This window comes from Streptomyces sp. BE20 (assembly GCF_036322525.1).
Taxonomy (GTDB): Bacteria; Actinomycetota; Actinomycetes; order Streptomycetales; family Streptomycetaceae; genus Kitasatospora.
This window is the reverse complement of sequence record NZ_JAQYWW010001060.1, coordinates 1-115,343: the sequence shown is the minus strand read 5'-3', so window position 1 is coordinate 115,343 and position 115,343 is coordinate 1. Positions and strand designations below refer to the sequence as shown.

Annotated in this window: 84 protein-coding genes and 1 rRNA gene (1 of these 85 running past the window's edge); 20 read left to right on the top strand and 65 right to left on the bottom strand. The window is 73.7% G+C overall.

Annotation, left to right across the window (positions count from 1 at the left end):
- Both PUR61_RS29945 and PUR61_RS29940 read left to right on the top strand, forming a co-directional pair.
- Positions 1-131: the 3' portion of a DNA gyrase/topoisomerase IV subunit A gene (locus PUR61_RS29945; RefSeq protein WP_329882618.1), read on the top strand. It extends 2,320 nt beyond the left edge of the window; the window shows 131 of its 2,451 coding nt (coding positions 2,321-2,451); its start codon lies off the left edge, out of view; it ends in the stop codon at positions 129-131.
- Positions 132-351: 220 nt separating this feature from the next.
- Positions 352-1,257, top strand: a complete 906-nt coding sequence (locus PUR61_RS29940; protein WP_329882617.1) for a sucrase ferredoxin — start codon at positions 352-354, stop codon at positions 1,255-1,257.
- Between the two features lie 130 nt (positions 1,258-1,387).
- On the opposite strand, the gene PUR61_RS29935 is transcribed toward PUR61_RS29940, so the two are convergent.
- From PUR61_RS29935 to PUR61_RS29910, 6 genes are all read right to left on the bottom strand, one after another.
- Positions 1,388-3,124: a solute symporter family protein gene (locus PUR61_RS29935; RefSeq protein ID WP_329882616.1), complete on the bottom strand. Its 1,737-nt coding sequence runs from the start codon at positions 3,122-3,124 to the stop codon at positions 1,388-1,390.
- Positions 3,121-3,681, bottom strand: a complete 561-nt coding sequence (locus tag PUR61_RS29930; protein WP_329882615.1) for a DUF485 domain-containing protein — start codon at positions 3,679-3,681, stop codon at positions 3,121-3,123. Before PUR61_RS29930 ends, PUR61_RS29935 begins: the two co-directional genes overlap by 4 nt.
- 127 nt (positions 3,682-3,808) lie before the next feature.
- On the bottom strand, positions 3,809-4,555 hold the full coding sequence (locus PUR61_RS29925) for a response regulator transcription factor (RefSeq protein WP_329882614.1): 747 nt from the start codon (positions 4,553-4,555) through the stop codon (positions 3,809-3,811).
- Entirely contained in the window at positions 4,552-5,712 is a 1,161-nt protein-coding gene (locus PUR61_RS29920; RefSeq protein WP_329882613.1) for a sensor histidine kinase, read from the bottom strand. Before PUR61_RS29920 ends, PUR61_RS29925 begins: the two co-directional genes overlap by 4 nt.
- 97 nt (positions 5,713-5,809) lie before the next feature.
- On the bottom strand, positions 5,810-6,295 hold the full coding sequence (locus PUR61_RS29915) for a DUF1453 domain-containing protein (protein WP_329882612.1): 486 nt from the start codon (positions 6,293-6,295) through the stop codon (positions 5,810-5,812).
- Positions 6,296-6,451: 156 nt separating this feature from the next.
- Positions 6,452-8,563, bottom strand: a complete 2,112-nt coding sequence (locus PUR61_RS29910) for a DNA gyrase/topoisomerase IV subunit B (RefSeq protein ID WP_329882611.1) — start codon at positions 8,561-8,563, stop codon at positions 6,452-6,454.
- Positions 8,564-9,102: 539 nt separating this feature from the next.
- On the opposite strand from PUR61_RS29910, the gene PUR61_RS29905 reads away from it, so the two are divergent.
- Positions 9,103-9,333, top strand: coding sequence for a DUF7455 domain-containing protein (locus tag PUR61_RS29905; RefSeq protein WP_329882610.1), 231 nt, complete (start codon positions 9,103-9,105; stop codon positions 9,331-9,333).
- Between the two features lie 154 nt (positions 9,334-9,487).
- On the opposite strand, the gene PUR61_RS29900 is transcribed toward PUR61_RS29905, so the two are convergent.
- The 7 genes from PUR61_RS29900 to PUR61_RS29870 form a co-directional block, all read right to left on the bottom strand.
- On the bottom strand, positions 9,488-10,327 hold the full coding sequence (locus PUR61_RS29900; protein WP_443035261.1) for a S1 family peptidase: 840 nt from the start codon (positions 10,325-10,327) through the stop codon (positions 9,488-9,490).
- Positions 10,328-10,616: 289 nt separating this feature from the next.
- Positions 10,617-12,251, bottom strand: coding sequence for an RNA polymerase sigma factor (locus PUR61_RS29895; protein WP_329882608.1), 1,635 nt, complete (start codon positions 12,249-12,251; stop codon positions 10,617-10,619).
- 466 nt (positions 12,252-12,717) lie between these two features.
- A complete protein-coding gene (locus tag PUR61_RS29890) occupies positions 12,718-13,650 on the bottom strand; it encodes a FadR/GntR family transcriptional regulator (protein WP_329882607.1) in 933 nt (310 codons plus the stop codon).
- A 209-nt stretch (positions 13,651-13,859) separates the two neighbouring features.
- Positions 13,860-14,765 (bottom strand): hypothetical protein, encoded by a 906-nt coding sequence (locus PUR61_RS29885; protein ID WP_329882606.1) that lies wholly within the window; start codon positions 14,763-14,765, stop codon positions 13,860-13,862.
- 3 nt (positions 14,766-14,768) lie between these two features.
- On the bottom strand, positions 14,769-16,916 hold the full coding sequence (locus tag PUR61_RS29880) for an ATP-binding cassette domain-containing protein (RefSeq protein ID WP_329882605.1): 2,148 nt from the start codon (positions 16,914-16,916) through the stop codon (positions 14,769-14,771).
- A 332-nt stretch (positions 16,917-17,248) separates the two neighbouring features.
- Entirely contained in the window at positions 17,249-18,007 is a 759-nt protein-coding gene (locus tag PUR61_RS29875; protein WP_380360510.1) for an NUDIX hydrolase, read from the bottom strand.
- 112 nt (positions 18,008-18,119) lie between these two features.
- Positions 18,120-20,240, bottom strand: a complete 2,121-nt coding sequence (locus PUR61_RS29870) for a glycogen debranching N-terminal domain-containing protein (protein ID WP_329882680.1) — start codon at positions 20,238-20,240, stop codon at positions 18,120-18,122.
- 786 nt (positions 20,241-21,026) lie between these two features.
- Between PUR61_RS29870 and PUR61_RS29865 the strand changes: the two genes are divergently transcribed.
- Positions 21,027-22,343 carry an alpha/beta fold hydrolase gene (locus PUR61_RS29865; protein ID WP_329882604.1) on the top strand — a complete coding sequence of 439 codons (1,317 nt, stop codon included), beginning with the start codon at positions 21,027-21,029 and terminating at the stop codon, positions 22,341-22,343.
- Between the two features lie 86 nt (positions 22,344-22,429).
- On the opposite strand, the gene PUR61_RS29860 is transcribed toward PUR61_RS29865, so the two are convergent.
- On the bottom strand, positions 22,430-24,214 hold the full coding sequence (locus tag PUR61_RS29860) for a DUF4192 family protein (protein WP_329882603.1): 1,785 nt from the start codon (positions 24,212-24,214) through the stop codon (positions 22,430-22,432).
- A 230-nt stretch (positions 24,215-24,444) separates the two neighbouring features.
- Here PUR61_RS29860 and PUR61_RS29855 point away from each other — a divergent pair, with 230 nt between their 5' ends.
- Positions 24,445-26,643, top strand: a complete 2,199-nt coding sequence (locus PUR61_RS29855) for a RecQ family ATP-dependent DNA helicase (protein ID WP_329882602.1) — start codon at positions 24,445-24,447, stop codon at positions 26,641-26,643.
- Positions 26,644-27,011: 368 nt separating this feature from the next.
- Positions 27,012-27,731, top strand: a complete 720-nt coding sequence (locus PUR61_RS29850) for a hypothetical protein (protein WP_329882601.1) — start codon at positions 27,012-27,014, stop codon at positions 27,729-27,731.
- A gap of 155 nt (positions 27,732-27,886) precedes the next feature.
- On the opposite strand, the gene PUR61_RS29845 is transcribed toward PUR61_RS29850, so the two are convergent.
- The 3 genes from PUR61_RS29845 to PUR61_RS29835 all read right to left on the bottom strand — a co-directional run bounded on the left by PUR61_RS29845 (position 27,887) and on the right by PUR61_RS29835 (position 30,218).
- Positions 27,887-28,282: a hypothetical protein gene (locus PUR61_RS29845; protein ID WP_329882600.1), complete on the bottom strand. Its 396-nt coding sequence runs from the start codon at positions 28,280-28,282 to the stop codon at positions 27,887-27,889.
- A gap of 395 nt (positions 28,283-28,677) precedes the next feature.
- On the bottom strand, positions 28,678-29,388 hold the full coding sequence (locus PUR61_RS29840; protein WP_329882599.1) for a ribonuclease HII: 711 nt from the start codon (positions 29,386-29,388) through the stop codon (positions 28,678-28,680).
- A gap of 113 nt (positions 29,389-29,501) precedes the next feature.
- Entirely contained in the window at positions 29,502-30,218 is a 717-nt protein-coding gene (locus PUR61_RS29835; RefSeq protein WP_329882598.1) for a TetR/AcrR family transcriptional regulator, read from the bottom strand.
- A gap of 160 nt (positions 30,219-30,378) precedes the next feature.
- On the opposite strand from PUR61_RS29835, the gene PUR61_RS29830 reads away from it, so the two are divergent.
- Positions 30,379-31,926, top strand: a complete 1,548-nt coding sequence (locus PUR61_RS29830; RefSeq protein WP_443035259.1) for an MFS transporter — start codon at positions 30,379-30,381, stop codon at positions 31,924-31,926.
- 243 nt (positions 31,927-32,169) lie between these two features.
- On the opposite strand, the gene PUR61_RS29825 is transcribed toward PUR61_RS29830, so the two are convergent.
- The 14 genes from PUR61_RS29825 to PUR61_RS29760 form a co-directional block, all read right to left on the bottom strand.
- Positions 32,170-33,909 (bottom strand): DUF4153 domain-containing protein, encoded by a 1,740-nt coding sequence (locus tag PUR61_RS29825; RefSeq protein ID WP_329882597.1) that lies wholly within the window; start codon positions 33,907-33,909, stop codon positions 32,170-32,172.
- A 326-nt stretch (positions 33,910-34,235) separates the two neighbouring features.
- Positions 34,236-37,409 (bottom strand): Ig-like domain-containing protein, encoded by a 3,174-nt coding sequence (locus PUR61_RS29820; RefSeq protein ID WP_329882596.1) that lies wholly within the window; start codon positions 37,407-37,409, stop codon positions 34,236-34,238.
- Positions 37,410-37,528: 119 nt separating this feature from the next.
- Positions 37,529-38,446 (bottom strand): carbohydrate ABC transporter permease, encoded by a 918-nt coding sequence (locus tag PUR61_RS29815; protein ID WP_329882595.1) that lies wholly within the window; start codon positions 38,444-38,446, stop codon positions 37,529-37,531.
- Entirely contained in the window at positions 38,443-39,450 is a 1,008-nt protein-coding gene (locus PUR61_RS29810) for a carbohydrate ABC transporter permease (protein ID WP_329882594.1), read from the bottom strand. Before PUR61_RS29810 ends, PUR61_RS29815 begins: the two co-directional genes overlap by 4 nt.
- 229 nt (positions 39,451-39,679) lie before the next feature.
- Complete coding sequence (locus PUR61_RS29805) at positions 39,680-41,068, bottom strand: ABC transporter substrate-binding protein (protein WP_329882593.1); 1,389 nt, start codon at positions 41,066-41,068, stop codon at positions 39,680-39,682.
- Between the two features lie 227 nt (positions 41,069-41,295).
- The gene (locus PUR61_RS29800; RefSeq protein WP_329882592.1) at positions 41,296-42,525 is read right to left on the bottom strand and encodes a cytochrome P450 family protein; all 1,230 of its coding nucleotides are present in this window, start codon (positions 42,523-42,525) and stop codon (positions 41,296-41,298) included.
- A gap of 47 nt (positions 42,526-42,572) precedes the next feature.
- Positions 42,573-43,820: a cytochrome P450 gene (locus tag PUR61_RS29795; RefSeq protein ID WP_329882591.1), complete on the bottom strand. Its 1,248-nt coding sequence runs from the start codon at positions 43,818-43,820 to the stop codon at positions 42,573-42,575.
- Positions 43,817-44,542 carry a GTP-binding protein gene (locus tag PUR61_RS29790; protein WP_329882590.1) on the bottom strand — a complete coding sequence of 242 codons (726 nt, stop codon included), beginning with the start codon at positions 44,540-44,542 and terminating at the stop codon, positions 43,817-43,819. The genes PUR61_RS29795 and PUR61_RS29790 overlap by 4 nt, the downstream gene beginning before the upstream one ends.
- Positions 44,523-44,912, bottom strand: coding sequence for a DUF742 domain-containing protein (locus tag PUR61_RS29785; protein ID WP_329882589.1), 390 nt, complete (start codon positions 44,910-44,912; stop codon positions 44,523-44,525). The genes PUR61_RS29790 and PUR61_RS29785 overlap by 20 nt, the downstream gene beginning before the upstream one ends.
- Entirely contained in the window at positions 44,909-45,364 is a 456-nt protein-coding gene (locus PUR61_RS29780; RefSeq protein ID WP_329882588.1) for a roadblock/LC7 domain-containing protein, read from the bottom strand. The genes PUR61_RS29785 and PUR61_RS29780 overlap by 4 nt, the downstream gene beginning before the upstream one ends.
- Entirely contained in the window at positions 45,364-47,073 is a 1,710-nt protein-coding gene (locus tag PUR61_RS29775; RefSeq protein ID WP_329882587.1) for an ATP-binding protein, read from the bottom strand. The genes PUR61_RS29780 and PUR61_RS29775 overlap by 1 nt, the downstream gene beginning before the upstream one ends.
- Before the next feature lie 223 nt (positions 47,074-47,296).
- Positions 47,297-47,860 carry a Clp protease N-terminal domain-containing protein gene (locus PUR61_RS29770; protein ID WP_329882586.1) on the bottom strand — a complete coding sequence of 188 codons (564 nt, stop codon included), beginning with the start codon at positions 47,858-47,860 and terminating at the stop codon, positions 47,297-47,299.
- A gap of 3 nt (positions 47,861-47,863) precedes the next feature.
- On the bottom strand, positions 47,864-48,100 hold the full coding sequence (locus PUR61_RS29765; RefSeq protein ID WP_329882585.1) for an RNA polymerase subunit sigma-70: 237 nt from the start codon (positions 48,098-48,100) through the stop codon (positions 47,864-47,866).
- A 177-nt stretch (positions 48,101-48,277) separates the two neighbouring features.
- A complete protein-coding gene (locus tag PUR61_RS29760) occupies positions 48,278-48,955 on the bottom strand; it encodes a nitroreductase family protein (RefSeq protein WP_329882584.1) in 678 nt (225 codons plus the stop codon).
- 68 nt (positions 48,956-49,023) lie between these two features.
- Here PUR61_RS29760 and PUR61_RS29755 point away from each other — a divergent pair, with 68 nt between their 5' ends.
- Positions 49,024-49,419, top strand: coding sequence for a winged helix-turn-helix transcriptional regulator (locus PUR61_RS29755; protein WP_329882583.1), 396 nt, complete (start codon positions 49,024-49,026; stop codon positions 49,417-49,419).
- A gap of 223 nt (positions 49,420-49,642) precedes the next feature.
- Here PUR61_RS29755 and PUR61_RS29750 read toward each other — a convergent pair whose 3' ends face one another.
- Both PUR61_RS29750 and nrdR read right to left on the bottom strand, forming a co-directional pair.
- Positions 49,643-52,540: a vitamin B12-dependent ribonucleotide reductase gene (locus tag PUR61_RS29750; RefSeq protein WP_329882582.1), complete on the bottom strand. Its 2,898-nt coding sequence runs from the start codon at positions 52,538-52,540 to the stop codon at positions 49,643-49,645.
- Positions 52,541-52,754: 214 nt separating this feature from the next.
- A complete protein-coding gene (gene nrdR / locus PUR61_RS29745) occupies positions 52,755-53,252 on the bottom strand; it encodes a transcriptional regulator NrdR (protein WP_329882581.1) in 498 nt (165 codons plus the stop codon).
- A gap of 565 nt (positions 53,253-53,817) precedes the next feature.
- Between nrdR and lexA the strand changes: the two genes are divergently transcribed.
- Positions 53,818-54,480, top strand: coding sequence for a transcriptional repressor LexA (gene lexA / locus PUR61_RS29740; RefSeq protein ID WP_224281048.1), 663 nt, complete (start codon positions 53,818-53,820; stop codon positions 54,478-54,480).
- Positions 54,481-54,662: 182 nt separating this feature from the next.
- On the opposite strand, the gene PUR61_RS29735 is transcribed toward lexA, so the two are convergent.
- From PUR61_RS29735 to PUR61_RS29715, 5 genes are read right to left on the bottom strand one after another with little or no spacing between them, the layout of a single operon-like run.
- Positions 54,663-56,828: an ATP-dependent DNA helicase gene (locus PUR61_RS29735; RefSeq protein ID WP_329882580.1), complete on the bottom strand. Its 2,166-nt coding sequence runs from the start codon at positions 56,826-56,828 to the stop codon at positions 54,663-54,665.
- Positions 56,829-56,840: 12 nt separating this feature from the next.
- Entirely contained in the window at positions 56,841-58,721 is a 1,881-nt protein-coding gene (locus PUR61_RS29730; protein WP_329882579.1) for an IucA/IucC family protein, read from the bottom strand.
- Positions 58,699-60,198, bottom strand: a complete 1,500-nt coding sequence (locus PUR61_RS29725; RefSeq protein ID WP_329882578.1) for a lysine N(6)-hydroxylase/L-ornithine N(5)-oxygenase family protein — start codon at positions 60,196-60,198, stop codon at positions 58,699-58,701. The genes PUR61_RS29730 and PUR61_RS29725 overlap by 23 nt, the downstream gene beginning before the upstream one ends.
- Before the next feature lie 15 nt (positions 60,199-60,213).
- Complete coding sequence (locus tag PUR61_RS29720) at positions 60,214-60,903, bottom strand: GNAT family N-acetyltransferase (RefSeq protein ID WP_329882577.1); 690 nt, start codon at positions 60,901-60,903, stop codon at positions 60,214-60,216.
- A complete protein-coding gene (locus tag PUR61_RS29715; RefSeq protein WP_443035258.1) occupies positions 60,900-62,888 on the bottom strand; it encodes an IucA/IucC family protein in 1,989 nt (662 codons plus the stop codon). Before PUR61_RS29715 ends, PUR61_RS29720 begins: the two co-directional genes overlap by 4 nt.
- 356 nt (positions 62,889-63,244) lie before the next feature.
- Between PUR61_RS29715 and PUR61_RS29710 the strand changes: the two genes are divergently transcribed.
- Positions 63,245-64,423 (top strand): trypsin-like serine peptidase, encoded by a 1,179-nt coding sequence (locus tag PUR61_RS29710; RefSeq protein WP_329882576.1) that lies wholly within the window; start codon positions 63,245-63,247, stop codon positions 64,421-64,423.
- A 72-nt stretch (positions 64,424-64,495) separates the two neighbouring features.
- Here the strand turns inward: PUR61_RS29710 and hflX are convergent, their stop codons facing one another.
- From hflX to miaA, 5 genes are all read right to left on the bottom strand, one after another.
- Complete coding sequence (gene hflX / locus PUR61_RS29705; RefSeq protein ID WP_329882575.1) at positions 64,496-66,004, bottom strand: GTPase HflX; 1,509 nt, start codon at positions 66,002-66,004, stop codon at positions 64,496-64,498.
- A 107-nt stretch (positions 66,005-66,111) separates the two neighbouring features.
- Positions 66,112-68,580: a RelA/SpoT family protein gene (locus tag PUR61_RS29700; protein ID WP_329882574.1), complete on the bottom strand. Its 2,469-nt coding sequence runs from the start codon at positions 68,578-68,580 to the stop codon at positions 66,112-66,114.
- A 197-nt stretch (positions 68,581-68,777) separates the two neighbouring features.
- Complete coding sequence (dapF, locus tag PUR61_RS29695) at positions 68,778-69,686, bottom strand: diaminopimelate epimerase (protein WP_329882573.1); 909 nt, start codon at positions 69,684-69,686, stop codon at positions 68,778-68,780.
- A 134-nt stretch (positions 69,687-69,820) separates the two neighbouring features.
- Positions 69,821-70,351, bottom strand: coding sequence for a hypothetical protein (locus tag PUR61_RS29690; RefSeq protein ID WP_329882572.1), 531 nt, complete (start codon positions 70,349-70,351; stop codon positions 69,821-69,823).
- A 227-nt stretch (positions 70,352-70,578) separates the two neighbouring features.
- Positions 70,579-71,556 (bottom strand): tRNA (adenosine(37)-N6)-dimethylallyltransferase MiaA, encoded by a 978-nt coding sequence (gene miaA, locus PUR61_RS29685; protein ID WP_329882571.1) that lies wholly within the window; start codon positions 71,554-71,556, stop codon positions 70,579-70,581.
- 170 nt (positions 71,557-71,726) lie between these two features.
- Here miaA and PUR61_RS29680 point away from each other — a divergent pair, with 170 nt between their 5' ends.
- Positions 71,727-71,990, top strand: a complete 264-nt coding sequence (locus PUR61_RS29680) for an antitoxin (protein ID WP_329882570.1) — start codon at positions 71,727-71,729, stop codon at positions 71,988-71,990.
- 21 nt (positions 71,991-72,011) lie between these two features.
- On the opposite strand, the gene PUR61_RS29675 is transcribed toward PUR61_RS29680, so the two are convergent.
- Together PUR61_RS29675 and miaB are read right to left on the bottom strand one after the other, a co-directional pair.
- Entirely contained in the window at positions 72,012-72,710 is a 699-nt protein-coding gene (locus PUR61_RS29675; protein ID WP_329882569.1) for a class III extradiol dioxygenase subunit B-like domain-containing protein, read from the bottom strand.
- A 77-nt stretch (positions 72,711-72,787) separates the two neighbouring features.
- On the bottom strand, positions 72,788-74,287 hold the full coding sequence (gene miaB, locus PUR61_RS29670) for a tRNA (N6-isopentenyl adenosine(37)-C2)-methylthiotransferase MiaB (protein ID WP_329882568.1): 1,500 nt from the start codon (positions 74,285-74,287) through the stop codon (positions 72,788-72,790).
- Between the two features lie 72 nt (positions 74,288-74,359).
- On the opposite strand from miaB, the gene PUR61_RS29665 reads away from it, so the two are divergent.
- On the top strand, positions 74,360-75,379 hold the full coding sequence (locus tag PUR61_RS29665; protein ID WP_329882567.1) for a TAXI family TRAP transporter solute-binding subunit: 1,020 nt from the start codon (positions 74,360-74,362) through the stop codon (positions 75,377-75,379).
- 46 nt (positions 75,380-75,425) lie between these two features.
- Here PUR61_RS29665 and PUR61_RS29660 read toward each other — a convergent pair whose 3' ends face one another.
- Both PUR61_RS29660 and PUR61_RS29655 read right to left on the bottom strand, forming a co-directional pair.
- The gene (locus PUR61_RS29660) at positions 75,426-76,865 is read right to left on the bottom strand and encodes a sensor histidine kinase (RefSeq protein ID WP_329882566.1); all 1,440 of its coding nucleotides are present in this window, start codon (positions 76,863-76,865) and stop codon (positions 75,426-75,428) included.
- 6 nt (positions 76,866-76,871) lie between these two features.
- Positions 76,872-77,627 (bottom strand): response regulator transcription factor, encoded by a 756-nt coding sequence (locus PUR61_RS29655; RefSeq protein WP_329882565.1) that lies wholly within the window; start codon positions 77,625-77,627, stop codon positions 76,872-76,874.
- Positions 77,628-78,068: 441 nt separating this feature from the next.
- On the opposite strand from PUR61_RS29655, the gene PUR61_RS29650 reads away from it, so the two are divergent.
- The 5 genes from PUR61_RS29650 (at position 78,069) to PUR61_RS29630 (ending at position 83,396) form a co-directional block, all read left to right on the top strand.
- Positions 78,069-78,842, top strand: a complete 774-nt coding sequence (locus tag PUR61_RS29650; RefSeq protein ID WP_329882564.1) for an amino acid ABC transporter ATP-binding protein — start codon at positions 78,069-78,071, stop codon at positions 78,840-78,842.
- 122 nt (positions 78,843-78,964) lie between these two features.
- Positions 78,965-79,873: a glutamate ABC transporter substrate-binding protein gene (locus tag PUR61_RS29645; RefSeq protein ID WP_329882563.1), complete on the top strand. Its 909-nt coding sequence runs from the start codon at positions 78,965-78,967 to the stop codon at positions 79,871-79,873.
- An 87-nt stretch (positions 79,874-79,960) separates the two neighbouring features.
- Positions 79,961-80,611 carry an amino acid ABC transporter permease gene (locus tag PUR61_RS29640; protein ID WP_329882562.1) on the top strand — a complete coding sequence of 217 codons (651 nt, stop codon included), beginning with the start codon at positions 79,961-79,963 and terminating at the stop codon, positions 80,609-80,611.
- Positions 80,608-81,459, top strand: coding sequence for an amino acid ABC transporter permease (locus PUR61_RS29635; protein ID WP_329882561.1), 852 nt, complete (start codon positions 80,608-80,610; stop codon positions 81,457-81,459). Before PUR61_RS29640 ends, PUR61_RS29635 begins: the two co-directional genes overlap by 4 nt.
- 146 nt (positions 81,460-81,605) lie before the next feature.
- Entirely contained in the window at positions 81,606-83,396 is a 1,791-nt protein-coding gene (locus PUR61_RS29630) for an FAD-dependent monooxygenase (protein WP_329882560.1), read from the top strand.
- Here PUR61_RS29630 and rny read toward each other — a convergent pair.
- The 7 genes from rny to PUR61_RS29595 form a co-directional block, all read right to left on the bottom strand.
- Positions 83,377-84,846, bottom strand: coding sequence for a ribonuclease Y (gene rny / locus PUR61_RS29625; protein ID WP_329882559.1), 1,470 nt, complete (start codon positions 84,844-84,846; stop codon positions 83,377-83,379). The genes PUR61_RS29630 and rny overlap by 20 nt on opposite strands.
- A 236-nt stretch (positions 84,847-85,082) precedes the next feature.
- Positions 85,083-86,066, bottom strand: a complete 984-nt coding sequence (locus PUR61_RS29620) for a regulatory protein RecX (protein ID WP_329882558.1) — start codon at positions 86,064-86,066, stop codon at positions 85,083-85,085.
- Between the two features lie 7 nt (positions 86,067-86,073).
- Positions 86,074-87,189, bottom strand: a complete 1,116-nt coding sequence (gene recA / locus PUR61_RS29615; RefSeq protein WP_329882557.1) for a recombinase RecA — start codon at positions 87,187-87,189, stop codon at positions 86,074-86,076.
- A gap of 154 nt (positions 87,190-87,343) precedes the next feature.
- Positions 87,344-88,624 carry an AI-2E family transporter gene (locus tag PUR61_RS29610; RefSeq protein ID WP_443035260.1) on the bottom strand — a complete coding sequence of 427 codons (1,281 nt, stop codon included), beginning with the start codon at positions 88,622-88,624 and terminating at the stop codon, positions 87,344-87,346.
- Positions 88,625-88,793: 169 nt separating this feature from the next.
- The gene (locus PUR61_RS29605) at positions 88,794-88,988 is read right to left on the bottom strand and encodes a DUF3046 domain-containing protein (protein WP_329882555.1); all 195 of its coding nucleotides are present in this window, start codon (positions 88,986-88,988) and stop codon (positions 88,794-88,796) included.
- A gap of 29 nt (positions 88,989-89,017) precedes the next feature.
- Positions 89,018-89,569: a GNAT family N-acetyltransferase gene (locus PUR61_RS29600; RefSeq protein WP_329882554.1), complete on the bottom strand. Its 552-nt coding sequence runs from the start codon at positions 89,567-89,569 to the stop codon at positions 89,018-89,020.
- Between the two features lie 131 nt (positions 89,570-89,700).
- On the bottom strand, positions 89,701-91,251 hold the full coding sequence (locus PUR61_RS29595) for a S8 family peptidase (protein WP_329882553.1): 1,551 nt from the start codon (positions 91,249-91,251) through the stop codon (positions 89,701-89,703).
- Between the two features lie 207 nt (positions 91,252-91,458).
- Between PUR61_RS29595 and PUR61_RS29590 the strand changes: the two genes are divergently transcribed.
- Positions 91,459-96,156 (top strand): ATP-dependent helicase, encoded by a 4,698-nt coding sequence (locus PUR61_RS29590; RefSeq protein WP_329882552.1) that lies wholly within the window; start codon positions 91,459-91,461, stop codon positions 96,154-96,156.
- A 103-nt stretch (positions 96,157-96,259) separates the two neighbouring features.
- On the opposite strand, the gene PUR61_RS29585 is transcribed toward PUR61_RS29590, so the two are convergent.
- The 9 genes from PUR61_RS29585 to PUR61_RS29545 form a co-directional block, all read right to left on the bottom strand.
- Positions 96,260-96,550 carry a hypothetical protein gene (locus PUR61_RS29585; RefSeq protein ID WP_329882551.1) on the bottom strand — a complete coding sequence of 97 codons (291 nt, stop codon included), beginning with the start codon at positions 96,548-96,550 and terminating at the stop codon, positions 96,260-96,262.
- Between the two features lie 54 nt (positions 96,551-96,604).
- On the bottom strand, positions 96,605-96,973 hold the full coding sequence (locus PUR61_RS29580) for a helix-turn-helix domain-containing protein (RefSeq protein WP_327681118.1): 369 nt from the start codon (positions 96,971-96,973) through the stop codon (positions 96,605-96,607).
- 397 nt (positions 96,974-97,370) lie between these two features.
- Positions 97,371-97,847, bottom strand: a complete 477-nt coding sequence (locus tag PUR61_RS29575) for a CinA family protein (protein ID WP_329882677.1) — start codon at positions 97,845-97,847, stop codon at positions 97,371-97,373.
- A 367-nt stretch (positions 97,848-98,214) separates the two neighbouring features.
- Entirely contained in the window at positions 98,215-98,853 is a 639-nt protein-coding gene (gene pgsA, locus PUR61_RS29570; protein WP_329882550.1) for a CDP-diacylglycerol--glycerol-3-phosphate 3-phosphatidyltransferase, read from the bottom strand.
- Positions 98,850-100,322, bottom strand: coding sequence for a 30S ribosomal protein S12 methylthiotransferase RimO (gene rimO / locus PUR61_RS29565; protein WP_329882549.1), 1,473 nt, complete (start codon positions 100,320-100,322; stop codon positions 98,850-98,852). The genes pgsA and rimO overlap by 4 nt, the downstream gene beginning before the upstream one ends.
- 96 nt (positions 100,323-100,418) lie before the next feature.
- Entirely contained in the window at positions 100,419-101,294 is an 876-nt protein-coding gene (locus tag PUR61_RS29560; RefSeq protein ID WP_329882548.1) for a helix-turn-helix domain-containing protein, read from the bottom strand.
- Positions 101,295-101,668: 374 nt separating this feature from the next.
- The gene (locus PUR61_RS29555) at positions 101,669-104,353 is read right to left on the bottom strand and encodes a DNA translocase FtsK (protein WP_329882547.1); all 2,685 of its coding nucleotides are present in this window, start codon (positions 104,351-104,353) and stop codon (positions 101,669-101,671) included.
- A gap of 147 nt (positions 104,354-104,500) precedes the next feature.
- A complete protein-coding gene (locus tag PUR61_RS29550) occupies positions 104,501-105,139 on the bottom strand; it encodes a response regulator (RefSeq protein WP_329882546.1) in 639 nt (212 codons plus the stop codon).
- A 293-nt stretch (positions 105,140-105,432) separates the two neighbouring features.
- Positions 105,433-109,977 carry a HAMP domain-containing protein gene (locus PUR61_RS29545; RefSeq protein WP_329882676.1) on the bottom strand — a complete coding sequence of 1,515 codons (4,545 nt, stop codon included), beginning with the start codon at positions 109,975-109,977 and terminating at the stop codon, positions 105,433-105,435.
- Between the two features lie 542 nt (positions 109,978-110,519).
- On the opposite strand from PUR61_RS29545, the gene PUR61_RS29540 reads away from it, so the two are divergent.
- Together PUR61_RS29540 and PUR61_RS29535 are read left to right on the top strand one after the other, a co-directional pair.
- Positions 110,520-113,072 (top strand): SpoIIE family protein phosphatase, encoded by a 2,553-nt coding sequence (locus tag PUR61_RS29540; RefSeq protein WP_329882545.1) that lies wholly within the window; start codon positions 110,520-110,522, stop codon positions 113,070-113,072.
- A 348-nt stretch (positions 113,073-113,420) separates the two neighbouring features.
- Positions 113,421-113,984 (top strand): acetate uptake transporter, encoded by a 564-nt coding sequence (locus tag PUR61_RS29535; protein ID WP_329882544.1) that lies wholly within the window; start codon positions 113,421-113,423, stop codon positions 113,982-113,984.
- Between the two features lie 148 nt (positions 113,985-114,132).
- On the opposite strand, the gene PUR61_RS29530 is transcribed toward PUR61_RS29535, so the two are convergent.
- Together PUR61_RS29530 and rrf are read right to left on the bottom strand one after the other, a co-directional pair.
- Positions 114,133-114,969, bottom strand: a complete 837-nt coding sequence (locus tag PUR61_RS29530) for a phosphatase PAP2 family protein (protein WP_329882543.1) — start codon at positions 114,967-114,969, stop codon at positions 114,133-114,135.
- Between the two features lie 95 nt (positions 114,970-115,064).
- Positions 115,065-115,181, bottom strand: a 5S ribosomal RNA gene (gene rrf / locus PUR61_RS29525).
- Between the last annotated feature and the right edge of the window lie 162 nt (positions 115,182-115,343).

The following is a 115,343-nucleotide window of genomic DNA, read 5'->3' as shown; positions in this document are numbered from 1 at the left end:
CCGGCCCCGCCCCGGCCCGCGCCACCACCGCCAAGGGCGCCCCGGTCGACCTGCCCGAGCGCGACCCGCGCCGCGACGGCTCCGGGACCCCCGTCACCACTCCGATCGACACCGTCGCCGGACCTGCCTGACGCACGCCCCGCCAAGAGCCCGGAGGGGCCCGGACCTCGGTCCGGGCCCCTCCGGGCTCTTCCGGCTCCTCCGGCTCCTCCGGCCCCTCCGGCTCCCCGTCGGGGGGCTTCCCCGGCGTCGCAGGCCGCCCGGCGAGACCGGCTCCGGCCTCCCCGAACCCGGCGCCGGCGCGACAATCCGCTCCGCCTCCGCACGACGGGCGAGGGTAGCCTTACCGGCGTGAGCACCTGTGCGACGTTGTCGCGTGAACTGTCGGAGCCGCTGGCCGCCACGGCGGCCACCGCCACCACCTGGCTGCTGGTCGAGCAGACCGGCCCGTGGGGGGCGAAGGCGCTCGCCGAGAGCCATCTGGACGCCGCGACGGGGCGGGCCCTGGAGGCGGCGACCGCCGGGACCGGGGTGCGGGTGGCCCTGATCCGGCGGCCGGGACGCCACGCCGACTGCCTGCCGACGCCGCGGCAGGAGGTGCTGATCGCGCACGCCGTGCCGGGACGCGGGTGGGTGCGCCGGTCCGCGGTGAGCGACCCCGCCGAGCTGCTGGGACTGGACTTCGCGGCGCTGGGCGCGGGCGACCACGGCGGTTTCGGGGTGCCGCACGTCGGCGGACCGATCGCCCTGGTGTGCACCAACGGCCGCCGGGACCGGTGCTGCGCGCTGCTGGGCCGCCCGCTGGCGGCCGAGCTGGCCGTCGCCGGGCACAGCGAGGTGTGGGAGGTGACGCACCTGGGCGGGCACCGGTTCTCCCCGACCATGCTGGTGCTCCCGTACGGGTACGCGTACGGGCGGCTGACGCCGGAGGCGGCCAAGGAGGTGCTGTCGGCGACGGCCGTGGGCCACATGGTCCCGGAGTGGTCGCGGGGCTGCTCGGGCTGGGACCGTCCGGGCCAGGCGGCCGACCACGCGGTACGGGTCTCGACGGGCGAGACCAGGGTGGACGCGCTGACCGTGGCGGCCCGGCGGCCGGACGGTGAGGGCCGTTGGCTGGTCGAGGTCCGGCACGAGGACGGCCGGTCCTGGGAGGTCGAGGTGGTCGAGGGTGTGAGCGAGCCGGCCCGCGCGGAGAGCTGCGGCAAGGCGGCGGCCACACCGTCCCGGATGGACGTCGCGGCGGTGCGGCAGCGCTGAGCGCCGGCGCCGGCGGTAGCGCCAACGGAAACGCCGACGGTAGCGACGCGACGGGAGCCGGGCACGGAAGGACCCCGGCGGGTCCACCAGGACCCGCCGGGGTCGCACCCGCCGGCGCGGCCGGTGCCCGTTACGCGGCCCCCGCCCCGGTCAGGGCCCGGACCTCCAGCTCCGCGTACCGGTCCGGATCGGCCGGCTCCGGCGAGGTGAGGGTGCCGATCCACCCGGCCAGGAACCCGAGCGGGATGGAGACGATGCCCGGGTTCTCCAGCGGGAACCAGTGGAAGTCGACCCCGGAGAACAACGCCACCTTGGTCCCCGAGACGACCGGCGAGAAGATCACCAGCACCACCGCCGGGATCAGCCCGCCGTACACCGACCAGACCGCGCCGCGGGCGGTGAACCGCCGCCAGAACAGGCTGTAGAGCAGCACCGGGAGGTTGGCCGAGGCCGCGACGGCGAAGGCCAGTCCGACCAGGAAGGCCACGTTCAACTGCTGCGCGAAGAGGCTGAGCGCGATGGCGACCGCGCCGATCCCCACCGCCGCGACCCGCGCGACGCCGACCTCCTTCCGCTCCGCGACCGCGATCGTGCCCGAGGACTCCACGGCCGCCGACGCCCCGTTCGCCGGCTCGCCCCGCGCCCGTCGGGAGGCAGGGACGGCGGCCCGCCGGGCGCGGAGGCCGCGCGAACGGCGCGGACGGCCCCGCCAGGCCCCCGCCCAGATGTCGTGGGCGAACGCCGCCGAGGAGGCCAGGGTGAGCCCGGCGACCACGGCGAGGATGGTGGCGAAGGCGATCGCCGAGATCACCGCGAACAGCAGCACCCCGCCGGTCGAGCCGTTGCCGCCGCCGAGCACCAGGGCCAGGAGCGGAACGGCCGTGTTGCCCGCCGGGTTGGCGTGCCGCACCTCGGCCGAGCCGACGAGCGCGGTGGCCCCCAGGCCGAGCGCGATGGCCATCAGGTAGAACCCGCCGACCAGCCCGATCGCCCACATCGTGGAGCGCCGGGCGGCCCGCGCGGTCGGCACCGTGTAGAAGCGGGAGAGGATGTGCGGCAGCCCGGCGGTGCCCAGCACCAGGGCCAGCCCGAGACTGAAGAAGTCCAGTCGGCTGGTGAAACTGTGTCCGTACTTGAGCCCGGGTTCCAGGTAGCGCTGGCCGGCGCCGCTGTGCTGGGCGGCCTGCCGCATCAACTCGGCGACGTCACCGTGGAACCGGACCATCAGCAGCACGGTCAGCAGCACCGACCCGGCGACGAGCAGGACCGCCTTGACGATCTGGATCCAGGTGGTGGCCCGCATCCCGCCCACCGTGACGTAGACGATCATCAGACCGCCGACGGCCACGATGGTCCAGGTCCGGGCCTGGGCACTGTTCGTCCCGAGCAGCAGGGCGACCAGACTGCCCGCGCCGACCATCTGGGCGACCAGGTAGAACAGCGTGACGACCACGCTGGCGCCACCGGCCGCCGCGCGGACCTTGCGCCGGCGCAGCCGCAGGGCCAGCACGTCGGCGAGGGTGTACCGGCCGGCGTTCCGGACCAGCTCGGCGACCAGCATCAGCACGACCAGCCAGGCGACCAGGAAGCCGATGCTGTAGAGCACGCCGTCGTACCCGTACAGCGCGATCAGCCCGGCGACGCCGAGGAAGGAGGCGGCGGAGAGGTAGTCCCCGGAGAGCGCGAAGCCGTTCTGCAACGGTGTGAAGTCGCGGCCGCCGGCGTAGAAGTCCTCGGCGGCGCTGCCTCGGCGACCGGCCCAGAGGGTGATCGCCAGGGTGACCAGGACGATGACGGCGAACAGGACGACGGCCAGGTCGTGGTGGTCGCCGACGGGGGCGACGGGCGGCGGGGTCGCGGTCGTCATCGCAGCTGGTCCTGGGTGTCCCAGCGGAGCGACAGGGCGGCCCGGTCGCGCTTGGTGCGGGCGTTGCGGGCGTAGAGCCAGGTCAGCAGGAAGGTCGAGGCGAACTGCAGCAGGCCGAGCAGCCAGGCCACGTTGACCGGTCCCGCGACCGGGCTCCGCATCAGGCCGGGCGCGACCGCCTGGGCGGCCACGTACATCAGGTACCAGGCGAGGAAGACGCCGCTGACCGGGAAGACGAAGGCGCGGTAGCTGTGGCGGATCTGCTGGAAGGCCTCGCTGTGCTGGACCGAGCGGTAGACCTCGGTACTGCTGTCCGGCTCCGGTCTGCCGGTCTCCGGATCCTCCGCCCCCGGGCCGTCCGCCGGGGCCCGGTCCGCCGTCCGGTCCGCGACCGTCCGGCCCATCGCCACCCGGTCCGCCGCCCGGGCCTCCGCTGTCCGGTCCGTCGGTCGCGGGGCTTGTCCGGGGACGGCTGCGGGCTCGGCCCACCAGTCGAATCGCTGCCCCTGCTCGGATTGCCGCCCCTGTTCGGGACTGCTCGTCTGCTGTTGTGGCACCGCTGCTCCTGGACCCGGGGGGTTGTGTCCCGAACCATGATGGCGGCGCCCGAACCCGCCAAACCGCCAACGCAGATACGTTCACTCGATAAGGTGAGCGATCATCCGACAGGCGCTCATCGGACTACTACGGCGTCCCGGTGATTCCTTTTCGGAAGGCGTACGCGACCGCTTGCGCCCGGTCCCGCACGCCGGTCTTGGCGAACAGGTTGTTGATGTGCGTCTTCACGGTGGCCGGGCTGACGAACAGCCGCCGGGCGATCTCGGTGTTGGAGAACCCCTCGGCGATCAGCCCCAGCACCTCGGCCTCCCGCGCGGTCAGCCCGTCCGGCGGGTCCGCCTGCCGCTCGGCCGCCGCGCCGTCGCGCGCCGCTCCTCCGCCCGGGCCCGGGTCCTCGTCTCCGGCCGCCAGGCGGTCCAGCAGGCGCAGTTGCACCTGCGGGGAGAGCCCGGCAGCCCCGGCGCGGACGTTCGAGATCGCCCGGGCGATCTCCTCCGCGCCGGCGTCCTTGGTCAGGTAGCCGCGCGCCCCGGCCCGGAGCGCCGGGAACAGCGAGTCGTCGTCGGCGTACGTGGTGAGCACCACCACCTCGGTCTCCGAGTGGGCCGCACGGATCCGCCGGGTCGCCTCGACCCCGTCGCAGCGCGGCATCCGCAGGTCCATCAGCACCACGTCCGGACGGTGCCGTTCGACCAGGGCGACGGCCTCCTCGCCGTCCGCCGCCGCGCCGACCACCTCGATCCCGGGCAGCAGCCCGAGCAGCATCACGATGCCCTCGCGCACCACCGTCTGGTCGTCCGCGACCACCACCCGGACCGACCCCGCCCCCGGCTCCGCACCCGGTTCCGCGCCCGGTCCCGCACCCGTCCTCACGTCGGCACCCGCAGCAGCACGCGCCATCCTCCCTCGTGACGGCCCGCCAGCAGGGTGCCGCCGAGCAGTTCCGCGCGTTCGCGCATCCCGAGCAGACCGTACCCGCCGCCGCTACCGGCCAGCTCCGGCGGCACATCGCCACGCGCGGGCCGCCCGTTGCGCACCTCCAGTTCCACTTCTCCCGGCAGGTAGCGCAGTTCGACGGTGCAGCGTGCGCCGGGGGCGTGTTTGCGCACGTTGGTCAGCGCTTCCTGAGCCGTGCGCCGTACCGCGAGCCCCGCCTCCGCGGGCAGTGGGCGCGGTGTACCGGTGACGGTGAGCACCGCCCGCTCCCGGCCGGTCAGCTCGACCAGGAACTCACCGACCGGCGTCAGCTCGCCGCGCAGCGCGGAGAGCGCCTGCCTGGTCTCGACCAGGCCGTCCTGCGCCATCCGCCGGGCGGCCACCACCCGTTCCCGGATCTGCTCCCGGTCGGTGCCGGCGTCCAGCATCAGCCGGGCCGCCTCCAGGTGGACCAGTTGGGCGGAGAGGCTGTGGGCCAGCACGTCGTGGATCTCCCGGGCGATCCTGGCCCGTTCGGCGAGTGCCGCGCTCTCCGCCTCGGCGGCCCGCGCCGCCCGTTCCTGGGCGAGCAGCCGCCGGGCGGTCCCCCGCGCCTCGGCGTCCAGCCGGAGCAGGTAGCCGAGCACAGCGAGGCCGCAGACGGTGACCGTGACGCTCAGCCGGTCCTCCCAGCCCGCCGCCGCGTACGAGGCGAGCGCGACCGCCGCGACCACGGCCGCGGGACCGGCCGGCAGCCGCACCACGGTGGTGACGGCGAGCCCCACCCAGAGGGCGCCGGCCAGCAGGTCGGCCTGGAGGCCCTCGGCCGCCCAGGCACCGCCGACCAGCACCGCGGCGAGGACCAGCGAGGGCGCCAGCCGCTGCTCCCGGCTGACGCGCAGGTAGGCCGCGTACCCGCCGAGGGCCGCCGACAGCCCCGCCGCTGCGGCCACGACCGCCCAGCCCCCGTACTCGCCGTGGGAGAACATCCCCCAGGTCACGGCGGCGAGCAGGGCGGCCCGGCCGAGCATCGTGAGGGTCCGGCGGGCCGGGCTCTCGGCCTCCCGCTCCATCGCCTCACGGGACGGCCAGCGGGTCCAGCTCCACTCGGGCACGGTTCTTCTCCGGAGGTCGACGGGGTCGCGATCGGGCCGGACGGCCGGACGGAAGGCCCTGCGCGCCCTGCCGACGGCCGAGCGCCCGGGCAAGCGCTCAGCCGGTCAGGGCGCCGCCGCCGGTGCCCGCCAGGTCCCGGGCCCTCCAGTTCACCACGAGCGACCTCACCAGCAGCAGGACCGCGAGCCCGAGCAGCAGCACGCTGCCGCCCTGGTGCACGTGGAGCGCCGAGGCGACACCGAACAGGCCGAGCCGGACGACGACCATGCCCGACCAGGCCGCCACCGTGGCCCGGGTGCCGCGGGCCCACAGCGTGCCGTCCTCCGCCTTCCAGAGCCGGACGGTCCAGCCCCACGCGCAGCCCGCCGCGAGCACCGCCAGCAGCCCGCCGACCAGCAGCACGACGGAGGCCACCGGGTGCCCGGCGTCGACCAGCCGGGGATCACGCAGCGCGAGGCCGCCGAGGACCAGCGGGAGCAGCCAGGAGCGGTGCTCGGTGTCGAGGCGCCCGGCGCGCATTTGGCGTCCGGCCACCAGGACCGTCACCGCGACGATCACGACGGTGTTGACGAGGTCGGGCATCGGGTTCTCCGTACCGGCGGGAGGGGCGGGCTGGCCTCTCCGACGCTACGGATCCGGCCGCCCCCGCTGATCGGAGCCGGGGTGGACACCTGGTGGACCCGGCGCCACGAGGGCCCTCCACCCACGGGTGGAGGGCCCTGCGGTCCGCGGCGGTGCTCAGGCGTCGATGCGCGAGCGGTCCAGAGTGGCCGCCGAGTCCACGATGAACTCCTTGCGCGGCGCGACGTCGTTGCCCATCAGCAGGTCGAAGACCTTCTCGGCCTGGTCGAGGTCGCCAAGGTTGATCCGGCGCAGCGTGCGGTGGCGCGGGTCCATGGTGGTCTCCGCCAGCTGGTCCGCGTCCATCTCGCCGAGGCCCTTGTAGCGCTGGACCGGGTCCTTCCACCGCAGGTTCTTGCGCTGGAACTCCAGCAGGGTGGAGCGCAGCTCGGCGTCGGAGTAGGTGTAGTGGTACTTCTCCTGCCCGCGCTTGGGGTTGGTCAGCTCGATCCGGTGCAGCGGCGGCACGGCCGCGAAGACCCGCCCCTGCTCGACCATCGGCCGCATGTAGCGCTGGAAGAGCGTCAGCAGCAGGCAGCGGATGTGCGACCCGTCGACGTCGGCGTCGGCCATGAAGATGACCCGGCCGTAGCGCGCCTGGTCGATGTCGAAGGTGCGGCCCGAGCCGGCCCCTATCACCTGGATGATCGCCGCGCACTCGGTGTTCTTGAGCATGTCGCTCACGGACGCCTTCTGCACGTTGAGGATCTTGCCGCGGATCGGCAGCAGGGCCTGGAACTCGGAGTTGCGGGCCAGCTTCGCGGTGCCGAGCGCGGAGTCCCCCTCGACGATGAAGAGTTCGCTGCGGTCGACGTCGTCGCTGCGGCAGTCGGCCAGCTTCGCCGGCAGCGAGCTGGTCTCCAGCGCGGTCTTCCGGCGCTGGGCCTCCTTGTGCTGGCGGGCGGCGACGCGCGTCCGGGCGGCCGCGACCACCTTCTCCAGCACGGCCCGGGCCTGGACCTTCTCGTCGCGCTTGCCCGAGGTGAGGAACGCCTTGAGCTCCTTGGCGACGACGGCCGCGACGATCCGGTTGGCCGCCGAGGTGCCGAGCACCTCCTTCGTCTGGCCCTCGAACTGCGGCTCGGCGAGCCGGACGGTGACCACCGCGGTGAGGCCCTCGGTCGCGTCGTCCTTGGTGACGTCGTCCTCGGCGACGCGCAGCAGCTTGCTGGCCCGCAGCACCTCGTTGACGGTCTTGGCCAGCGAGCGCTCGAAGCCGGTGACGTGGGTGCCGCCCTTGGGGGTGGCGATGATGTTGACGAAGGAGCGCAGGGTGGTGTCGTAACCGGTGCCCCAGCGCAGCGCGATGCCCACCTCCAGCTGGCGGGTGACCTCGGTGGGCGTCATGTGCCCGAGGTCGTCGAGGACGGGCACGGTCTCCTTGAACGTGCCCTCGCCGTTGAGCCGCAGCACGTCGCTGATCGGCTTGTCGGGCGCCAGGAACTCGCAGAACTCGGTGATGCCGCCGTCGAAGCGGAAGGTCGTCTCGTCGACCTTGTCGCTCTCGGTCAGTCTCTCGTCACGGACGACGATGGTCAGCCCCGGGACGAGGAAGGCGGTCTGCCGGGCCCGGCTGTGCAGGCTCTCCAGGGCGAGCTTGGCGTCCTTGAGGAAGATCTGCCGGTCGGCCCAGTAGCGGATCCGGGTCCCGGTGCGGGTCTTGGGCACCTTGCGGACCCTGGTCAGGCCGTTCGCCGGCTCGAACGGGGCGTCCGGGCTGGTCTCGGTGAAGATGCCGGGGGTGCCGCGGCGGAAGCTGATCGCGTGGGTGTGACCGCTGCGGTCGACCTCCACGTCCAGCCGGGCGGAGAGCGCGTTGACGACGGAGGCGCCGACGCCGTGCAGACCGCCGGAGGCCGCGTAGGAGCCGCCGCCGAACTTGCCGCCGGCGTGCAGCTTGGTCATGACGACCTCGACGCCGGACAGCCCGGTCTTGGGCTCGACGTCCACCGGGATGCCGCGTCCGTTGTCGCGGACCTCGACCGAGGCGTCGTCGTGCAGCACGACCTCGATCCGGTCGCAGTAGCCGCCGAGCGCCTCGTCGACGGAGTTGTCGATGATCTCCCAGAGGCAGTGCATCAGGCCGCGGCTGTCGGTGGAGCCGATGTACATGCCCGGGCGCTTGCGGACCGCCTCCAGGCCCTCCAGGACGAGCAGGTGCCGAGCGGTGTAGTTGGAACCGTCGTCACCGGCCAGCAGAGCGGACGGCACGGTCGTTTCGGCACTCACGCGGCACTCTCCTCGGTGAAGTCTCTGTCTCATCGGTCACGTCCGGACGGGTCCGGACCGTCCGCCAGTGCAGCACACCGCACCGACAGCCGTTCCCCTGTGTGTGCACACCCCTCCGCTGGGTGCACAGCACGACGAGCCGGTCCCGCGCAGCTTGTACGCGCTGCGCGAACAAGCGCCGCGCCGGATTGGCCGCGCCGGGGCTCCATCTCCTCCCGGTACCACCGGTCCTGGCGGATCGTGGGACCGGGCACAGGCTCCGGAACTGCCGTTATGCAGGCTACCGGGGCCGGGGACGGGGCTTATGCTCCAACCCAGCAGAGGATTATGCTACGCGGACTCCGACACTCGGTTCCGATCGGGCGTTCGAGCGAGAGACGGATCCTGGGATTCGGTACGCATGAACCACCGGCCCCCGGGGCACGTCCTCATCAACACAGCAGAATCCTCAGAGAAGAAAAGCCACGAGCGGGAACGTTTTCGGCCTGGTTGGATGTTGACCCTGGTACGACAGCTCGTCGAGCTAGAGAAGAGGCGACGTGACTACTGTTCTGACCCCTGCGAGCCCGCTCACCGCGGCTGACCGCTGCGACCGCTGCGGCGCCCAGGCTTACCTGCGCGTCGTACTCGCAAGCGGTGGAGAGCTGCTCTTCTGCGCCCACCACGGCCGGAAGTTCGAGCCCGAGCTCAAGAAGATCGCCGTGGAGATACAGGACGAGAGCGGTCGACTGAGCGGCACCGCCGCAACGACCGACACCGACGAGCGCTGATCCCGGGCGCCACGCAACAGCAAGAGCGTCGAGCTGTGTCCGGTCGCGCACGGCGTGCGACCGGTGAGCCGGGCGGCCGACCCCTCCGGGGGCCGGCCGCCCGGCTCCGACGTTTTCACGCCCGGACTCCCGTCGACCCTCCGCGGCGGACCGGTTACAGGACGGCGCGCACCGCGTCCGCGACCGAACCGATCCGGGTGTAGACGCCCGGGTGGGCCGCCTCGGCGCAGCCCGTGCCCCAGGAGACCAGCCCGGCGAGCCTGCCGGCGACCACCAGCGGCCCGCCGCTGTCGCCCTGGCAGGCGTCCCTGCCGCCCTGCTCCTCGCCCGCGCAGACCATGCCCCGGGCGTCGAAGCGGCCGTCCGCACCACCCGGGTACGCCTGCGCGCAGGTCTGGTCCGGGACGATCGGCACGTCGACCCCACGCAGCGTGGGCGAGTAGTCACCGTGACCGGTGCTGTCACCCCAGCCGTAGACCTGCGCCCTGGTGCCCGCCAGGTACGGCCCGGTCTCGCCCTGACCGACCAGTTCGATCACCGGCCGGGCCTCCTGGGACTCGCCGAGAGTGAGCACCGCCACATCGTTCATGTTGGTGGCGAAGGCGTAGTCGGGGTGGACCCAGACCGCCTGGACCGGCACCTCGCGCCCCGCCCCGCCCCGCAGGTCGTCCCGCCCCACCACGACCCTGAGGCCCGGGCGCTCCACCCGCTGCCCCCTGGACTCGTCGTAGAAGCAGTGCGCGGCCGTCACCACCTTGGTCGGAGTGACCAGCGCGCCGCCGCAGAACTGCCCCGAGCGCCCGGCGCCGAACTGCTGGCGACTGGCCAGCGCCACCACCCAGGGCCGGTCGGCGGTGCTCGCCGCCACACCACCGACGATCCGCCCCTTCGCCTGGGCGTCGGGCACCGCCGGCCCCAGGGCGATCAGCGGCGCGGGCAGGGCGGCCAGCAGGGTCAGGACGGCGGCCCGGCGGGCTCGGCGCACCGGGCGCACCGCGTGCGCCGTCGTCGAGTGCACCGGGGTCGGGGCGGTGGTCGGCAGGTCGGCGCGGTCCGGGCGGTCCGGGTTGGGCGACACCGTGTCTCCAGGTGGCTCGGCAGCAGCAGCAGGCAACCGGCACAGCGTAGGTGACCGGCTACGGTGAGCGACCCCCTGCGGCCGCACAGCCACCCGGACGAGCGACAACGGCCACCCGGACGGTGACGCCGACCGCCCCCGAACAGCCCGAAGGCCCGGAGCGTTCGCTCCGGGCCTTCGGGCTGGACCTGCGACAGTCCGACGATCAGTCCAGGTAGTCGCGCAGCACCTGCGAGCGCGACGGGTGGCGCAGCTTGGACATGGTCTTCGACTCGATCTGGCGGATGCGCTCACGGGTGACCCCGTACACCTTGCCGATCTCGTCGAGCGTCTTCGGCTGACCGTCCGTCAGGCCGAAGCGCATCGAGACCACGCCCGCCTCGCGCTCGGACAGCGTGTCCAGCACGGAGTGCAGCTGCTCCTGGAGCAGGGTGAAGGAGACCGCGTCGGCCGGGACGACCGCCTCGGAGTCCTCGATCAGGTCGCCGAACTCGCTGTCGCCGTCCTCACCCAGCGGGGTGTGCAGCGAAATGGGCTCGCGGCCGTACTTCTGGACCTCGATGACCTTCTCCGGGGTCATGTCGAGTTCCTTGGCCAGCTCCTCCGGGGTGGGCTCGCGGCCCAGGTCCTGGAGCATCTGGCGCTGGACGCGGGCCAGCTTGTTGATGACCTCGACCATGTGCACCGGGATACGGATGGTGCGGGCCTGGTCGGCCATCGCGCGGGTGATCGCCTGACGGATCCACCAGGTCGCGTAGGTGGAGAACTTGTAGCCCTTGGTGTAGTCGAACTTCTCGACCGCACGGATCAGGCCCAGGTTGCCCTCCTGGATCAGGTCCAGGAAGAGCATGCCGCGACCGGTGTAGCGCTTGGCCAGCGAGACGACCAGACGGAGGTTGGCCTCCAGCAGGTGGTTCTTGGCCCGGCGGCCGTCCTCGGCGATGATCTCCAGCTCGCGCTTGAGCTTGGGGGCGAGCTTGTCGGCGGCCGAGAGCTTGTCCTCGGCGAACAGGCCGGCCTCGATGCGCTTGGCAAGCTCGACCTCCTGCTCGGCGTTGAGCAGCGGGACCTTGCCGATCTGCTTCAGGTAGTCCTTGACCGGGTCGGCGGTGGCACCCGCCACGGCGACCTGCTGGGCCGGGGCGTCGTCCTCGTCGTCGTCGGAGAGGACGAACCCCTCCGACTCCTCCTCCGGAGCGTCACCCTCGGCGGCGGGCTTGTCGCCGGGGAGCGCCGCGTCCTCCAGCTCCTCCTCGCCGAGCAGCTCCTCCTCGCCGGCCTTGCCGGTCTTGGTGGCGGTGGTCTTCTTGGCGGCCGTCTTCTTGGCCGGGGCGGCGGTCTTCTTGGCGACCGCCTTCTTGGCGACGGCCTTCTTGGCGACGGCCTTCACGTCGGCGGCGACGCCTGTCCCCTCGACCGTGATCTCGGCGGACACCGTGCTGACCGGCGCGGCAGCGGCCGCGACCGCGGGAGTGGAGACGGGCGCACCGGGCGCGATGCGCACGGGCGGCTTGGTCGGAGTGGCGGGGGTCCGGGTGGTGACCGCCTTGGTGGCCGTGCGCTTGGTGGGGCTCTTGGCAGCGACGCTCTTGCGCTTGGCGCCGGCCGGTTCGGCCGCGCTGACCATGAGATCCACCCCCTCCTCAATCAGAACCTGGTTGAGGCTGCGCATGACGTTCTTCCACTTGGTGACCGGGATCTGGTCCGCCTCGAACGCCTGGCGTACGTCGTCACCGGCGATCTGCCCCTGGGCCTTGCCCCGCTCGATGAGCGCCAGCAGAGCCGCGGACTCGGCGATCTCGGGGGGAAGCGAACGGGATGTGCTGGCCGACACGAACAACCTCTCGGACGATGAGTGGACTCGAACCCGTACCGGCCGCCCGAGCGGGCGGGGAAGGAGATCGCGCGTCGGGCACGCGGTGTCGATTCCGACCGACTCGGGTTTGAGGACTGGGTTTGCAGGACGGCAGCAGCGCCGCGGACCAACACAGCATTCTGACACGTTGGGGTATTCCGGAGCTGCTCCCGCTCAGGAGACATCGCTGCTACACGTCAAGTGTTACGCATGGCCTTCGTGTCGCGGGTCACACCGTTCGCTCTCCGCGGCCCGGGGCCGACTTCCATCATCCCTCACTCGCACCGAAGCCCGTCACCATGGACACGACACTTGGGTCATCGGGTGGCACCCGGCCCGTTCCGCCGCCCACCGCCCGGACACGCAGAGGCCCTCCGGCTGCGCCGTGGCGGCAGCCGGAGGGCCGGTGGTCGCGGGGAACGGGGAGAACACTCGGCCCCGAACGGACCGCTCAGTGCTCCCGGGGCGCCGGGACCGACGGCTCGATCTCGGGGTGGACGGTGAGCAGCGCCCGCGTCGCGGCCTCGGCCGCGGTGCCGTCGCCGGCCCCGAGCGCGTCCACCAGCCGGGCGTGCAGGCTGACGGAGGCCTCGACCGGCCGCTCGCAGGAGATGACCGGACCGCCGGACACCTGGAGCGCGCAGGCGACGATCCCGGAGAGGTGCTCCAGCATCCGATTGCCGGCCAGCTGGAGGAGCAGCCCGTGCAGTTCGGCGTCGGCCCGGGTGAAGGTCGAGTGATCGGCCTGGGCCGCGGCGTGACCCATGATCTCGACCAGCTCGACCATGCGCTGCTGGACGTCCTCCCGGCCGTGGCCGGCGGCCAGCCGGGCCGCCAGCGGCTCGATCGCCCAGCGGAGCTCGAACAGCTCCCGGCGCTGCTCGTCCCGCTGGGGGCCGAAGGCGCGCCACTCGATGATGTCCGGGTCGAGCAGGTTCCAGTCGCTGACGGGGCGGACCCGGGTGCCGACGTTCGGCCTGGCACTGACCAGACCCTTGGCCTCCAGCACGCGCAGCGACTCGCGGACGACGGTGCGGGACACCTCGAACCGCTGGCCGATCTCCTCGGGGACGAGCGGCCGGTCGGCGCCGAGGTCGCCGGAGACGATCATCTGGCCGAGCTGCTGGACCAGCTGGCCGTGCAGGCCGCGGCCGCGGCTGCTGGTGGTCTTGCGGCCGACCCGGGCGAGGTCCGACTCGGCGCCCTCCCAACGGGGCGCCGGCGGGGTCGGCCGGTCGGCGTACGAGAAGCGGTCCAGGTCGCCGGAGCCGGGGATGGCCCCGTCGGCGGAACGGGCAGGGGTCATGGTGGGGTGCGCAAGGGTACTCACAGGTCCTTTGTCGGCGATCGGGGAGCACAGCTTGAGAATTCTCGTGAAAAGCACACGAAAGGGTGATCGACCGTGACTGGATAATTGACTTCTTATCAGGAAGAAACGCTCATTGCGGTCACTGGTGGCCGATCTTGGCGAACCGTCAGGGGCCGGACGCCACCGTTCCGCGTCTCCACGCACCTCCCCGGCGGCCGACCCACAGTCCGTCCGCAGTCCGTCCGCAGTCCGCCAGGCGGCCGTGTCCCGGCCCGCGGGGTGGCTCAGAGCGCCCGGCGCCGGGCCTGGACCAGCAGGGTGGTCAGCAGCAGTACGAAGGCCGGCGCCGTCACCGCGGCCAGCAACGCCGGGTCGGTCAGGGCCGACCCGCTCTCCGCAACCCGGCGGTCCCCGCCGTACACCCATCCGTACGCCCACTCGACCCCCGACTGGAACGGCAGCAGCTCCGCCGCCCGGGTCGGCCACGCCGTCCCGGTCTGCCGCAGCAGCAGCGCCACACCCGACTCCAGCAGCGGCGGCAGCGCGCAGAGCAGCAGCACCCCGGCAGCGGCGCTGCGGGTGAGCGAGGCCGTCAGCACCCCGGTCCAGCCCGCCACGACCACCAGCAGGACGAAGGCCAGCAACGCGGCCGGCGCACCCTGCCCGGCCGCCAGTGCCACGGGCGCCAGCACGGTCGGCACGTCGCCGAGCCCGCCCAGGCCGGCCGAGGCCAGCGCCTCCGCCACCCGACCGGAGAGCGCGGCCGGCTCGGACCACGCCGTCACCGTCGCCCCTGCCGGCAGTGCGAGGTGCACGGCCACCGCGTCGACCAGCAGCGTGACCAGCGCCAGCAGCGCCGCCACCGAACCGGTCACCAGCAGCTTGGCCGTCAGCAGCCGCACCCGGCGCGGGTACGACACCTGCGAGGCCGCCAGCCCCGGGTGCCGCACCTCGTGCCCGTACGACAGCGCCCCCAGCACCCCGGCCCCCAACGCGGCGAACGGCAGGGGCACCAGCGGCACCGTCGCCGTCAGCAGCCGCACCGCCGCCGCACCGTCCAGCCCCCCGTCGGGCAGTTGCCCCGCCAGCACGGCGGCCACCGCCGCGTCACAGAGCACCACGGCACCGAGCAGCAGCCAGGTGGAACGCAGGCCGCGCAACCGGCGCAGCTCGTAGGCCAGAACTCGCACGGTTCACTCGCTCCGAAGGTCGATGGTGGCGGGGGTGACGGGAAGGACAGCGGCTCCGTGGCCGGGTGCCTCTGCCCCGGCCGACCCGGCGGAGGTCCACACCGGGGCGGGAGCGGGGGTGGGCGTGGGCAGAGCCGGCAGCGCGTGTGCCGGAGCCGCGGCCGGGAGGGCTGCGGAGGCGTGCTGGGGTGTCCCGGTCGCCGGTGCAGCCCTGCGGGTCGGCCCGGCCTCCCCGGAATTCGCCGGGTCAGCAGCAAGGTCGGATCCGGAGGCCCGAAGCGAGCCCGAAGCCGGCGGCGGAGTCGGAGTCGTTGCCGCAGCCGCCGACAGCGAGCGCGACCCGGTCGGCATCCGACCGTGACCGGCGGGTCCGGAGTACGCCGGCAGCCCGCGCGACCCTGCGGGGTCGGCCGGCCGGCGCTCCGTGACGGCGCGGTCGTCGCCCGCCCCGGTCGGCGGCACGGGCGTCCGCGGGGACCGTACGCCCGACTCCGCGAGGGGTTGGGCGAGGCGGCCGAGACGGACGGTGTCGTCGGTCGTCAGGTCGTCGGAGGGCACCGCGTGTTCGGGGAACGTGGATACCGGCGTGACCCCGGACCGGGCCAGGTCGTTCAGGCCGTCCCGGAAGAGCCGGTCCACGGCGACCGTCGGGGAGGTGTCCGCGTCCTCGTCCTCGACCGGGCGCGCGGCCCGGGCCTGGGCCTGGGTCTGAGGCTGGGCCTGGGCCTGGGCCTGGGCCTGGGCCGGAGCCCGGTCCTGGAGCCGCACCCGGGCCGGGTCCTGAACGGACGTCGGGGCCTGAACCTGCGCCGGTGCCGGAGGCGGGGTCTCGGCCGGAGGCGGGGTCTCCGCCGGCGTGAGCGGGGGCTGGAGCCGGGGTGCCGGTGAGGATCCGGGCCGGCGGGCCGCACGTCGGCCGGCCCGCCCCGTGATCGCCGACAGCGCGGTCGCGGCCGAGACGGCGACCGGGGCCACGGCCGGCCCGGGTGCGACCGGCAGCGCGAGGGTGGGCGAGGGCGTCCGGTCCCGCTCGGCGGCGGCCGGCTGCGGCACCGGGGCCGGCTCCGTCGGCACCTGGGGCAGCGCGACCGTCCGGTCCGCTCCCCCTGCCCCGAGCTCTGCCTTCCGGCCTCCACCGGTCGGCTCCCGCTGCTCCTCCGGAGCCCCCTGATCCCGCTGCGCCTTCGCCGGGCGGTCCTGTCCCGCCCGGCTCTGGAGGTGCAGGTGCCCGGAGCGCCCGGACCCGACCGGCAGGGCGGCCCGGGGCGCGGGCTGCTCGACCACGCGGTCGGCCAGCTCGTGCAACAGGATGCCGTTGCGGTAGGCGAGTTCACCGATCTCGGTACGGCCGATCCCGGCCACCGCGAGACCGGCCCCGCCGTCGCGGCGGACCTGCGCCCCCTGGCCGACCAGCAGGTCCGCGAGCCGCGCCATCTGCGGCCCGCGGACGGCGACCTCCGGGCTGAGCCGGGTGCGGCGGAACTCCGTCACCGGCTGGTCGGCCACCAGCCGGCCCTGGTCCAGGGTGATCACCCGGTCGGCGAACCGGGCGGCGTCCTGCGGAGTGCGGGTGGTGACCAGGACCGTCCCGCCCGCGACGCCGAAGGAGCGCAGGAAGGCCTGGAACCACTCCGCGTTGCGCGGCGAGAGCCCCTCGGTCGGCGCGTCCAGAAGCAGGATCCCCGGGTCGCCGAGCAGCGCGGCGGCGAGGGCCAGCCGTCGGTGCATCCCGGGCGAGAAGGTCCGCAGGCGCTGGTCGGCGACGGCCGCCAGCCGGGTCTGTTCCAGCAGCTCGTCGGCCCGGCTCGCCGGGACCCCGACGGCCGCCGCCAGCATCCTGAGGTGACCGCGCGCCTTCCGGCCGGGGTGGCCTGCGGCGTCCGCGGCTCCGCCGGCCCGGCCGGGGTCGGGCAGCACCACGCCGACCTCGCGCTCGGGCCGCCGCAGCCGGCGGTAGGTGCGGCCGTCGAAGAGGGTCACGCCCCGGCCGCGTTCGAGTTCGAGCATCAGCCGCAGGGCGGTGGACTTGCCCGCCTCCTCGGGACCGAGCAACGCCGTCACCATGCCGGGGCGGGCGTCGAAGGTCAGATCCAGTACCGCAGGCGGACCGCCCCGTCGGTAGACCTTGGTCAGTCCGGTGATCTGGATCATCGCTGGCTGCTCCCATGCCTCGGCCGACCCGGTCTGCGTGGCGCGGGGTCGTGCCCGCACGGCTCCGCGCCAGCACATTAGGGGGCCGGTCCGGAGATTCCGGGCATTGTGGGGGCGGCACGGGCCCGACGCCCGCGCACCTCACCCGATCAGGGGACAATCCGATCCTGCGAGGAGACCCGGGTAGCCCGGGAGAGCGAGCGAACCACCACGGCGTGCGAGGGGACCGCGACGCGGCCGGGAGGGGCGGGGAGGGGCAGGGCGGGAACGCCGCAGCACCGATGACACGCGGTGCGTCCGGACGACGCCGGGGGCGAAGGGAGCTCGGGGGCTCAGGACTCCGGGCGCAGCATCGGCGGGTTGAGCACGTTGGCTCCGCCGGAGGTGAAGAGCTGCGCCGGGCGCCCGCCCTGACGCGTCGTGGTGCCGCCCGAGGGAAGCAGGAACCCGGGTGTGCCGGTCACCTTGCGGTGGAAGTTCCTCGGGTCGAGCGCCACACCCCAGACCGCTTCGTAGACCCGGCGCAGCTCGCCGACGGTGAACTCGGTCGCGCAGAAGGCCGTCGCCAGCGAGGAGTACTCGATCTTGGAGCGAGCGCGCTCCACTCCGTCGGCCAGGATCAGCCCGTGGTCGAAGGCGAGCGGGACCCCGTCGACGGGGTCCGGGCCGAGCAGTTCGGTGACGGGTGCCCAGCGTGCGCCGCTGGCGTCGCCGCCGGCGCGCGGGGTCGGCAGGTCCGGCGCGAGGACCAGGTACGCCACGCTGACCACCCGCATCCGGGGGTCGCGCTGGGGGTGGCCGTAGGTCGCGAGCTGTTCCAGGTGGGCGCCGGCGGTGCCGGGGCCGACCGCGTCGTGTCCGGGGGCGGAGTGGGCGCGCAGACCGGTCTCCTCGGCGAGCTCCCGGGAGGCCGCCTCCGCGAGGCCCTCGTCGGGGCGGACGAAGCCTCCGGGGAGGGCCCAGTAGCCCTGGTAGGGAGGCTCGCCCCGTCGGACCAGCAGGGCACAGAGCGCGTGCTCGCGCACCGTCAGCACCACCAGGTCGACCGTGACAGCGAACGGGGGGAAGGCCGACGGGTCATAACGCGACATGGCGACGATCATAGTCGTCTCTCTGACGATAAGCACAGGCCCGCGTACGGACAGTCCGCAGGAGGGCGGGCCCGGCCGACGGCCGGGCCCGCCCCGCGCGGCAGGGGCGGCGTCAGCGGGCGACCAGCTGCAGCTCGGCGGACGCCTCCTCCACCATCGCGACCCCGATCCGGCTGACCCGCACCGAGAACGGCTCGCCCGCGACCCGCAGACCGGTCAACTCCAGCTCTCCGAGCGGCGCGGTGCTGGCCGGGCGGACCAGTACCCGCCCGCCCGGGACATCGGGCCGGACGCCGGCCAGCGCGAACACCGCGTGCGCGGCCCCGGCGGCCGAGACCGCCGCCGGGCGGCAGGCACCCGGGTGCGGCACCGGCGGGCAGCCCGGCGTGCGCTGCTCCCCCGCGTACATCTCGGGCAACCGGCCCTCGAAGTGGGCGGCGGCGGAGAGCAGACCCTCCAGTAGTGCGCCGGCCTCGTTCTCGTGGCCGGCCTCGGCGAGCCCGGCGACGGCGAGGGCGGTCTCGTGGACCCGTACCGCGCCGCTGCGGTGGCCCAGCGGGTTGAACCGGGGCGACTTGGCGCTCAGCGTGCGCAGCCCCCAGCCGCTGTCGAGCTCCGGCGCGGCCAGCCGATGGGCGAGCAGCCTGGTCTGCTCACGGTCCAGCAGGCTCTCGTGCCGGCCGCCCTCGGCCGAGAGCCCCGGGTCGAGGAGGTGGACCAGGCTGGAGGCGACGGCGGGCAGCGGCTGGCCGCCCGGGGCGAGACCGGCGGCCGGACGGCCGCCGGAGAGGTCGTCCACCCAGAACCGGTCGCGGAACCGTGCGCGCAGTCCGGCCGCCCAGCTCCGCCACTCCTCGGCGCCGGGCCGGCCGAAGGCCGCCAGCAGGTCGGCCCCGTGCAGGGCGGCACGGTGCGCCTGGGCCTGGACCTCGGCCCGGGCGGGCACCGGGTGGGCCGACCTCTCCTCGACCGGCCGGCTGAGGTCGGTGACGAAGCCGTCGACCAGGCCCTCGCGCAGCGCCGCGAGCGCGCGCTCGGCGGCCGGGAGGAGCTCGGCGACCTCCTGCCGGGGCAGGCCCCAGCGCCAGGCCTCGGCCAGCACGGTGACGAACAGCAGCGTCGCCTCGGTGGCGGTACAGGTGGGCGGCAGTTCGGGGCCACCGTGCCGCAGGGCCCCCGGCAGCAGGCCCTCGGGGCGGTGACCGCCCTGGCCGGGGGCGGGCGCCGGCTGCTGACGGCGGGCCAGGGCCCGGAGGGTGCCGGCGGCGAGCCGGGTGCCGAGCGGCAGTGCCAGCCGGGCCGCCCAGAGCGCGTCGGCCGGGGCGAGCCCGAACCGCCAGGGTGCGCCGGAGGCGGGGTAGAGGTCGGTCGGCCGGTCGGGGTCGGCGAACAGCAGCCCGCCGAGGGCGTCGAGGGAGCGTGCCACCACCAGTGCGGCCCGGGGGTCGTCGCAGCGCACCTCGGGCTCGGCCCAGGGCAGCGGGACTCCGGTGCCCCGACCGCCGGGCGGTCGCGGGCCGGGCAGGGTGGTCTCCAGTTCGGCCCGCAGCTCGACCGACCAGCGGGCCCCGGGTTGGACCTCCAGGTCCCAGCGCAGCACACCGGCGCCGGCCAGGACGGCGTGCGGAGACGGCTGGGCACTGACCGCGGCGCTGTGGGTGGGCCCCGCCCAGCGCAACCCGGAGGACTGCACCTGGCCGGGCAGGTCCGGCGGCCGGTGGCCGGCGGCGATCTCGCCGACCGGGCCGAGGTCGGTGCCGAGCGCGATCTCCAGCGGGAGCCGGGCCGCGCGGCTGCCGGTGTTCCGCACCGTCACGGTCTCGACGCCGTCGGCGTGGCGCAGCCGCTCGACGGTGAGCGCCGGATCGGGGTCGAGGTCGCCGGGGAGCCGGACGGCCCCGAGGAAACGGGCCTGCGCCGCGGTGGTGAGGGTGCCCTGGAGCGGGAGCGGCTCGATCCCGCCGAGCCGCAGCTCCATCCGGGCGACCACGCGGACACCCGAGCGGTAGAAGCCGTGCAGGCCGTGCCCGCGCAGCTGGCCGTCCGGCCCGGAGGCGGCCATCGCCGGTGCGTTGACGCAGAGCACCGCGTGGTGGGCGGCGGCCGGCTGCGGGCGCGGCGGCGCCGACCGGGCCTGGCCGCCGGGCGCTCCGGGCTGGGCCGGATCCGGTCGGCCGACCGGTCTGGGCGCGCCGACCACACTCTCGGCCGGCATGGCCTGTGGTGGCCTCATCGCGGTCACCGGACTCTCCTCCCCTCGGCGGTCCGGTGGCCGTTCAGGGCCGGTGGGCCGCGAGCATGTTCGATCGCGTGCTGGTGGTGTCTCGGGCCGACGGACCTCTCCGTCGGCCGGTGTGCCGTGCCTGGCCGTACCCGGTACCGGGCCGTGCCATGCGGGACGCGATACCGGGTCGGTATCGGCTCCGCGCCGTTCCCGGGCGTGCCGTCGCGCCCGGTCGTTCACCGGACCCGCCCGGCGCGCCGTCGGGTCCGACGTCCCGCGGCGGCGGTGACGTCATGCCCGGCCGGTGCCCCGCGCGGACCGCTGCCGCGGAGCGGCGGTCCGTTCCGCACCCCGCCGCTCGGGGCCGGCACCGCCACCTGCACGGGTGCCGTGTCGGCCGACCGTCCGGACGGTACTCCGGGCCCGACGGCGGATCCGGACGGGGCGTGGTGCCGGGCCCGGGGCCCCCGGGGTCAACGCCGGAGACCGTCCACAGGTCACGCCCGCCGGCTTCGACCGCGGTACCCGCCCGGGATTCCGGGCGTGCGTGCCGTCGGTGCTCGCGGACCCGCCGGGGCTTTCGCTGTGACTCCGCTCCGGTGCCGGTCCGGTGCCGCCTCCCCGCCGTCCTGCGGGCCGTCGAGGCCCGGTCCGTCGGATGGCCGTCCTGGACAGTGACCGCCGGGCCGGTGCTCGGCCGCGGCCAGGATACGGTGCGGGGATCGCGGCCCCGCCACCGGCAACCCCGGTGGGGGCCGACGCGATCGCTGTGACCAGCAGAGACCGAGGAGTTGTATGTCCACCCCCAGCCGGCTGCCCGGGATTGTCAGCACCGACCACGTCTTCCAGCTGCCCCTCGACCACAGCGCCCCACAGGGCGAGCAGATCGAGGTGTACGCCCGCGAGGTGGTCGCCCCGGGCCGCGCGAAGGACGACGACCTGCCCTGGCTGCTCTTCCTCCAGGGCGGCCCGGGAGGCAAGGCCGGCCGCCCGCTCGGCCTGGACGGCTGGCTGGAGCGCGCCCTCGACGACTACCGGGTACTCCTCCTCGACCAGCGCGGGACCGGGCGTTCCACGCCCGCGACCCGGCAGACGCTCGCCCGTCGCGGTGGCGCCGAGGAGCAGGCCGACTACCTCGCGCACTTCCGTGCCGACTCGATCGTGCGGGACGCCGAGCTGATCCGCCGCCGGCTGCTCGGCGAGGACCGCCGCTGGAGCCTGCTCGGCCAGAGCTTCGGTGGCTTCTGTACCCTCACCTACCTCTCGATCGCGCCCGAGGGACTGGACCAGGCCTTCGTCACGGGTGGCCTCGCCGGGCTGCGCAGCTCCGCAGACGACGTCTACCGGGCGGCCTACCCCCGGGTCGTCCGCAAGAACGAGGGCCACTACGACCGCTTCCCCGAGGACGTGGCAGGCGTGCGGCGGATCGCCGCCCACCTCTCCGGCTCCCCCGCCACCCTGCCCGGCGGCGGGCTGCTCACCGTCCGGGCCTTCCAGGCACTCGGCATGCTGCTCGGCAGCGGCAGCGGCTCCGGCACCCTGCACTACCTGCTGGAGGAGGCCTGGGTGGAGGGCACCGACGGCCCCGAGCTCTCCGACACCTTCCTGGCCGGTGCCGAGGCGCAGCTCTCCTTCGTCCAGGGCCCGCTCTACGCCGTCCTGCACGAGTCGATCTACGGCCAGCGTTCGGTGGACCCCGCCGGCACCGCCTGGTCCGCCGAGCGGGTCCGCGCGGAGTTCCCGGCCTTCGACGCCCGGACCGCTCTGGAGTCCGACGCGCCGGTGCTGTTCACCGGCGAGATGATCTACCCCTGGATGTTCGACACCGACCCCGCGCTGCGACCGCTGAAGGAGACCGCGGACCTGCTCGCCGCCCGGACCGACTGGCCCGACCTGTACGACCCGGCGCGGCTCGCCGCCAACGAGGTGCCGGTGGTGGCGGCCGTCTACCACGACGACATGTACGTCGACACGGCCGACTCCCTGGCGACCGCCCGGGCCGTCCGGGGGCTGCGGACCTGGATCACCAACGAGTGGGAGCATGACGGCCTCCGGGTCAGCAACGGCAAGGTGCTCGACCGCCTGATCGCGATGGCCCGCGGCGAGGCGTAGCCGCGCCTGCCGGCGGGCCCCGGCCGGTCCCGGCGCCCGGCGGGCACCCGGACCGGACCGGGCGGTGCCCGCGCGGGGTTCCCGGATCACCGGGACGTTTGGGCTCCGGCCTGCGCACTCCGCACGCCCCGGCACCGGCCTCGGCGGGCGGGGGTCGGTGAGACCGGTGCCGCCCCGGGCGAGGAGCGGCTGATCCGTGCCCGCCGGGTGGAGCGGGGTCGCTCTGCCGGGCGGCAGCCCGGCAGCCCCGGCAGGAGACGCGGCACCGGCTCCGCACCGGTCCGACCGCCGCGCACTCGGGCAGCGCCCGACGGCCCCGCGAGGTCCGACGAGCCGGACCGACCGGTCGCACCGACGACTGCGGCCGGCTCGGGCGGGGTCTCCGTCGGATGCCCGGAATCCGGGGCGGCGCCGGGCACCGGGCCGCTCGCTCCTCCGGACGGCGACGATCCCTCGGGCCGTGCCCGGCGGCCACGCCTGCGACGGCGGCGGGCCTTCGCCGTCGCGGAACCGCCCGGCCGGTCAGACCCGTCGGCCCGGTCCGGCGGCGCCGGGTCACCCGCTCCTGCCCCGCCCGGCCCGGTGTCCGCCGGCTCCCCACCTGCGGGCTCGGCCTCCGCAGACTCGGCGTCCGGATGTTCGACCTCCACGGGCTCGACCGCGACCGGCACGGCAGCATCGGGGGCCTCGCCATCCGGACCGGTACCGGCCCGCCCGCCGTCGGCCTGAGCCTGAGCCTGAGCGACGGTCGGCCCCACCGCCGACGTCCGCTCCCGCTCGGTGCGGCGGCAGCGCTCCGTCTCCACGCTCGCCAGCAGCGGTTCGACCGTGAAGCCACCGTTGAGCGACTCGTACAGGAGCTGGGCCAGCAGGTAGGACGGCGCGAGACGGAGCGTGTGCGCGAGCACCACACGCGCCGTGGCGGTGTCTCCCGCGACCCAGGAGACCCAGGCCAGCAGGGTGAGCGGCGGCGGCGCGTAGCCCGTGTAGGGCGGCACGCAGCGGGTGGCGAGGAACCGCCAGAGCCGCTGGGCGGACGCCAGCTCGGCCGGCCTGGCGTACTCGGCGGCGCGGTCCCGGATCACCCGGTCCTGGAGCACCAGCAGCAGCCGGGCCGTCCGGTCCTCGTCGAGCTCGACGGCGCCCGCCATGAACGCGGCCACGGCCCCGTCGAGCAGCCGGGCGCTCTCCTCCCGGCCGAGCGACGGCCGCCGCCCCGCCGCCGGACCGCCCTCGGCCCGGGCGATCGCCCGCCGCTGGGGGCCGGCGGCGGGCGGGCCGACCGGCGCCAGCCCGGCGACGATCTCCTTGCGGCTCCCGCGCGGGGCGAGGCCCGCGACGGTGGCGGCCACCGCGACCGGGCCGGGCCCGGGAGCGCTGCCGATCGGGTTGCCCGCCGGATCGCAACTGCACCCGTCACGCCGGCAGAGGAAGGACCACCAGCGACCGGCCGAGACGCAGAGCGCCTCCTTGACCCGCACCCCGCGGCTCTCGAAGGCCAGCCGCAACCGCTCGGCGAGCGGCCGCAGCCGCTCGTCCGTCGGCGGACCGTGATCGCTGCCCGGGTCCTGACAGAGGTAGAGGAGGACCTGGACCGGCCGCTCGCCCTGCTGCTCGGAGAGCCCGACCAGCAGGTCGGCCGTCTCCTCGGCGGCGGCCGGCCACTCCTCCGGCGACTCGGGGATGTCCAGCCGGATCACCCCGCCCTGGCGGAGGTCCGGGGATCGGAGACCGACCGCGACGATGCTGTCGTCGGGGAAGAACCCGAGGAGGTAGGGCAGCAGCTCGGCCATGTCGGCCGGGCCCCGCATGGTGATCGGCCGGCCGCCGGGGCCGTCGCCGAAGGGGAGCGCGATGCGTTCGTTGTTCATGGCCGGAAGACTGGCGCAATTCACCGGAGCCTCCGGATTTTTCTTTTTCCCCTGTGGATAAACCCCGCCTGTGCATAACTCCTCCCTCGTTCGGCTCAACACGCACCACCCTCCAGGGGGACATTTGACGGCCGTTCAGCAGTACAGATGATGAAATGCGACCCCGATCCACCCACGCGTGACCGGCCGCCGTTCGCCGCTTGTCGGCACCTCGGGGTTACATGGACGCCATGCAGCAGCCGAAGACCCACACCACCGCCACCGCCGCCGACCGCGCCGAGGTCCGGACCCGGGCCGAGGCCGTCCTGCGCGAGCTGGCCGGCCCGGGCGCCACGCTCCGCGAGGACCAGTGGACGGCCATCGAGGCGCTGGTCGTCGACCACCGGAGGGCCCTCGTGGTCCAGCGCACCGGCTGGGGCAAGTCCGCCGTCTACTTCATCGCCACCTCCCTGCTGAGGGCCCGGGGCGCCGGACCGACGGTCATCGTGTCCCCCCTGCTCGCCCTGATGCGCAACCAGGTGGAGTCGGCCGCCCGGGCCGGCATCCACGCCCGCACCATCAACTCCGCCAACACCGACGAGTGGGACACCGTCCAGGCCGAGGTCGCCGCCGGGGCCGTCGACGTACTGCTGGTCAGCCCCGAGCGACTGAACAACCCGGACTTCCGCGACCAGGTGCTCCCGAAGCTCGCCGCCTCCACCGGCCTGCTGGTGGTCGACGAGGCCCACTGCATCTCCGACTGGGGCCACGACTTCCGCCCCGACTACCGTCGGCTGCGCACCATGCTCGCCGACCTCTCGCCGGGCGTCCCGGTGCTGGCCACCACCGCCACGGCCAACGCCCGGGTCACCGCCGACGTCGCCGAGCAGCTCGGCACGGGCACCGGCGACGCGCACGCCCTGGTGCTGCGCGGACCGCTCGACCGCGAGAGCCTCACCCTCGGCGTGCTCGCACTGCCCGACCCGGCGCACCGGCTGGCCTGGCTCGCCGACCACCTCGACCGGCTGCCCGGCTCCGGCATCGTCTACACCTTGACGGTCGCCGCCGCGGACGAGGTGACGGCCTTCCTGCGCGAGCGGGGTTTCGCGGTGGCCGCCTACTCCGGCCGCACCGAGGACGCCGAGCGCCGCACCGCCGAGGCCGATCTGCTCGCCAACCGGGTCAAGGCACTGGTCGCCACCTCCGCCCTGGGCATGGGCTTCGACAAGCCGGACCTCGGCTTCGTGGTGCACCTGGGCTCGCCCAGCTCCCCGATCGCCTACTACCAGCAGGTCGGCCGTGCCGGGCGCGGGGTCGACCGGGCCGAGGTCCTGCTGCTGCCCGGCCGGGAGGACGAGGCGATCTGGCGCTACTTCGCCTCGCTGGCGTTCCCGCCCGAGGAGCAGGTGCGCCGGACCATCGACGCACTCGCCGAAGCCGGCCGCCCGCTCTCCACCGCCGCCCTGGAGCCCCGGGTGGACCTGCGCCGCGCCCGGCTGGAGACCATGCTCAAGGTCCTGGACGTGGACGGCGCCGTCCGGAGGGTCAAGGGCGGCTGGACGGCCACCGGGCAGAGCTGGGAGTACGACACCGCCCGCTACGCCAACGTCGCCGCCTCCCGCGAGGCCGAGCAGCGGGCGATGCGCGAGTACGCGGCGGGCACCGACTGCCGGATGGAGTTCCTGCGCCGGCAGCTGGACGACGAGCAGGCCGCCCCCTGCGGCCGGTGCGACAACTGCGCCGGACCGCTGCACGGTCCGGAGGTCTCGACCGAGGCCCTGGAGGCGGCCCGGGCCTCTCTCGGCCGGCCCGGGGTCGGTTTCGAGCCCCGTCGGCTCTGGCCCACCGGGATGGACGCGCTGGGCGTGCCGCTCAAGGGCCGCATCCCGGCCGGAGAGCAGGCCGAGACCGGCCGGGCCCTCGGCCGGCTCTCCGACATCGGCTGGGGCAACCGCCTGCGGGCGCTGCTCGCCGACCAGGCCCCCGACGGGCCGGTCCCGGGCGAGGCGGTGGACGCCCTGGTGACCGTCCTGGCCGACTGGGCGCGCGGTCCGGGCGGCTGGGCCGGCCCTGCCGCGGCCGACGGCGGCCGACTCGACCGGCCGGTCGGCGTGGTGACCATGGCCTCGTCCCGCCGGCCCCGGCTGGTCGGCAGTCTGGGGGCCCGGATCGCCGAGATCGGGAGGCTCCCCCTGCTCGGACAGATCGAGTACGCGACCGGACAGCCCCCGCACGGGTCGCGCAGCAACAGCGCCCAGCGGCTGAACGCCCTGGCCGGTGCCCTCGTCCTGCCGCCGGAGCTGGAAGCGGCGGTGGCGGCCGCGGGCGGGCCGGTCCTACTGGTGGACGACCTGGTCGACTCCGGCTGGACGGTCACCGTGGCCGCCCGGTTGCTGCGGCGGGCCGGTGCCGGTGCGGTGCTGCCGCTGGTGCTGGCGGTGCAGGGCTGACGGCCGGTCCGGAGCCGATCGACTCATATCACCCGAATGGAGTAATTAAGGAGATCACCGGAACGCGGCCGGCCCCGGCGGACACCGCCGGGGCCGCCACCGGCGGAAAGGCGGGACGGAGTCGCGCGGGACACTTCGCGGCATCCCTCAGGCGGCCCGGATCACGATCCGGCAGCAGTCGGGTAGCACTCGCACGAACGTGGAATATATCCGGCAGAACGTTGGCTTTCGGGCGGCGTTCATCATTTCATCGTTGCCGCTCCCGCCCGGCTACCCTGAGAATCGGACCGTACCCGGAACCCGGTCCCGTCGACCAGGTCTTCGGCGTACGCAGGTACCCGCGCGCCCGTGGGTCGGGAAGGAGGATTGTGATCAACGGCATCGACCGAGGTCAGTATCCCCTCGCCCGGAGCTCCTCGCCCAGACGGGTGCTCGACCTGCAGACCTGGACGGCCTCGGGGATACCGCTGCTCCGCGATCCGCGCGAGTTCGTGCTGGAGCTGCACCAGCGCCACCTGCCCCAGCCCGGCACGGTCGTGGTCGCGGTCCTGGACGCGCTGCACCGGCTGACCGGGTCGGCCTCGTTCGCACCCCGCCCGCACAACGAGGACGGCTGGCTCCACCGCAACGCGATCCTCACGCACCTGCGCCAGGTCGTCCCGCACGACCTGCGCCTTCCCACCCCGACCCGGACGGCCGTGCTGCTGAGCTGCCGGGAGGGCGCGGCCGGCTGGACCGAGCAGGACGGCGCCTGGATGTGGGCGCTCCAGGACGCGGCCGCCCTGCACGGGCTGCGCTGCGGCGCGTACGTGGCCCTGACCCCGGTCGGCTGGCAGATCCTCGGCGACGGACGGAGCGGGCGCAATCCGAACGCGGCTTCATGGGCGGACGGACCGGTCCACACCGTGACGGAACTGCCCCCGCGTTCGGCCCTCGACGGCCAGCGCGGCCAGCGGACACTGCGGCAGGCGGCGCCCGAGCGGCCCCGGCGCGGCGAACGGCCACAGCGGTCCCGCCAGTCCGAACACCCGTGGACACCCGCCCGGGTCACGGCGATCGAACCGACCCGCCGTACCGGCACCCGCTGACGCGACCACCCGCCCGCCCCGGGGCCGGTGCCTGCACCGGACCCGGCCGAGCGAGGCGGCCGGGGAGTCCGGACGCCGACCGGGAGTGGCGCAGGCCCCGCGGAAACGTCGAGGCCCGGCACCAGCGGTACCGGGCCTCGAAGATCCGAAGGGTCTCAGGCGGGCAGCCGGCCGCCGGTCGGTGCTCCGGCGCCCGCGAGGGCGGCCGGGGCGGGAGCGGTGCCGCCGCAGACCACCAGCAGCGAGTCCGCGTGCTGGAGTGCCTTGGCATGTGCTGCGGCGTCGCGGCCGGCCGAGCCGGCCGCGACGGCCAGGACGACGACCGCACGGCGGGCCGGGCGGGTCAGGTCGGCGTCCGCGTAGAACACGTCGCCGCCTTCGGCGAGCTGCGCCCAGTAGCGCTCCTCGCCGAAGGTGAGTTCGTGCTGTTGCCACGGATGCGCCGCGCCGACCGTCAGCACCAGGATGTCTCCCGGGTCACGGCCGGAGTCCAGCAGCCGGTCGACCGTCTCGTCGGCCCGGTCCAGGGCCTCCGCCCCGGTGGCCGGCACATGCCGGATCTCGATCGACGCGGTCCGCGACGGCGGGGGCGGCGGGGTGGGCTTGGGAATCTGGTTCGGGCGCGGCGGCGGCCCCGGACGGTTCGCACGCGCGGGTGCCGGACGCGGCGGTGCCGGACGCGGGCCCGGTACCGGGGCCGACGCGGTGGCGGCCGACGGTACGGCGGTGTTCGCGCTGCCGGTGGCAGGCGTACGGAGGGCGTGTGCGTCCGACTCACGGGGGCTTGGAACGCCGGGGCCCGGGAGGCTCTCGCTGATCTCCGGCTCCTCGGGGAAGACAGGCATACCCGGATATCTATCAAATGCCGGTCGGACGCGCACGGGCGCCCCACCTGTTGGTCACCGCGAACCTCGCGGTCCGGCCCCCGAGCCTCCCCGACGTCCCGTCAGAAACCCAGTGCCAGCTGTTCGCCGACCGGCTCCGCCGAACCCGCTCCGCCCACCCCGGGAAGGGGCCGGCTCCGCTTCAGGTGGCGCCATTTGGGCAGTCCGTCCAGATATGACCAGGAGAGGCGGTGGTGTTCGGTCGGCCCGAACTCCTCCAGCGCGGCCCGGTGGACCGGGGAGGGATAGCCGGCGTTGTCGGCGAACCCGTACTCGGGGTGCGCCTCCCCCAGTTCGGCCAACAGTCCGTCGCGGTGGACCTTGGCGAGCACCGAGGCGGCCGACACGCAGATGCACGACTGGTCGCCCTTGATCACCGTGCGCACCTGCCAGGGACCGCCGAGGTAGTCGTGCTTGCCGTCCAGGATCACCGCGTCCGGCTCCACCGGCAGCGCCTCCAGCGCCCGGACTGCGGCCAGTCGCAGCGCCGCCGTCATCCCCAGCTCGTCACACTCCAGGGCCGAGGCGTGACCGAGCGCGTACGCGCCGACCCAGTCGGCGAGCACCGGGGCGAGCGCCTCGCGGCGGCGCTCGGTGAGCAGTTTGGAGTCGGTCAGCCCCTCCGGCGGCCGGCGCAGTCCGGTGACGGCCGCGCCGACGGTCACCGGCCCGGCCCAGGAGCCGCGCCCGACCTCGTCGAGGCCGGCCACGACCTTGGCGCCGGCCCGCCGGAGCGAGCGCTCGACGGAGTGCGTCGGCGGGACGATGGGCATGTCGGAATCCGTTCAGCTGGGCGGACTCCAGCGTATTCCACCCGCCGCAGGACCCGGGAAGGCCCGGGGCGGGCCGGGCCGCGCCGGGAACGCCCGCACCCCGGCCCCCGGCCTCAGTTCCGCATCAGCGGGACCATGACCTCGTCCACCAGCTCGGTCGCGAACTCCGGGCCCACCCGCCCGCCGCAGATCTTGACCCGGTACAGCAGCATCGCCGGCGCCAGGTCGGCGACCATCGACGTGACCGCGCCGGGCCGGACGTCGCCGCGCTCGGCACCGCGCCGGAGGATGTCCAGAATGACCCCCTTGGTCGGTTCGATCACCCGCTGGGCCATGAAGTCCTTGAACAGCGCGGCCTGTTCGTGATCCAACTCGGCCATCAGTGCGTGCATCGCACCACCGGAGCGGGAGTGCACGACGGCGGCGAAGCTCTCGACGAGGTAGAGGAGTTCCTCGCGGGCGGACCCGAGGTCCGGAGTGTCGGAGGGGCGTGGCAGAGTGGAGTCCAGGGCGTCGATGACCAGTTCGACCTTGGAGGCCCAGCGCCGGTACAGCGCGGCCTTTCCGGTCCGGGCTGCCTGGGCGACCCCTTCCATCGTCAGCCGCGCGAACCCGCCGGAGGTGAGCTGGTCGAGCGTCGCATCGAAGATCGCGGTCTCCAGCTCCTTCCCCCGCCGCCGGACCGGTCGGCGCAGGACCTCGGCCGCGATCCGTACGGGACAGGGTCCCGAGGCGGCCTCGGTCGACCGCTCGACGGGCCTCTCGACCGGCCGTTCGACCGCCCGGCCGGTCGACCGAACCGCCGCCTGGCGCCGCACCAACTGATCCATTGTCACCAACCTTAGGGAACGGTTGCGTTCATAATCACGCCCACGCTATCGTCCACAGTAGTGAACGATTCCGTTCCTTCATAGTCCGCGGGACGCCGCCGGACCGTTCCGGACCCCGGGTCCGAAGTACACGAAGCAGTAGCCAGCAGGGGGCATCAACTTGGCTATCTCCGACACACTCAGCAAGAACTCTCCAACGCAGGGCCGTCAAGGACGGAACAAGGGCCTCACCCTGACCGTCATCGCGGCCTCGCAGCTGATGGTGGTGCTCGACGCCACCATCGTGAACATCGCCCTGCCGCAGATCAGGGACGTGCTGAACTTCTCCACGACCAACCTGTCGTGGGTGATCAACGCCTACACGCTGACCTTCGGCGGCCTGCTGCTGCTCGGTGGCCGTGCGGGCGACATCCTCGGCCGGCGCCGGGTCTTCATCGCGGGCACACTCCTGTTCGGGTTCGCCTCGCTGCTCGGCGGCTTCGCACAGGACGGCGGCATGCTGTTGGCCGCCCGCGCGCTCCAGGGCATCGGCGGCGCGATCTGCTCGCCGACGGCCTTCGCCCTGATCGCCACCAACTTCGAGGAAGGGCCCGAACGCAACAAGGCCTTCGGGGTGTTCTCCGCGGTGGCCGGTTCGGGCGCCGCGATCGGCCTGCTGGCCGGCGGCGTGCTCACCGAGTACCTGGACTGGCGCTGGGTCTTCTTCGTCAACGTGCCGATCGCCGTCCTGATCGCCTTCGCCGCGCCGCGCCACATCGCCGAGTCGGAGCGCCAGGCGGGCCGTTTCGACGTGCCCGGCGCGCTCACCTCGACACTCGGACTGGTCGGCCTGGTCTACGGCTTCATCCGTGCCGCCTCGGACGGCTGGTCCGACCCGCTGACGCTCGGCTCGTTCGCGGCCGGTGTGGTGCTGATGGCCGCCTTCCTGGTCATCGAGACCCGGACCGCGCAGCCGATCACCCCGCTGAAGCTGTTCGCCGACCGGAACCGCACCGGCGGCCTGGTGATGATGCTCTGCCTGGCCGCGGCCATGTTCGGCATCTTCTTCTACATCACGCTCTTCGTGCAGGGCCCGCTGGGCTACAGCCCGCTGAAGTCCGGCTTCGCCTTCCTGCCGATCAGCGCGTCCATCATCGTGGCCGCCCAGCTCGCGTCGAGCCTGCAGGTCAAGTACGGCCCGAAGCCGTTCATGGCCGGTGGTTCGCTGCTGGTCACCATCGGGCTCACCTGGCTGACCTTCATGGACGCGGACAGCGGCTACCTGGACGGCGTCCTCGGCCCCACGGTCGTGTTCGGCTTCGGGATGGGCCTGGTCTTCGTCCCGGTGATGCTGCTGGCCGTCGCGGGCGTCGCCGGGGACGAGACCGGTGCCGCCTCGGGCCTGCTCAACTCGATGCAGCAGATCGGCGGGTCGCTCGGCCTGTCGATCCTGACCACGGTGTTCGCGCACTACGCGACCGCCGAGGCCAAGGTCCAGCTGCCCGGCTTCATGGCCACGGCCACGCCGGAACAGAAGGCCTGGCTGATGGAGAAGCAGGAGTTCCCGCAGGGCACCGGCGCGGCCAACGAGGTCCTCGCCCAGGGCATATCGCACGGCTTCATCGCGGGCGCCGCGCTGGCGGCCGTCGCCCTGGTGGTCGCGGTCTTCGTGGTGAAGGCCAAGGCTTCCGACCTGCCGACGGAGGCCTCCGGCGTCGCGATGCACTGAGCGCGGCGCACCCGCACCGCACTTCACGCACCACGCACCACGCACCACGCACCACGCACCTGATCGGCGGACGCCGGACGGTGTGCGCGGACCGATCCGGCGTCGACCGCCGGAGATGACGGGCCGGCCGGGAGCAGTTCGCTCCCGGCCGGCCCGCACGCCTTCTCCCCGCCGGTTCCTGCCCGACCCCGCCGAGCGGCCCCGCGAGGCACCCCGCCGAACGCCCCGCGCCGAGCCCGGGGCTCAGCGCTCGCCGCGGTAGTCGCCGCCGTACAGTCCCAGCCGCGCGCACGCCCCGTCGTCCTCGGCCGAACGGTCCACCGGCGGACGGGCGGCGAGGATCCGCCGGGCCCGGGACTCGGCCAGGCTGGTGGCGTACCAGGGCGTGTCGTCCGCGAGGCCGGTCGCGAGGACGTCCAGCGCGCAGGTCCGGTGGTCGCCCGGCAGCCGGTCCAGGGCCGGAACCGCGTCGAGCGAGAGGCTCCGGACGTTGCGCAGGTCGATCTGCCCGGTCCGCTCGAAGCGGGCCACGTTCTGCTCCGCGACGACCGCGTCCGGCCCCATCAGCCCGTACAGCGCGGCGGCCGTCGCCGCACTGAGCACGGCGGCGCGCGGCAGCCAGGCCGTCGAGCGGGTCAGGCCGGCCGCGATGAGCAGCAGGAAGACGACGCCCAGCCAGACCTCGACCACCAGGACCCAGAGCCGGAGCGCGGTCAGCCCGGAGGCGTCCACGTAGAACCACATCCGTCCGAGCGCGGAGGCCACCACGGTCAGGGTGAGCAGGCAGAGCGTGCCGAGCAGCAGCCGTGCCAGCCGGCGGTCGGCCTCGGTGCCGCGCGGCGCCCAGCGCTTGGCGAGGGCGACGACGATCAGGGTGAGCACGGTGACCACCAGCAGCTGCCAGAAGCCCTGGCGGGCGTACTCGGAGCGGCTCATCCCGGTGTTCTCCATGATCGAGTCCCGGCCGCCGAGCACCACCACGGCCTGGACCACCGCGAAGGCGCCGAACATCAGGTTGAGCGCGCCCAGCGGCAGGGCCCACTCCAGCCGGCCGCGGGCCCGGCCCGGCGGGACCGGCGTGCGGTCCCAGCGCCGCGGGCCCGCCGCGATGTGGGCGAAGCCCAGCGCGGTCACCAGGCCGATCGTGAAGAGCACGAATCGGACCGGGAGTTCGCCGAGGTCCACGCTGGGGGTGAGGCTCTCGAACATGTCCGCCATGGCCGCGTCGGCGCCGGCGAAGAGCGCGCCGAAGACGGCCAGCAGGACGGCGGCCACCAGCACTCCCTTGACCACCGGCACCACCCGGCTCCGGCCGGGCACCCTGCCGCCGCGCAGCCCGCTCCGGGCCCAGCGCAGGCCGGGCACGAGGTTCCACAGCACGCCGGGCAGCGCGAGCAGGACACCGGCCCAGCGGCGCCCCCCGTGCAGCGCGAGCGAGGCCAGGCCCAGGGCCCAGACGGTGGACAGCAGGACCGGCCAGCCGGCCTCGTACAGCGCCGGGACGGCGAGCAGGGCGACCGCGAGGGCACTCCACAGGACGGTCCAGCCGCGCACCCGCCGCCCTGCCGCGCGGGCGGCGAGCCCGGCACCCGCGGTGGCGAGCGCGGCGCAGAGGAGCAGGTTGACGCCGAGCCCGTCGATCAGCAACCAGGACGTCAGCAGGCCGGTCAGCAGCGCCGCGAGCAGGGCCCGCCCGGTGGCCGGCGACTTCCGCTCGGGGTCGCTGAGCCGCAGCCACTGGAACGGCTGCGGCACCGGCACGCCGGGCGCCCGGTAGGGGCCGTACGCGGCCGCGGCGACCGGGCCCGCGCCCCACGCACCGGCGACGCGCGGGGCTGCGCCGACCACGCCCGGGGGCACGTCCGCGCCGGTACGGCCGCCCGTACCGGCGCCCGGGACTGCCTCGGGGCCGGAGCCGGCTGCGGGTCCTGAGCCCGCCCCGGACGGTGCTCCGTCCGGGGCGGGCGTGGTGGGTCCGGACATGGGTTCCCCCTCAGTGGTCGGGCGGGCGGGCACGCGGAAGCCGCCCTCGGGGCGGTCCGCCGAGCGACGCGGCAGCACGGGGCGTGCGGCGCCGACGGGCACGCGGAACCACACCGGTGAAGGCGTCAGGAGCCGCGGCCGAAGCCGACTGTAGACCATTCTGAACAAGTTCAAAAACACCGGACCCGGCTCTGTCGCACGCCTGTGACAGAGCCGGGTCCGACTTCGCGGAGCCCCTCCGCGCAAGCCCCTCGGCACCCCTCAGCGCGCCCCTTCGGCGCGTCCCTTCGGCGCGCCCCTTCAGCGCGTCCCTTCAGCGGATCTCCTCAGTACGTCCCGTACAGCGAGTACTGGAAGGCGTCCTTCACCGCCGGCCCGAAGTTCACCGGCCACGTCCCGAACGGCACGACCGTGTTGCTGTACGCGCCCTGCCCGCCGGCGCCGGTCGAGTAGTTCATGTTGTTCACCGTGGCGCCCGTCCCGTTGCTGTTGTAGACGAACCAGTAGGACGTGCCCGCGCTCAGCGTGATGTCCACCGCCAGCGAGTTCCACGCGTTGGCGGTGAGCGTGCCGCTCCCGGTCGCGGCGACCAGGGCGCCCGGCGAACCGCCCGCGTCCGTGTAGACGGCCAGCTGGAAGCGGTTGTCGGGCGCCGCGCTGACCGGTCCGACGTGCACGCTCATCGAGGTCAGCGCCACCGGGGCGGCGCCGGTCGTCACCCTGTTGCCGTTCAGGTGGTTGGAGTCGGTGTCGTCGATCAGCGAGCCCACCGCGGTGTTGCCGATCGTCCGCGGCTCCGCTCCCCCGGTGGTGAACGAGAAGGCGTACGGACCGGCCAGGACGTTGCCCGAGCTGTCCCGCACGCCCTGGACGGTCGCGGTGTACCCGGTGGTGAGGGCGAGCGGGGCACCCGGGGTGAGGACGACGCCGTTGGCCGCCGCGTCGTAGGCCACCGTGCCCGCCACGGTGGCGCCGCCCGCGGTGGTGCGCAGGGTCGCGGTGGAGGCGGTCACGCTCGCCGGGTCCAGCGGCTCGCCGAACGAGAACCGGACCGCCGCCCCGGGCGCCACACCGGTGGCCCCGCCGGCCGGCGCAGTGCCGGTGACCGCGGGCGGGGTGGTGTCGCGACCGTAGGTCGCGGTGTACGAGCCCACCGCGCCGTCGAAGAACGCGTACGGCACGCCCTTGACCGTCTCGATCCGGTACGGGAGGCTCCGGCCGCCCGAGCTGAGGCCGGTCAGCGTCCCGGCGGCGGCGTCGACCGGCAGCATCGCCCGCAGCCCGGTGGCTCCTCCGGTGATGTCGAAGGTGAGCGCGCTCCCGTTCCAGGCCAGCCGGGAGAAGGCCGAACCGTTGCGGCCGTCCAGCCAGGTGAGCATCTGCCGGCCGGAGACCACCGGGACACCGCGCGCCTTGGCGGCGGCGACGATCGTGTCGGAGGCGGCGGAGGCGGCGAAGTCGGTGTGGATGTTGGCGGTCAGCGCCGCGTAGTAGCCCTTGGCGCCGTAGGCGGCGTCGAGCAGCGTGGTGACGGTGCCCGGGTAGGACTGGCCGGACTCGTCGGTGAGCTGGGTGGTGGCCTGGTACTCGTCGATCACGCTGCCGTCGGTGTCGGCGAACCGCATGATCTGCGCGGTGCCGTTGAAGTAGCCGGGCCGGTCCTTGGTGAAGGCGGACGGGTAGAAGTAGTAGTCGGTGTCCAGCCGGATCCCGTTGGCCAGCTTGGTCTTCGCCTGGGTGGCCCAGTCGTCCCACTCGACGCAGTGCGTGCGGCTGCTCGAGGGGGACGGCAGTGTCGGGTACTTGGCCCGCCACCCGGCCAACTGGTCCCGGTAGAAGCCCTGCAGGGCGGCGGCGGAGCCCCAGGGCCGGCAGTCGGTGGTGACGTGCACGCCGACCTCGAAGCCCTGGTCGCTGTAGGCCTTGGCCCGGGCCGGGGTGAGCGGGTCGTCGGTGTAGATGTACGAGGAGCCGCGGATGCACTCCCAGTTGGCCACCGAGCAGCCCGGCGGGCTCTGCGCGAGGTAGCCGTCCCAGCGGCCGGCCGTGCCGCCGACCCCGTGGTCGTCGCCGGTCATCACCACGACGGCCTTGACGTCCCGTGGGAAGTACCAGAACCGGGGCAGCGGCTTGGCCGTGGACTCCAGCCGGGTGAGCAGGTTGGCGAGCAGCCGCTGCTGCTCGTCGGCGATCGGGATCAACGCCTTGTCCAGGTCGTTCCAGTCGGGCCCGCCGTCGGTGCCGAAGAACATCTCGCTGGCCTCGTAGCCGTCGACCCCGTCGCGCTGCCGCCCGGCCCAGGCGACGTTGCCCTGGCGGGTCTGCACCACCGACCTGGCCAGGTCGTAGCTGAACGCGGCGGCCCGGCCGCTGCCGGCGGTGTGCAGGGTGACCGCCGGGTTGGCCGTGGCGGTGGCGGCGTCGCTGTAGAGGGTGGCGACGGCGGTGGCGCCGCTCAGGGTGTAGAGGTCGGCGGCGCCGTGGTAGCCCATGGTGTCGCCGGTGATCCCGGTGCCGGGCGAGGCGCCGGTGTTCACCTTCAGGTAGGCGTCGGAGCGGGTTCCGGTGACCGGGGTGAGGCCGAACAACGGCGCGAGCTGCCGGTCCGGGCGCATGGCGACCAGCCGCCCGCCGCCGCCGGTCCAGGTCGTGAACAGGTCCGCCTGCGCGGCGGTGAGCGGCATCTCGCCGAGCAGCACCACGTCGGCGGCGGCGAGGAGCCGGCCGGTGACGGCGGAGATGTCCACCTGGTGGTAGGCGTTGAGGCCCTCCGCCTTGAGGATCTCGGCCAGGTACCGGGTGTACGGGTTGGCCTGGCTGGTGACCAGCAGGATCGGGCCCTCCCCGCCCGGACCCGGGCCCGGCGGTGTGGTCGGCGGTTCCGGGTCGGCGGTGTAGGTCGCGTGGATCGAGAAGCTCAGGCCGCTGGAGGTGACCGGGCCGACGTCGGACGGCCAGCTGCCGAACGGCTGGCCGCCGTTGCCGTACACGCTGGTGCCGCCGGGGCTGTAGCGGAGGTTGTTGACCGCCGCGTTGGTCCCGTTGGTGTTGTAGGCCAGCCAGTACGGCGTGTTGGCGGCCAGGGTCGCCGTCAGCGGGACGGTGTTCCAGCCGTGGGCCGTGAGGGTCCCGGTGGCGCTGCTCGCCAGCAGGCTGCCCGGGCTGCCACCGTTGTCCCGGTAGATCGCCACCTGGTAGCGGTTGTTGGGCGCCGCGTCCACCGCGTCCACGAACACCGACAGGCCGGTGACCGTGCCACCGGCCGAACCGGTCACGTAGCGCGAGGCGTTGAGGTAGCCGGAGTCCGCGGAGTCCGTGGCCGTACCGGCCTCGGTGGTGCCGAGCGTGAGCGTCACGGCCGCCGCGGGATCGGCCGCGGCCGGTGCGGCCCCCGGTCCGGTGACCAGCGCCGCCGCCACGGCCAGGGCCGCCAGCAGCCCCCCGGCCCTCCGCCCCCACGGCCGCCACCGCCGGTCCGAGCGTATGCCTGCGTCTGCCATGACCGCCCCCTGTGTCACCTCGGCCAACTGCCTTTAACGGTGTACCGGTTACGTGCCGACCGTGTCCACGAGACCGACACGTTCGGCGTGAATCGAAACGCCTCCGGGGGGCGACCCGGCTATCCCTTGACCGATCCGGCCAGCAGGCCGCGGACGAAGTACCGCTGGAGGGCGAAGAACACCGTCAGCGGGATCACGATGGACAGGAACGCCCCGGCGGTCAGCAGCTCCCAGCGCCCCCCGAACGATCCGGACAACTGCGCCAGCCGGACCGTCATCGGCGCCACGTCGGGCGTACCGCCGGCGAAGGTCAGCGCGACCAGCAGGTCGTTCCAGACCCAGAGGAACTGGAAGATCGCGAACGAGGCCAGCGCCGGGGTGCAGAGCGGCAGCACGATCGAGCGGAAGATCTTGAAGTGCGAGGCGCCGTCCACCACCGCCGCCTCCATCAGGTCGCGCGGCAGCTGGGCGATGAAGTTGTGCAGCAGGAAGATCGCCAGCGGCAGCGCGAACATCGTGTGCGCCAGCCAGACCGGCACGTACGTGCCGCCGAGGTCCAGCGCCGGGACCAGCGTCACCGAGCCCAGGTGGGCGCCCCCGGAGAACAGTTGGAGCAGCGGGATCAGCGCCATCTGGAGCGGCACCACCTGAAGCGCGAAGACCACGAAGAACACCGTGTCGCTGCCCCGGAACCGCACCCAGGCCAGCGCGTACGCGGCCATCGCCGCCAGCGCCAGCGGGAACAGGGTGGCCGGGACGCTGATCGCCAGCGAGTTCACCAGGAACGGCATCAGACCGGTCGAGACGCCGGAGCCGCCCTCGAACAGCACCGTGTGGTAGTTGTCCAGGCCGAGGTCCGGGTGGACGAAGACGTTCCACCAGCCGTCGGCGGTGACGTCCTTCTTGGGCCGCAGCGAGGTGGCCAGCAGGCCCAGCGTGGGAACGGTCCAGAGCACCGTCACCACGATCACGAACACCGAGGCCGCCGGGGTGGAGAAGGCCTTCCGGACGGGCCCGCCGTCACGCCGTGCGCTCATCGCACCCCACGCTCCTTCCGCAGCTGGACGATGTTGTAGGCCACCAGGGGGAGCACCGCGAGGAAGAGGACCACCGCGAGCGCGCTGCCCCGCCCGGTGTTGAACTGCACGAAGGACTGCGAGTACATCTCGTTGGCCAGCACCTGGGTGCCGAAGTTGCCGCCGGTCATGGTGCGGACGATGTCGAAGGCCTTGAGCGTGGTGATCATCACGGTGGTGAGCACCACCACCACCGTCGTGCGGATCATCGGCACCGTGACGTACCAGAACAGCCGCATCCCGCCCGCGCCGTCCAGCCGGGCCGCTTCGGTGACCTCGTCCGGGATCGCCTTGATCGCCGCCGACAGCACCACCATCGCGAAGCCCGTCTGCACCCAGACCATCACCGCCATCAGCAGGAAGGTGTTGAGCGGCTGGGCGAGCATCCAGTTCGGCGGGTGCTCCCAGCCCAGCGCGACGGCGACCTGGCTCAACAGGCCGATCTGCCGCTGCGAGGCGTCCCGGGACTCGTAGACGAACTTGAAGATGATCGACGCGCCGACCAGGGAGATCGCCATCGGCATGAAGATCAGCGACTTGTACACCGCCTGGCCGCGCATCCGGTCCACCAGCAGTGCCAGCACCAGACCGAGCCCGGTGGCCGCCAGCGGTGCGATCACCAGCCAGAGCAGCGTGTTCACCAGCACCTCGTGCAGCGAGTCCGTGGTGAACGCCCAGCCGAAGTTCTCGCCACCGACGAACCGGCTGCTGTCGTCGTTGTGGAGGCTCAGCCAGACGGTGCGGACCAGTGGCGCGACCAGGCCCACCAGCAGCAGCACCACCGCCGGACCGAGGAAGACGGCGACCGCCAGCGGGCGGGCGAGACGGCCGGAGGCGCGACCGGCGACCAGGAAGACCAGCAACAGGATGCCGAGGAAGCCGGCGATCGCGCCGAAGCCGTTGCCGAACTTGACCACCGCGTCGCCCCAGGCGCCGTCGGCGAGTGCGGAGGCGGGGAGGGACATGGCTGGGCGTCCTTTCCTTGCGGTCGGCGAAAGGGAGGAAACGACGGGCCGGGACGGAAGTCCGGGAGGCGGGAGGGTCGGCGACCCGAGGACCGGAGACCGGAGGAGGGGAGGGCGGAGGACGGGCGGTGCGGGTGGGTGGCCCCGCACCGCCCTCGACGGGCGGTCCTCCGACAGCGCCCGGACCGCGGCCCGCCGCCGGACGGCGGCACCGCGGCCCGGGCGGCGGCTACTGCGGCCAGGCGGCGTCGATGTCGGCGGCGGTCTTCTGGATCGACTGGCCCTCGGCGAACCAGGCGGTGAGCGACTTCCACTCCTGCCCGGCGCCGACCGCGGCCGGCATCAGGTCCGAGCCGTCGAAGCGGAAGGTCGCCGCCGGGTCGGTCAGCGCGTCGGCGGAGAGCCGGTCGATCGGGTCGGTGTACAGGCCCTTGTCCACGCCCTGGTTGGCGGAGACCCAGCCGGTGGCCGTCCTCACCCGGCTGCTCGCCCACTCCGCGCTGGACAGGTAGTTCTGCACCGCCTGCACCTCGGGCCTGCTCGCGAACGCGGTGAGGAACTCCCCGCCGCCCTCGACCGGGTTGGGCACCGAGGGGTTCACCGCCGGCAGCCGGAAGGCGAAGATGTCACCGTCCGGACCGATCGTCGCCTCCTTGGGCCACTGCGCCTTGTAGAACGAGGCCTGCTGGAGCAGGAAGCACTTGCCGGTCAGGATCGGCGCGCCCGCGTCCTGGAAGGTGGTGGTCGCGATCGACTTCACGTCACCGTACCCACCGTTGACCCAGGCCGGGTTCTGCATCCAGTCGGCGACGGTCTTCATGGCCGCGGCGATCTTCGGGTCGGAGAACTTCACCTGGTGGCTGACCCACTGGTCGTACACCTCGCCGCCGTACGAGCCGAGCACCACCTCCTCCAGCCAGTCCGTGGCGGGCCAGCCGGTCGCCGTCCCGGAGCCGATGCCGCCGCACCACGGCTTGCCGCCACCGGCCTTGGCGATCCGGTCGCTGAGCGCCATCAGGTCGGCCCAGGTCTTCGGGACCTCGTAGCCGGCCTGTTTGAACGACTTCGGCGAGTACCAGACCAGGGACTTCATGTTGGCGCTCATCGGCGCGGCGTAGAAGGTGCCGTTGACCGAGCCGTAGGTCTTCCAGACCGGGCTCCACTTCGCCTGGTTCTCCACGGTCTGCTGCGGCGGCCTGGCCACCTTGCCGCTCTTGACCATCTGCGCCAGCAGGCCGGGCTGCGGGATGATCGCGAAGTCCGGGGCGTTGCCGCCGCTCACCCGGACGGGCAGCTGCGACTCGAAGTCGTTGGTGCCCTCGTAGCTGATCCGGATGCCGGTACAGGAGCCGAACTCCGCCCAGGACTTCTCCAGGTTGTCCGACTCGGGGCTGAGGATCGACGCGAAGACCGTCACGGTCTTGCCCGAGTGTCCGGCGTACGGCTGGTACTTGGCACAGTCACCGGACAGGGTCTTGCCCCCGCCGTCGGCATCGCCGTCCGAACCACCGGAGCTGTTGGAACAGGCCGCGGTCAGCGCCACCGCGGCCAGCAGCGCCGGCAGGGCGAGCAGACGGCGGCGGGCACGCGTGGACGGCACGGTCGGGGTGGGGGTCAATGCGGTCCTCCTCGCCAGGGCGTGAAACGCTCGGCAAAACGACAGAACGACATTGCGCTGTACCGGAGATCGAGTTTCGGCATGGACGCGGCGGACGGCCGATCTGATGACGTTAACGCAGCCGCCACGTGCCGCCAAGGTGCGCGTACCGTCTTCACCACCACGTGCCCCAGTTGTGACCCTGCCACGCCGTCCGCGCGCCCGGCCGTCCCGCAGCCGACGACGCGTCAGAACAGCCTGACCGGAAGCTCCTTGAGCGCGTTCACCACCAGTGAGCCACTGGGCCGCAGCTCCTCGTCCGGCACCGCCGGCGCCAGCCCCGGGAACCGCTCGAACAGCGCCGGAAGCGCGATCCCCGCCTCCAGCCGGGCCAGCGGCGAACCCGGGCACACGTGCGGGCCGTGGCCGAAGGACAGGTGCCGGATCGGGTCCCGGGTGACGTCGAACAGCTCCGCCGTCACCCCGTGCTGGAGCGGGTCCCGGCCGATCGCGTTGTACGAGATCAGCACCGGGTCCCCCTGGGGGATCACCGCGTCGCCCACCGGAACGTCCTCGGCCGCGAAACGGAACAGGAAGTTGCTGGTCGGCGGCGTCCAGCGGAGCGACTCCTCCACCACCGCGTCCCACCCGACCTGCCCCGCCCGCACCAGCTCCAGCTGGTCCGGGTGCGCCAGCAGCGCCCGGACCGCGTTGCCGATGAGGTTGACCGTGGTCTCGTGGCCGGCCGCGATGATCACCCGCAGGGTGGCCGCCGCCTCCGCGTCGGTCAGCGCCCCGCCCTCGGTGTCCGCCAGTAGAAGCGCGCTGGCCAGGTCGTCGCCGGGTGCCGAACGGCGCTGCGCCACCAGGTCGTTGACGAAGGCGTTGAGGCTCGCGACGGTCGCCTGGATGCCCCCCGGGTCGGGCCGGGCACCGAAGAACCGCTCGTACAGGTCCCGCAGGTGGGCGTGGTCGGACTCGGGCACACCCAGCAGCGAGCAGATCACCGTCATCGGGAGCGGGAAGGCGAACGCCGACTTGAGGTCCACCACGGGGTCCCCCGCCGCCAGCGTGTCCAGCAGGCCCCGGGTGATCGCCTCGACCTGCGGGCGCATCAGCTCCACCCGACGCGGCGTGAACGCCTGCGCCACCAGCACGCGCAGCCGCCGGTGCTCGGCACCGTCGGTGGTCACCATGCTCGGACCGGGCACGGCCAGACCGATCAGCGGCCAGGTCTTCGGCACCTCGCCGCGCCGGAGAGCCGCCCAGTGCCGGGCGTCCTTGACCAGCCGGGCGTCGGTCAACAGGTCACGGGCGGCCGCGTGCCGGGTGACCGCCCAGGCCGCGACGCCACCGGGCAGCACCACCGGAACCGCCGGGCCGGCGGCCCGCAGCAACGCGCCCTCGGCGGCGTTGTCGCGCGCCAGCGGGTCGAGCACGATCGGGGCGGGGACGATCGGGGCGGGGGCTGCGGTCATCGGTGACAACTCTCCTTCGGTCCTGGTCCTGCTCACGACGGCGGGCCTCAGCCCGCGTACCCCGGGGTGTACGACACCGGGAGGGCCACCAGCCCGCGCACCCACGCCGACGGGCGCCACACCAGCGCGTGCTCGGCCACCGCCAACCGCAGGTCCGGCAGCCGGTCCAGCAGGACCTCGACCGCCGTCGTCGCGATCACCTCCGCCGCCTCCTGCGCCGGGAACGGGCAGCCGTGCTCGCCGTACGAGTAGCTCAGGTACGCCCGGTTGCCCTCGGCCGGACGGCCGTCGGCCTGCCGCACCGACGGGTCCGCGTTGGCCCCCGCGAAGCCCAGCAGCAGCATGTCCCCGGCGGCGATCCGCTGCCCGCCGAGCCGGGTGTCCCGGGTCGCCCAGCGCCCGGCGAAGATCTGCGTCGGACTGTCCTCCCAGAGCGCCTCGTTCAGCGCCTGGCTGATGCTGCGCCGGCCGCCGGAGAGGGAGGCGGCGAACCGCTCGTCGGTCAGCATCAGCCGCATCGCGTTGGAGATCCAGTACGAGGTGGGCTGGTGGCCGGCGATCAACAGCACCCGCAGGTCCCGCATGACCTCCTCGTGGTCCAGGCCCGCCGGGTGCGCCAGCATCCGCGAGGCGACGTCGTCGCCCGGGTGCCCGGCCTTCTCCTCCACCAGGTCGAGCATGGTGGCGAGCAGCCGCTGCGCGCCGGCCGGCGCGTCCGGGCCTCCGTCCAGCATGGCCAGCACTCCCTCGATCAGGACGGGTGCCTGCTCCTCGCTCAGCCCGAGTACCCGGCAGAGCACCAGCAGCGGCAGCCGGTGCGCGTACTCGGCGACCAGATCGGCCTCGCCGCGCCCGGCGAACCCGTCGATCAGCCGGTCGGCGAGCTCCTCGCAGTGCTTGCGCAGCTCGTACGGGTCGACGGCGGCCAGCGCGTCCGTGACCGCGCGGGAGCGGCGGACGTGTTCCTCGCCCTCGGCGTACAGGATCGACGGCACCGGGGCCATCATCGGCTTGAGCGGCCAGTCCGCCGGAACGCCCGCCCAGCCGGTCCAGCGGGTGGAGTCCCGGCCGAACAGCTGCGGCTGACCGGTCACCAGCTGCAGTTCGCGGTACCCGATCACCAACCAGGCCGGAACGCCGCCGGCCAGCTCGACCGGGGCGACCGGGCCGTGCGCGGCCCGCAGCTCACGGTAGAGCTGGGCCGGGTCGGTCTGGAAGCGCGGCCCGTACAGCGGCGTGGCGGCGCCGGCGTGCGCGGGGCAGCCCGGCGGCGGGGTGACGGCGGGCTCGGTCACGGGGTGCTCTCCTCATAGACGGTGGCGGTGGCGGCGACGAGGGTGCCCGCCGCCTCGGCCTCGGCCCGGGCGGCCAGGTGGCGGACCAGCTCGATCAGCACCCGCTTGCCGGACTCCCGGTCGCGGGCGTCGCAGTCCACCAGCGGCACCTCGGGCGGCAGGTCGAGCGCCTCCCGGACCTGCTCCAGGGTGTGGGTCGGCTCGCCGAAGTTGTTGCGGGCGACGATGAACGGCGTGCCGTGGTGCTCCAGCCGGTCGATGGCGTACCAGGAGTCGGCCAGCCGCCGGGTGTCCACCAGGACGACCGCGCCGAGGGCGCCGCTGAACAGCCGGTCCCAGAGGAACCAGAACCGCTCCTGGCCCGGCGCGCCGAACAGGTACAGCACCTGGCTGGCGGAGAGCGTGATCCGGCCGAAGTCGAACGCGACCGTGGTGGACCGCTTGCCCCAGGCGCCCGAGGGGTCGTCGATCCCCTCGCCCGCCTTGGTCATGGTCTCCTCGGTGTTCAGCGGGCGGATCTCGCTGACCGAGCCGACCAGCGTGGTCTTGCCCACGCCGAAGCCACCCACCACGACGATCTTGAACGCGTTGTCGGCGGTGCGGCGCAGCGGCGTCCGGTGGGCCGGCCGGGTGTCGGGGGCCGCCTCCGGGGACGGGGACGGGGACGGGGCACCGTCCGGGGTGGTGGCGGTGTCCGGGGCGTCAGAGCCGTTGGAGTCCATGCAACACCTGCTTCAGCGTGTCGAGATCGGGCAGCCGGGCCTTGTTCGGCGCGAACCGGGGGTGGCGGGCGGTGATCGACCCGGCCTCCAGCAGGTCGCCGAGCAGGATCTTCACCACCGAGACCGGGAGGGCCAGCTCGGCCGCGACCTCCACCACGGCGGTCGGCGCCCCGCACATCCGCAGGATGCGCGCGTGCTCCGACTGCATGCCCGGCGCCGGCTCTCGCTCGGCGACGATCAGGGTGACCAGGTCGAAGGCGTTCTCCGGGGCCCGGCTGCGACCGCGGGTGATGGTGTACAGGCGGTCCGGTTCGTCGTCCCGGCCCGGCAGGGCCGGCCGCCCGTCGGTGCTCCCCCCGCGCTCGCTCATGCCCGGGCACCCTCACCGGTCACGACGTCCCCCGACCCGCCGTCCGGCCGGGCGTCGTCCCGGGCCGGGGCGCTGAGGTGGGCGCCGATCTGCTCGATCAGGCCGTGCATGTTGTGGCCGACCACGCCCACGTCCGCGTCCTCGTCGGTGACCACCGCCAGGTGAGCGCCCTCACCGGCGGCCACGATGCAGAGGATGCCGCCGTGGAACTCGGTCATCGACTGCCGCACGCCGCCGCTGCCGTCGCCGAACTCGATGGACGCGCCGTGCGCCAGGCTCTGCAGCCCGGAGGCGATGGCGGCCAGCTGGTCGGCCCGGTCGGCGTTCAGCCCGGAGGTGTGGCAGAGCTTGAGGCCGTCGGCGGAGAGCACCAGGGCGTGCCGGGTGCCGGGAGTGGCGGTCAGCAGGTTTTCCAACAGCCAGTCGAGGTCGCGGTCGGTGGCGCTGCTCATCAGGAGTCCTTCTCGGTGACGGGGGCGTCGGACGTGGTCGGGTCCGGGGTCGGGTCCGTGGTCGGCACGTCGGTGCCCGCGGCCTGCTGGGCGGCCCGGCGGAACGCGCCGAACCGGGCGGCGGCGGTCGCCGTGCCGGTGCGGGCGGGCCGCTCGACGGGCTCGGCCGGCGGGGCGGCCGAGGTCAGCGTCTGACCGCGACGGCGCTGCGGAAGGCCGCTGTCGGTGACCGGCACCGGGACGGCCGCCGACCGCGACTCCGGGTCCTGCGCCCGGTCCGGAGTCCGGTCCGCCACCCGGGCCGACGGGGTCTGGGGAACGGGAGCGGGAGCGGCCAGTGCGGGAGCGGTGAGCGCGGGGGTGAGCGCAGGGCGCGGGCCGGCCGGCACGATCTGCTCGGATGCGACGGGCGCCGGGGCGGGCTCCGGCGCGGCGTGCGTGACCAGCTGCTGCGGGATCAGCATCACCACCCCGGTACCGCCGCGCGCCGAGGGCCGGAAGGAGATCTGCAACCCGTACTTGCGGGCCAGCACACCGACGACCGCGAGGCCGATCCTGGTCCCCGCGGACAGCGTGGCGAGGTCGAGCGGCTCGGCCGAGACGGCCCGCTCGGCCCGGCGCAGCCAGCTGTCGCCGAGCCCCAGGCCGCTGTCCTCGACGGTGATCGCCAGGCCGGCCGGGACCTCCTCGACGTAGACGTGCACCTCGGCCGGCGGGGCGGAGAAGGTGGTGGCGTTGTCCATCAGCTCGGCCAGCGCGTGCATCACGCCCTCGGCGGCGAACCCGGCCACGGCGGCCGTGCTCGCGTTGTGCAGCCGGACCCGCTGGTAGGCGCCGATCCGGCCGAGCGCGCCGCGCAGCACCGACTCCACCGCGATCGGCTTCGCCCAGCGGCGGCCCGAACGGGCGCCGGTGAGCACCGCGATGCCGTCCGCCATCCGGCCGGCCTGCGCGGTGGAGTGGTCCAGCCGGAGCAGGTCGCCGAGGACCTCCTCGTCGTGCCGGTGCTGCATCTCGCGCAGCTCCGCGTGCATGCTCGTCGCCAGTGCCTGGACCCGGCCGGCGGCGGTCGCGCAGACCGCCAGGGCGGCGGCCCGCAGCCGCTCGCCCCGGCCGATCTCCTCCGCGACGGCGCGCAGCAGCGGGTACTGGGGGTGGTCGCGGTGCGCGGCCAGCGCGCCGTCCACGGACGCGCCGGTCCGCAGCCGCTTCGCCACCTCGGGGAGCACCTCGTCGGCCAGCCGGTCCAGCGCCGCCCGCTCGGCCCGCTCCGCCTCGGCCTCGGCCCGCGCGAGGGCGAGTTCCTCGCGGGCGGTGGCGGCGTCCGCCTCGGCGCGCGCCTGCTCGGCGAGGGCCTCGTCCCGCTCGGTCTCCCGGAGCGCTGCCAGCTGCAGGGCGGCCGTCCTGGCCTGCCTGGCCGCATCGGCGACCACGAGCGCCGCCGTGGCCGCGTCGTCGTGCCCGGCCAGTTCCTCGCCCAGTCGGCGGGCCCGCTCGGTGGCGGTTCCCGCCTGCCAGACCGCGATCAGCCACAGTGCGGCGACCGCGCACACGGCGGCGGCGGTCTGCGGCTGCCCGGCGTCCATCGCCCGCAGCACCCCCACCGGTCCGGCCACCGCCGCCAGCAGGGCGGCGGCCGCCATCAGGGCCTTGGTACGCGCGGCGGGCCGTCGGCGCGGACCACCGTCGGGGCTGGTGCGATCTGTCATCGGTGCGGTGTCCTCGGCAGCGGGGAGGGGCGAATGCGCGACCGCCCGGCCGACGTCGCGAAACGTCTCCGGGCGGGTGATTCGGTACACGCAGTCGGCCGATCATATCCATTCAGACGATGTGCTCAACCGACAAGTTGACGGTCCGTCTCGTCCACGAACGCTCCGTACACCGCGCCACACCCGAGCCGTCCACCTGGCTCACCGCACCGTCACTCCGCGCTCACTCCAACCCCACTTCCACCGCCCGCCGCACGGCCACCGGATCGAGCCCGTGGGCGGCGATCACCCGGGCCCCGAGCCCCTCGCCCTCCCGCACCACACCGAGCAGCAGGTGCCCCACCGCGATGTGACCGGACTTCAGCCGCAGCGACTCGCGCAACGACAGCTCGATCGCCTTCCGCGCCCGCGCGCCGAACGGCCTGCGCCCCGCCCGACCGTCCGACCGGAACCACCCGCGCCGGCGCGACTCGCCCTCCGGCGGCGCGTCCAGGGCGCCTGCCCCGAACACCGACTCCACCGCCTCCCGGACCGCGTCCAGGTCCACCCCGATCGAGGCCAGCGCCTGCGCGTCGTCCCCCTCCCCGAGGAGCCGCCGGACGGCTCGTCGCGCCTCCTCGTGATCCAGCCCTGCCTCGATCAGCACACGCGCCGCGGGGTCCTCCGGCTCGGTCAGGACCGCCAGCAGCAAGTGCTCCGTGCCGACGTGGCCGTGCCGGAGCTCCGCGGACTCCTGCCCCGCCCGGCCGACCACCCGCCGGGCCCCTTCGGTGAATCGTTCGAACATGGCTCAATCCCCGTCCTTCACGTCGACCGTCCCGCGCTTCGCGTACTTCTTGTGCACCGCTTGCCTGGTCACCCCCAGACACACCGCGATCTCCTGCCAGGACCACCCCCGCTCGCGCGCGTTCCCCACCTGGAGTCCCTCCAGCCGGTCCGCCAGCTCCCGCAGGGCACGGACCGCCCGCAACCCCACGGCCGGATCCCTGCTGCTCGCCGCAGCGGCGAGCTCTCCGCTCTCGCTCATGATGTCAACCTAGGTTGACACTCGCCCGACGTCAACCCTGGTTGACAAAGAAAACCGAAGAGGCGGGGCGAGGACACGATGTCCTCGCCCCGCCTTCAGCGCCGACCTCACCCGCGAGGCGCCCGAACACTCCGGTGCAGGACCTGCTCCCGGCGCGGGACCACTCCCGGCGCGGGCCTACTCCCGGCGTTCGGCGCTCCCCGCCCCGTCGGCCCCGTACGCCTCGCGGAAGACGGTGCGCTCCCGGGCACGCCGGCCCGGATGGCGCCGCTCCTCCGCCGGATAGCCGACCGACACCAACAGGGCGATGGCCAGGTCGTCACGGTCGTCGATCCCGATCACCTTCTTCACCTTCGCCTCGTCCCAGCCGTTCATGGGCGACGTCGCCAGGCCCAGCTCCGTAGCGGCGAGCATCACGAAGGACGCCGCGATCATGGCGTCCTTGACCGCGTACTCCCGGAGCAGACCCCGCCGGTCGAGATCCTCCTGGAACACCCGGGCCGCGGCGGAGAACATCGCGGCGAACTCCTCGCTCCACGCTCCGCTGCGCCGCGCCTGCTCGTAGACGTCGCCGTGGTCCTCGCGCCAGGACTGGGGCTCGGCGACGAAGACCAGGACGACCGGAGCCTCTTGCGGCTGGGGCTGGCCCCCCGTGGCCCGGGCCAGCCCGGCGCGGCCCTCGCCCCCGGACACCGCGACGATCGAACGGTCCTGCAGGTTCCAGCTGGTGGGGGCCTCGACGGCGAGATCGAGAAGCGCGTCGAGCGCCGCCTCCGGGATCGGGTCGGGCCGGTAGTGGCGGACGGTGCGGCGGGTGCGGATCGCTTCCGCGACGGACATCGTGGGACTCGTCATGCCACTCACTATTGGAGAGTCGCTCTCCGCCGGGAAGAGGGCACTATTTAGTGCGTTACTCTCCCCGCATGAAGACCACTGTGGAGTCGTCCGGGCTGCCCGCCGACGTCTACTCCGCGAAGTGCCCGACCCGTCAGGTCCTCGATCACATCTCCGGCAAGTGGACCGTTCTGGTCGTGGACGCCCTGCTCGAAGGCACCCTGCGGTACACCGAATTGAGTCGGCGCATCGAGGGCGTGTCGCAGAAGATGCTCACGCAGACCCTGCGCGTCCTCGAAGCCGACGGGTTCGTCGCCCGCACCGTGTACCCCACCGTGCCGCCCCGGGTCGAATACGACCTGACGGAGCTCGGCCGCAGCCTCGCGGAGCCGATCACCGCGCTCCGCCGGTGGACGGAGGCCCATATCAACGAGATCGAGCAGGCCCGGGCCCGGGCCGCTCCGGAAGCCGGGAAGGCCCTCTGAGCAGGTGCGGTGCGTGCCACCCGCCCGGCGGGGGCGGGGAGTCGGCACTCCCCGGCTCCCCGCTCCGACCGGACGAACCACGCCCGGCGGGTGCCTGGTTCACGGGCACCGACCACGCGTGAGGGAGGGGCGCCGGCCCAGGGCCGGCGCCCCTCCCTCACAGGGTCACGCCTCGGGTTCGGTCACGTGTCGGGTGGTGCGTCCGACGCGACCCCGCCCGGTGTCAGCTGCAGCCGCTGGTGGAGCCGCAGCCCTCGCAGAGGTAGCAGCTGCCGGCGCGGCGCATCTTGGTACCGCAGGAGAAGCAGAGCGGCGCGTCGGCGTTGAGGCCCAGCTGGATCTCGATCAGCTCGGTCGAGTTGTGGGCCTGTGCCGGGCTCGCCTTGGCGGCCGGGGCGACGGCCGCGACCGGCTTTGCCACCGGGGCCGGAGGCACCGGAGCGGACTGGGCGAGCGCCTCGGTGTCCAGCTCCTCCTCGGCCTCCAGCGGCTCGTAGGAGCCCGTGTCCAGGTGGCGCTGACGCTCCTCGACGGAGTGGATGCCGAGCGCCGAGCGGGTCTCGAACGGCAGGAAGTCGAGCGCCAGGCGACGGAAGATGTAGTCGACGATCGACTGCGCCATCCGCACGTCCGGATCGTCGGTCAGGCCGGCCGGCTCGAAGCGCATGTTGGTGAACTTCGAGACGTAGGTCTCCAGCGGCACGCCGTACTGGAGGCCGACCGAGACGGCGATGGAGAAGGCGTCCATCATGCCCGCGAGGGTCGAGCCCTGCTTGGACATCTTCAGGAAGACCTCGCCGAGGCCGTCGTCCGGGTACGAGTTGGCGGTCATGTAGCCCTCGGCGCCACCGACCGTGAAGGAGGTGGTGATGCCCGGGCGGCCCTTGGGCAGGCGCTTGCGGACCGGGCGGTACTCGACGACCCTCTCCACCGCGGCGGCGGCCGGGGCCTGGTCGGCCTTGACCTGGTCCCCGGACTTCGTCTTGGCCGAGAGCGGCTGGCCGACCTTGCAGTTGTCGCGGTAGATGGCGAGCGCCTTGACGCCCAGCTTCCACGCCTCGAAGTAGATCTCCTCGATCTCCTCGACCGTCGCGGCCTCCGGCATGTTGACCGTCTTGGAGATGGCACCGGAGATCCACGGCTGGATCGCCGCCATCATCCGCACGTGGCCCATGGCCGAGATCACGCGCTCGCCCATGGCGCAGTCGAAGACCTCGTAGTGCTCGGTCTTCAGGCCGGGCGCGCCGACCACGTTGCCGTGCTCGGAGATGTGGGCGACGATCGCCTCGATCCGCTCGGCCTGGTAGCCGAGGCGCTTGAGGGCGCGCGGGACGGTGCCGTTGACGATCTGCATCGAGCCGCCGCCGACCAGCTTCTTGAACTTGACCAGCGCGAGGTCGGGCTCCACGCCGGTGGTGTCGCAGTCCATCATCAGGCCGATGGTGCCGGTCGGGGCGAGCACCGAGGCCTGGGCGTTGCGGAAGCCGTTCTGCGCGCCGATCCGGAGGACGTCCTGCCAGGCCTCGTTCGCGGCGGCCCAGACGGGGGCGTCGAGGACGTCGCGGGAGACGGCGGCCAGCGAGGCGTCCGCGTGCTGCTTCATGACCCGCTGGTGCGGGGCCGCGTTGCGGGCGTAGCCGTCGTACGGGCCGACGACGCCGGCGAGTTCGGCGCCGCGGCGGTAGGCGGTGCCGGTCATCAGGGAGGTGATGGCGCCGGCCAGCGCGCGACCGCCCTCGCTGTCGTACGCGTGGCCGGTGGCCATCAGCAGGGCGCCGAGGTTGGCGTAGCCGATGCCGAGCTGGCGGAAGGCGCGGGTGGTCTCGCCGATCTTCTCGGTGGGGAAGTCGGCGAAGCAGATGGAGATGTCCATCGCGGTGATGACCAGCTCGACGACCTTGGCGAAGCGCTCGGCGTCGAAGGAGTCGTCGTCGCGGAGGAACTTCATCAGGTTCAGCGAGGCGAGGTTGCAGCTGGAGTTGTCCAGGTGCATGTACTCGGAGCAGGGGTTGGACGCGTTGATCCGGCCGGACTCCGGGCAGGTGTGCCAGCTGTTGATGGTGGAGTCGTACTGGATGCCGGGGTCGGCGCAGGCCCAGGCGGCCTCGGCCATCTTGCGGAAGAGCTTCTTCGCGTCGACGGTCTCGATGACCTCGCCGGTCATCCGGGCGCGCAGGCCGAATTCGGTGCCGTTCTCGACGGCGGTCATGAATTCGTCGTTGACCCGGACGGAGTTGTTGGCGTTCTGGTACTGGACGGAGGTGATGTCGTCCCCGCCGAGGTCCATGTCGAAGCCCGCGTCGCGGAGGGCGCGGATCTTCTCCTCCTCCTTGACCTTGGTCTCGATGAAGGCCTCGACGTCCGGGTGGTCGACGTCGAGGACGACCATCTTGGCCGCGCGGCGGGTGGCGCCGCCGGACTTGATGGTGCCGGCGGAGGCGTCGGCGCCGCGCATGAAGGAGACCGGGCCGGAGGCGTTGCCGCCGGAGGAGAGCAGTTCCTTGGACGACCGGATCCGGGAGAGGTTGAGGCCGGCGCCGGAGCCGCCCTTGAAGATCATGCCCTCTTCCTTGTACCAGTCGAGGATCGACTCCATGGAGTCGTCGACGGCCAGGATGAAGCAGGCGGAGACCTGCTGGGGCTGCTTGGTGCCGACGTTGAACCAGACCGGCGAGTTGAAGCTGAACACCTGGTGGAGGAGGGCGTACGTCAGCTCGTGCTCGAAGACCTCGGCGTCGTCCGGGCCGGCGAAGTAGCCGTTCTTCTCACCGGCGGCGCGGTAGGTGAGCACCACGCGGTCGATGATCTGCTTGAGGCTCCACTCGCGCTGCGGGGTTCCGACGGCGCCGCGGAAGTACTTGGACGTGACGATGTTCACGGCGTTGACCGACCAGGAGTCGGGGAACTCCACGTCGCGCTGCTCGAAGTTGATCGAGCCGTCGCGCCAGTTGGTCATGACGACGTCGCGCCGCTCCCAGCGGACCTCGTCGTAGGGGTGCACGCCAGGAGTGGTGTGGATGCGCTCGATCCGAAGGCCGCCCTTGGACGCCTTGCCGGCACCCTTGGCCCCGGCCCTGTCGGACTTCGACCCTCGTGCGGAACCGCTCGTGGTGTCTGTCACTTCTCGCTCCTCCTCCTGGTTGGGCAAACGCCCGGAGTGCACCGAAAAATCCGGGCACGACCGGTTCGCTGTTCCGATGCGCGGACAGGCGGGTCCCCCGGCCGGCCGTGCACGTTTTGTCATGTTCTGTGCGCCGTTTTCGGGCACACGTCGGCCCAAGGGGGCCGTCGGGTTGCTGCCGACCCCGGAAGGGGCCGGTGATGGGGCCGGGCCGCTAGGGCGCGGCGGCGGGGACGGGCACGCAGGTGCCGTCCGCCTCGGGGACGGGCTGCTCGGCGCGGAGTTCCGCGATGGCGGCCTCGAAGTCTTCGAGCCCGTCGTACGCCTGGTAGACGCTGGCGAAGCGCAGGTAGGCGACGACGTCGAGCTCCTTGAGCGGGCCGAGTATGGCAAGCCCGACGTCATGGGTGGTGAGTTCGGCGTTGCCGGTGGCACGCACGCACTCCTCGACCCGCTGGCCGAGCTGGGCGAGGGCGTCCTCGGTGACCGGGCGGCCCTGGCAGGCCTTGCGGACTCCGGAGATGACCTTCTCCCGGGAGAACGGCTCGGTGACACCGCTGCGCTTGATGACCATCAGGGCGGCGGTCTCCACCGTGGTGAAACGGCGGCCGCAGTCCGGGCACTGCCTACGGCGGCGGATACAGCTGCCGTCCTCGGTGGTCCGGCTGTCGACGACACGGCTGTCGGAGTGCCGGCAGAAGGGGCAGTGCACCTGAGGATCCCTCCTTGGCAGGACGTGCGGACTGAGTCGAGTCTATGCGATCCCGGGGCACCCGAGGCAACCCGATCCTGAGGTCTCAACCACAAGTTCTGGGTCACGGAGAGGACTGTAGCCACTACATGTAGGTCTGAGGCGGATCCAGAGGCGCTGGCGTGTCGGCCCGGACTAAACTGCCTGAGCCGACTTCGGCTCGAACATTTAATCGATGTACAACAAAGCCTTGATCGAGTCAGCCAACTCCCGAATAATTCACTCGAACGTGTGTTTGGCGCAACCTTTCGATACGAGGTGCGTTGGGCTGGAAAAAGGGAGAGGACAGCCGTCGAGAGGGGCAGCCATGAACACCGTCGAAACCAACACCATCCCGGTGCAGGAACACTCCCAGCTCAAGGTGGGGCAGCGCACCACGAATCAGCAGAGTGTGGACATCAGCATGGACCGTAGCGAAGAACACCGCCTCTCCGGCCCGGGCCTTTCCGGCGTGGGCCGCGTTCCGGACCAGCCGGTCGAACACTCCCCCGCGCTGGACGACGCCCACCCGGCGCCGACCCGTTCGATGCCCGGCCGACCTCCCGGGATCCGCACCGACGAGGCGGGACTCACCGAACGCCAACGCCGGGTGATCGAGGTCATCCGGGACTCGGTCCAGCGCCGGGGCTACCCGCCGTCGATGCGGGAGATCGGTCAGGCCGTCGGCCTGTCCAGCACCTCCTCGGTCGCCCACCAGCTGATGGCCCTGGAGCGCAAGGGCTTCCTCCGGCGCGACCCGCACCGCCCGCGCGCCTACGAGGTCCGCGGCGTGGAGGTGGCCCGCCCGAACACCGCCGAGACGGCCGGCCGACCGTCCACCTCGTACGTCCCGCTGGTCGGTCGGATCGCCGCCGGCGGGCCGATCCTGGCCGAGCAGACGGTCGAGGACGTCTTCCCGCTGCCGCGCCAGCTGGTCGGCGAGGGCGAGCTGTTCGCGCTGACCGTGCGCGGCGACTCGATGATCGAGGCGGCCATCTGCGACGGCGACTGGGTCACGGTCCGCCGCCAACCGGTCGCCGAGAACGGCGACATCGTGGCCGCGATGATCGACGGCGAGGCCACCGTCAAGCGTCTCAAGCGTGAGGACGGCCGGATCTGGCTGATGCCGCACAACCCCGCGTACGAGCCGATCAACGGCGACAACGCGACCATCCTGGGCAAGGTCGTGGCGGTCCTCCGCCGACTCTGACCACCGGCCGGGAGCGACGGGACCGAAAGGACCGGCGCGCCGGCGCATCAACGAACCGACGGGGAACGGCCTACGGGAAGGGGCTCCACGCGACATCGCGCGGAGCCCCTCCGTCGTCCCCGGGGAGCCGCGGGCCCCGCCCGGAACGGGCGCGCCCCGGGAGCAGCCCTTCGCGGACCTCCTCAGCCCCGCTCGGCCACCGGCCTGATCGGGGCCGCAGCGGCATCGATCGCCGCCAGCGAGCGGCGCACCTGGTTGCGGTCGGTGGTGTACCAGAACTCCGGCATCGAGGACCGGAAGAAGCTGCCGTACCGCTTGGTCTCCACCCGCGGGTCGAGGACCGCCACCACGCCCCGGTCCTCCGCCGCGCGCACCAGCCGGCCCGCGCCCTGCGCCATCAGCAGCGCCGCGTGGGTGGCCGCGACGGCCATGAAGCCGTTCCCGCCCCGCTGTTCGACGTCCTTCTGGCGCGCGCTCATCAGCGGGTCGTCCGGGCGCGGGAACGGGATCCGGTCCATCACCACCAGCTGGCAGGCCGAACCGGGCACGTCCACGCCCTGCCAGAGCGAGAGCGTGCCGAACAGGCAGGTGGTCGCGTCCGAGGCGAACTCGCGGATCAGCTCGCCCAGGGTGTTCTCCCCCTGGAGCAGGATCCGGTTGTCGAGCCGCTCCCGCAACGCCTCGGCGGCCGTCTGGGCGCCGCGCATCGAGGAGAAGAGGCCCAGCGTCCGCCCGCCCGCAGCGCCGATCAGCTCGGTCAGCTCGTCCAGCATGTCGGGCCGTTCCGGGTCGCGCCCCGGGTCGGCCAGGTGCCGGGCGACGTACAGGATGCCCTGCTTGGGGTACTTGAACGGCGAGCCGACGTCGATGCCCCGCCAGTGCGGCACCGGCTCGTCCTCGGAGCCGGAACCTGAAGCAGCGCCGGAGCCGGAGCCGGCCGCAGCGGGGTTGTCGCCCGGCGTGCGTGCGTCCGGCAGCCGCGCGTCGGACGGCAGGCCGACCGACGCGGCGACGCCGTTGAAGTCCCCACCGAGCTTGAGCGTGGCCGAGGTGAGCACCACCGACCGCTCCTTGTACAGGCCCTCGCGCAGCAGACCGGAGACGCTCAGCGGGGCGACCCGCAGCGAGGCGGTGCCCAGGCCGAAGCGGTCGCTGCGCTCGATCCAGACCACGTCGTACTCGGAGTCCCGGAGCAGCCGGTCGGCGGTCTCGTGCAGCGTCTCGGCGGCGGCCATCGCCTGCTTGCGGACGGCGTCCTCGTCGGTGAGCGCCTTGTCCCTGGTCTCGCCGAGCGAGGTGATCACCTGCCGGGAGGCGTCCCGGATCGCGGTGACCGCGTACGCCAGGTACTCGGGCAGTTCCTCGACCCGACCGGGCTGGGCGGTCTCCATCAGGCCGTGGTAGTTCTCGGCCGCGGCCTGGAGCGCGTCCACCGCCTTCTCGTTGGCCAGCCGGGCGGCCCGCTTGACCGCGCGGTTCACCGCGCCGACGGTGAGCTCGGCGGTGGCCGCGCCGGTGACCCGGTTGACCAGTTCGTGGGCCTCGTCGACGATCAGCAGCTCGTGCTCGGGCAGCACCGGCGCACCCTCGATGGCGTCGATCGCCAGCATCGCGTGGTTGGTGACCACCACGTCCGCGAGTTTGGCCCGCTCGCGGGCCTTCTCGGCGAAGCACTCCTGCCCGTACGCGCACCGGGTGGCGCCCAGGCACTCCTTGGAGGTGACCGCGAGCTGGGCCCAGGCCTTGTCGGAGACGCCGGGGCTCATGTCGTCCCGGTCGCCGGTCTCCGTCTCCTCGGCCCAGTCGCGCAGCCGGAGCACCTCCTGGCCGAGCTTGCCGGTGGGGCCGCCCAGGGCCTCCACCGGGTCGAAGAGGCCCTCGCCCTCGTCGCCCGGGGTGCCCTCGTTGGCCCGGTGGAGGCAGAGGTAGTTGGAGCGGCCCTTGAGCATCGCGAACAGCGGGCGGCGGCGCAGCACCGGGTGCAGGGCCTCCACGGTGCGCGGCAAGTCCCGTTCGACCAGCTGGCGCTGGAGCGCCAGCGTGGCGGTGGCGACCACCACCCGGTCCCCGTGGGCGAGCGCCGGCACCAGGTAGGCGAGGGACTTGCCGGTGCCGGTGCCGGCCTGGACCAGCAGGTGTTCGCCGTTGTCGACGGCGTCGGCCACGGCCTCGGCCATCCGGAGCTGGCCGGGGCGCTCGACGCCGCCGACGGAGGCCACCGCGGCATGCAGCAGCTCGGGGATGCGGGACCGGGGGACGGCCTCGACCGGGGCGTCCGGGGTGTCCGCGGAGTCGACGCCGTCGGCGGCGTCCTCGGCGGGGACCTGGGATTCGGAGTCGTTCGTCATGACCGTCCCAGCCTACGGGGCGGGGGTGACAATCCGGCCCCGTCGGCCGGGCAGCTGCACCGTTCCCCCTTCCGCGAGCGCGTTCGGGACGGTGCCGTGCCGGGCCGCGTGCGGGCGGTGCGGGCGGTCTCCGTAGCCGTCCAGCAACAGCCGGTTGCGGTTGAGACAGAGGCGGTCGATCCGCGGCCGGAACAGGTCGAAGAGCGCGAACCGCTCCGCCAGGTCGGGGAAGCGCTCCTGGTACCGGAGGACCTCGGCGCGCAGCAGCGCCCAGAACTCCCCCTCGGGCAGTCCGGCCTGCGCCTCCAGCAGCGGCGCCAGGTACCGGTAGACGCCGATGAAGAGCCCGGAGTGCAGGAACTGGCAGAGGCCCGGAGGGTCCTCGCGCAGCAGTACGGAGTCCACCTCGGCGGGCAGGCCCCGGAGTTCGGGCAGGTCCTGGTCGCTCAGGTTGACGTCGTCGACGAAGTCCTTGACCGCCAGCCGGGCCGGCACGTCGTGCTCGTCGAAGACGACGATGGCGTTCTCGCCGTGCGGGGAGAAGACCAGCCCGTACCGGTAGAGGAAGTGCAGCAGGGGCGGCAGCATCGCGGCGAACAGCCGGCCGGTCCACTCGGCGGGGGTGAGCCCGGAGCGGGCGACCAGTTCCGCGACGAGCGCCCGGCCGTCGGTGCCGGTCTGCAGCAGGGCCGCCAGGGTGCGGCCGTGCTCGCCCGGGTCCAGGGCGGGACCGAGCGGTTCGCGCCAGATAGCGCCGAGCAGTTCCTTGTACTGGTACGGGGCCTCCGGCAGCTCGCGGTAGAGCGGGTGGTCGACCGTGACGGAGGCGATCTCGCCGAGGAGCACCACCCGGCACTCCTCGCGCAGGAACGGGTCCGCGTCGCGCAGTCCGTGGATCCAGGCGGTGACGGCGGGCGCGGCCAGGGTGCGCTCGGTCGGCAGGCCGCGCCAGACCAGGGTGTTGAGGACGGCGAGCGGCAGCTTGACGGTGCAGCGGTCGGGACGGCTCCGGTTGAAGAAGGAGCGGATCGACTGCTGGGGCAGCCGCAGGTCGCCGTCGCTGGCGAGCGGGACGATCTCGCCGGAGGCGATCCAGGGGGCGAAGAGCGGGACGACGGTCTCGTCCCACTGCCAGGGGTGGACCGGCAGCAACAGGTAGTCGTCGGCGTCGGGGCCCAGCGCGGCGCGCAGCGCGGCGGGGTCGTCCAGCTCGCGCCGGTAGAGCTGCTCGGGGTCGGTCAGGCCGGGGACGCCGCGGTACTCGGCGAGCCTGCGGTGGACGGCGATCCAGGGCAGTGGCCGGGGGGTGCGGGCCTCCGGGGCCCAGCGGGCGGCGTCGGTGGCGGAGAAGCCGATCCGGCCCTTGTTCGGGACGATCCACGGGTGGCCGCCCTGCCGGCCCTCCAGGTCGGTGTGCCCGAGGTCCGCGAGTTCGGCGGCGGTGAGGCCGGTGGCGAGGAGGTGGGCGTCGGCGATCAGGGTGGCGGTGAGTTCACGGATCAGGTGGCCGGTGGTGTCGCCGCGCAGGCCGAGGACGTGCCGGGCGTAGGGCAGGAAGCGCAGCGGGTCGAGGCCGTCGGGCTGGGTGCAGCGGACGGAGGCGGGGTCGACGAGCCAGCTCCCGTAGGCGCCGCGCCGGGCGGCGAAGCGGTACTCGGCCTCGGGCAGCTTGAGCAGGTGGTCGCGGCCGGCGCCGGTCCCGGCGCGGTCCCCCGGCGCGGCGCGGTCTCCCGTCGGGACCGGGGTTCCGGTCTCGACGGGGGTGATGAGCTCCTCGTAGGCGAACTCGCCGAGCATCTTGGCCAGCAGCGCGCGGCCGGCCCGCTGCCAGTGCCCGGCGGTGAGCTGCGGGGGCAGGTACAGCGGCGGTTCAGCGGCCGGCGGTTGCGGCACGGGTCGGCTCCTGGGGTCGGGGGACGGCGGGGACGTGGTCGGCGGGGGCGTGGTCGGCGGAGAGGTGGTCGGCGGAGAGGTGGTCGGCGGGGGCACGGTCGGCACCGGTGCGGGGGTCACCGGGGCGGGGGTCACCGGCGGGAGGGCGCCGGACTCCGACGGGAGGCGCGAAGCCGGTCCAGGCGGTCCGGGCGGGCAACCGGTGGACGGTCCGGCCGGTCACGGCGTTGAGGATCACCGCGGCCCGGTGGGCGCCGAGCCCGAGGTCGGGGGTGCCGACGCCGTGGGTGTGCAGCTCGGCGTTCTGCACGTAGAGGCCGCCGGTCACCTCGGGGAGGGTGGCCACCCGGTGGGAGAGGTCGACCCGGTAGCGGCCGTCCTCGTCCCAGTCGATCAGGTGGGAGAGGGGTTCGAGGGCGGCGGGGCGGGCGGCGCGGTAGCCGGTGGCGAGCACCACCGCGTCGGTCCGCAGGACGTGCTCGGCGCCGGAGTCGGTGTGCCGGCAGCGGAGTTCGAGTCCCCCGCAGGGACCGGGCCGGGCGTCGGTGACGGCGGTGCCGGGGGTGATGTCGACCGGGGCGGCGTCGATCGGCCGGCCCACGGTCCGCTCGTACAGGTGGTCGTGGATCTCGGCGAGGGTCTCGGCGGAGGCGGCCTTGTGCAACTGCCACTGCGCCTCGACCAGGGCGCCCCGGACGGCTGCGGGCAGGCCGTGGAAGTACCGCGTGTAGTCGGGGGTGAAGTGTTCCAGGCCGAGCTTGGAGTACTCCATCGGCGCGAGCGCCCGGGTGCGGGTGAGCCAGCGCAGCCGGACCCCGTCGCCGTCGTGGCGGCGCAGCAGGTCGAGGAAGACCTCGGCACCGGACTGGCCGCTGCCGACCACGGTGATGTCCCGGGCCCCGGACAGCCCGTCGCGCCGGTCGAGGTAGTCGGCGGAGTGGAAGGCTCCGGGGTGGCCGTCGAGCGCGGCGAAGGCCTCGGGGCGGACCGGCCGGGTGCCGACGCCGAGCACGAGGTGGTACGCCTCGACCGTGGTCGACCGGCCGGTGGCGGTCTCCCGCAGTTCGGCGCGGTACCGGTCGCCTGCCCAGTGCAGGGAGGTGACCTCGGTGGCGAAGCGGCAGTTGGCGAGCCGGCCGGCCGCCCAGCGGCAGTAGTGGTCGTACTCGCGGCGGGTGAGCTGGAAGCGTTCGGTGAAGTAGAACGGGAAGAGCCGGTCCTGTTCGCGCAGGTAGTTCAGGAAGGACCAGGGGTTGGTCGGGTCGGCCAGCGAGACCAGGTCGGCGAGGAACGGCACCTGCATCCGCGCACCGTCGACCAGCATGCCGGGGTGCCAGCGGAACTCCGGTCGCTGGTCGCAGAAGAGGGTGCGCAGGCCGGGCACGGGTTCGGCGAGCGCGGCGAGCGAGAGGTTGAACGGGCCGATGCCGACGCCGAGCAGGTCGTACGGCTCGGGCGGGGCTGCTGGGGTGTCCATGAGTCGGGAGGTGTCCTAGGCGGGATGCGTGGGTTGACGGGATGCGGGTCCGGGCGCGGGGCGGGACGCCGCGGCGTCCGGGCCGCCGGAGGTGACGGGGTGCGGGCCGTGGGACGTGGCGGGATCCGGGAGGCGGAGGGTGGGATCCGGGAGCCGGTCGCGGACCATCAGCGCGGCGCGTTTGCCGGGCAGATCGAGTTCGGCGGCGAGCCGGAACCCGGCCCGTTCGAAGGTCCGGACCGAGCGCCGGTTGCGGACGTCGGGTTCGGCGACCACCCGCTCGCACCGCGGACGTTCCCGCAGGACACGGGCGGCCAGCGCGGCCAGCAGGGTGGCGCCGAGGCCCCGGCCGCGGCTGGCCGCCGGGCCGAGCAGCAGGTGGAGGCCGGTGTCGTGCGGCCGGGCGGGGTAGTGCGCGGCGAGCGGGTCGAGGTCGGCCCGGTAGACCTCCCAGTAACTCATCGGGGCGTCGTCGAGCAGGCCGAGGCAGGGCACGCTGCGCCCGTCGCCGTCGAGCTGGGCCCGGACGTGCCGTTCGGTGCCCGCCTGCGGGCCGGCGAGCTCCCAGAAGGCGTCGACCTCGGGGTCGTTCATCCAGCGGACGAGCAGCGCGAGGTCGGCGGGGAGCCGGACCGGGCGGAGCCGGAACTCGCCGGCGGGGGTGGGCATGGCACCCCAGCCGGACGGGTCGTCGGGCGTCGTCACGCGCCGGCCACCGGGTTGGGGATGTCGACGTAGACGGACTGGGTGGCGACCGAGCCGACCAGTTCGTCCATGCCGTTGAGCCGGGTGAGCAGGTTGGCCTTGCAGGGCAGGGTGGGGGCGTCCAGCAGCAGCGCGGGCAGCGTGGAGCCGGTGGCGCCGGCGGCCGGTCCGGCGAGGAACCGGCGCAGCGCGGCCAGCAGCAGGGCCTCGTCGGCGAGTTGCTGGGAGCCGAGGGCGCCGATCAGGCCGAGGACGTGGTTGATGCCCAGGTAGTAGGCGAAGTGGTGGTCGATCACCTGGTCGTCGAGGAAGGTGTCGCTCTGCGCGCCGAGGCCGGGCAGCCGGGCGGTGAGCCGGTCGGCGGCGCTCTGCCGGTAGTAGTAGCCCTGGTTGTCGCGGTAGCGGCCGCCGCGCGGCCAGCCGTCGGCGTCGAGCAGGACGAGGCTGTTCTGCTGGTGCGCCTCCAGCGCGATGCCGGCCTGTCCGTCCAGCCAGAGGACGGGCAGCACGACGGCGTCCAGGTAGCGCAGGAACCATTCGGCGGCGACGGTGCGCAGCGGGCGGCCGGTGCGGGCGGCGAGGGCGCGCAGGGTGTCACCGAGGCGGGACGGCACGGTCCCGGCGGTGCCCCCGGTGGCCGCGGACGCCGCGGCGCCCGCGATCCCCTCGATCCCCGTGGCGGCGGTGCCGTCCGGCCGTTCGGCGACCAGCCCGGCCACGCAGTAGGCGCGGTCGGCGGGCGCGAAGGGCTGGGCGCGGAGCACGGTGTCCAGGCCGCCCGGATCGCCCAGGCCCGGGTGGTCGACGCCGATCCACGCGGGGTCGCGGACCACGTCGAAGCCGGGGTGGGCGGCCCGCCATTCGGCGCCGAGGCCGCTCTCCAGCAGCCGGTGCATCTCCAGGCCGCGGTGGAGCTCCTTGCGGAGGTTCTCCCGGCGGGAGTTGGTGATCCGCAGGCCGAGCGAGAGCTTCAGCATCCAGGGGGTGCCGGGCCGGTAGACGGTGCGGACCGAGGAGGTGGGGTACCAGGCCGCGCCGACCGGGCCGAGGTCGTGCAGCCGGCCTTCGGCGAGCAGGGCGGCGACGGCCGGGCGGTGTGCCAGTTCGCGGGCCTGCCAGGGGTGCAGCGGCAGGGCCGCGGTGCCGGGCGGCAACAGGGCGGCGTCGCCGAGGAGCCGGGCAGTGATCCGGTCGACGCTCTCGGGGAGGGCCGAGCCGGCCGCGAGGAGCTCCCGGTCGACGGCGTACCAGTGCACCTGGAAGGAGCCGTGCAGTTCCGGCGAGTAGGCGGCGCTCTGGGCGGGGCCGAGGCCGTCCCGGCTCTTCGGGGTGGGGTGCATCGGGTGGCCGAGCAGGAGGGACTGTTCGGCGGCGAGGAACCGGGAGCCCTCCGGCCCGCCGGCGGGCGGGGCGGGGGTGGCCCGGTGGTGGGTGAGGATGTCGGCGGTGCGGACCACCGAGTCCGCGACCCGGGCGGCGAGGTCGGCGATCTGTCCGGGGTCGGGCCGGTCGGCTGCCGCCGCGGCGAGCAGGGCGGCGGCGGTGACGGCGTCCACGGGGGCGTCGGCGGTGCCGGGGCCCGCGGCGAGGGTGGCCGAACCGAAGCGGTGCCAGCCGGCCGGCGACCAGTGGTGGACGGGGGCGGAGAGCCGGGCGGCGCCGCCGAGGACGGCGATCCGCAGGTGCCCGTCCGGGCCGGGGGTGGCGCCGGTCTCGCGGGCCCAGCAACGCAGCAGGGCCTCCAGGGCCGCCTGTTCGGCGGCGACGGCCGGATCCGGGTGGAGCAGCCGGTCCGCCCGGCCCTCGACCGCCGGGGCGGGCACCGGGGCGGAGACCGCCGGCGCGGCGGCGGCCGGGGCGGGCACCGGCGCGGCGGCGGCCGGGGCGGGCACCGGCGCGGCGGCGGGCGCCGGAACGGCGACCGGGAGGGGCGGGGCCGTGGCGGACGGGACGTCGGGCGGTGCTCCGGTGAGGGCGGTGCTCAATGCTGCTCCTTGGGGCGCGTGGGATGCCGACGCGCGTGGGGTGGAGAGGAACTGGCGGGCGCTCGCACCGTCGCGTCAGGTAAGGGTTACCTATCCCTGACGAGTGATCACAAGAACGGCTCACTCGTCCGGGTGAAGAACGGCCGTTGTTCACCGCTCAGGGGGAGGGAGGGCCCTTCGTACCGACGAGCCGGGCGGGACCACCCCACCGAGGCCGCGCGGTCCACGTCACAGATCGGTGACCGCCGGCCGCGCCCGGAACCCGGGGGTCGGCCGGTGCCGTCCTGATGCCCAGTGAAAGACTCCGAGGCGGCGGTGCGCCGCCCGTACGCCGAACTACCAGGGGGAAGCACACCATGCCAGTGATCCACCGGTCAGCCGTGGCCGCGGCCCTCGCCGCGGGGACCCTGCTCGCCGTCACCGCCTGCGGCCCGGACGGGCCCTCCGGCGGCGAAGGTACCGCCGCGCCGCCGCCCGCCACGGGCAGTGCCACCGCCACGGGGGGCGGCAGCGGCGCGATCGGCGGCATCACGCTCCCGACGGGTCTCCCGAGCGGCCTGCTGGAGGGCCTGCCGAAGAGCTGGGACGACCTGACGAAGTGGACCTTCGACGACTGGGACAAGTGGGCGTCCAAGAACGTCTTCAACAACCCGATCGTGAAGGACTTCTGGAACCCGGACAAGATGGGCGACTCCAAGCCGGCCGACCCGGCGCCGCCCACCGCCAAGCCGGCCGGCGACGCCGGGGTCACCGACCCCGAGCCGCCGGTGGTCAAGGCCGTGCCGGTGCCGCGCCCGTACACCAAGCAGCCCTCCGGGAAGATCTTCTTCTCCGCCGACGGCGGTCGCGGCAACTGCTCGGCCACCGTGATCGCCGACCCGGCGCACCCGGGCAGGAGCAACCTGGTCTGGACGGCCGGCCACTGCGTCCACCCGGGCAAGGGCGGCAAGTACTTCAAGGACCTGGTCTTCGTGCCGGCCTACAACAACTCCGGCGCCTCCAGCGGCGGCAAGAAGGCCCCGCTGGCCGAGCTCGCACCGCTCGGCACCTGGTGGGCGAAGGACGTGGTGACCTCGCCGCAGTGGCTGGTCGAGGGCGGCGGCACCGGCGACGCGGCCAGCCAGTACGACTTCGCGATCATGCGGGTGAGCAACCAGAACGACACCGGCAAGTCGCTGGAGGAGACGGTCGGCTCGGCCGTCCCGGTCTGGTTCGACGCCCCGCGCGACAAGGTCGCCGTCTCGGCCGTCGGCTACCCGCTCTTCAAGCCGTTCGACGGCCAGGAGCTCTACAAGTGCGAGGGCGGGAAGCCGACCCGGCTCTCCTTCGACCCGAAGCGCCCGTCGATGCTCACCATCGGCTGCAACATGACCCAGGGCTCCAGCGGCGGCGGCTGGTTCGCGCCGATGCCGGACGGCCGGACCGCCCTGGTCTCCAACACCTCGATCGGCACCCAGGACCACACCTCGCTGAGCGGGCCGTACCTGGAGACGGTCGCCAAGCAGGCGCTGGACTGGATCTCCAAGAAGAAGTAACCGGCCGTACGCCGACGGGCCCCGGTCCGCCCTCCCTCGGGAGGGCGGACCGGGGCCCGTCGGCGTACCGGATCAGCCCTGCGGCGTCAGCGCCACGGTGTAGCGCTCCAGCTCGGCGGCCAGCTCGGCCGGCACCTTGGCGTGCAGCAGCGTGCCGTCCGCGGTGTGCTCGGTGGCGATCAACTCGCCCTCGGCGTGCACCCGGGAGACCAGGCCGCCCTGGGTGTACGGGACGAGGACGTGCACCTCGACGGCCGGGCGCGGCAGCTCGTCGTCGATGAGCTTGAGCAGCTCCTCCATGCCCTGGCCGGTGCGGGCCGACACCACGATGGCGTGCGGCTCGCGGCGCAGCAGCCGCTGGAGCACCAGCGGGTCGGCGGCGTCGGCCTTGTTGATCACCACGATCTCGGGCACGTTCTGCGCGTCGACCGAGACGACCACCTCGCGGACGGCGGCCAGCTGGGTCTCCGGCTCGGGGTGCGAGCCGTCCACCACGTGCAGGATGAGGTCGGCGTCGGCGACCTCCTCCATGGTGGAGCGGAACGCCTCGACCAGGTGGTGCGGCAGGTGCCGCACGAAGCCGACGGTGTCGGCCAGGGTGTAGACCCGGCCGCTCGGCGTCTGCGCCCGGCGCACGGTCGGGTCGAGGGTGGCGAACAGGGAGTTCTCCACCAGCACGCCCGCACCGGTGAGCCGGTTGAGCAGGGAGGACTTGCCGGCATTGGTGTAGCCGGCGATGGCGACCGACGGCACCTGGTGGCGCCGGCGCTCCTGCCGCTTGGTGTCGCGGCCCTTCTTCATGTCGGCGATCTCCCTGCGGAGCTTCGCCATCTTCTCGCGGATCCGACGACGGTCGGTCTCGATCTTCGTCTCACCGGGACCACGGGTGGCCATGCCGCCGCCGGACGAGCCGGCGCCGCCACCACCCATCTGCCGGGAGAGCGACTGACCCCAGCCGCGCAGGCGCGGAAGCATGTACTGCATCTGCGCGAGCGAGACCTGCGCCTTGCCCTCGCGGGACTTGGCGTGCTGGGCGAAGATGTCGAGGATCAGGGCCGTCCGGTCGACGACCTTGACCTTGACCACGTCTTCCAGGTGGATCAGCTGGCCGGGGGTGAGCTCACCGTCGCAGACGACGGTGTCGGCCCCGGTCGCGGCGACGATGTCGCGCAGTTCCTTGGCCTTGCCGGAGCCGATGTAGGTGGCGGCGTCGGGCTTGTCGCGGCGCTGGATGACGCCGTCCAGCACCTCGGAGCCGGCCGTCTCGGCCAGGGCGGCGAGCTCGGCGAGCGAGTTCTCCGCCTCCTCGACGGTGCCGTCGGTCCAGACACCGACGAGCACCACGCGCTCCAGGCGGAGCTGTCGGTACTCGACCTCGGTGACGTCCTGGAGTTCGGTGGAGAGGCCGGCGACGCGGCGCAGCGCGGCACGCTCGCTGCGGTCGTACTGGTCGCCGTCGTAGTGGTGGCCGAGGTCCTCGTCGATGGCCGCGAGGTCCTCGTCCATGAGGGCTTCCGCCCGCAGACCGTCCGTGCGGCGCGGGGCGTCGGCGTGGTCGCGGGTGTCGAACGTGGAGGTCATTCTGTCCTTAGGCTGCTGGTACGGGTGGCCTGTGCGCGACCGTACGGACGGTCGTGCCCGGAGTCTGCCCAGCTGCCGCCCCGTCTACCACTCGGGCGAGGTGTGAGCTACCCCTCGGGACCGAGGGACCGGCTGAGACTCCTCTGCCCGGTGAACGCCGCGGTCCGGCCGTGAATTCCCCATGATGGTCGCACGCCCGGTGCGGACCGGTCATCCCCATTTTCCGGCGGCGCGTCGTCCGGCGAGTCCGCCGGCCCCTCCCCCGCCGCCTCCCGCACGGCCTCCCCCGGCGCCCCGCCCGCCGGGGTCCGCCCTCCGCCGCCGCCCGCCGGGGCGTGCGGTCGGCTGACGTCGTACACGCCGGAGACCTTCAGCATGGCCCGGAGCACGGCGGCGAGCGAGGCCGGGTCGGGCAGCTCGACGGTGTAGGTGTGCCGGACCCGGAGTTCCTGCGGCGGCTCGACCTCGGCGGAGACGATCCCGACCCCCTCCTCCGAGATCGCCGCGGTGAGGTCGGCGAGCAGGCGGGGCCGGTTCAGCGCCTCGGCGCGCAGGGTGGCCCGGTAGCCCGCGGGCGGCGCGCCCGGCCGCCAGTCGACCTCCAGCGCACCGCGGCCGTCGGCCCGCATCCGCTCCCCCGCCGGACAGCCGGCCCGGTGCACGGCGACCGCGCCGCCCCGGATCGGGTAGCCCGCGATCGCGTCGGGCGGTACGGGGGTGCAGCAGCGCGCCAGCCGGACCGGAGCACCGGGGCGGCCGGCCACGGTGACCGGGGCGGCCGGCCGGTCGGGGGCGGCGCGGTGCGCGGGCGGCGCCGGCTGCCCGGCCGAGGGGCCGGTGCGGACCACCGGACGGCGCGGCGGGTGGTCGGCCAGCCAGCGTTCGATGGCCAGCCGGGCCGCCGGGGTCCGGACGTGCGCCAGCCACTCGGGCGCCGGGCCGGACGGTTCGGCGCGGTGGCGGCCGGGCCCGGACGGGGCGCCGTCCTCCCGGCCGGGCGTCCCGGCGCCGTCGGGCGTCGCGGACCCGGCGGGCGCCGCGGGCTCGTCGGTGAGGATGGCCACCCGGTCGCCGTCCCGCAGGACGGTGGAGAGCGCGGTGAGCCGGCCGTTCACCCGGGCCCCGATGCAGCGGTGGCCGGTCTCCTCGCCGAGCAGGTACGCGGCGTCCACGCAGCTGGCGCCGGCCCTCAGCTGAAGCGTTTCGCCATGCTCGGTGACGACAGTGATCTCGCGGTCCCCGGCCAGGTCGGCGGTGAGCGCGGACCAGAAGGCGTCCGGGTCCGGGGTCTCCTGCTGCCACTCCAGCAGTCGGGAGAGCCAGCCGGGCCGGGCCGGGTCGGTGCGGTCCAGTTCGTCGCCGCCCTGGTCGCCGCCGCCCGGCTGTCCGGGGTCGCCGAGCGCGACCACGCCGGTCTCGGCGACCTCGTGCATCCTCCGGGTGCGCACCAGCACCTCGACGACCTCGCCGCCGGCCAGCGCCACCGCGGTGTGCAGGGACTGGTAGAGGTTGAACTTGGGGGCGGCCACGAAGTCCTTGAACTCGCCGGGCAGCGGCGTCCAGCAGGTGTGCAGCTCGCCGAGCACGGCGTAGCAGTCGGCGTTCTCCTCGACCACCACCAGCAGGCGCCCGAAGTCGGCGGGCTGCGGCCCCTGCGGCCTGCCGTCCGGGCCGGGCGCGGCGGCCCGCTTGAGCAGGACCCGGTGCAGCGAGACGCCGTGCCGGGGGCGGACGGTGACCTCGGCGGCGATCCCGGCCTCGGCGAGCTGGCGGTCCAGGGCCCGGGCGAACGGCTCCAACAGGGTGTCCTGGCCCGCCTCGTGGCGGGTGAGCAGGGCGCGGGCGCGAGCGTGCTCCTCGGGGTGCAGGGTGGCGAAGACGATGTCCTCCAGCTCCGCCTTGAGCACCTGGATCCCGAGCCGTTCGGCCAGCGGGATCAGCACGTCCCGGGTGACCTTGGCGATCCGCACCTGGCTGGCCGGCTTCATGTGCCGGATGGTGCGCATGTTGTGCAGCCGGTCGGCCAGCTTGATCACCATGACCCGGACGTCGTCCCCGGTGGCGACCAGCATCTTGCGGAAGGTCTCGGCCTCGGCGGCGGCGCCGAAGTCGACCTTCTCCAGTTTGGTCACGCCGTCGACCAGGTAGGCGACTTCGGGCCCGAACCCGGCGCCCACCTGCTCCAGCGTCAACTCGGTGTCCTCCACGGTGTCGTGGAGCAGCGAGGCGACCAACGTGGTCGTCCCGGCGCCGAGTTGGGCCAGGATCATGGTGACGGCGAGCGGGTGGGTGATGTAGGGCTCGCCGCTCTTCCGCTTCTGCCCGCGGTGGCTGGCCTCGGCCAGCCGGTAGGCGCGCCCGAGCAGGCCGAGGTCGGCCTGCGGGTGGTGCCGCCGGTGCGCCTGGACCAGCGGTTCGAGGGCGTCCGGCACCGGCGGGCGGTCGGTGGCCAGCAGCGCGGCCCGGCCGGCCCGGCCGAGGGCGGCCCGGCCCAGCCCTCCGAGGGGCCGTCTGGGCCCGGCCTGCCGTGCGGTCGTCGGCTGCCCCGCCAGGGGCTGCCCGGCTTCGATGGTCATCGGCACCTCCGGCAGCGGTCACCGGGAGCTTGGGCCGACCCGGTGGTCCATGCTACCGAGCAGAGCACGTTCCGCGATGCCCTGCTTCCCGTCCGTCATCGGTATCACCCGAACGGGGGGATTCGGCCGCATACGGATTGGGCAAACCGGCCAACCACACCGCCCGACGCGACCGGCTCCGCACTGCCGTGCGGGTGTCACCCCTCCTGTGCGGCCGTCAGACCCGGCTCCAGCTCGCCACGGGCCACGATCACCGCCGGACCGGTCTTCTCCACCCGGCCGTCCGGGTACTCCGTGATCATCAGCCGGCCGCCCAGGACGTCCACCGTGTAGGTGACGGCCTCGCCGGTGACCGCCGGGTCGACGCCGTCCCGGCGGGCGGCGGCCACCGCGACGGCGCAGGCGCCGGTGCCGCAGGAGCGGGTCTCGCCGGAGCCGCGCTCGTGCACCCGCATGGCGACGTGGCGCGGGCCCCGGTCCACCACGAACTCGACGTTGACGCCCTCCGGGTAGGCCCCCTCGGGGCTCGTCGCCGGCGCGGCCAGCAGGTCGCCGGCGTGGTCCAGGCTCTCGACGAAGGCCACCGCGTGCGGGTTGCCCATGTTCACGTTCAGGGCCGGCCAGCGCCGCTCGCCGACGGCGACCTCGATCCCGTCCGGGCCGGGCAGCACCGCGCGGCCCATGTCCACGGTGACCTCGCCGGGCGTGCCGTCCTCGGCGTCCTCGGCGATCCGCACCGTCCGCACCCCGGCCCGGGTGGCCACCGCCAGCTCGCCCGGCTCGGCCAGCCCGGCCTCGACCAGGTAGCGGGCGAAGACCCGGACCCCGTTGCCGCACATCTCGCCGATCGAGCCGTCCGAGTTGCGGTAGTCCATGAACCACTCGGCCCGGTCGGCCAGGCCGGCCGCGGCCGGGTCGGCGGCGGAGCGCACCACCCGCAGCAGCCCGTCCCCGCCGATCCCCGCCCTGCGGTCGCAGAGCGCGGCGACGGCGCGCGGGCCGAGGTCCAGCCGGCCGTCCGGGTCGGGGACGATGACGAAGTCGTTCTGGGTGCCGTGCCCCTTGAGGAAGGGGAGGCCGACGGGCTGAGCGGAGGAGGCGGTCACCCTCCCGATGCTACCGAGCCGGGCCGGACGGCCGCGCTCCGGTTCCACCGGGCGGACGGGCGGGCGGGGCGGACGGACGGGGCAGCACGGGACGGACGGACCGCGCGGACGAACCGGACGGCCGCACCCGGGCCCTACCGACCGGAGAGCCGGACCACTCGCCACAGGGCCAGCGCGCAGGCGGCCAGCACGATCAGCGTGTAGATCACGATCGACTTCCACCCGGCCCGCTCGCCGGTGCCGCGGCGCGGCAGACCCGGCCACTTGTAGCCGGCGTGCCGGGCGGCCATCGCGCCCCAGCCGACCGAGGCCGCGGTGAGCAGCAGGCCGAGCATCCCGATCATCGCCGATCCGGCCCCGGCCGAGCCGAACGCCAGCGGGAAGGCGAACATCAGCGAACCGGCGGTGGCCAGCAGGGCGATCGGCAGGGTCTGCCACCAGCGGAGCCGGCGGCGCGGGCGGATCTCACGCTCGTGCACGGCACCGGCCGGGGCGCTGTCCAGCGCCGGCAGGGCGACCGCGTAGGAGGTGGGTGCGTCGAGGCCCGGCAGGACCGGCAGATCGGGCAGCGTCGAGGCGTCGAGGCCGTCGGCCTGCGCGGTGGCGGCACGGCCGCTCCGCTGTCCGGCGCTCTGGCCGGTTTCGGGGCCGGTACCCGTCGACACGCGGCCTCCCCTGACAGTTCGACACGAGTGCGAACTCGCGGCCGGGCACGATCGGCCGCCCGGCCGATCCCTTATGGCATCGATGATGGCATGTCCAGGGGGGCGTTCCGGGCCTGACCGGGGTAGACGGGTGATCCGTGGCCATCACGTGATCCGGCCGTGACCGCCGGGTCGTCCTGCACGGCCGTCTGCGCGCGCAGCTGCACCGCCGGGTGGCCGGAAACCGCCTATCGGACGGCGGGTTCCTGACGGTCGATCAGCTCCAGCGAGCAGCCGAGCAGCTCGACCGGATCGGTGCCGGCCGGGCGGGCGAGCCAGTGGATCCGGTCGTCCCGGCGGAACCACGACTCCTGTCGCCGGGCGAACCGCTTGGTGGCCCGGACGGTCTCGGCTCGCGCCTCGTCCTCGGTGCACTCCCCCGCGAAGTGGTCCAGCACCTGCTGGTAGCCGAGCGCCCGGGAGGCCGTCCGCCCCTCCCGCAGGCCGACCTTCTCCAGCTCCCGCACCTCGTCGAGCAGCCCGGCCTGCCACATCCGGTCCACCCGCAGGGTGATCCGCTCGTCCAGCTCGGGCCGGGGCACCGCGACGCCGATCTGCACGGCGTCGTACACGGCGGTGTTCGTCGGCAGGTTGGCGGTGAACGGCTGCCCGGTGATCTCGATGACCTCCAGCGCGCGGACGATCCGCCGGCCGTTGCCGGTCAGGATCGCCTCGGCCGCGGCGGGGTCCAGTGCGGCCAGCCGCCGGTGCAGCACGTACGGGCCGGCTTCGGCCAGTTCGGCCTCCAGCCGGGCGCGGACCTCCGGGTCGGTGCCGGGGAACTCCATCTCGTCGATCGCCGCCCGGACGTACAGCCCGGAGCCGCCGACCAGGACGGGGGTGCGGCCGGCCGCGAGCAGCCGGTCCATCACGGCCCGGGCCGACCGCTGGTACTCGGCGACGCTGGCGGCCTCGGTGACGTCCCAGATGTCCAGCAGGTGGTGCGGGATCCCGCCGCGCTCGTCCGTCGTGAGTTTGGCGGTGCCGATGTCCATGCCCCGGTAGAGCTGCATCGAGTCGGTGTTGATCACCTCGCCGCCGAGCGCGCGGGCGACGGCGACGGCCAGGTCGGACTTGCCGGCGGCGGTCGCGCCGACGACCGAGACGACGCGGGGCCGGCCGGGCTCGACGGGGCGGGCGGGCGGGGCGGTGGGGGAGCTGCTCACCGGTCAAGTCTGCCAAAAACGGCGACCCGCCGACGGCCCTCCCCGGCCGGCCCGTCCGATCGGGCGACCATATGACCGATTACCTCCGTTTTCGGCCGCGCCGGGTCCTTGCGAACGGTTCGCCCGCGACGGACGTTGTGAGGGAAACGGACGAGGAAGGGTGAGGCGCCATGGGTCTGATGGACAACCTCAAGGGCAAGGCCGGAGAGCTCAAGGACAAGGCCGGCGAGTTCGCCGGCAAGCACAGCGCGCAGATCGAGCAGGCGGTCGACAAAGCCGGCGGCGCGATCGACAAGGCCACCAAGGGCAAGTACGCCGAGAAGATCGAGCACGGCACCAGCAAGGCCAAGGGGGCGGTGGACGACTTCGCCCACAAGCCCCCGACGTCCGGCCCCGACGCCCCCGCCGGCGGCACCCCGGGGCCGACCGTCTGACGGACGCCCCCGCCCGGCGGGTCAGCTCCAGGCCGCGACCAGGTAACCCACCCCGTACGGGGCGTCCTGGTAGCCCAGCCGCCCGGTCAGGCCGGCGCCCTCCGCGGCGCCGGCCAGGACCTGCCAGGGGGCCCGTCCCTCGGCCTTCAGCTCGGCGGCCAGGTCCGCGTCCAGCGCGGCCAGCGCCGCGGTGTCCGCCGACCCCAGGGCCCGCGCCGACGCGGCGTCGAACCCCTCGGCGCGCTCGTCCAGGTAGCCGGGCGCCTTGACCGAGCGGCAGGCGCTGCCGTCCCCCATCACCAGCAGCCCGACCCGGTCGGCCAGGCCGGCCAGGCCCTGTCCCAGCCCGAGCATCCGGTCGGCGGGCGCGTCGGCGGGCACCGCACAGGCGTGGGTGGGCACGGTCACCCCGGCCCGCTGCAGCAGCCAGGCACCGACGGTCAGCGCGGGCGCCAGCTCCGGACCCTCGGCCCGGCCGCCCGGCAGCGCGGCCACCAGCGGCACGCCGTACCGGTGGAAGGAGCCGGCGCCGCCCTCGGTCCACACCTCGGGCTCGGGGCCGGTGCCGACCACCACGAGCAGGTCCGGAGCGGCGGCGAGCACCGCCGCCACCGCCTCGTCGCAGGCCGCGCGGAGCGGCTCCAGTTCGGCGGCCGCCCCGGCGGCGACCTCCGGGACGAGCAGCGGCGGGCAGGGGCAGACGGCGGCGGCAACCAGCATGTGGATCACTGTAACGAACAACGCGAGCGGCCCGGCCGGATCCGTGATCCCGCCGGGCCGCCGCGCGCGGAGCTCGCTCAGTCGCCGCAGCAGCCGCCCGCCGGGGCGGCGAGCGGCAGGGCCGCCGGGGCGCCGACGGACGGCAGGCCCAGCATCACGCCGGCCGGCTTGGCGGCCGGCCGGGCCTGGCGCTTCTCCCAGGCGTCCCCGGCCCGGGTGCGGCGCACCGCGAGGGCCGGCCCCTCGGCCAGCAGGTGGTGCGGGGCCGCGTAGGTGATCTCCACCGTGACCATGTCGCCGGGCCGGACCGGCTCCGACGGGCGGGTGAAGTGGACCAGCCGGTTGTCGGGGGCGCGGCCGGAGAGCCGGTCGGTCCTGTCGTCCTTCTTGCCCTCGCCCTCGGCGACCAGGACCTCCAGGGTGCGGCCGACCTGCTTCTTGTTCTCGTCCCAGGAGATCTCCTCCTGGAGGGCGATCAGCCGGTCGTAGCGGGCCTGGACGACGGCCTTGGGGATCTGGTCCGCCATGTCGGCCGCCGGGGTACCGGGGCGCTTGGAGTACTGGAAGGTGAAGGCGTTGGTGAAGCGGGCCTCGCGGACCGTGTGCATGGTCTGCTCGAAGTCCTCCTCGGTCTCGCCGGGGAAGCCCACGATGATGTCGGTGGAAATGGCGGCGTCCGGCATCGCCTCCCGCACCTTGCGGATGATGCCCAGGAAGCGCTCCTGCCGGTACGAGCGGCGCATCGCCTTGAGCACGGTGTCCGAGCCCGACTGCAGCGGCATGTGCAGCTGGTGCATCACGTTCGGGGTCTCGGCCATCGCGGCGATCACGTCGTCGGTGAAGTCGCGCGGGTGGGGCGAGGTGAAGCGGATCCGCTCCAGGCCCTCGATCTGCCCGGCGGCGCGCAGCAGCTTGGAGAACGCCTCGCGGTCGCCCAGGTCGGAGCCGTAGGCGTTGACGTTCTGGCCGAGCAGGGTGACCTCGATGACGCCCTCGTCGACCAGCGCCTCGATCTCGGCGAGGACGTCGCCGGGGCGGCGGTCCTCCTCCTTGCCGCGCAGCGCCGGGACGATGCAGAAGGTGCAGGTGTTGTTGCAGCCGACCGAGATCGCGACCCACGCGGCGTACGCGGACTCGCGGCGGGTGGGCAGGGTGGAGGGGAAGGTCTCCAGCGACTCCAGGATCTCGACCTGGGCCTTGCGCTCGACCGCGGCCCGCTCCAGCAGCGCCGGCAGGTGCCCGATGTTGTGGGTGCCGAAGACCACGTCGACCCAGGGGGCCTTGCGGACGATGGTGTCGCGGTCCTTCTGGGCCAGGCAGCCGCCGACGGCGATCTGCATGCCCTTGTGACGGGTCTTGACCGGTGCCAGCTGCCCGAGGTTGCCGTACAGCTTGTTGTCGGCGTTCTCCCGGACCGCGCAGGTGTTGAAGACGACCAGGTCGGGGTCGCCCTCCTGCCCGGCCTTCACGTACCCGGCGTCCTCGAGCAGCCCGGAGAGCCGCTCGGAGTCATGGACGTTCATCTGGCAGCCGTACGTGACGACCCTGTAGCTCTTCGATCCGCTGTCACCGCTCACCCGACCAGGGTACGGGCAGCCGCGAACGACTTTCCCCTCCCGTTCGCCGCATGCGCCTGGCACTATCCCTGCATGGCCCCCGACACCCGCACCCACCTCGGCAGCGCCGTCCGCACGGCGGCCCGCCGCCCGCTCTGGCGGGTGGCGATGGTGCTGGTCCTGGTGGCGGCGGGCCTCAGCGGCTGGTGGCTCTCGGAGAGCCGCTCGCCCGGTTACCCGCAGGGCGACACCGGTTTCGCCACCGGGGTGAAGCGCGGGGTGTACGACCGGTACGGGCAGCTGCTGGAGACCCACGTCGCCAAGGCGATGCCGGGGGTCCGGCTGCGGCTGGACAACTCGGAGGGGTCGATCGACAACCTGGCCCGGGTGACCAACGGCCGCGACGACTTCGCGATCGCCACCGCCGACGCCGTCGCCCAGTACTCCGGGCCCGGCCGGGAGAAGCTCCGGGCGATCGCCCGGCTCTACGACGACTACCTCCAGCTGGTCGTCCCGGCCTCCTCGCCGGTCCGCCGGACGGCCGACCTCAAGGGCCTGCGGGTGGGCGTCGGCCAGTCGCTGTCCGGGGTCAACCTGGTCACCCGGCGGCTGCTGGCCGCCGCCGGCCTGGACCCGGACCGCGACATCAAGCCCGCCTTCCTGGGCATCGGCGACGCGGCCGACGGCCTGCGGGCCGGCGAGCTGGACGCGTTCTTCTGGTCCGGCGGACTGCCGACCAGCGCGCTGACCGACCTGTCCGACCACGTCCGGATCAGGATCGTGCCGCTCGGCGACCTCGCCGAGGCGGTCCACAAGGTCGAGGGCGGCGGCACCGACGCCTACCGCGCGGCCACCATGCCGAAGGGCACCTACCCCAACGCCGAGCCCAAGGACGCCGTGGCCACCGTGGCCGTCCCCAACCTGCTGATCACCCGGGCCGACGTCGACGACGACCTGGTCCAGGGCATGACCGGGGCGGTGATAGACAGCCGCGACCAGATCGGCGCCCAGGTGCACGCCGCCCAGCTCGTCGACCTGCGCACCGCCGTCTACACCGACCCGCTCCCGCTGCACGAGGGCGCGATGCGCTACTACCGCTCGGTCAAGCCGTAGCGGCCGCCCCGGCGACCGGCTGCCGCCGGGGCCCGGCCGGGGCGCTCTAGAGCTGCTTCCTGGTCGCCCGCGGCACCGCCAGGGTGACCGCCAGACCGGTCGGCACGACCGCGCCGAAGGTCAGCGAGCCGCCCGCCGCCTGCAGCAGGGTGCGGGCGATCGACAGCCCGAGGCCCGAACCGTCCACGTTCTGGTGGCGCGCGCTGCGCCAGAACCGGTCGCCGGCCCGGGCCAGTTCCTCCTCGGTGAGGCCCGGCCCCCGGTCCGAGACGGTCACCGCGACCTCGTCACGCCGTACCGCGACCAGCACCCGCACCCGGCTCCCGTCCGGCCCGAACTTGATCGCGTTGTCGAGCACCGCGTCCAACGCGCTCCCGAAGCCGATCGGATCCGCCAGGCCGAGCGCCAGGGCCGGCCCCTCCCAGGCCAGCTCGATCCCGCGCTGCGCGGCCACCGGCCGCCAGGCGTCGGCCCTGGCGAGGGCGAGCACGGCGAGGTCGGTCGGCTCCGGCTCGGGGCGGGCGTGCTCGGCGGTGGCCAGCCCGAGCAGGTCGTCCAGCACGCGGGCCAGCCGGACACCCTCCTCGCGGACCCCGCCGAGCTCCTCGTCGTGCCCCTCGGGCAGCTCCAGGCCCAGCACCTCGACCCGCAGCAGCAGCGCCGCCAGCGGGTTGCGCAGCTGGTGCGAGGCGTCCGCGACGAAGGCCTTCTGCTGGTCGAGGGCGAGCACCACGTGGTCGGCCATCTCGTTGAACGACCGGGCCAGCCGCTGCAGCTCGGGCGGTCCGCCGCCGGGCGCCACCCGGGCGTTCATCCGGCCGGTGGCGATGTCGTGGGTGGCCCGGTCCAGGGTGCGGACCGGACGCAGCACCCATTCGGTGAGCCGGCCGGCCAGCAGCACCGCGACGATCATCGCGGCCGCCTCACCGGCTCCGATCACCAGCCAGCGATGCAGGACGCGGGTGCGCAGCGCGCCGGTCGGGGACTCGCTGAGCACTACCGCGACCACGTCGCCGTCCCGGACCACCGGGGTCGCGACGGTGAGCGTCCGGTCCGGGGTCCACGGCCAGACCTGGGGCGGGTTGTGGCTGCGCCGGCCGTCGAGCGCCTCCTGGAAGGCCTGCTCGCCCCAGCCGGCGACCGGCACCCGCCAGTCGGCCGGGGCGACCGCGATCGGCATGCCGTCGCGCTGGAAGATGCCGATCCGCACCCCGTACAGCTCGTGGTAGCGGACCACCTCGTTGCCCAGGGCGTGCCGGCGGCTGAGGTCGCCGGGGGCCGGCTGCGGGTCGCCCTTGAGTGCGGACTCCAGGCCGGACACGCCCGAGGTGGGCAGGTCCTGGGCGAACCGGGCGGCGTCGTCCAGGCGGTCGACCACCACCCGGCTCTGCTCGGCGGCCGCGACCGCGGCGGCGAGCGGCAGTCCGAGCGCGGCGAGGACGCAGAGCATCAGCGCGATCAGGATGCCGAGAAGGCGGGTGCGCACGTGCGGTCAGTGCTCCGCGCGGGCCGGGGGCGGCGTCTCGGCGACGGCGGCCGGGGACTCGGGGATCAGCCGGTAGCCGACGCCCCGGACGGCCTCGACCAGGCCGGGCAGGGCGAGCTTGGTGCGCAGCGAACCGATGTGCACCTCAAGGGTGCGGCCGTTGCCCTCCCAGCCGCTGCGCCAGACCTCGCTGAAGATCTGCTCGCGGCGGTAAACCACGCCGGGGCTCTGGGCGAGCAGCGCCAGCAGGTCGAACTCCTTGCGGGTGAGCGGCACGTCCCGGCCGTCCACGCTGACCCGGCGGCGCTCGCGGTCGATCACGATGCCGCGGGACTCCAGCGGGCCGCGCTGCTGCGGCACGGCGTCCGGCGCGGGGGCGGCGACGGCGGCCGGCGCGGTGCCGCGGCGGGCCACGGCGTGGATCCGGGCGAGCAGCTCGCCCATGTCGTAGGGCTTGGTGACGTAGTCGTCGGCGCCGAGGTTGAGGCCGTGGATCCGGGAGCGGATGTCGGCGCGCGCGGTCACCATGATCACCGGTACGCCGCTGCCGGCGCGGATCCGGCTGCACACCTCGAAACCGTCGCGGTCGGGCAGTCCGAGGTCGAGCAGGACCACCCGATAGGGCTCGTTGCCGTCCGGTACCAGCGCGTCGAGCGCCTCGTGGCCGCTGCGGGCGTGTCTGACCTGGAAACCGTGCCGGCCCAGCACCGCGACGAGTGCCGCGGCCACGCGTTCGTCGTCCTCCACGAGCAGTAGTCGCATCTCGGTTCTTCCTCCTCTCCCCGACGTTCCCGGGGGTCTTCTCGTGGTCGCCACGGCCCCCCTCCCGGGCAGGTCCCGGTCCTGCGCAGTATGGGCCAGCCGGGGCCCGGGCGCCAGGCTCGACCGGCCGCCGGAACCCGGTGGGACGGGGAGCGGCGGGGCGGGCGCCCGCTGTCACCGCGGCCCGGCGGGGCCGTCACAGGGGGCGCCGGACGCTGTCACTGTGCCCGTACAGGGCCCCGGTGAACAGTCCGCACCCGGCGTGTGGCCGGATCGTGATCCTCAAGTTCCGCTCAGATCGGCTGACGTGACACCGTCAGGGCTCCTATGGTCAGCCCACCGAGGGCTGCGGCTCCGCCGGCCGCGGCCCTCGGGATTCCTACCACCATTGCCGCCCAAGGGAGTTCGTCTCTCCTGGGCCGACACGAGGGAGCAGGCGCGATGACCACGAGCCTCACCAAGGACTCCCGCGCCGACGCCGCTCCTCTGGTGGTCCTGCGCAATGTGAACAAGCACTTCGGCGCACTGCACGTGCTCCAGGACATCGACCTGGAGATCGCCCAGGGCGAGGTGGTGGTCCTGATCGGGCCCTCCGGCTCGGGCAAGTCCACGCTCTGCCGGACGATCAACCGGCTGGAGACCATCGACTCCGGCACGATCTCCATCGACGGCCGCCCGCTGCCCGCCGAGGGCCGGGAGCTCGCCCGGCTGCGGGCCGAGGTCGGCATGGTGTTCCAGAGCTTCAACCTGTTCGCGCACAAGACCGTGCTGGAGAACGTGGTGATCGGGCAGGTCAAGGTCCGCGGCATCGCCCGGGACCAGGCCGTGCGGACCGCCCGGGAGCTGCTGGAGCGGGTCGGCGTCGCCGCGCAGGCCGACAAGTTCCCGGCCCAGCTGTCCGGCGGGCAGCAGCAGCGCGTCGCGATCGCCCGGGCGCTGGCGATGAACCCCAAGGTGATGCTCTTCGACGAGCCCACCTCGGCGCTCGACCCCGAGATGATCAACGAGGTGCTGGAGGTCATGCGCCAGCTGGCCGCCGACGGCATGACGATGGTCGTCGTCACCCACGAGATGGGCTTCGCCCGCTCCGCCGCCAACCGGGTGCTCTTCATGGCCGACGGCCGGATCGTCGAGCAGAACACCCCCGAGGCCTTCTTCACGGCGCCCCGGTCGGACCGCGCCAAGGACTTCCTCTCGAAGATCCTGCACCACTGACCCGCCGGGCCGGCTCCGGCCGCCGGCGGCACGGGCGCCGCCGCCGGCCCGCCTGCCGCAAACGAACTTCCCTCCGCCAGAGCCCGGTTGAACCGTGGCCAAGCCCCAGGAGAGCTACCCTCATGAGGACTCGTCGCACCTTCGCCGTCGCGCTCTGTGCCGTCGCGCTCACCGCCACCGCCGCCTGCGGAAAGGACGGCACGCCGGGCGCCGACAAGGCGAGCTCCGGCAGCAGCTCCGCGCCGGCCCTGCCCACCTACGCCGTGAAGTCCGACGTCAAGGTGGACTCGCCCGCCCTGGCCGAGGCGAGGAAGCGCGGCCAGCTGATCATCGGCGCCAAGTCCGACCAGCCGTTCCTCGGCTGGGAGGACCTCGCCACCAACGACCGCAGCGGCTTCGACATCGAGATCGCCAAGATGGTCGCCGCCGACCTCGGCTTCACGCCGCAGCAGATCAAGTGGCAGACCCTGGTCTCCTCGCAGCGCGAGCCCGCGATCTCCAAGGGCCAGATCGACTTCTACGTCGGCACCTACAGCATCAACGACGAGCGCAAGAAGTCCGTCTCCTTCGCCGGCCCGTACTACATCGCCGGCCAGGACCTGCTGGTGAAGTCCGACAACACCACGATCACCGGCCCGGAGTCGGTCAACGGCAAGAACGTCTGCACCGCCACCGGCTCCACCTCGATCAAGAACATCCAGCAGTACTCGCCGAAGATCACCCAGTTCGACACCTACTCCGCCTGCGTCGAGAAGCTGATGTCCGGCGAGGTCGACGCGGTCACCACCGACGACGCCATCCTCAAGGGCTACGCCTCCAAGTACGCGCCCAAGCTCAAGGTGGTCGGCAAGCCGTTCACCAAGGAGAACTACGGCGTCGGCCTGAACAAGGACGACAAGGCGCTCCGCGACGCGATCAGCGACGCGCTCAAGGCCCACCAGGACAACGGCGACTGGAAGAAGGCCTACGACGCCACCCTCGGCCTCTCCGGCTCGACCGCCCCGCAGCCGCCGGCCCTGGAGCGCTACTGACCTCCGGTCGCCGCCGGCCCCGTCCGGCGGCGACCACCCTCCCCCGGACCACCTGAATCACCGACCCCCTGAGAGGAGGGCCGCCGGATGGGATTCCTGTTCGAGGACGGCAACTTCGCGCTGTTCCGCGACGGCTTCCTGCAGACGATCGAGCTGAGCGCGCTCAGCGCGCTGCTCGCCCTGCTGCTGGGCACCCTGCTGGCGGCCTTCCGGGTCTCCCCCGTCCCGGTGCTGCGCGGCTTCGGCACGGCCTGGGTGACGCTCTTCCGCAACACCCCGCTCACCCTGCTGTTCTTCGCCGTGACGTTCGGGCTCCCGCCGCTCGGCGTGCACTTCGACCACCTCACCTTCGCGGTGCTGGCCCTCGGCGGGTACACCGCCGCGTTCGTCTGCGAGGTGCTGCGCTCGGGCATCAACACCGTGCCCCTCGGCCAGGCCGAGGCCGCCCGCAGCCTCGGCATGACCTTCGGCCAGACCCTCACCCAGATCGTCCTGCCGCAGGCGGCGCGGACCGTGCTGGCCCCGATGAGCAGCGTCTTCATCGCCCTGCCGAGGAACTCGGCGATCGCCGGCGCGTTCAGCGTCAGCGAGCTGTACAGCGCGCAGCAGACCTTCTCCGAGGACGGCTACTCGATCTTCGCGATCTTCTTCTGGGTGGCCTGCGCCTATCTCGCGATCAGCGCCACCATCGCCCTGCTGTTCCGCTTCCTGGAGACCCGACTGGCGGTGGCCCGATGATCTCCCTCTTCACCCGCCCCTCCACGGCCAGCGTCCTCTACGACGCCCCCGGCCCGCGGGCCCGTTCCCGCTACCGCGCGTTCGGCGTCCTGTCGCTGCTCGCGATCGCCGGCCTGCTCTGGTACGCCGTCACGGCGCTCGCCGACAACGGCCAGTTCGAGGCCGAGCTCTGGGACGCGTTCGCGTACAACACCATCCAGCAGCGGATCGTCGACGGCCTGCTGGCCACCGTGGAGGCCTTCGCGCTGGCCGCCGTGGGCTCGCTCGCCCTGGGCGCGCTGCTCGCCGCCGGACAGCTCTCCGACCACCGGCCGGTGCGCTGGGCGGCCGTCTCCTTCGTCCAGTTCTTCCGGGCGATGCCGCTGCTGATCCTGATCGTCGCGCTCTACTACGCCTTCTTCGCCAAGGAGCCGATGTGGGCCCTGGTGCTCGGGCTCACCCTCTACAACGGCTCGGTCCAGGCCGAGATCATCCGCAGCGGCGTCAACGCCGTCCCGCGGGGCCAGGGAGAGGCCGGATATGCGCTCGGCCTGCGCAAGAGCCAGGTGATGACCACCATCCTGGTCCCGCAGGCGGTCCGCTCGATGCTGCCCACGATGATCGGCCAGCTGGTCGTCACCCTCAAGGACACGTCGCTCGGCTTCATCATCACCTACCCCGAGCTGTTGTTCGTCGGCAAGGCCATCGCCACCCAGCCGCTCAATGCCGCGGGCTTCCCCTACATCCCCGTGGTGCTGGTGATCGGGCCGATCTACATCGCGATGTGCCTGCTGCTCACCGCGCTCGCCCGGTGGATCGAGGCACGTGGCCGACGCGGCGCGAACCGGCGCACTTCAGCTGCTGCTTGACGGACACGCAGGTGAACTGTTGCATTGCTCTTCGTGACACCATCCGGGAGCATCCACGCGGCATATGACGCCACCCCGTCGACCTGCCCCTGCCCGGAGGTCCCCGGCCGCGCCGCACCGGACCGTCCGTGCCCGGAGGTCCCGGCATGGACCCGGTGATCGTGGTCGGGGCCGGGCCGGTCGGCCTGGCCCTGGCCCTCGCCCTCGCCCGGCACGAGGTGCCGACCGTCGTCCTCGACGAGGGCTCCGGGCTCTCCCCCGAGAGCCCGCGCAGCGTCGTCCTCGGCGCCGACACCGCCGCCCTCCTGAGCCGGATCGGCTACCCCCGGGCCGTCGCCGACGCCGCCCGGTGGGACGCCTTCACCATCTGGCGGCGCCGCCAGGAGGTGCTCCGGATCGACCTCGCCGACACCCCGGTCCTGCACCTGCCCCAGCACCGGCTCCAGCGCGGCCTGCGGGACGCCCTCACCGGCACCCCCCTGGTCAGGCTGGTCCCGCTCAGCCGGGTCACCCGGCTCGACCAGGACCGCGACGGCGTCAGCGTCCACACCCGCAACCCGCAGGACGGCACCGAGACCTGGTGGCGCGGCAGCCACCTCGTCGGCTGCGACGGCGCCCGGTCCACCGTCCGCAAGCTCCTGAAGATCCGCTTCCCCGGCCGCCCGGCCGTCGACCGCAGCGCCATCGCCACCGTCCGGGTCGACCTGCCGTTCACCGAGCCCCGGCTGCACCGCGAGCCCCCGTGGCGCGGCGACCGCGAGGCCTCCGCCCGCCCGCTGCCGCACGGCGTCTGGCGGCTGGACTGGCGGCTGCCCCCCGGCCGGCCGGCGCCCGCCGAGACGGTCGACCCGCACGCCACCTGGCCCGGCATCGTCACCGGCGACACCCTGCTCACCCGGGTCACCGCCACGCTCACCGGCTGGTGCGGCGAACTCCCCCGCTTCGACCTGCTCGCCGCCGCCGACCACACCGCCCAGCAGCGGCTGGCCGCCCGCTTCCGCAGCGGCCGCTGCTTCCTCGCCGGCGACGCCGCCCACCTGCACGGCGCACTCGGCATGCAGAACCTCGCCGACGGCCTGCGCGACGCCGACAACCTCGCCTGGCGGCTCTCCCTCGCGTGGCACCTCCACTCCGGCGGCCCCCAGCCCGGCGGATCCCTCCTCGACGGGTACGAGTCCGAGCGGCGCGGCGCGGTCGGCGCCCGGCTGCGCGCGGTCGACCAGGCCATGCCACTGCTGCGCCCGCTGCGCGGCTGGCAGGCCACCCGCCGCTCGCTCTTCACCGGCTCGTTCCGCAAGCACGCGCCGATGCTCGCCGACGGCCAGCTGGGCACCGGCCGGTTCGGCGGCGTCCCCGCCTACCCGGCGGCCCCCTCCGGCGTGCCCGGCCGGGTCCCGGTCCAGCGCGGCGCGCGCGGCACCACCACGCTCAGCGAACTGCTGCCCGCCACCGCCCCCGGCGTGCTCGTCCCGGACCTGCCGGTACTCGCCGCCGACGGCACCCCGGACCAGTTGCACGCCCGCCTCGGCACCCACTTCCTGCTGCTGCTGGTCGCCCCCGGTACCACCGTCTGGTCCGCCGAGCACTGGCTGGGAGCCGGGCTGATGCCCCGGCTGGCCGAGGTCGCCGCGTCGCTGCCGGTGCCGGCCGAGGTCCTGGTCACCGAGGCCTACCCGGGGGCCGGACCGCACACCGTCCTGCTGATCCGGCCCGACGGACACCTGGTCGGGGTCACCCGGGGCGCAGCGGCCGAGGACCTCCGGGCCCTGGCCGACGGGGCCCGGGGCGGTCCGGCCTCGCTGACCGGCGGAGAGACCGAGCCCGAGGCCGTCACCGAGCCCGACGCCGAGCCCCGGTCGGGAGCCGGTTCCGCGGCCGAACCTGCGGCCGGGTCGGAGCCCGAGCCGGCCGCCGAACCTAGCGGGCCACCTCGGTGACCCGGCTCTCCCGGACCACCGTGACCCGGATCTGACCCGGATAGGTCAGCTCCTCGGAGACCTTCCTGGCGACCTCACGGGCGATCACCTGCGCCCGGAGGTCGTCCACCACCTCCGGCCGGACCATCACCCGGACCTCCCGGCCGGCCTGCATCGCGTACACCGCGGCCACGCCGTCGTGCGCCCGGGCGATCTCCTCCAAGCGCTCCAGCCGGCGCACGTACGTCTCCGACGACTCCTTGCGCGCGCCGGGCCGACCGCCCGAACAGGCGTCGGCCGCCTGGGTGAGCACCGCCTCGACGGTCCGCGGATCCACCTCCCCGTGGTGCGCCGCTATCGCGTGCACCACGTCCGCCGACTCGCCGTGCCGCCGGGCGAGGTCCGCGCCGACCGCCGCGTGGCTCCCCTCCACCTCGTGGCTGAGCGCCTTGCCGATGTCGTGCAGCAGCGCCGCGCGGCGCACCGGTTCCGGGTCCACCCCCAGCTCGGCGGCCATCAGCCCGGCCAGGTGCGCCGACTCCACCAGGTGGCCCAGTACGTTCTGCCCGTACGAGGCGCGGTAGCGCAGCGTGCCGAGGGTGCGGACCAGGTCCGGATGCATCCCGCCGATCCGCACGGCCAGCAGCGCGTCCTCGCCGGCCCGCACGCAGCGCCGCTCGACCTCCTCACGGCTGCGCTCGTGGACGTGCTCGATCCGCAACGGGTGGATCCGGCCGTCCTCGACGAGGTGCTCCAGGGTGAGCCGGGCCGCCTCCCGGCGGACCGGGTCGAAGCAGGAGAGCTGCACCACCGCCGGGGTGTCGTCGATGATCAGGTTGACGCCCGTGACGGCCTCGAACGTCCGGATGTTCCGGCCCTCACGCCCGATCACCCGGCCCTTCATCTCCTCGTTCGGCAGCCGGACCGCCGACACCGCGGTCTCGGCGGTCTGCTCGGCCGCCAGCCGCTGGATCGCCCCGGCGACGATCCCCCGGGCCCGCTGCTCACCCTCGTCGCGGGCCTCGCGCTCGATCTCCCGGACGGTGACCGCCGCCTCCCGGCGGGCCTCGGACGCCGCCTCGCGGACGAGTTCGGCGCGGGCCTGGTCCGCCGAGAGCCCGGCGGTCCGCTCCAGTTCCTCGGCCCGGCGGCGGACCAGTGCCGCCGCCTCGCCCCGGGCCCGCTCCAACGCGGCCGAGCGTTCGGCCAGTTCGCCCTCGCGCGTCCGGAGCCGGTCGAGCTCCTCGGTCAACCGCTCCTCGCGCCGGTCGAGTTCGGCCCGGAGCCGGGTGGCCTGCTGCTCCGCCCGCTGCCTGGTCCGCTCGGTCTCGGCGGCGTCCCGGCGCCGCACGTGCCGCAGACGCCCGACGGTCAGCCGGACCGCCACGGCGACGACGGCCACCACGGCGACGGCCGGCAGGACGGCCACCAGCGAGGAGGTGGCCGATCCGGCACTCACCGCGATCCTCATCCTGCCCACTCCCCGTCCCGTGGCGGCACGACGCCCGGGACCAGCCGCGCGGCCGGTCCCGGACCTGCCTGGTCACGGGCGCGACCGGGCGACCGGCCGGGGGCGGCCGAGGAATGATCGATGTGCTCCCGCACTGAGTGCGAGGCTAAGCGCGGGTTACGAAACGGTCAAGACTGGCTTGGTAGTCGGCCAACTCCACGATCCGCCCGGAGCCGACCGGGCGTCAGTCCCGGGCGTCAGTCCCAGGCATCGGACGGTCCGTCCCCGTCCGTTCCGGCGTCCACCGACTCCGTGGGCTCCTCCTCGTCCAACGCCGCGCGGACCACCCGGAAGGCCAGGCCCTCGGAGTAGCCGCGCCGTGCCAGCATGCCGACCAGCCGGCGCGTCCGGGCCTGCCGCTCCAGGCCCCGGGTGGTCCGGAGCCGGCGGTCGACCAGGGCCCGGGCCGCCTCGGTCTCGTCGTCGTGGTCGAGTTGGGCGAGGGCCTGCTCGGCCTGCTCCCCGGTCACTCCCCTGGTCCGCAGCTCCTGGGCCAGCGCCCGACGGGAGAGTCCGCGGACGGCGTGCCGGGATTCCACCCACGCCCGGGCGAAGGCCGCGTCGTCGATCAGACCGACCTCCTCCAGCCGGATCAGCACCTCCTCGGTGACCTCGTCCGGGATCTCCCGTTTGCGCAGGGCGTCGGCGAGCTGTTTGCGACTCTTGGCCGCACCGGTGAGCAGCCGCAGGCAGATGTCCCGTGCCCGCGTCGCGGGGTCGACGGACTCCTCCGCCCGGGAGCGTCGCGCGTCGGTGCCCGGCGCCTCGCTCGGCTCCGACCGCCCGGCCCGCCCACGGGACCGCCGCCCGGACGCGGGCCGCCCGGCGGAGGGCGCTGCGGTCCGGGACGCTGCAGATCGGGCCGGGGCGGCCACACCCCCGTGACCGGCCGCCCCGGCCCGGCTCTCCCCGGCACCGGGGTCGGAGCTCTCCTCCTCCAGCGCCGAGCGGCGACGGCGCCGCCCTGCGGGCAGCTCGGAGGCCGTGACCAACCCGAGGTCGCCCGCGTCCGCCGGGCCGTCCGCCGCTGCTCGACCGGACGGCCGCCGGTCCGCCGCCCGGGCCGGCTTCGGTGCTGCCGGCGCGGGGTCGGCCACGGCCGCGAACCAGTCCGGCGGGCCGTCGTCATCGTCGTCCGGGCCGTCCACCGGCGCGCTGCCCGCCGGCCCACTGTGCTGCATCAACGGATCAGGCCTTGGCGGCCGCCGCCGTCTTCTTCGCCGCGGCCGTCTTGGCGGCGGTCGCGGTGATCGGCTTGGCCCCGCCCTCGGCGGTGTCCGCAGCCTCGGCCTCGGCCGGCTCCGCCGTCTTCGGGCCGATGCCGAGCTTGCTCTTGATCTTCCGCTCGATCTCGTCGGCCAGCTGCGGGTTGTCCTTCAGGAAGTTGCGGGCGTTCTCCTTGCCCTGGCCGAGCTGGTCGCCCTCGTAGGTGTACCAGGCACCCGACTTGCGGATGAAGCCGTGCTCGACGCCCATGTCGATCAGACCGCCCTCGCGGCTGATGCCCACGCCGTAGAGGATGTCGAACTCGGCCTGCTTGAACGGCGCGGCGACCTTGTTCTTGACGACCTTGACCCGGGTGCGGTTACCGACCGCCTCGGTGCCGTCCTTCAGGGTCTCGATCCGGCGGATGTCGAGACGGACCGAGGCGTAGAACTTCAGCGCGCGGCCACCGGTCGTGGTCTCCGGCGAGCCGAACATGACGCCGATCTTCTCGCGCAGCTGGTTGATGAACACCGCGGTGGTGTTCGACTGGTTCAGGGCACCGGCGATCTTCCGCAGTGCCTGGCTCATCAGCCGGGCCTGCAGGCCGACGTGCGAGTCGCCCATCTCGCCCTCGATCTCCGCGCGCGGGACCAGCGCGGCGACCGAGTCGATGATCACCAGGTCGATCGCGCCGGAGCGGATCAGCATGTCGGTGATCTCCAGGGCCTGCTCGCCGGTGTCCGGCTGGCTGACCAGCAGGGCGTCGGTGTCCACGCCGAGCTTCTTGGCGTAGTCCGGGTCGAGCGCGTGCTCCGCGTCGACGAAGGCGACCGTGCCGCCGGCCCGCTGGGCGTTGGCCGCCAGGTGCAGGGTCAGCGTGGTCTTGCCGGAGGACTCGGGACCGTAGATCTCCACCACCCGGCCGCGCGGGATGCCGCCGACACCGAGGGCGACGTCCAGGGCGGTGGACCCGGTGGGGATCACGTCGATCGGCTCGTTGGCCTTCTCGCCCAGGCGCATCACCGAGCCCTTGCCGAACTGCCGCTCGATCTGGGCGAGTGCGGTCTCAAGAGCCTTCTCGCGGTCCGTGCCTGCCATGGCTTCCACCCTCGGGTTCTGTGCTGTGCGCTTCATCGTCATCGACGCTAGCGCGTCCCACTGACAATCGACCCTGACCGGGCTCGGCCTGGGGAAAACTCTTCGCCGGAGAGTACAAAGAACAAGTGTTCGATTCAAGCCGGAGCCGTTCGGCCTACTCGCCCCGATTCCCCCCGCCCTCCTTGCCGTCCCCGCCCTTCGGTCCCTGACCGGCACCGGGCCCCGCGCCGGCGCCCCGGTCCGACCCGGTGTCCTTGTTCGAGCCGGTGTCCTTGTTCGAGCCGGCACCCCTGCCCGCGGCGCCGTCCGACCCCCCGCCGACCATCCGCCGCAGCCGGCGGGCCGCCTCCCGGCGCAGCGCCCGCCGCAGCCGGCGCTGCTCGCCCCGGTCGATCCGCGGGTCGGTCGCCACCTCGTAGCGGCGCACGTACGTCCCCACGAAGCCCTGCAGGGTGGCCGCCGCCGGGATGGCGATGAGCGCGCCGACCGCGCCGAGCAGCGCGGCCCCGGCGATCACCGAACCGAACGCCACCGCCGGGTGGACGTCCACCGTCTTCGCCGTGATCCGCGGGTGCAGCAGGTAGTTCTCGATCTGCTGGTAGACCACCACGAACGCCAGCACCCAGAGTGCGTCCACCGGCTCCACGGTGAGCGCCACCAGCACCGGCAGGGCCCCCGCCAGGTAGGTGCCGATGGTCGGCACGAACTGCGACATGACGCCGACCCAGATCGCCAGCGCGGCCGCGTACGGCAGGTCCACCACGGCGAACATCACCCAGTGCGCGAACGTCGACGCCACGGCGAGCAGCGCCCTGGAGTAGAGGTAGCCGCCGGTCTTGGCCAGCGCGATCTCCCAGGCGCGCAGCACCTCGCCCTGCTTGGCGGGCGGCAGCAGCGAACAGACGGTCCGTCGCACCCGGGGGCCGTCGGCGGTGAAGTAGAAGGTGAAGAGGCCGACGGTGAAGGCCTGGAACAGTCCGCCGATCAGGGTCGAGGAGACGCCCCAGACGTTGTCGGCGGCCTGCTGGGCGTAGGTCTCGATGGCGCCGGAGTCCTTGAGCAGCTTCTTCTGCAGCTCGTCCAGCGAGAGGTCCTGGTTGAAGGTCCGGTTGATCCAGTCGATCAGGCTGTCGAGCAGGTGCGGCAGGTCCCCCGCGATCTTCGCCACCTGGTCGACCAGCAGGGTGCCGAGTGCGGCCAGGAAACCGCCCACCGCGATCGCCACCGCGACGAAGACCAGGAAGGTACCGACCCCCCGGCGCACCCCGCGGGCCGCCATCCGGTCGACCGCCGGCTCCAGGGCCAAGGACAGGAAGAAGGAGACCAGCAGCATCACGAAGAGGTCGATCAGCTGGTGGAACGCCCAGTCGGCGAGCTGGAACAGCCCGACCATGAGCAGGGCCAGCACCATGGCCCGGGGCAGCCAGCGCGGCATCCCGGAACCCCAGAGGCCGTCGGTGGCGGTCCGGGGCGGCGAGGCGGGCGGGGAGCCCGCGGCCTCGTCGGCGACCTGCGCCGACCTGTCCGAATTCTGCGGTTCTGCACTGCTTTTCACCCGCACAGTCTGACCCATGTCCGACGCCCGTTCGAGCATCGGGCCGGAATCAGCGGAGAACCGCGGAGACTCCCTGGGTCTCGCAGACCACCCGCCAGACGTCCTTGGCCTCCCAGCCCGCCTCCAGCGCCTGCCGGACCGTCCAACCGCCCAGCTCGCTCATCACGTGGTCGGTCGCGAAGGACTCGGCGTACACCTCGCCGAAGTGTGCGTGCATCCGCCGCCAGAACTCCGTCAGCCTCATGCCCACCAGTATCCCGGACCGGCCCGCCGTCAGGCCCGCCGGTCCGCCGCCACCAGTGCGTACTCGACCTCGCCGTACTCACTGCCCGGGATCGCTTCGGGGTAATCCTCGTGGAAGGTCCGGACGTAGGAGAGCCCGGACTTCTCCATCACCCGCCGCGATCCGTGGTTGACCGCCATCGTGTAGGCCACCACGCGCTCCACCCCGAGCTCGGTGAATCCCCGGTGGATCAGCGCCCGGGCGCCCTCGGTGGCGTAGCCGTGCCCCCAGGCAGCGCGCCGCAGGCGGTAGCCGAGCTCGACCTCGGTGCGGTCGCCGTCCGGCGGCCGGAACTCGAACCAGCCCAGGAAGGCCCCGCCCGTCCGTTCCTCGGCGGCCCACCAGCCGAGGTCGCCGTACCGGCGGTAGTGGTCGAAGTACAGCGGCAGCAGGGTGCTCTCGACGACCTCGCGCGGTGTGGCCCGGCCACCGGTGAGGTAGCGCATCACCTCGGGGTCGCCGTCCAGCTCCTCCAGGTGGTCGGCGTCGGCGGCGGTGAAGCGGCGCAGCACCAGCCGCTCGGTGGTGAGGAAGACCTCCATGCTCCGATCCTCACCCACCCCGCCCCGCCCGTCACCCGGTTTTCCGCACCTCACGCCCCTGCCGCGCCCCCGGCACCCGCCGGGGACCCGCCCGGCCCGCGACCTCGCCCCCGCGCGGCCCGCCCGCCGCGTCAGCGCGGCAGCGTCAGCGTCCCCGCCCCGTAGTACTGCCGGTCGCCGCAGGCGTGCGGGCCGGGCGGGCAGGCGGCCGCCGCGGTGGCGGCCAGCAGGTCGGCGAGCCGGCCGGCGTCCCAGTCCGGGTGGAGCGCGGCGGCCACCGCGACGGCGCCCGTGACGTGCGCGGCGGCCATCGAGGTGCCGGCCAGCGCGGCGTAGCGGTCGCCGGGCCAGTCGGAGACGACCGCCCCCTGGGCGCCGCCGTCCGGATCGCCGCCGGGCGCGGCCAGCGAGACCCTGCCGCGCCCGTGGTTGGTGTACGCGGACGGACGCCCGTCCCGGTTGACGGCGGTCACCGTGACCACGCCGGGCAGCTCTCCGGGCAGCCGCACGCACTCGGGGCCGACGAACCGTGACTCCGCCGGGCCGGCGGTGCGGTCGTTCGGGCTGCGCTCGTCGGGACGGGGGGCGCCGAGGTCCTGGCCGTCGTTGCCCGCCGAGGCGACCACCACCGCACCCCGGCGGCGGGCGTAGTCGGCCGCCCGGCCGACGGCGGCGGTCAGCGCGGCCTGGTCGCGGTCGTCGGGGCAGTTGTACTTCCACGGGTCCGCGAAGTAGCTGTTGTTGATCGCCCTGGCGCCGTGGTCGGCGGCCCAGAGCATCCCGCAGACGATGTTCTCCGCGTAGTACTGGCCGAGCGGACCGAGCAGCCGGACCGCGGCGATCCGGACGCCCGGCGCGACCCCGCTCACGCCGTGGCCGTCCCGGGCGGCGCCGACGATCCCGGCGACGTGCGTGCCGTGGCCGCTCTCGCCGACCCCGTCGTCGGGCCGCCAGGCGCCGGTGCGGGCGTCCGGGCGCCCGTCGGCGCAGGAGGCGGAGGCCTTCGGGTCGACGGCGGCGCGCAGGTCGGGGTGGGTGTCGTCGACGCCGGAGTCCAGCACCGCGACGAGCACCTTGCCGAGGGCCCCGGCGGCGGGGGCGTCCGGGCCGCCCAGCAGGTTGGGGGTGGCGTCGCCGCCCGGGCCGGCGGCGGCGCCGAGCAGGGCGAGGTTCCAGGCGTCGTGCTCGCCCGGGTCGGCCACCGTGGCGGTGGTGTCGTCCCGGCCGTCCGCGCTCCCCGCCCGCACCGTTCCCGCGCCGAAGTCGCCGGCCCCGTCGAGCGACCGGGGCGGCCCCGGCACCGGCGCGGTCCTGGTCGCGCCGACCGCGGCCACCCCGGGCCGGTCCCTGACCTTGCCGGCGAAGCCCCCGGCGGCGTACGCGAGGACGGCGCCGATCTGCGGGTACTCCTGAACCACCTCTCCGCCGGCCGCCCGGGCCTCTCCCGCGGCCAGGGCGGCCCCGGCGGCGTCCGCCTGCTCGGCGAGGACCAGGTAGCTGAGGTACGACCGGCCGGGCCCGGAGACGTACGGCACGGCGCCGCCCACCACGAGCGCGGTGAGCAGCATGGCGAGCAGGACCCGGAAGGGGCCCCGCACCCGGCGCCGGGCGGCCGGGCCGGTACGGGCGGTCCGGACGGGGACGTGGACGGGACCGCGGCCGGACGGGTCCACCTGCGCCATGGCACGGTCTCCGCTCGTCGGTCCCGGTGGCCGGACGCGGTCGGGCGGCCACCGGAGGGCTGGTCTTCACAGGGACATCGCAGGTCTGAACCATCACCATATGGTCGGATTGTCTGTTTTGCCCGATCAGCTCCACCGAACGGCCACACACCCGCCGTGCCGTCTCCGGGTCCCCCCTCTGTCAGTGGCACCCGGCACCATGGGGGCATGGCGCCGCAGACCCAGACACCGTCCCCGTCCGACCCGCTGGCCGGCTTCGCCCCGGCCACCCGGGCCTGGTTCGGCGCCGCCTTCTCCGCCCCGACCGCCGCCCAGGCCGAGGCCTGGCGCGCCATCGGCCGGGAGACCGACGTCCTGGTCGTGGCCCCCACCGGCTCCGGCAAGACGCTCGCCGCGTTCCTGTCCGCGCTGGACCGGCTCAGCTCCGTCCCGCCGCCCGACGAGGCCGGGCGCCGCTGCCGGGTCCTCTACATCTCGCCGCTCAAGGCCCTCGCGGTCGACGTCGAACGGAACCTCCGCGCCCCGCTGGCCGGCCTGCGGCAGGCCGCCGTCCGGCTCGGCCTGCCCGAGCCCGACGTCCAGGTCGGCATCCGCTCCGGCGACACCCCCGCCGCCGACCGCCGCCGCTTCGCCACGCACCCGCCGGACATCCTGATCACCACCCCCGAATCACTCTTCCTGCTGCTCACCTCGGCCTCCCGCGAGGCGCTGCGGGGCGTCGACACGGTGATCCTGGACGAGGTGCACGCCGTCGCGGGCACCAAGCGCGGCGCCCACCTGGCGCTCTCCCTGGAGCGGCTTGACGCGCTGCTGGACCGCCCGGCCCGCCGGATCGGCCTCTCCGCCACCGTCCGCCCGGTCGAGGAGGTGGCCCGTTTCCTCAGCCCCGGGCGCGGCGCCGTCATCGTCCAGCCGCCGTCAACCAAGGAGTTCGACCTCTCCGTGGTGGTGCCCGTACCCCACCTCGACGACCTGCCCGCCTCCCCCACCGCCGGCAGCGCCTCCGACGACGACCCGGCCCGGCAGAACTCGATCTGGCCGCACGTCGAGGAGCGGATCGTCGACCTCGTCCAGGCGCACCGCTCGACCATCGTCTTCGCCAACTCCCGCCGCCTCGCCGAGCGGCTCTGCAACCGGTTGAACGAGATCGCCCTGGAGCGCGCCACCGGCGCCGCCCTCCCCGAGGACCACGCCCCCGCCCTCCTGATGGGCGGCTCCGGCGCCGCCAAGGGCGCCCCGCCGGTGATCGCCCGCGCCCACCACGGCTCGGTCTCCAAGGAACAGCGCGCCCTGGTCGAGGAGGAGCTCAAGGCCGGCCGGCTGCCCGCCGTGGTCGCCACCTCCAGCCTGGAGCTCGGGATCGACATGGGCGCCGTCGAACTGGTCGTCCAGGTCGAGTCCCCGCCCTCGGTCGCCTCCGGCCTGCAGCGCGTCGGCCGGGCCGGCCACCAGGTCGGCGCCGTCTCCACCGGCGTCGTCTTCCCCAAGTACCGCGGGGACCTCGTCCAGTCCGCCGTGGTCACCGAACGGATGCGCACCGGCCGGATCGAGGCGCTGCGCATCCCCCGCAACCCGCTGGACGTACTGGCCCAGCAACTGGTCGCCATGACGGCGATGGAGACCTGGCAGGTCGACGAGCTGCTCGCCGTGGTCCGCCGCGCCGCGCCGTTCGCCTCCCTGCCCCAGTCCGCCTTCGACGCCGTGCTCGACATGCTGGCAGGCCGCTACCCCTCGGACGCCTTCGCCGAGCTGCGGCCCCGCCTGGTCTGGGACCGGGTGGCCGGCACCGTGACCGGCCGGCCCGGCGCGCAGCGGCTCGCCGTCACCTCCGGCGGCACCATCCCGGACCGCGGCCTGTTCGGCGTCTTCATCGCCGGGGCCGACCCCAAGAAGGGGGGCGGACGGGTGGGGGAGCTGGACGAGGAGATGGTCTACGAGTCCCGTGTCGGCGACGTCTTCACCCTCGGCACCACCTCCTGGCGGATCCAGGAGATCACCCACGACAAGGTGCTGGTCACACCCGCCCCCGGTGTCCCGGGCCGCCTCCCGTTCTGGAAGGGCGACTCCCTCGGCCGCCCGCTCGAACTCGGCCGCGCCCTCGGCGCCTTCACCCGCGAGCTCGGCGCCCTCGACACCGAGGCCGCCACCGCCCGGCTCCGCGAGGCCGGCCTGGACGACTGGGCCGCCGGCAACCTGCTGGCCTACCTCGCGGAGCAGCGCACCGCCTGCGGCCACCTCCCCGACGACCGCACCATCGTGGTCGAGCGGTTCCGCGACGAACTCGGCGACTGGCGGATCGTCATCCACTCCCCCTTCGGCGCCCAGGTGCACGCCCCCTGGGCGCTCGCCCTCGGCGCCCGGCTGCGGGAGAAGCACGGCCTCGACCCGCAGGTGATGCACGCCGACGACGGCATCGTGCTCCGTCTCCCGGACGCCGACCTGCTGTCCGTCGACTTCGACTTCGGCAACCCCGCCGGACGGCCTCCCGCCGACGACGCCCCGGTCGGCGCGGACGCCGCCCTGTTCGAGCCCGGCGAGATCGAACAGCTCGTCACCGACCAGGTCGGCAGCTCCGCCCTGTTCGCCTCCCGCTTCCGCGAGTGCGCCGGCCGCGCCCTGCTGCTCCCCCGTCGCAGCCCCGGCCGCCGCACCCCGCTGTGGCAGCAGCGGCAGCGCTCCGCCCAGCTCCTGGAGGTCGCCTCCGAGTACGGCTCCTTCCCGATCGTCCTGGAGGCCGTCCGCGAGTGCCTCCAGGACGTCTTCGACGTCCCCGGCCTGGTCGAGCTGATGGGGGACCTCGAATCCCGCGCCGTGCGCCTGATCGAGGTCACCACCACCGAGCCCTCCCCGTTCGCCCGCTCGCTCCTCTTCGGCTACGTCGCCCAGTTCCTGTACGAGGGGGACTCCCCGCTCGCCGAACGCCGGGCCGCCGCGCTCTCGCTCGACTCCCGGCTGCTCTCCGAACTCCTCGGCCAGGCCGAACTTCGCGAGCTCCTCGACCCGGAGGTCCTGGCCGAGCTGGAGGCCGAGCTCCAGCGGCTCACCCCCGAGCGCCGGATCAAGGACGCCGAGGGCGTCGCCGACGCGCTGCGCCTGCTCGGCCCGCTCACCGAGGCGGAGCTGACCGCCCGCGGCGCCCAACCGCTCTGGGCCCTGGAACTGGAGTCCGCCCGCCGGGTGATCCAGGTCCGGATCGCCGGCGAACGTCGCTGGGCCGCCGTCGAGGACGCCGGGCGGCTGCGCGACGCCCTCGGCACCCCCCTCCCGGTCGGCGTCCCCGAAGCCTTCACCGAACCGGTCAAGGACCCGCTGGGCGACCTGCTCGCCCGGCACGCGCGCACCCACGGGCCGTTCACCGCCGCCGAGGCCGCCGACCGCTTCGGTCTCGGCACCGCCGTGGTCACCGGCACCCTGCACCGGCTCACCGCCGCCGGCCGCCTGGTCCAGGGCGAGTTCCGACCGGTCGAGGGCCACACCGCCGCCGTCGAGTGGTGCGACACCGACGTGCTGCGCCGGCTGCGCCGTCGCTCGCTGGCCGCCCTGCGCCAGGAGGTCGAACCCGTCCCGCCCCGCGCCCTGGCGGCCTTCCTGCCGCAGTGGCAGCACCTGGCCGGCCACCGGCTGCGCGGCCCGGACGGCCTGCTCCGGGTGGTCGAGCAGCTCCAGGGCGCCGCGCTGCCCGCGTCGGCTCTGGAGAAGCTGGTCCTCCCGGCCCGGCTCACCGACTACTCCCCCGGCCTGCTGGACGAGCTGATGGCGGCCGGCGAGATCGGCTGGACCGGCGCCGGCGCCCTGCCGGGCAAGGACGGCTGGATCAGCCTGCACCTCGCCGAGAACGCCCAGCTGCTGCGCCCAGAACCGATCCCGCCCACCGTCACCCCGGTGCACACCGCGCTCATGGAGGCACTGGCCGGCGGCTACGGCCTCTTCTTCCGCCAGTTGGTCGCACACCTCCCGGACACCCCCGAGCAGGAGCTCGTCGAGTCGCTCTGGGACCTCGTCTGGGCGGGCTACGTCAGCAACGACACCCTGGCGCCGCTGCGCGCCCTGCTCGGTTCGGGCCGGACGGCCGGGTCCACCGCGCACCGGGCGCCCCGGGCCGTCCCGCGCGGACGCTACGGCGGCGCGGGGCGCCCGTTCGGCCGGGCCGGCGGCGCGCTGCGCAGCGGTCCGCCGACGGTCGGCGGACGCTGGTCGCTGCTGCCCGCCTTCACCACCGAACAGACCGTCCGGGCCACCGCCCAGGCGCAGAGCCTGCTGGACCGGCACGGCCTGCTCACCCGCGGCGCGGTGGCGGCCGAACGGGTTCCGGGCGGCTTCGCCGGGGTGTACCGGGTGCTCGCCGCGATGGAGGAGCGCGGGCGGACCCGCCGGGGCTACTTCGTGGAGGGGCTGGGCGGTGCCCAGTTCGCCATGGAGGGCGCGGCCGACCGGCTGCGGTCGGTCAACGGCCGGCTGGAGCGCACCCGGGCCACCGAGTGGCCGGCCGCGCCCTCCGCGGAGCCGCCGCAGGCCCTGGTGCTGGCCGCCGCGGACCCGGCCAACGCCTACGGCGCCGCACTGCCCTGGCCCGAGCCGCCGGCCGGTGCGGGCGGCACGGGGGACGGCGCCGCGACCCGGGCACACCGGCCGGGCCGGAAGGCGGGCGCCCTGGTGGTCCTGGTCGACGGCGAGCTGAGCCTCTACGTCGAACGCGGCGGCAAGTCGCTGCTGGCCTGGCCGGAGGACCCGTCGACGCTCGCCACGGCGACCGCCGCGCTGGCCACCGCGGTCCGCTCGGGGGCGCTCGGCAGCGTCACCGTCGAACGGGCGAACGGCACGCCCGCCCTCGGCTCGGACCTCGGTGCCGCCCTGGAGGAGGCCGGCTTCCACGCCACCCCGCGCGGCCTGCGCCTGCGGCCCTAGGCACCGTCCCCGTCACCGCCCGGCCCCGGCCACGGCCCGCCGACACACGACGAGGGCCGCGGCGCCGGTTTCCCGGTGCCGCGGCCCTCGTCCGCGTTCGTCCTCACCCGACCGGAGACTCCGCCTCCGCCCGGGCCGTCGGCTCACCCGTCCGGCGCCTCGCCGGGCCCGTGGCGTTCCGGTCGGCGTGGACCGGGATCAACCCGAGCCCCCAGCCGCCGGCCGCCAGCAGGACCGGCACCGCACCCTCGGGCAGCTGTCCGGGGGCGGCCAGCAGCCACCAACCGAGTCCACCGGCCAGGACCGGCAGACCACGGCGGACCGGCTGCGGCCACCGCCGCCGGAGCCGTATTCGGGCCCCGGTACGCGTACGCGCCACCACCGTTCTCCGCACGACCGCCCTCCTTCGCTCGCCCCGGGCACCAGGCGCCCGGGTGTCGAGGCCGGATCAGGCGGCGACCACGTCCATCGCGGCGGCCTTGGGCGACATGTTCGCCCGGTCGGCGCCGGGGGCGGGCAGCTGTACCGGTTCGAGCACCGGCCTCAGCAGTTCACCTTCGGAGAGGGTGGCCATCGCCGCAAGTTCGGCGAGCGACAGTTCGTCGCTGACCTCGCGCATGACCTCGGACATCCGGACGTCGAGTGCGTCGCAGATGGCGGAGAGCAGCTCCGAGGAGGCCTCCTTCTGTCCCCGCTCGACCTCGGAGAGGTAACCGAGCGAAACCCTGGCGGCTGCCGACACCTCGCGGAGTGTGCGGCCCTGGCGCTGGCGCTGCCGACGCAGTACATCGCCCAGTAGGCGACGAAGCAGGATCATCGGTGCCTCCCTCCTCGGACTGCGGATCGAGATGTCACGCCCCCACCGTACCGCCTTGCCCGCTTCGCGTGCGGGGACCATGGTCGTGTTCACTCTGGGCTGCAAGGCTGTCCCCTCCCCAATTTCGGTGTCGCACCCGGGTCTGCGGGCACCTCGTCGTACCCTCCGGGCGGCACCCGGCTACCGCCGCGCCACTCGTTCGCCACCTGGTTTCTGCCCATCCGGGCCCACTGATGTAACACGATCCTCCAGCCGCACGATGCCCGTACGCCAGTTCGGCAGATCTCGGTTCGGTGGAGATCTCGGCGGACGGGACCGGCGGCGCTGCGGCGGCACCTCGACGGCACCGCCGCTGCGGGACGTCGGGCGAGCGGCGGGAGCGGCGGCGGACGAGGACTCAGTGCGTGGGCGTACCGGACGGAAGCCGCCCGACGAGCAGCTCCAGAGCGGCGGTCACCGCCCCGTGACGGATTGTGGCACGCTCTCCCGACAACCGTGGCGAAGTGACCAGACTTCCCCCGGGGCCGGCGACCGCGAGGTACACCGTGCCCACCGCCTGTCCGTCCTGCGGGTCCGGACCGGCCACCCCGGTCGTCGCGACCCCGTAGGTGGCACCCAGCAACTTCCGTACGCCCTCGGCCATCTGCCGGGCGACCACCGGGTGGACCGGCCCGTTGACCTCCAGCAGGCCCTCGTCGACCCCGAGCACCGAGGCCTTCAGCTCGGTCGCGTACGCGGTCACCGAGCCCCGGAAGGTGGTGGACGCCCCCGGGACGTCCACCAGCGCGGCCGCCAGCAGCCCGCCGGTCAGCGACTCGGCGACGGCCACCGTCCCGCCCTCGGCCCGCAGTGCGGCGTGCGCCCGCTCCGCCAGCCCGTAGTCCGCCGGTCCCTGGTCCGCCGGCCCGCCGACCGCCGACCTCCGGTCCGCCGGCCCGTCCGCGGCCCGCCCACCGGGCACCGGTCCGGGCCCGGACTGCCCGGACCGCCCCGCGTCCCCGGACTGCCCGGGCACCACCTGCCCGCCCCCGCCGGCCGTCACTGAGTCGGTTCTGCCGTCCGTCGCAGCTCTGCCACTCATCCCGACGTCCCTCCCTCGCACCCCCCGGGCCCGCCCCGGAGTACCCGCCATTGTGCGCCCGGCAGCCCCCGCAGCCCCCCGCCTCGACCGGCAAAAGTCGGAACGGCCCCGCCGGGACGGGAACCGTCGCCGGCGGGGCCGCGGCACTCCGTCCGGGTTCTCAGCGCTCCGTACGGGCCGCCGCGAGGCCCTCACGGCGCAGCCGCAGCGCCTGGCCGACGTAGTCCAGCGCGGTACCGACGGTCAGCAGCACCGCGAGCCCCATCAGCAGGGCCCGGGCGGTGGCCAGCCAGCCGGTGAGTTCCAGGACGTACATGCCGACCGCGATGCCCTGGGTGAGCGTCTTCAGCTTGCCGCCCCGGCTGGCCGGGATCACGCCGAAGCGGATCACCCAGAACCGCATCAGCGTGATGCCGAGTTCGCGGGCCAGGATCACCACGGTGATCCACCACGGCAGGTCGCCCAGCACCGAGAGGCCGATCAGCGCCGCGCCCATGATCGTCTTGTCGGCGATCGGGTCGGCGATCTTGCCGAAGTCGGTGACCAGGCCCTTGCGGCGGGCCAGCTCCCCGTCGAACAGGTCGGTGATCATCGCGACGGCGAAGGACGCCCAGGCGACCGAGCGCCACTTGGGGTCGTGGCCGCCGTCGGCGAAGAGCAGCGTCACGAAGACCGGCACCAGCAGCAGCCGGAGCATCGTGAGCATGTTGGCGATGTTCCAGATCCCCGGCTCCGGGGGCACCGCGGCCTCCGGTCTGCCCGGGTGGGCCGCGGCCGGGGCGCCGGGCCCGTGGGTCATTCCCCTGCTCCGGGTGCCCGGCGGACGCGCACCTGCTCCAGCGCCTCGGCGACCAGGTCGACGCCCTCGCTGGCGACCACCCGGGCGCGGTAGAACCCGCCCACCTCGGGGTGCTCGACGCCGGTGAGCGTGGTGAGACCGTCCGTCTCGGGCGCCTGGTGGGCCGCGCGGCCCTCGACCAGGTCGCCGTCGACCGACTCGACCAGCACCTCGATCTCGGTGCCGATCCGCTGCTCGGCACGCTGGGCGGTCATCTCCTCGGCGAGCCTGCTGAGCCGGGCCAGCCGGTCCGCGACCACGTCCTCGGACAGCTTGTCCTCGAAGCCTGCGGCCTCGGTGCCGTCCTCGTCGGAGTAACCGAAGACGCCGATCGCGTCCAGCCCGGCGTGCGTGACGAACCGTTCCAGCTCGGCGAAGTCCGCCTCGCTCTCGCCGGGGAAGCCGACGATGAAGTTCGACCGGGCGCCGGCCTGCGGGGCCTTGGAGCGGATCGTCCCGAGCAGCTCCAGGAACTGGTCGGTGGAGCCGAAGCGGCGCATCCGGCGGAGCACCGCCGGGGCCGAGTGCTGGAACGAGAGGTCGAAGTAGGGCACCACGCCCTCGGTGCCGGTCATCGCGTCGATCAGCCCGGGGCGCATCTCGGCGGGCTGCAGGTAGGAGACCCGGACCCGCTCGACGCCGTCGGTCTCCGAGATCTCGGTGAGCAGCGTCTCCAGCAGCCGGATGTCCCCGAGGTCCTTGCCGTACGAGGTGTTGTTCTCGCTGACCAGGACCACCTCGCGGACGCCCTGCTCGGCCAGCCACTGGGCCTCGTGCAGCACGTCGGAGGGACGGCGCGAGATGAACGAGCCGCGGAAGGCCGGGATCGCGCAGAACGAGCACCGCCGGTCGCAGCCGGAGGCGAGCTTGACGGAGGCCACCGGGCTGTCGTCCAGCCGCTTGCGCAGGGTGCGCGGCCCGGAGGCCGGGGCGAGGCCCTCCGGGAGGTCCTCGGGGGCCCCGTGGCCGGGCAGGGCGACCTCGGCGGCGGCGGACTGCCGCTCGACCGGGCTCAGCGGCAGCAGCTTGCGGCGGTCGCGGGGGATGTGCGGGGCGTGGTGGCCGCCGGAGAGGATGGTCTGCAGGCGGTCGGAGATGTCCGAGTAGTCGTCGAAGCCGAGCACGCCGTCCGCCTCGGGCAGGGCGTCGGCCAGCTCCTTGCCGTACCGCTCGGCCATGCAGCCGACCGCGACGACCGCCTGGGTGCGGCCGTGGCCCTTGAGGTCGTTGGCCTCCAGCAGGGCGTCGACGGAGTCCTTCTTGGCGGCCTCGACGAAGCCACAGGTGTTGACGACGGCGACGTCGGCTTCGGCGGCGTCGTCCACGAGCAACCAGCCGTCGGCTTCCAGTCGCCCGGCGAGTTCCTCGGAGTCCACCTCGTTGCGGGCGCATCCGAGCGTGACAAGGGCGACAGTACGGCGTTCAGGCATAGGGCCAAGATTAACGCGCGGCCGCCGGAGCCGTTCGCCCCGGAGGCCGCGCGCCTCGGTTCACGGGGTCCGGACCGGGCCGGACGCCCCCTGCGATCAGCCCGCCTGCGGGTCGCCCGGGGTGTACGTGACGTGCACCACCTGGCCGTTCTTGCCCGCCGGGCCGAGGTCCTTGCCGTTGACGTACACGTGCACGGCGCCGGCGTTGCCGATCACCAGCTTGATCTGCTTGGGGTCGGTGAAGGTCTGGTCCTGACCTTCCTCGATGTTGTTCTGGTACAGCGACTTCCCGTTGCCGTCGACCGCCGAGACCCAGCTGGTGTCCTTCTCGGCGACCAGCTTCACGGTGACCTTGTCGGCCGGGGCGGCGGCGATCGCGGCGGCGCTGGGCACCGGCGCGGGCGGCTGCACGGCCGGGGTCGGCACGGGGGCCGCCGGGGCGACCGAACCGGTGCCGGAACCGGCGGGCAGCGGGGCGCTGGCCGAGCCGGTGGTCGTGCTGCCGCCGGTCTTGCCGCTGACCAGGTTGAAGCCGATCAGCCCGACGACCGCGACGATCGCCGCGACCATCGCCGCCGTCCAGTTCGGCCGGCCGCGACCCGGGACCTTGATCGGGCCGCTCTCGATCAGCTGGGTGGGCCGCCGGGAGGCCGGGGAGCCGCCGTGGTCGGCGTCGTACCGGGCGACCAGCGCCTCGCCGTCCACACCGACGACCTGGGCGATCGAGCGGATGTGGCCGCGGGCGTAGAAGTCGCCGCCGCACCGGTCGAAGTCGTCCTCTTCGATGGCATGCACGAGTGGCACCCGGACCCGGGTGGCGGTACTCACCTGATCCACCGTGAGTCCGGCCTCGATCCGGGCGGCGGACAGCACCCGGCCGATGCTCGGCGCATCGGCCGTCTGTTCCGCCGCGCCGGGGGGCAGCGCGGACGACGGGGCGTTCTCGCGGTCGGGGGACTTGCCGATGGTCACGGTGCACGCCTTTCGAGCGGTGGGCCACCTGCTGGGGAACAGTCTAGGGGCGGGGGCGGATCGTTTCTCAAGCGGAACAGGCCCGAATGCGCGCGGCCGGCCCGACGCGGGGCCGGGCGTGCACTGACCGCCCGTCAGTACGGGGGGTCACCGCCGCCGGAGCGCCCGCGCCCGGCCGCGCATCCGGTGTGGCTCATGGGACGCGGTACGCACCCGATCGGTTCCGCACCGCTCGCCTACCCCTCTCCGAGGGGGTGAACACCCCTCGGACGGGCCGGACCGGCGAGGGGCGACGGCCCCCGCGGCGGCCGGGTTCCCGGGGTGCGGAGCGGCGCGGAACCGGTGGGTGCCCGCTGCTCCGCCCGGGCGGTCCGTCACCCCCGGATGGTGACAATGACCCCGTCCAGCTCGTCCGGCTTCACCAGCACGTCGCGGGCCTTGGAGCCCTCGCTCGGGCCGACGATCCCCCGCGACTCCATCAGGTCCATCAGCCGCCCGGCCTTGGCGAAGCCGACCCGCAGCTTGCGCTGGAGCATCGAGGTGGACCCGAACTGCGTGGAGACCACCAGCTCGGCCGCCTGGATCAGCAGGTCCAGGTCGTCGCCGATCTCCTCGTCGATCTCCTTCTTCGGCCCGCCGCCGACCGTCACGTCGTCCCGGTAGACGGCGGTCAGCTGGTCCTTGCAGTGGTTCACCACCGCGGCGATCTCCGCCTCGGTGACGAACGCGCCCTGCATCCGGATGGGCTTGCTCGCACCCATCGGAAGGAACAGCGCGTCGCCCTTGCCGATCAGCTTCTCCGCGCCGGGCTGGTCCAGGATGACCCGGGAGTCCGCCATCGCCGAGGTGGCGAACGCCAGCCGGGACGGCACGTTGGCCTTGATCAGCCCGGTGACGACGTCCACCGACGGCCGCTGGGTGGCCAGCACCAGGTGGATGCCGGCCGCTCGGGCGAGCTGGGTGATCCGGACCACCGAGTCCTCGACGTCCCGCGGGGCGACCATCATCAGGTCGGCCAGCTCGTCGACGATCACCAGCAGGTACGGGTACGGGGTCAGCTCGCGCTCGCTGCCGAGCGGTGGGGTGACCGTGCCGGCCCGGACCGCCGCGTTGAAGTCGTCCACGTGCCGGAAGCCGTACGCGGCGAGGTCGTCGTACCGCATGTCCATCTCGCGCACCACCCACTGGAGCGCCTCGGCGGCCTTCTTCGGGTTGGTGATGATGGGCGTGATCAGGTGCGGGATGCCCTCGTACGCCGTGAGCTCGACCCGCTTGGGGTCGACCAGCACCATCCGCACCTCGTCCGGGGTGGCGCGGGCCAGCACCGAGGTGATCAGGCAGTTGATGCAGGACGACTTGCCGGCGCCGGTCGCACCGGCCACCAGGATGTGCGGCATCTTGGCGAGGTTGGCCGTCACGGTGTGGCCCTCGACGTCCTTGCCCATGCCGACGACCAGCGGGTGGGTGTCCTCGGCGGCGGTGCGCGAGCGCAGCAGGTCGCCGAGGTTGACCATCTCGCGGTCCCGGTTCGGGATCTCGATGCCGACGGCAGACTTGCCCGGGATCGGGCTGATGATCCGCACGTCCGGGCTGGCCACCGCGTACGCGATGTTCTTGCCGAGCGCGGTGATCCGCTCGACCTTGACCGCCGGGCCGAGCTCGACCTCGTAGCGGGTGACCGTCGGGCCCCGGGTGAAGCCGGTGACCCGGGCGTCCACCTTGAACTCGGCGAAGACCACGGTGAGCTGGGCGACCACTTCGTCGTTGAGGGCGCTGCGGGCCTTGGCCGGGCCGCCACGCTCCAACAGGTCGAGCGGGGGGAGCGAGTAGGTGAGGCCGGCGGAGAGCTGGAGCTGCTCCATCCGGACCGGCGCCGCGCCGTGCTCCTCGGCGGCGGCGAGGCCGCCGGTGCGGGCTGCCGGGACCGCGGGCTCCTCCGGCAGCGCGGTGCGGTCCTGCACCTGGTGCATCATGTCCGCCACCGCCGAGGAGGCGGGCACGCCGTAGACCAGTGCGCCGTCCAGGTCGGCGGCGGCCCCGGCGGCGAGGTCCCGGGTCGCGTACGGGTCGAGGGCCTCCTTCGCGAAGGGGTCCGGCTCCGCGGCCTGTTCCTCGGCCGGCTTTCGCCGTCGGCGGCGCCGGCGGGCGCCCACCTCGTCGACGGCGCCGTCACCCTCGGTGTCCACCGTGAAGGGCAGCGCCGACGGGTCGGCGTCCTCCGGCGGCTCGGTGGAGTGCTCGCGCTCCGGCGTACGCCCCCCGGAGACTTCGTCCTGGGGACCGGGCTCGACCACGCCCAGCCGGACGCCGACGCCGCGCACCCGCTCACCGATCCGGTTGACCGGGGTGGCGGTCGTGACCAGCAGGCCGAAGAAGGCAAGCAGCAGGAGCAGCGGCACCGCGAGCGCGGGCCCGGCGGCGGCCATCATCGGGGTGGAGGCGGCCCAGCCGACGATCCCGCCGGCCGTCCTTATCCTGGTCGCCCCGCTGCCCATCATGGGGGCGCCGCAGCCGATGTGGACCAGTCCCAGCACGCCGATCAGCAGGGTGGTCAGACCGATCATGATCCGCCCGTTGGCCTCCGGCAGCTCCGGGTGGCGCATCAGCCTGACCCCGACCACGGCCAGCAGGAACGGCACCAGCACGTCGAGCCGGCCGAACAGGCCGGAGACCACGTTGGTGGCGGCCTCGCCCAGCCAGCCCTGCGGGCTGAACCAGGTCCCGGCCGCCGTGACCAGGGCGAGCGCGAGCAGCAGCAGGCCGACGCCGTCCTTGCGGTGGGCCGGGTCCAGGTTCTTGGCCCCGTCGCCGAACCCGCGGAAGACCGCGCCGATGCCGTGGGCCGTGCCGAGCCAGACGGCGCGCACGGCGCGGAAGAGTATCGGCCTGGGTGCGGGGGGCGGCGCGGCGGCCGGCTTGGCCGCCGTCCTCTTCGCCGGGGCGGCCTTCTTGGCGGCCGCCTTCTTCACCGGCGCCTTGGCCGGAGCCTTCGCCGCGGCCTTCTTGGACGGTCCCGGGCTCGGGTTGCGTGCCGCGCTTCCGGGCGTGCGTGTGGCCATGGGTCAGCAGCCTACCGGGGTCCGCGACCTGTGCCCATGTCGTCGTACCGGGGCGGCGGAACGTGTCGCAGACACACCGTCACCCCGGTCGCGGTTCACCCGGAAGAAGGAACGGCGCGGCACTCTCGACGCCGCGCCCGGGGCTTCCTAGTCGGCGCCGGGGCGCAGGGCGTCCAGCGCGCGCCGCAGGCCGGCCAGCTTGCGCTCCAGGTGCGCCGCCGTGGCCGCCACCCCGCTGTCCTCGGTGCCGTCCAGCTGCTTGGTCAGCGCCTCGGCCTGCTCCTCCACCGACGCCAGCCGCGCCGACAGCTCGCCCAGCAGCGCACCGCCGAGGGCCGGCTCGGCGCCGCTCGCCTCCAGCTGGAGCCTGAGCAGTGCCGCCTGCTCCTTGAGCTGGCAGTTCTTCATGTACAGGTCGACGAAGACCGAGACCTTGGCGCGCAGCACCCACGGGTCGAAGGGCTTGGAGATGTAGTCGACCGCACCGGCCGCGTAGCCGCGGAAGGTGTGGTGCGGCCCGTGGTTGATCGCGGTCAGGAAGATGATCGGGATGTCCCGGGTGCGCTCGCGCCGCTTGATGTGGGCGGCCGTCTCGAAGCCGTCCATCCCGGGCATCTGCACGTCCAGCAGGATCACCGCGAAGTCGTCGGTGAGCAGCGCCTTGAGCGCCTCCTCACCCGAGGCCGCCCGGACCAGGGTCTGGTCCAGCGCCGAGAGGATCGCCTCCAGCGCGAGAAGGTTCTCCGGTCGGTCGTCGACCAGGAGGATCTTCGCCTTCTGCATCACGACGCGCCCTCCTGTCGCTTGCCTACCTGGGGAAGGCACCCGCGTACTGCCCACCACTACCCCGGTCATGCTAGCCGCACCCCCTCGCCCGGCACATCGCTCCGTCGCGTCTGGTTCCGGAACGGCACGCACACAGTGCACCGGCGCACGCTCACCAGCGAGTCGCCGCCCGGTCACTGTTCGCAACGATCGGTGACCCTACCCGGTTCCCGCCCCTCCCCGCCAGCAAACCGCCCGCCGCCACGGCGTGAACCCCGGAGCGAATCACGGAGTTCACGCCCCCGACATGCCGCCTACCGCCTCCGGGCGGTCAGCCACTCGTGCATCACCGCGAGCAGGTGGTCGGTCTCCACCGGCTTGGTGATGTGATCGGTGGCACCGGCCTCCAGGGACTTCTCCTTGTCGCCCTTCATGGCCTTGGCGGTCAGCGCGATGATCGGCAGGCCGGCGAATTGCGGCATCCGGCGGATCGCCTCGGTGGTCGCGTAGCCGTCCATCTCCGGCATCATGATGTCCATCAGGACCAGCGCCACGTTCTCGTGCTGCTCCAGCATCTCGATGCCCTCGCGGCCGTTCTCCGCGTACAGCACCGTCAGCCCGTGCTGCTCCAGCACGCTGGTGAGCGCGAAGACGTTGCGGACGTCGTCGTCCACGATCAGCACCTGCTCGCCGTCGAACCGGGTGTCCACCCGGGCCGAGTGGCGGATCGCCGGAAGGGGCTCGACCGGACGGCCGCCGACGGACCTGCCCTCGGCGGGCAGCGACTCCAGGGCCGCGGCGCGGCGGCGTTCGACCGCGCCCCGGCGGCGGACCTCGGCCAGCTCGCGCACCTCCTGGGCCCAGTGGTCGGCCGGGTTCTCACCGACCGGCACCGGCGTCCCGGCGGGGGTCACCCCCACCGCGGCACGCGGCATCTGGCCGGCCCCGGGAACGGCCTCCGGAGCCTCGCTGCGCAGCGGCAGGTACAGCGTGAAGGTGGATCCCTTGCCGAGCTCGCTCTCGGCGTGGATCTCGCCGCCGAGCAGCCGGGCGATCTCCCGGCTGATCGACAGTCCGAGACCGGTGCCGCCGTACTTGCGACTGGTGGTGCCGTCGGCCTGCTTGAACGCCTCGAAGATCTCCCGCAGCTTGTTGTCCGGGATGCCGATGCCGGTGTCGGAGACCGCGAAGGCGATCAGCGGGTCGTCCGGCCCCTGGATCGCCCCGGCCTCCAGCAGCCGCTCCCGCACGTGCTGCGGGACGTCCGGGCCGGCCGGGGTGATCGAGAAGTCGACGGCGCCCGCGTCGGTGAACTTCACCGCGTTGGAGATCAGGTTGCGCAGCACCTGCTGGAGCCGCTGCTCGTCGGTGTGCAGAGTGACCGGGAGGGCCGGCGAGACCCGGACCCCGAACTCCAGGTTCTTGTCCAGCGCGACCGGCTGGAAGGTGGCCTCCACGTAGTCGACCAGCTGGACCAGCGCGATCCGGGCCGGCCGGACGTCCATCTTCCCGGCCTCGACCTTGGAGAGGTCGAGGATGTCGTTGATCAGCTGGAGCAGGTCCGACCCGGCGCCGTGGATGGTGTCGGCGAACTCGACCTGCTTCGGCGAGAGGTTGCCCTCGTTGTTGTCGGAGAGCAGCTTGGCGAGGATCAGCAGCGAGTTGAGCGGGGTGCGCAGCTCGTGCGACATGTTGGCGAGGAACTCGCTCTTGTACCGGGAGGCCAGCGCGAGCTGTTCGGCCCGCTCCTCCAGCACCTGCCGGGCCTCCTCGATCTCGCTGTTCTTGATCTCGATGTCCCGGTTCTGCTGGGCGAGTTGCTCGGCCTTCTCCTGCAACTCCTCGTTGGTGCGCTCCAGCTCCTCCTGACGCGCCTCCAACTCGGCAGACCGCATCGAGAGTTCGGCGGTCAGCCGCTGGGACTCCAACAGCAGGCCCTCGGTCTTGGTGTTGACGCTGATGGTGTTGACGGTGACGCCGATCAGGTCGGCGATCTGGTTGAGGAAGTCCAGTGCGACGGTGGTGAACGAGCTGAAGGTGGCCAGTTCGATCACGCCCAGCAGCCTGCCCTCGAACAGCACCGGCAGCACCACGATGTGGGCCGGCGAGGCCTCGCCGAGGCCCGAGGCGATCTTCAGGTACCCGGGCGGGGCCTCCTTGAGGATGATCGCCCGCTTCTCCACCGCCGCCTGGCCGATCAGCGACTCGCCGGGACGGAAGGTGGTCGGCATCGCCCGCCGCTGGTAGCCGTAGCTGCCGATCAGCCGCAGCACGGTGTCGTTCTCGTCGTCGTCCTCGGTGATCAGCTCCGCCGTGCGCCCGGCCGGCTGGGCGAGGAAGAAGGCGCCGTGCTGGGCCGAGACCACCGGGGTGAGCTCGGTCATGATCAGCGAGGCGACCGCCTCCAGGTCCCGGCGGCCCTGCAACAGGCCGGAGATCCGGGCCAGGTTGGTCTTGAGCCAGTCCTGCTCCTGGTTGGTGCGGGTGGTCTCGCGCAGGTTGGCGATCATCTGGTTGATGTTGTCCTTGAGCTCGTCGAGCTCCCCGGCCGCGTCCACGTCGATCCGCAGCGACAGGTCGCCCCTGGTCACGGCGGTGGCGACCTGCGCGATCGCGCGCACCTGCCGGGTCAGGTTGTTGGCCAGCTCGTTGACCGACTCGGTCAGGTCCTGCCAGGTGCCGTCCACGCCCGGCACGCGGGCCTGGCCGCCGAGCCGCCCGTCGGTGCCCACCTCGCGGGCGACCCGGGTGACCTCGTCGGCGAACGAGCCCAGCTGGTCGACCATGGTGTTGATGCTGGTCTTCAGCTCCAGGAACTCGCCCCGCGCGTCGACGTCGATCTTCTGCGACAGGTCGCCGCGGGCCACCGCCGTGATCACCAGCGCGATGTTCCGCACCTGGCCCGTCAGGTTGTTGGCCATCAGGTTGACGTTGTCGGTCAGGTCCTTCCAGATCCCGGCCACCCCCGGCACGCTCGCCTGACCGCCCAGGGTGCCGTCGGTGCCCACCTCGCGCGCCACCCTGGTCACCTCGACCGCGAACGCGGACAGCTGGTCGACCATCGTGTTGAGCGTCCCGGCCAGCGCCGCGACCTCGCCCTGGGCCTCGATGGTGATCTTCTTGGAGAGGTCACCGCGGGCCACGGCGGACGCCACCTCGGCGATGTTCCGCACCTGGCCCGTCAGGTTCGACGCCATGAAGTTCACGTTGTCGGTCAGGTCCTTCCAGATGCCCGACACCCCGCGCACCCGGGCCTGGCCGCCCAGGATCCCCTCCGTACCCACCTCGCGCGCCACCCGGGTGACCTCGTCGGCGAACGCCGACAGCTGGTCCACCATGGTGTTCACGGTGGTGACCAGCTCCAGGATCTCCCCGCGCGCATCGACGGTGATCTTCTTCGAGACGTCCCCGAGCGCCACCGCCGTGGTCACCTCGGCGATGTTGCGGACCTGGCTGGTCAGGTTGTTGGCCATCAGGTTGACGCTGTTGGTCAGGTCCTTCCAGGTGCCGGACACCCCGGGCACGCTCGCCTGGCCGCCGAGGATGCCCTCGGTGCCGACGTCCCGGGCGACCCGCGTCACCTCGTCGGCGAAGGCGCTCAGCTGGTCCACCATCGTGTTGATGGTGTTCTTCAGCTCCAGGATCTCGCCCTGTGCGTCCACCTGGATCTTCTGCGACAGGTCGCCCCGGGCGACCGCAGTGGTCACCTGCGCGATGTTCCGCACCTGATCGGTGAGGTTGTTCGCCATGAAGTTGACGTTGTCGGTCAGGTCCCGCCAGACCCCGGCCGCGCCGGGTACCTGCGCCTGACCCCCGAGCCGACCCTCGGTGCCCACCTGACGGGCCACCCGGGTCACCTGCTCGGCGAAGCCGGAGAGCTGGTCCACCATCGTGTTGATGGTGCTCTTGAGCTCCAGCATCTCGCCGCGCGCGTCCACCTCGATCTTCTGCGAGAGGTCGCCGCGCGCCACCGCCGTCGTCACCTGCGCGATGCTGCGGACCTGGCCGGTCAGATTGTCGGCCATGAAGTTCACCGAGTCGGTGAGGTCGCGCCAGACCCCGGCGACGCCCGGCACCTGCGCCTGGCCCCCGAGCCGGCCCTCCGTCCCCACGTCCCGGGCCACCCCGGTGACCTGCGCCGCGAAGCCGTTCAGCTGGTCCACCATCGTGTTGACGGTGTTCTTCAGCTCCAGCATCTCGCCGGCCACCTCGACCGTCACCTTGCGGGAGAGGTCGCCCTTGGCCACCGCCGTGGTCACCTGCGCGATGTTCCGCACCTGCGCGGTCAGCCGGCCGGCCATGGTGTTGACCGAGTCCGCGAGGTCCTTCCAGCTGCCGGACACGCTGCGCACCTTGGCCTGGCCGCCGAGCTTGCCCTCGGTACCGACCTCCCGGGCCACCCGGGTCACCTCGTCGGTGAACTCCGACAGCTGGTCCACCAGCCCGTTGACCGTCCGCCCGATCTTCAGGTACTCACCGCGCAGCGGGTGACTCACCCCGTTGCTGTGCAGCGAGCGCAGCTCCATCTTCTGGTCCAGGTCGCCCTCGGCGATCGACGCCAGCACCCGGCCCACCTCGGCCATCGGCCGCGCCAGGTCGTCGATCAGCGCGTTGCAGTTGTCGACCGCCGCCATCCAGGCGCCCTCGCCCGCACCGGTCTCCAGCCGCTCGTTCAGCCGGCCCTCCCGGCCCACCGCACGCCGCACCCGCGCGAGTTCACCCGTCAGGTGCTGGTTCCGCTCGGCGACCTCGTTGAACACCGCGGCGATCTCCGCCAGCGGACCGTCCCCCGGCACCGTCAGCCGGCGCCGGAAGTTGCCGTCGCGCATCGCCGTCAGCGCCGACAGGAGCTTGCGCAGCTCGGCCGGCTCGGCACCGCGGCTGTGATTGGCACGCCGGCCGGCCGCGCTCCGCGGCGCGGCCCCGGAGCGTCCGCCACGCTGGGCGGGCGGCGTCGTACCGGTTGCGTCCTTGGTGGCCGAACTCAACGGGCCCCTCCCAAATGGTGAACTGTCCGGCACCGCGCGACCGCGCCCCGGACGGGCCCGGCACCGGGTACCGTCCCGGTGACGTCCCGGTGACCCGCACGCGGACCACCGGAACCCGCAACGACCGTACTGCTCGGACCGGACACCGCGGACCCCCCAGTCTGGCAGTACTCGCGCCGGGTATAAGGCCGGTTGCGCTCGGTTGGTACCGCCCCGGCCGAAACAGGTGGTCAGAATCACCCTCCGGTGCCTGTTTCGACGCCCCGCCCCCACGGGGAACCCAGCGGAAAGTAGGGTGGAGCGCTGCACCGGGCCGCGCCCCGCCCCGAGCCGCCGCCCACCCCGTCGGCGCACACCGCGAGCCGGCGCCGCACACCGGACAGCCAGGGCCAGAGCAGAGGAGACGTGGCAACGTGGTCACCGCGCGCGCAGCCGCCACCTTCGAACCGGTGGGTCGGTCGGCCTCCGCCGCCCGCTCGTTCGTCCGCGACGCCCTGTTGGGCTGGGGCCTGCCCGAGGTCGTCGACGACGCCGTGGTGCTGGTCAGCGAACTCGTCACCAACGCCGTCGTCCACGCCGGCACCGCCGCCGAGGTCTGTTGCCTGCGTGAGGCGGACACCGTCCGGATCGAGGTCACCGACCACCACCCCGAACGCGGCCTGCCCACGTTCGCCGACGTCCCGGCCACCGCCTCCGACCACTACGCCGACCCCGACGGCGAGGGCGGCCGCGGCCTGCTGATGTGCGCCGCCCTCGCCGAACGCTGGGGCGTCGAGTACGGCGCCGGCCGCAAGACCGTCTGGTTCCGCCTCGCCCTTCCCGCCCACGTCGCCGGCACCCGCTACGCCGTCCCCGCCACCCCCGGCAGCGAACTGCCCAGCAGCAGCGGCCCGGTCCACGTCGCCGTGGTCCAGCTCGACGACGACGGCCGTGTCCTCGCCTGGAACCCCGACGCCGAGGTGCTCTTCCAGCACCCCGCCGACACCGTGCTCGGCCGTCCCTGGGCCGACCTCGCCGTCTGGCCCCAGACCCCCGGGCTCGGCCTCGCCGCCACCCTCCGCCTCGCCCGGTGGGAGGGCGGCTACGCCCTGCGCCGCGCCGACGGCTCCACCGTCGACGTCTACGGCGTCCAGGTCCGCCTCCGCGACACCGACGGCACACCCTCCGCGCTCTGCCTGCTCGTCCTCGACGACGACCGCGCCGTCCTGCGCTCCCCCGCCCGGGCCCTGCCCGGCGAGAAGCCCGAGACCGCCGCCCGCCTCGACCTGCTGGCCGGCCTCGGCTCCGGCGAGGACCTCGACACCATGCTCCAGCACACCGTCGAACGCGCCCGCGACCTGCTCGACGCCGACGCGGCCTACCTGCTGCTCACCACCGACGACGAGACCGAGTTCGAGGTCCGCGCCGCCACCGGACTCACCTCCGGCCACCGCCGGCACAGCCGGTTCCCGGTCGACACCGGCAACCGCTACGACTCGCCCCGCCTCCCCTCCGTCCACGAGGACCTCGCCTCCCGGCCCACCGGCCTGCCCGTCCTCGGCGGCAGCGGCATGCGCTCCCTGCTCACCGTCCCGCTCAAGGTCGAGGGCCGGCTCATCGGCTCGCTCGGCATCGCCACCGCCGCACCCGGCCGGTACGACAACGAGGACGCGCTCCGCCTGCAGTTCGCCGCCGACCGGCTCGCCCTGGCCGTCGAGTCCACCCGGCTCACCGAACTCGAACGGCTGCGCCGCGGCTCGCTCTCCTTCCTCGTCGAAGCCTCCGACCTGCTGGCCGGCACCCTGGAACACGAGCAGACCCTCGCCCTGATGGCGCAGATGGCCGTCCCCACCCTCTCCTCCTGGTGCGCCGTCTATACCAACGGCGACCACGGCGCCTCGGCCTCGCTCGCCTTCGTCCTGCACGAGGACGAGGACCGCATCGACCCGCTGCGCGCCCTGCTCGACAAGACCCCCGCGCCCGACGCCGGCCCCACCCACGGAGCCCGCTTCTGGACCGCGCCGACCGACACCGCGCGCGGCAACGGACTCGCCGACAGCCCCGACCTGTCCGGGCTCCTGGGCGAGACGGTCGTCCTGCCGCTGACCGCCCGCAACCGCGTGATCGGCCTGTTCGTCCTCGGCACCCCGACCGGTGTCCGGTTCCGCCAGGAGGTCCTCGAACTCGCCGAGGACCTCTCCCGCCGGGCCGCCCTCGCCCTCGACAACTCCCGCCTCTACTCCGAGCGCACCGCCACCAGCCAGGCCCTCCAGCGCAGCCTGCTGCCACCGGACCTGCCGGAGATCCCGGGCGTCGAGGTGGACGTCTACTACCAGGCGGCCGGCGAGGGCAACGAGGTCGGCGGCGACTTCTACGACCTCTTCCCGATCCGCGAGGGCACCTACGGCTTCGCCATCGGCGACGTCTGCGGCACCGGCCCGGAGGCAGCCTCCGTCACCGGCCTCGCCCGGCACTCGCTGCGCCTGCTCGCCCGCGAGGGCCTGGACGCCCCGCAGGTCCTCAGCCGGCTCAACACCGCCATCCTGGACGAGGGTTCGCGCAGCCGCTTCCTCACCCTGCTGTACGGCGAGCTGACGCCCCTTCCGGACGGCAGCACCGAGCTCTCCCTGGTCTGCGCCGGCCACCCGCTGCCGCTCCGCCTGCGCACCGACGGCCAGGTCGACCGCGCCGCGACCCCGCAGCCGCTGCTCGGCGTCATGGAGGACCTCGAACTCACCGCCGAGCGCCTGGTGCTCCTGCCCGGCGAGGTCCTGCTGTGTGTCACCGACGGGGTCACCGAACGCCGTGAGGGCCGGCGGATGCTGGGCGACGACGGCCTCGCCGAGGTGCTCACCGGCTGCACCGGGCTGACCGCGGGCGCGGTCGCGATGCGGGTGCAGCGGGCGGTCGAGCGGTTCGCCCCCGAGCCGCCGTCCGACGACATGGCGATCCTCACCCTGCGGGTCCCCACCCAGCGCACCGCCTGAGCCCTACCCGGGCTCGGGTCCGGACCGGGTTCGGGTCGACGCGGGTTCGGGCCGTTCGACTCCGGGCTCGGGTTCGGGTCCTGTCGGACCGTGAACGATCCCTGGCTGACGGCGTCACAAATTGTGCGATTCACAAGGGTACAAGCCCGCTCACCCTGGGTACACCGATCTCACCGGGGAATCCCCCGGCGGGGACGTGACCAGCGGTTCTCCGCTGGCCCAGCATTCTGATCGCAGCCGTCGCACGCTCCAGCCGTGCGCCCTCGGCGCGATCGCGCGCATCCACCTCATCGAAACTCACCCGAGTTCACTGCGCCCTGCGCGCGCCCAGAGTGAAAGGAGCCTCCGGTGAGCAACGAAGCTACCGGGGCACTGAACGCCCGCTCAACCGGCGCCGACGCGGGTAACCTCGGTTACCTCGCACTCGGCCTGACTCTCCTCGCCTACGGCCTCCTCTCCACCGGCATCTTCAGTGGCACCGCCGTAGGGGACTCGGCCCGTCTCGCCCACGTCGTCGGCGGTCTCACCCTCTTCATCGCCGGTCTCTGGCAGTTCCGCGGCGGCGAGGGCTTCACCGGCACCGCCTTCACCAGCCTCGGCGCCTTCTGGGCCACCTGGTCCACGGCCTCCGGCGCCCACAAGAACGCGGCCGGCCTGTTCCTGCTCCTGTGGGCCCTGCTCGCGCTCACCCTCACCGCGGCCAGTTGGAACGCAGGACTGTTCAGCCGGGCCGTCTACGGCCTGCTGACGGTCTCGCTGCTGCTCTCCGCACTCGCCGTCTTCAACACCTCCGGGGGCCTCGCCAAGGCCGCCGGCTGGGTCGCAGCAGCCTCCGGGCTGACGGCCTGGTACTGGGCCACCGCGTCGCTGACCAACAGCGCGTGGGGCCGGGACGCCCTGCCCGTCAAGTAACGGCAGGGGTGCCGGTGGTCCGGACCCACCCCCCACGGGGCCCGGCCCACCGGCACATCACGCTTCACCCTCGCCCCGCCGTCGCCCCGGCCGCCACCGCCGCCGGGGCGACGCTGCTGCCGGGGCGACGCTGCTGTCCGGTGACGGCTCAACCGCCCGCGGACACCCGCTCCGGCTCGGCCGCGGACCGCACCGCAGCCTCGCGCCGGGCCCGCCGACGGGCGACACCGGCCTGGGCCGCGTACGCCAGCAGCAGGATCGCCACCGCCACCAGGCCGTCCGCCCAGAAGTGGTTGGCCGTGACGACCACGACCGTCACCGTCAGGACCGGGTGCAGCAGCATCAGCCAGCGCAGCGGGCTGGGCGACACCTTGATCACGGCGACCGCCACCAGCACGCACCAGGCCACGTGCACCGACGGCATCGCCGACAGCTGCGCCGCCTTGACCACCCCGGCGACCGCTCCCCCGTACACCGACTGCCCGTACTCCGCCGCGACGTCCACGAAACCCTCCTGCGGCAGCATCCGGGGCGGGGCCACCGGGATGAACTGCACGGCCAGGCAGACCGCCGTCGTGACCACCACGGTGGTCCGCACCCACGCGTACCGCTCGCGGTGCCGCAGGAACACCCAGACCAGCACCGCGATCATCACCGTGAAGTGCATCGCCGCGTAGTAGTAGTTGGCCAGCCTCACCAGCACCGGGTACGGCGTCACCGCCTCCTGCCAGGCCGCTTCGTCCGGCAGCCCGAGTGCCAGCTCCGTCCGGTGGATCCAGCTCGCCCGGTCCAGCGCGTGTTCGGTGCTCATCAGCGAGAGGCTCCCGACCAGCTGCCAGAGCGCGAACAGTGCGAGCAGGGTGCCGGCCTCCCGCAGGACCGCCGAGACGGCCCCCCGCCGGACCCGGGCGGCCGCGTACGAGCCACCGTAGAGTGCGACCGCGGCGCCCCCGGCGGACTCCCAGGTAAGGGTCAGGTTCTGCAAGGGCTCGTGCCTCTCCACCGGGCTTGGACGTGGTGGAGAGACGTTAACGCAAAAAGACCCCCTCCCGAACGGGAGGGGGTCTTTTTGGAATGATTGTTCGGCGGCGTCCTACTCTCCCACAGGGTCCCCCCTGCAGTACCATCGGCGCTGTGAGGCTTAGCTTCCGGGTTCGGAATGTAACCGGGCGTTTCCCTCACGCTATGACCACCGAAACACTATGAAACTGTCAACCTCACCCACACCGTGACCAGACGTGTGGGGGTCGTTGTTTCAGAACAACACAGTGGACGCGAGCAACTGAGGACAAGCCCTCGGCCTATTAGTACCGGTCAACTCCACCCCTCACAGGGCTTCCATATCCGGCCTATCAACCC

What these genes read in the sequence shown, in the direction of transcription:
- PUR61_RS29935 (WP_329882616.1), bottom strand. Translation starts at nt 3,124, where the DNA reads ATGACGACCGCGACCCCGCCGCCCGTCGCCCCCGTCGGCGACCACCAC.
- PUR61_RS29915 (WP_329882612.1), bottom strand. Translation starts at nt 6,295, where the DNA reads ATGCCCGACCTCGTCAACACCGTCGTGATCGTCGCGGTGACGGTCCTG.
- PUR61_RS29880 (WP_329882605.1), bottom strand. Translation starts at nt 16,916, where the DNA reads ATGATCCAGATCACCGGACTGACCAAGGTCTACCGACGGGGCGGTCCG.
- PUR61_RS29875 (WP_380360510.1), bottom strand. Translation starts at nt 18,007, where the DNA reads ATGTCGCGTTATGACCCGTCGGCCTTCCCCCCGTTCGCTGTCACGGTC.
- PUR61_RS29870 (WP_329882680.1), bottom strand. Translation starts at nt 20,240, where the DNA reads ATGAGGCCACCACAGGCCATGCCGGCCGAGAGTGTGGTCGGCGCGCCC.
- PUR61_RS29865 (WP_329882604.1), top strand. Translation starts at nt 21,027, where the DNA reads ATGTCCACCCCCAGCCGGCTGCCCGGGATTGTCAGCACCGACCACGTC.
- PUR61_RS29860 (WP_329882603.1), bottom strand. Translation starts at nt 24,214, where the DNA reads ATGAACAACGAACGCATCGCGCTCCCCTTCGGCGACGGCCCCGGCGGC.
- PUR61_RS29855 (WP_329882602.1), top strand. Translation starts at nt 24,445, where the DNA reads ATGCAGCAGCCGAAGACCCACACCACCGCCACCGCCGCCGACCGCGCC.
- PUR61_RS29840 (WP_329882599.1), bottom strand. Translation starts at nt 29,388, where the DNA reads ATGCCCATCGTCCCGCCGACGCACTCCGTCGAGCGCTCGCTCCGGCGG.
- PUR61_RS29835 (WP_329882598.1), bottom strand. Translation starts at nt 30,218, where the DNA reads ATGGATCAGTTGGTGCGGCGCCAGGCGGCGGTTCGGTCGACCGGCCGG.
- PUR61_RS29825 (WP_329882597.1), bottom strand. Translation starts at nt 33,909, where the DNA reads ATGTCCGGACCCACCACGCCCGCCCCGGACGGAGCACCGTCCGGGGCG.
- PUR61_RS29820 (WP_329882596.1), bottom strand. Translation starts at nt 37,409, where the DNA reads ATGGCAGACGCAGGCATACGCTCGGACCGGCGGTGGCGGCCGTGGGGG.
- PUR61_RS29815 (WP_329882595.1), bottom strand. Translation starts at nt 38,446, where the DNA reads ATGAGCGCACGGCGTGACGGCGGGCCCGTCCGGAAGGCCTTCTCCACC.
- PUR61_RS29810 (WP_329882594.1), bottom strand. Translation starts at nt 39,450, where the DNA reads ATGTCCCTCCCCGCCTCCGCACTCGCCGACGGCGCCTGGGGCGACGCG.
- PUR61_RS29800 (WP_329882592.1), bottom strand. Translation starts at nt 42,525, where the DNA reads ATGACCGCAGCCCCCGCCCCGATCGTCCCCGCCCCGATCGTGCTCGAC.
- PUR61_RS29790 (WP_329882590.1), bottom strand. Translation starts at nt 44,542, where the DNA reads ATGGACTCCAACGGCTCTGACGCCCCGGACACCGCCACCACCCCGGAC.
- PUR61_RS29785 (WP_329882589.1), bottom strand. Translation starts at nt 44,912, where the DNA reads ATGAGCGAGCGCGGGGGGAGCACCGACGGGCGGCCGGCCCTGCCGGGC.
- PUR61_RS29780 (WP_329882588.1), bottom strand. Translation starts at nt 45,364, where the DNA reads ATGAGCAGCGCCACCGACCGCGACCTCGACTGGCTGTTGGAAAACCTG.
- PUR61_RS29775 (WP_329882587.1), bottom strand. Translation starts at nt 47,073, where the DNA reads ATGACAGATCGCACCAGCCCCGACGGTGGTCCGCGCCGACGGCCCGCC.
- PUR61_RS29770 (WP_329882586.1), bottom strand. Translation starts at nt 47,860, where the DNA reads ATGTTCGAACGATTCACCGAAGGGGCCCGGCGGGTGGTCGGCCGGGCG.
- PUR61_RS29765 (WP_329882585.1), bottom strand. Translation starts at nt 48,100, where the DNA reads ATGAGCGAGAGCGGAGAGCTCGCCGCTGCGGCGAGCAGCAGGGATCCG.
- PUR61_RS29760 (WP_329882584.1), bottom strand. Translation starts at nt 48,955, where the DNA reads ATGACGAGTCCCACGATGTCCGTCGCGGAAGCGATCCGCACCCGCCGC.
- PUR61_RS29755 (WP_329882583.1), top strand. Translation starts at nt 49,024, where the DNA reads ATGAAGACCACTGTGGAGTCGTCCGGGCTGCCCGCCGACGTCTACTCC.
- lexA (WP_224281048.1), top strand. Translation starts at nt 53,818, where the DNA reads ATGCCCGGCCGACCTCCCGGGATCCGCACCGACGAGGCGGGACTCACC.
- PUR61_RS29735 (WP_329882580.1), bottom strand. Translation starts at nt 56,828, where the DNA reads ATGACGAACGACTCCGAATCCCAGGTCCCCGCCGAGGACGCCGCCGAC.
- PUR61_RS29725 (WP_329882578.1), bottom strand. Translation starts at nt 60,198, where the DNA reads ATGGACACCCCAGCAGCCCCGCCCGAGCCGTACGACCTGCTCGGCGTC.
- PUR61_RS29710 (WP_329882576.1), top strand. Translation starts at nt 63,245, where the DNA reads ATGCCAGTGATCCACCGGTCAGCCGTGGCCGCGGCCCTCGCCGCGGGG.
- hflX (WP_329882575.1), bottom strand. Translation starts at nt 66,004, where the DNA reads ATGACCTCCACGTTCGACACCCGCGACCACGCCGACGCCCCGCGCCGC.
- PUR61_RS29700 (WP_329882574.1), bottom strand. Translation starts at nt 68,580, where the DNA reads ATGACCATCGAAGCCGGGCAGCCCCTGGCGGGGCAGCCGACGACCGCA.
- PUR61_RS29680 (WP_329882570.1), top strand. Translation starts at nt 71,727, where the DNA reads ATGGGTCTGATGGACAACCTCAAGGGCAAGGCCGGAGAGCTCAAGGAC.
- PUR61_RS29675 (WP_329882569.1), bottom strand. Translation starts at nt 72,710, where the DNA reads ATGCTGGTTGCCGCCGCCGTCTGCCCCTGCCCGCCGCTGCTCGTCCCG.
- PUR61_RS29665 (WP_329882567.1), top strand. Translation starts at nt 74,360, where the DNA reads ATGGCCCCCGACACCCGCACCCACCTCGGCAGCGCCGTCCGCACGGCG.
- PUR61_RS29655 (WP_329882565.1), bottom strand. Translation starts at nt 77,627, where the DNA reads ATGCGACTACTGCTCGTGGAGGACGACGAACGCGTGGCCGCGGCACTC.
- PUR61_RS29650 (WP_329882564.1), top strand. Translation starts at nt 78,069, where the DNA reads ATGACCACGAGCCTCACCAAGGACTCCCGCGCCGACGCCGCTCCTCTG.
- PUR61_RS29645 (WP_329882563.1), top strand. Translation starts at nt 78,965, where the DNA reads ATGAGGACTCGTCGCACCTTCGCCGTCGCGCTCTGTGCCGTCGCGCTC.
- PUR61_RS29640 (WP_329882562.1), top strand. Translation starts at nt 79,961, where the DNA reads ATGGGATTCCTGTTCGAGGACGGCAACTTCGCGCTGTTCCGCGACGGC.
- PUR61_RS29635 (WP_329882561.1), top strand. Translation starts at nt 80,608, where the DNA reads ATGATCTCCCTCTTCACCCGCCCCTCCACGGCCAGCGTCCTCTACGAC.
- PUR61_RS29630 (WP_329882560.1), top strand. Translation starts at nt 81,606, where the DNA reads ATGGACCCGGTGATCGTGGTCGGGGCCGGGCCGGTCGGCCTGGCCCTG.
- rny (WP_329882559.1), bottom strand. Translation starts at nt 84,846, where the DNA reads ATGAGGATCGCGGTGAGTGCCGGATCGGCCACCTCCTCGCTGGTGGCC.
- PUR61_RS29620 (WP_329882558.1), bottom strand. Translation starts at nt 86,066, where the DNA reads ATGCAGCACAGTGGGCCGGCGGGCAGCGCGCCGGTGGACGGCCCGGAC.
- recA (WP_329882557.1), bottom strand. Translation starts at nt 87,189, where the DNA reads ATGGCAGGCACGGACCGCGAGAAGGCTCTTGAGACCGCACTCGCCCAG.
- PUR61_RS29610 (WP_443035260.1), bottom strand. Translation starts at nt 88,624, where the DNA reads ATGCCGCGCTGGCTGCCCCGGGCCATGGTGCTGGCCCTGCTCATGGTC.
- PUR61_RS29605 (WP_329882555.1), bottom strand. Translation starts at nt 88,988, where the DNA reads ATGAGGCTGACGGAGTTCTGGCGGCGGATGCACGCACACTTCGGCGAG.
- PUR61_RS29600 (WP_329882554.1), bottom strand. Translation starts at nt 89,569, where the DNA reads ATGGAGGTCTTCCTCACCACCGAGCGGCTGGTGCTGCGCCGCTTCACC.
- PUR61_RS29595 (WP_329882553.1), bottom strand. Translation starts at nt 91,251, where the DNA reads ATGGCGCAGGTGGACCCGTCCGGCCGCGGTCCCGTCCACGTCCCCGTC.
- PUR61_RS29590 (WP_329882552.1), top strand. Translation starts at nt 91,459, where the DNA reads ATGGCGCCGCAGACCCAGACACCGTCCCCGTCCGACCCGCTGGCCGGC.
- PUR61_RS29580 (WP_327681118.1), bottom strand. Translation starts at nt 96,973, where the DNA reads ATGATCCTGCTTCGTCGCCTACTGGGCGATGTACTGCGTCGGCAGCGC.
- pgsA (WP_329882550.1), bottom strand. Translation starts at nt 98,853, where the DNA reads ATGACCCACGGGCCCGGCGCCCCGGCCGCGGCCCACCCGGGCAGACCG.
- rimO (WP_329882549.1), bottom strand. Translation starts at nt 100,322, where the DNA reads ATGCCTGAACGCCGTACTGTCGCCCTTGTCACGCTCGGATGCGCCCGC.
- PUR61_RS29555 (WP_329882547.1), bottom strand. Translation starts at nt 104,353, where the DNA reads ATGGCCACACGCACGCCCGGAAGCGCGGCACGCAACCCGAGCCCGGGA.